Origin of the sequence: Rhodococcus sp. DMF-1 (assembly GCF_021441945.1) — a bacterium.
Taxonomy (GTDB): Bacteria; Actinomycetota; Actinomycetes; order Mycobacteriales; family Mycobacteriaceae; genus Rhodococcus; species Rhodococcus ruber.
The window spans coordinates 2,288,509-2,402,416 of record NZ_CP090442.1 but is presented as its reverse complement, the minus strand read 5'-3'; the positions used below and the strand labels follow the sequence as shown (position 1 = coordinate 2,402,416).

The 113,908-nt window shown below is 71.1% G+C and carries 107 protein-coding genes, 3 tRNA genes and 1 other RNA gene (2 of these 111 running past the window's edge); 71 read left to right on the top strand and 40 right to left on the bottom strand.

The window, feature by feature from the left end; genetic code table 11:
* On the bottom strand, nt 1–173 hold the 5' portion of the coding sequence (locus tag LZP97_RS11070; RefSeq protein ID WP_003939130.1) for a WhiB family transcriptional regulator. 82 nt of this gene lie to the left of the window's left edge; only the first 173 of its 255 coding nucleotides appear in the window; the start codon lies at nt 171–173; the stop codon falls past the left edge of the window.
* 224 nt (nt 174–397) lie between these two features.
* Complete coding sequence (locus tag LZP97_RS11065; protein WP_010594726.1) at nt 398–1,348, bottom strand: diacylglycerol/lipid kinase family protein; 951 nt, start codon at nt 1,346–1,348, stop codon at nt 398–400.
* Nucleotides 1,349–1,395: 47 nt separating this feature from the next.
* Here LZP97_RS11065 and LZP97_RS11060 point away from each other — a divergent pair, with 47 nt between their 5' ends.
* Complete coding sequence (locus LZP97_RS11060) at nt 1,396–1,824, top strand: hypothetical protein (RefSeq protein ID WP_010594725.1); 429 nt, start codon at nt 1,396–1,398, stop codon at nt 1,822–1,824.
* Here the strand turns inward: LZP97_RS11060 and LZP97_RS11055 are convergent.
* Nucleotides 1,794–2,294 carry a GNAT family N-acetyltransferase gene (locus tag LZP97_RS11055; RefSeq protein ID WP_040272464.1) on the bottom strand — a complete coding sequence of 167 codons (501 nt, stop codon included), beginning with the start codon at nt 2,292–2,294 and terminating at the stop codon, nt 1,794–1,796. The genes LZP97_RS11060 and LZP97_RS11055 overlap by 31 nt on opposite strands.
* A 93-nt stretch (nt 2,295–2,387) precedes the next feature.
* Between LZP97_RS11055 and LZP97_RS11050 the strand changes: the two genes are divergently transcribed.
* A complete protein-coding gene (locus tag LZP97_RS11050) occupies nt 2,388–3,176 on the top strand; it encodes a ParA family protein (RefSeq protein ID WP_040272466.1) in 789 nt (262 codons plus the stop codon).
* A gap of 18 nt (nt 3,177–3,194) precedes the next feature.
* On the opposite strand, the gene LZP97_RS11045 is transcribed toward LZP97_RS11050, so the two are convergent.
* Both LZP97_RS11045 and LZP97_RS11040 read right to left on the bottom strand, forming a co-directional pair.
* Nucleotides 3,195–4,412, bottom strand: a complete 1,218-nt coding sequence (locus LZP97_RS11045; RefSeq protein WP_040272468.1) for an Rv3212 family protein — start codon at nt 4,410–4,412, stop codon at nt 3,195–3,197.
* 9 nt (nt 4,413–4,421) lie between these two features.
* Nucleotides 4,422–6,038 carry a DEAD/DEAH box helicase gene (locus tag LZP97_RS11040; RefSeq protein WP_010594721.1) on the bottom strand — a complete coding sequence of 539 codons (1,617 nt, stop codon included), beginning with the start codon at nt 6,036–6,038 and terminating at the stop codon, nt 4,422–4,424.
* Between the two features lie 212 nt (nt 6,039–6,250).
* On the opposite strand from LZP97_RS11040, the gene LZP97_RS11035 reads away from it, so the two are divergent.
* Together LZP97_RS11035 and LZP97_RS11030 are read left to right on the top strand one after the other, a co-directional pair.
* A complete protein-coding gene (locus LZP97_RS11035) occupies nt 6,251–6,949 on the top strand; it encodes a ferritin-like fold-containing protein (protein ID WP_026137492.1) in 699 nt (232 codons plus the stop codon).
* Nucleotides 6,950–6,995: 46 nt separating this feature from the next.
* The gene (locus tag LZP97_RS11030) at nt 6,996–7,226 is read left to right on the top strand and encodes a DUF3107 domain-containing protein (protein ID WP_003939138.1); all 231 of its coding nucleotides are present in this window, start codon (nt 6,996–6,998) and stop codon (nt 7,224–7,226) included.
* Nucleotides 7,227–7,310: 84 nt separating this feature from the next.
* On the opposite strand, the gene LZP97_RS11025 is transcribed toward LZP97_RS11030, so the two are convergent.
* A complete protein-coding gene (locus LZP97_RS11025) occupies nt 7,311–7,988 on the bottom strand; it encodes a TetR/AcrR family transcriptional regulator (protein WP_017679558.1) in 678 nt (225 codons plus the stop codon).
* Nucleotides 7,989–8,262: 274 nt separating this feature from the next.
* Here LZP97_RS11025 and LZP97_RS11020 point away from each other — a divergent pair, with 274 nt between their 5' ends.
* From LZP97_RS11020 to LZP97_RS11010, 3 genes are all read left to right on the top strand, one after another.
* On the top strand, nt 8,263–9,261 hold the full coding sequence (locus LZP97_RS11020) for a DUF3152 domain-containing protein (RefSeq protein ID WP_372446902.1): 999 nt from the start codon (nt 8,263–8,265) through the stop codon (nt 9,259–9,261).
* Between the two features lie 49 nt (nt 9,262–9,310).
* The gene (gene moeZ, locus LZP97_RS11015) at nt 9,311–10,513 is read left to right on the top strand and encodes an adenylyltransferase/sulfurtransferase MoeZ (RefSeq protein ID WP_372446878.1); all 1,203 of its coding nucleotides are present in this window, start codon (nt 9,311–9,313) and stop codon (nt 10,511–10,513) included.
* A 93-nt stretch (nt 10,514–10,606) separates the two neighbouring features.
* Nucleotides 10,607–11,461 carry a TIGR02569 family protein gene (locus tag LZP97_RS11010; RefSeq protein ID WP_010594716.1) on the top strand — a complete coding sequence of 285 codons (855 nt, stop codon included), beginning with the start codon at nt 10,607–10,609 and terminating at the stop codon, nt 11,459–11,461.
* Between the two features lie 12 nt (nt 11,462–11,473).
* On the opposite strand, the gene LZP97_RS11005 is transcribed toward LZP97_RS11010, so the two are convergent.
* Entirely contained in the window at nt 11,474–12,139 is a 666-nt protein-coding gene (locus LZP97_RS11005) for a FadR/GntR family transcriptional regulator (RefSeq protein WP_010594715.1), read from the bottom strand.
* Between the two features lie 55 nt (nt 12,140–12,194).
* Between LZP97_RS11005 and LZP97_RS11000 the strand changes: the two genes are divergently transcribed.
* The 7 genes from LZP97_RS11000 (at nt 12,195) to LZP97_RS10970 (ending at nt 21,673) form a co-directional block, all read left to right on the top strand.
* On the top strand, nt 12,195–13,490 hold the full coding sequence (locus LZP97_RS11000; RefSeq protein ID WP_010594714.1) for an MFS transporter: 1,296 nt from the start codon (nt 12,195–12,197) through the stop codon (nt 13,488–13,490).
* A 96-nt stretch (nt 13,491–13,586) separates the two neighbouring features.
* Nucleotides 13,587–15,050 (top strand): MFS transporter, encoded by a 1,464-nt coding sequence (locus LZP97_RS10995; protein WP_010594713.1) that lies wholly within the window; start codon nt 13,587–13,589, stop codon nt 15,048–15,050.
* Nucleotides 15,051–15,094: 44 nt separating this feature from the next.
* A complete protein-coding gene (gene nirB / locus LZP97_RS10990; RefSeq protein ID WP_017679555.1) occupies nt 15,095–17,608 on the top strand; it encodes a nitrite reductase large subunit NirB in 2,514 nt (837 codons plus the stop codon).
* 56 nt (nt 17,609–17,664) lie between these two features.
* The gene (nirD, locus tag LZP97_RS10985) at nt 17,665–18,087 is read left to right on the top strand and encodes a nitrite reductase small subunit NirD (protein WP_010594711.1); all 423 of its coding nucleotides are present in this window, start codon (nt 17,665–17,667) and stop codon (nt 18,085–18,087) included.
* Nucleotides 18,084–19,268, top strand: coding sequence for a uroporphyrinogen-III synthase (locus LZP97_RS10980; RefSeq protein ID WP_048770754.1), 1,185 nt, complete (start codon nt 18,084–18,086; stop codon nt 19,266–19,268). The genes nirD and LZP97_RS10980 overlap by 4 nt, the downstream gene beginning before the upstream one ends.
* A 45-nt stretch (nt 19,269–19,313) precedes the next feature.
* Entirely contained in the window at nt 19,314–20,018 is a 705-nt protein-coding gene (locus LZP97_RS10975; protein ID WP_010594709.1) for a sirohydrochlorin chelatase, read from the top strand.
* Nucleotides 20,019–20,083: 65 nt separating this feature from the next.
* A complete protein-coding gene (locus tag LZP97_RS10970; RefSeq protein WP_048771107.1) occupies nt 20,084–21,673 on the top strand; it encodes an FUSC family protein in 1,590 nt (529 codons plus the stop codon).
* Between the two features lie 10 nt (nt 21,674–21,683).
* Here LZP97_RS10970 and LZP97_RS10965 read toward each other — a convergent pair whose 3' ends face one another.
* From LZP97_RS10965 to LZP97_RS10950, 4 genes are all read right to left on the bottom strand, one after another.
* Nucleotides 21,684–23,420, bottom strand: a complete 1,737-nt coding sequence (locus LZP97_RS10965) for an NTP transferase domain-containing protein (protein ID WP_048771110.1) — start codon at nt 23,418–23,420, stop codon at nt 21,684–21,686.
* A 432-nt stretch (nt 23,421–23,852) separates the two neighbouring features.
* The gene (locus LZP97_RS10960; protein WP_010594705.1) at nt 23,853–24,149 is read right to left on the bottom strand and encodes an MGMT family protein; all 297 of its coding nucleotides are present in this window, start codon (nt 24,147–24,149) and stop codon (nt 23,853–23,855) included.
* Entirely contained in the window at nt 24,150–24,926 is a 777-nt protein-coding gene (locus LZP97_RS10955; protein WP_010594704.1) for an alpha/beta fold hydrolase, read from the bottom strand.
* Entirely contained in the window at nt 24,923–25,474 is a 552-nt protein-coding gene (locus LZP97_RS10950; protein ID WP_172603606.1) for a winged helix-turn-helix transcriptional regulator, read from the bottom strand. The genes LZP97_RS10955 and LZP97_RS10950 overlap by 4 nt, the downstream gene beginning before the upstream one ends.
* A 52-nt stretch (nt 25,475–25,526) precedes the next feature.
* On the opposite strand from LZP97_RS10950, the gene LZP97_RS10945 reads away from it, so the two are divergent.
* The 3 genes from LZP97_RS10945 to LZP97_RS10935 all read left to right on the top strand — a co-directional run bounded on the left by LZP97_RS10945 (nt 25,527) and on the right by LZP97_RS10935 (nt 32,854).
* A complete protein-coding gene (locus LZP97_RS10945; RefSeq protein WP_048770758.1) occupies nt 25,527–25,937 on the top strand; it encodes a PaaI family thioesterase in 411 nt (136 codons plus the stop codon).
* Nucleotides 25,938–26,102: 165 nt separating this feature from the next.
* Complete coding sequence (locus LZP97_RS10940; protein WP_040272488.1) at nt 26,103–29,429, top strand: ATP-dependent helicase; 3,327 nt, start codon at nt 26,103–26,105, stop codon at nt 29,427–29,429.
* The gene (locus tag LZP97_RS10935; RefSeq protein WP_230831607.1) at nt 29,426–32,854 is read left to right on the top strand and encodes an ATP-dependent helicase; all 3,429 of its coding nucleotides are present in this window, start codon (nt 29,426–29,428) and stop codon (nt 32,852–32,854) included. Before LZP97_RS10940 ends, LZP97_RS10935 begins: the two co-directional genes overlap by 4 nt.
* Here LZP97_RS10935 and LZP97_RS10930 read toward each other — a convergent pair.
* On the bottom strand, nt 32,801–33,193 hold the full coding sequence (locus tag LZP97_RS10930) for a DoxX family protein (RefSeq protein WP_017679546.1): 393 nt from the start codon (nt 33,191–33,193) through the stop codon (nt 32,801–32,803). The two genes, LZP97_RS10935 and LZP97_RS10930, sit on opposite strands and share 54 nt — an antisense overlap.
* A 103-nt stretch (nt 33,194–33,296) precedes the next feature.
* Between LZP97_RS10930 and LZP97_RS10925 the strand changes: the two genes are divergently transcribed.
* Both LZP97_RS10925 and nudC read left to right on the top strand, forming a co-directional pair.
* Entirely contained in the window at nt 33,297–34,364 is a 1,068-nt protein-coding gene (locus LZP97_RS10925) for a potassium channel family protein (RefSeq protein ID WP_010594695.1), read from the top strand.
* Between the two features lie 26 nt (nt 34,365–34,390).
* Nucleotides 34,391–35,293 (top strand): NAD(+) diphosphatase, encoded by a 903-nt coding sequence (gene nudC, locus LZP97_RS10920; RefSeq protein ID WP_017679544.1) that lies wholly within the window; start codon nt 34,391–34,393, stop codon nt 35,291–35,293.
* 5 nt (nt 35,294–35,298) lie between these two features.
* On the opposite strand, the gene LZP97_RS10915 is transcribed toward nudC, so the two are convergent.
* Entirely contained in the window at nt 35,299–35,910 is a 612-nt protein-coding gene (locus tag LZP97_RS10915) for a TetR/AcrR family transcriptional regulator (RefSeq protein ID WP_040272491.1), read from the bottom strand.
* Between the two features lie 105 nt (nt 35,911–36,015).
* Here LZP97_RS10915 and LZP97_RS10910 point away from each other — a divergent pair, with 105 nt between their 5' ends.
* Entirely contained in the window at nt 36,016–36,861 is an 846-nt protein-coding gene (locus tag LZP97_RS10910) for an SDR family NAD(P)-dependent oxidoreductase (protein ID WP_017679542.1), read from the top strand.
* A 36-nt stretch (nt 36,862–36,897) separates the two neighbouring features.
* On the opposite strand, the gene LZP97_RS10905 is transcribed toward LZP97_RS10910, so the two are convergent.
* Complete coding sequence (locus LZP97_RS10905) at nt 36,898–37,152, bottom strand: mycoredoxin (RefSeq protein ID WP_026137488.1); 255 nt, start codon at nt 37,150–37,152, stop codon at nt 36,898–36,900.
* A 114-nt stretch (nt 37,153–37,266) separates the two neighbouring features.
* On the opposite strand from LZP97_RS10905, the gene LZP97_RS10900 reads away from it, so the two are divergent.
* Together LZP97_RS10900 and LZP97_RS10895 are read left to right on the top strand one after the other, a co-directional pair.
* Complete coding sequence (locus tag LZP97_RS10900) at nt 37,267–39,399, top strand: ATP-dependent DNA helicase UvrD2 (protein ID WP_225222608.1); 2,133 nt, start codon at nt 37,267–37,269, stop codon at nt 39,397–39,399.
* Between the two features lie 385 nt (nt 39,400–39,784).
* Nucleotides 39,785–40,063 carry a WhiB family transcriptional regulator gene (locus tag LZP97_RS10895; RefSeq protein WP_010594688.1) on the top strand — a complete coding sequence of 93 codons (279 nt, stop codon included), beginning with the start codon at nt 39,785–39,787 and terminating at the stop codon, nt 40,061–40,063.
* 16 nt (nt 40,064–40,079) lie between these two features.
* On the opposite strand, the gene LZP97_RS10890 is transcribed toward LZP97_RS10895, so the two are convergent.
* From LZP97_RS10890 to LZP97_RS10880, 3 genes are all read right to left on the bottom strand, one after another.
* The gene (locus LZP97_RS10890; protein WP_010594687.1) at nt 40,080–41,411 is read right to left on the bottom strand and encodes an ABC1 kinase family protein; all 1,332 of its coding nucleotides are present in this window, start codon (nt 41,409–41,411) and stop codon (nt 40,080–40,082) included.
* Between the two features lie 47 nt (nt 41,412–41,458).
* Nucleotides 41,459–42,307 (bottom strand): hypothetical protein, encoded by an 849-nt coding sequence (locus tag LZP97_RS10885; RefSeq protein ID WP_010594686.1) that lies wholly within the window; start codon nt 42,305–42,307, stop codon nt 41,459–41,461.
* Nucleotides 42,308–42,400: 93 nt separating this feature from the next.
* Nucleotides 42,401–43,897 carry a zinc-dependent metalloprotease gene (locus tag LZP97_RS10880; protein WP_040272493.1) on the bottom strand — a complete coding sequence of 499 codons (1,497 nt, stop codon included), beginning with the start codon at nt 43,895–43,897 and terminating at the stop codon, nt 42,401–42,403.
* A gap of 88 nt (nt 43,898–43,985) precedes the next feature.
* Here LZP97_RS10880 and LZP97_RS10875 point away from each other — a divergent pair, with 88 nt between their 5' ends.
* Nucleotides 43,986–45,011 carry a YlbL family protein gene (locus LZP97_RS10875; RefSeq protein ID WP_017680863.1) on the top strand — a complete coding sequence of 342 codons (1,026 nt, stop codon included), beginning with the start codon at nt 43,986–43,988 and terminating at the stop codon, nt 45,009–45,011.
* Between the two features lie 14 nt (nt 45,012–45,025).
* Here LZP97_RS10875 and LZP97_RS10870 read toward each other — a convergent pair whose 3' ends face one another.
* Nucleotides 45,026–45,631 (bottom strand): PPA1309 family protein, encoded by a 606-nt coding sequence (locus LZP97_RS10870; RefSeq protein ID WP_010594682.1) that lies wholly within the window; start codon nt 45,629–45,631, stop codon nt 45,026–45,028.
* A 156-nt stretch (nt 45,632–45,787) separates the two neighbouring features.
* Between LZP97_RS10870 and LZP97_RS10865 the strand changes: the two genes are divergently transcribed.
* Nucleotides 45,788–48,784 carry a UPF0182 family protein gene (locus LZP97_RS10865; RefSeq protein WP_029540056.1) on the top strand — a complete coding sequence of 999 codons (2,997 nt, stop codon included), beginning with the start codon at nt 45,788–45,790 and terminating at the stop codon, nt 48,782–48,784.
* A 68-nt stretch (nt 48,785–48,852) separates the two neighbouring features.
* On the opposite strand, the gene LZP97_RS10860 is transcribed toward LZP97_RS10865, so the two are convergent.
* Complete coding sequence (locus LZP97_RS10860) at nt 48,853–49,416, bottom strand: transglycosylase family protein (protein WP_040272500.1); 564 nt, start codon at nt 49,414–49,416, stop codon at nt 48,853–48,855.
* A 433-nt stretch (nt 49,417–49,849) separates the two neighbouring features.
* Here LZP97_RS10860 and LZP97_RS10855 point away from each other — a divergent pair.
* Nucleotides 49,850–49,926 (top strand) — tRNA-Met (locus LZP97_RS10855).
* A 52-nt stretch (nt 49,927–49,978) separates the two neighbouring features.
* Here LZP97_RS10855 and LZP97_RS10850 read toward each other — a convergent pair.
* Nucleotides 49,979–51,622 carry an acyl-CoA synthetase gene (locus tag LZP97_RS10850; RefSeq protein ID WP_048770764.1) on the bottom strand — a complete coding sequence of 548 codons (1,644 nt, stop codon included), beginning with the start codon at nt 51,620–51,622 and terminating at the stop codon, nt 49,979–49,981.
* 50 nt (nt 51,623–51,672) lie between these two features.
* Here LZP97_RS10850 and LZP97_RS10845 point away from each other — a divergent pair, with 50 nt between their 5' ends.
* Complete coding sequence (locus LZP97_RS10845; protein WP_225222610.1) at nt 51,673–51,918, top strand: ion transport protein; 246 nt, start codon at nt 51,673–51,675, stop codon at nt 51,916–51,918.
* Between the two features lie 149 nt (nt 51,919–52,067).
* Here LZP97_RS10845 and LZP97_RS10840 read toward each other — a convergent pair whose 3' ends face one another.
* The 3 genes from LZP97_RS10840 to hisN form a co-directional block, all read right to left on the bottom strand.
* Nucleotides 52,068–53,276, bottom strand: a complete 1,209-nt coding sequence (locus LZP97_RS10840; protein ID WP_017680858.1) for an acyl-CoA dehydrogenase family protein — start codon at nt 53,274–53,276, stop codon at nt 52,068–52,070.
* A gap of 43 nt (nt 53,277–53,319) precedes the next feature.
* Nucleotides 53,320–54,714, bottom strand: a complete 1,395-nt coding sequence (locus LZP97_RS10835) for an acyl-CoA dehydrogenase family protein (RefSeq protein ID WP_026137793.1) — start codon at nt 54,712–54,714, stop codon at nt 53,320–53,322.
* 90 nt (nt 54,715–54,804) lie between these two features.
* The gene (hisN, locus tag LZP97_RS10830; protein ID WP_017680856.1) at nt 54,805–55,599 is read right to left on the bottom strand and encodes a histidinol-phosphatase; all 795 of its coding nucleotides are present in this window, start codon (nt 55,597–55,599) and stop codon (nt 54,805–54,807) included.
* 78 nt (nt 55,600–55,677) lie between these two features.
* Here hisN and prfB point away from each other — a divergent pair, with 78 nt between their 5' ends.
* From prfB to LZP97_RS10745, 17 genes are all read left to right on the top strand, one after another.
* Nucleotides 55,678–56,802 (top strand): peptide chain release factor 2, encoded by a 1,125-nt coding sequence (gene prfB, locus LZP97_RS10825; RefSeq protein WP_010594673.1) that lies wholly within the window; start codon nt 55,678–55,680, stop codon nt 56,800–56,802.
* A gap of 60 nt (nt 56,803–56,862) precedes the next feature.
* Nucleotides 56,863–57,717 (top strand): mechanosensitive ion channel family protein, encoded by an 855-nt coding sequence (locus LZP97_RS10820; protein ID WP_167522837.1) that lies wholly within the window; start codon nt 56,863–56,865, stop codon nt 57,715–57,717.
* Nucleotides 57,714–58,157: a hypothetical protein gene (locus LZP97_RS10815; RefSeq protein ID WP_010594671.1), complete on the top strand. Its 444-nt coding sequence runs from the start codon at nt 57,714–57,716 to the stop codon at nt 58,155–58,157. The genes LZP97_RS10820 and LZP97_RS10815 overlap by 4 nt, the downstream gene beginning before the upstream one ends.
* A 31-nt stretch (nt 58,158–58,188) precedes the next feature.
* On the top strand, nt 58,189–58,878 hold the full coding sequence (ftsE, locus tag LZP97_RS10810) for a cell division ATP-binding protein FtsE (RefSeq protein ID WP_010594670.1): 690 nt from the start codon (nt 58,189–58,191) through the stop codon (nt 58,876–58,878).
* A gap of 60 nt (nt 58,879–58,938) precedes the next feature.
* The gene (ftsX, locus tag LZP97_RS10805; protein WP_010594669.1) at nt 58,939–59,844 is read left to right on the top strand and encodes a permease-like cell division protein FtsX; all 906 of its coding nucleotides are present in this window, start codon (nt 58,939–58,941) and stop codon (nt 59,842–59,844) included.
* Nucleotides 59,845–59,937: 93 nt separating this feature from the next.
* Complete coding sequence (smpB, locus tag LZP97_RS10800) at nt 59,938–60,411, top strand: SsrA-binding protein SmpB (protein WP_010594668.1); 474 nt, start codon at nt 59,938–59,940, stop codon at nt 60,409–60,411.
* 8 nt (nt 60,412–60,419) lie between these two features.
* Nucleotides 60,420–61,262, top strand: a complete 843-nt coding sequence (locus LZP97_RS10795; protein WP_010594667.1) for a DMT family transporter — start codon at nt 60,420–60,422, stop codon at nt 61,260–61,262.
* A gap of 101 nt (nt 61,263–61,363) precedes the next feature.
* Nucleotides 61,364–61,732: a transfer-messenger RNA gene (gene ssrA / locus LZP97_RS10790) on the top strand.
* Between the two features lie 67 nt (nt 61,733–61,799).
* Nucleotides 61,800–62,156, top strand: coding sequence for a fluoride efflux transporter FluC (locus LZP97_RS10785; protein WP_010594666.1), 357 nt, complete (start codon nt 61,800–61,802; stop codon nt 62,154–62,156).
* Nucleotides 62,153–62,497 (top strand): fluoride efflux transporter CrcB, encoded by a 345-nt coding sequence (gene crcB, locus LZP97_RS10780; RefSeq protein ID WP_026137790.1) that lies wholly within the window; start codon nt 62,153–62,155, stop codon nt 62,495–62,497. The genes LZP97_RS10785 and crcB overlap by 4 nt, the downstream gene beginning before the upstream one ends.
* 78 nt (nt 62,498–62,575) lie before the next feature.
* A complete protein-coding gene (gene pgm / locus LZP97_RS10775; protein ID WP_010594664.1) occupies nt 62,576–64,210 on the top strand; it encodes a phosphoglucomutase (alpha-D-glucose-1,6-bisphosphate-dependent) in 1,635 nt (544 codons plus the stop codon).
* Between the two features lie 62 nt (nt 64,211–64,272).
* Nucleotides 64,273–65,481 (top strand): MFS transporter, encoded by a 1,209-nt coding sequence (locus LZP97_RS10770; RefSeq protein ID WP_017680855.1) that lies wholly within the window; start codon nt 64,273–64,275, stop codon nt 65,479–65,481.
* Nucleotides 65,482–65,507: 26 nt separating this feature from the next.
* Nucleotides 65,508–65,996 (top strand): MauE/DoxX family redox-associated membrane protein, encoded by a 489-nt coding sequence (locus LZP97_RS10765; protein WP_010594662.1) that lies wholly within the window; start codon nt 65,508–65,510, stop codon nt 65,994–65,996.
* A 37-nt stretch (nt 65,997–66,033) separates the two neighbouring features.
* Complete coding sequence (locus tag LZP97_RS10760; RefSeq protein ID WP_010594661.1) at nt 66,034–66,780, top strand: DsbA family protein; 747 nt, start codon at nt 66,034–66,036, stop codon at nt 66,778–66,780.
* Nucleotides 66,781–66,913: 133 nt separating this feature from the next.
* Nucleotides 66,914–66,989, top strand: a tRNA-Ala gene (locus LZP97_RS10755).
* Between the two features lie 73 nt (nt 66,990–67,062).
* A tRNA-Ala gene (locus tag LZP97_RS10750) sits at nt 67,063–67,135 on the top strand.
* Between the two features lie 397 nt (nt 67,136–67,532).
* Nucleotides 67,533–67,949 carry a DUF7144 family membrane protein gene (locus LZP97_RS10745; RefSeq protein WP_010594660.1) on the top strand — a complete coding sequence of 139 codons (417 nt, stop codon included), beginning with the start codon at nt 67,533–67,535 and terminating at the stop codon, nt 67,947–67,949.
* On the opposite strand, the gene LZP97_RS10740 is transcribed toward LZP97_RS10745, so the two are convergent.
* Both LZP97_RS10740 and LZP97_RS10735 read right to left on the bottom strand, forming a co-directional pair.
* Nucleotides 67,950–69,452 carry an AMP-dependent synthetase/ligase gene (locus LZP97_RS10740; protein WP_017680853.1) on the bottom strand — a complete coding sequence of 501 codons (1,503 nt, stop codon included), beginning with the start codon at nt 69,450–69,452 and terminating at the stop codon, nt 67,950–67,952.
* Nucleotides 69,445–70,230 carry an IclR family transcriptional regulator gene (locus tag LZP97_RS10735; protein WP_017680852.1) on the bottom strand — a complete coding sequence of 262 codons (786 nt, stop codon included), beginning with the start codon at nt 70,228–70,230 and terminating at the stop codon, nt 69,445–69,447. The genes LZP97_RS10740 and LZP97_RS10735 overlap by 8 nt, the downstream gene beginning before the upstream one ends.
* A 242-nt stretch (nt 70,231–70,472) precedes the next feature.
* Here LZP97_RS10735 and LZP97_RS10730 point away from each other — a divergent pair, with 242 nt between their 5' ends.
* Nucleotides 70,473–71,750: a LuxR C-terminal-related transcriptional regulator gene (locus LZP97_RS10730; protein ID WP_010594657.1), complete on the top strand. Its 1,278-nt coding sequence runs from the start codon at nt 70,473–70,475 to the stop codon at nt 71,748–71,750.
* On the opposite strand, the gene LZP97_RS10725 is transcribed toward LZP97_RS10730, so the two are convergent.
* On the bottom strand, nt 71,734–72,282 hold the full coding sequence (locus LZP97_RS10725) for a gluconokinase (RefSeq protein ID WP_010594656.1): 549 nt from the start codon (nt 72,280–72,282) through the stop codon (nt 71,734–71,736). The two genes, LZP97_RS10730 and LZP97_RS10725, sit on opposite strands and share 17 nt — an antisense overlap.
* Before the next feature lie 33 nt (nt 72,283–72,315).
* The gene (locus LZP97_RS10720; protein ID WP_003938109.1) at nt 72,316–72,630 is read right to left on the bottom strand and encodes a WhiB family transcriptional regulator; all 315 of its coding nucleotides are present in this window, start codon (nt 72,628–72,630) and stop codon (nt 72,316–72,318) included.
* Nucleotides 72,631–72,895: 265 nt separating this feature from the next.
* Between LZP97_RS10720 and LZP97_RS10715 the strand changes: the two genes are divergently transcribed.
* The 3 genes from LZP97_RS10715 to LZP97_RS10700 all read left to right on the top strand — a co-directional run bounded on the left by LZP97_RS10715 (nt 72,896) and on the right by LZP97_RS10700 (nt 75,871).
* Nucleotides 72,896–73,981, top strand: a complete 1,086-nt coding sequence (locus LZP97_RS10715; protein WP_010594655.1) for an S-(hydroxymethyl)mycothiol dehydrogenase — start codon at nt 72,896–72,898, stop codon at nt 73,979–73,981.
* A gap of 146 nt (nt 73,982–74,127) precedes the next feature.
* Complete coding sequence (locus LZP97_RS10705) at nt 74,128–74,787, top strand: MBL fold metallo-hydrolase (RefSeq protein ID WP_017680850.1); 660 nt, start codon at nt 74,128–74,130, stop codon at nt 74,785–74,787.
* 61 nt (nt 74,788–74,848) lie between these two features.
* Complete coding sequence (locus LZP97_RS10700; RefSeq protein ID WP_048771114.1) at nt 74,849–75,871, top strand: CobW family GTP-binding protein; 1,023 nt, start codon at nt 74,849–74,851, stop codon at nt 75,869–75,871.
* 33 nt (nt 75,872–75,904) lie between these two features.
* Here LZP97_RS10700 and LZP97_RS10695 read toward each other — a convergent pair whose 3' ends face one another.
* The 4 genes from LZP97_RS10695 to LZP97_RS10680 form a co-directional block, all read right to left on the bottom strand.
* Nucleotides 75,905–77,383: a DEAD/DEAH box helicase gene (locus tag LZP97_RS10695; protein ID WP_040275039.1), complete on the bottom strand. Its 1,479-nt coding sequence runs from the start codon at nt 77,381–77,383 to the stop codon at nt 75,905–75,907.
* Nucleotides 77,384–77,558: 175 nt separating this feature from the next.
* A complete protein-coding gene (locus tag LZP97_RS10690) occupies nt 77,559–78,005 on the bottom strand; it encodes a molybdenum cofactor biosynthesis protein MoaE (RefSeq protein ID WP_010594651.1) in 447 nt (148 codons plus the stop codon).
* On the bottom strand, nt 77,998–79,044 hold the full coding sequence (gene moaCB, locus LZP97_RS10685) for a bifunctional molybdenum cofactor biosynthesis protein MoaC/MoaB (RefSeq protein WP_010594650.1): 1,047 nt from the start codon (nt 79,042–79,044) through the stop codon (nt 77,998–78,000). Before moaCB ends, LZP97_RS10690 begins: the two co-directional genes overlap by 8 nt.
* Nucleotides 79,041–80,231 carry a molybdopterin molybdotransferase MoeA gene (locus LZP97_RS10680; protein ID WP_043805479.1) on the bottom strand — a complete coding sequence of 397 codons (1,191 nt, stop codon included), beginning with the start codon at nt 80,229–80,231 and terminating at the stop codon, nt 79,041–79,043. Before LZP97_RS10680 ends, moaCB begins: the two co-directional genes overlap by 4 nt.
* Nucleotides 80,232–80,350: 119 nt before the next feature.
* Between LZP97_RS10680 and moaA the strand changes: the two genes are divergently transcribed.
* Together moaA and LZP97_RS10670 are read left to right on the top strand one after the other, a co-directional pair.
* A complete protein-coding gene (gene moaA / locus LZP97_RS10675) occupies nt 80,351–81,412 on the top strand; it encodes a GTP 3',8-cyclase MoaA (RefSeq protein WP_048770775.1) in 1,062 nt (353 codons plus the stop codon).
* The gene (locus LZP97_RS10670) at nt 81,405–81,665 is read left to right on the top strand and encodes a MoaD/ThiS family protein (RefSeq protein ID WP_010594647.1); all 261 of its coding nucleotides are present in this window, start codon (nt 81,405–81,407) and stop codon (nt 81,663–81,665) included. The genes moaA and LZP97_RS10670 overlap by 8 nt, the downstream gene beginning before the upstream one ends.
* Before the next feature lie 30 nt (nt 81,666–81,695).
* Here LZP97_RS10670 and nadE read toward each other — a convergent pair whose 3' ends face one another.
* Nucleotides 81,696–82,535 (bottom strand): ammonia-dependent NAD(+) synthetase, encoded by an 840-nt coding sequence (gene nadE / locus LZP97_RS10665; protein WP_010594646.1) that lies wholly within the window; start codon nt 82,533–82,535, stop codon nt 81,696–81,698.
* 75 nt (nt 82,536–82,610) lie between these two features.
* Here nadE and LZP97_RS10660 point away from each other — a divergent pair, with 75 nt between their 5' ends.
* Both LZP97_RS10660 and LZP97_RS10655 read left to right on the top strand, forming a co-directional pair.
* Nucleotides 82,611–83,384, top strand: a complete 774-nt coding sequence (locus LZP97_RS10660; RefSeq protein ID WP_010594645.1) for a fructosamine kinase family protein — start codon at nt 82,611–82,613, stop codon at nt 83,382–83,384.
* On the top strand, nt 83,381–83,929 hold the full coding sequence (locus tag LZP97_RS10655) for a nucleosidase (RefSeq protein ID WP_010594644.1): 549 nt from the start codon (nt 83,381–83,383) through the stop codon (nt 83,927–83,929). The genes LZP97_RS10660 and LZP97_RS10655 overlap by 4 nt, the downstream gene beginning before the upstream one ends.
* A 9-nt stretch (nt 83,930–83,938) precedes the next feature.
* Here LZP97_RS10655 and LZP97_RS10650 read toward each other — a convergent pair whose 3' ends face one another.
* Both LZP97_RS10650 and LZP97_RS10645 read right to left on the bottom strand, forming a co-directional pair.
* Nucleotides 83,939–84,730 (bottom strand): META domain-containing protein, encoded by a 792-nt coding sequence (locus LZP97_RS10650; RefSeq protein ID WP_026137785.1) that lies wholly within the window; start codon nt 84,728–84,730, stop codon nt 83,939–83,941.
* A 5-nt stretch (nt 84,731–84,735) separates the two neighbouring features.
* Nucleotides 84,736–85,365 (bottom strand): TetR/AcrR family transcriptional regulator, encoded by a 630-nt coding sequence (locus LZP97_RS10645; protein WP_010594642.1) that lies wholly within the window; start codon nt 85,363–85,365, stop codon nt 84,736–84,738.
* Between the two features lie 87 nt (nt 85,366–85,452).
* On the opposite strand from LZP97_RS10645, the gene LZP97_RS10640 reads away from it, so the two are divergent.
* From LZP97_RS10640 to nrdF, 8 genes are all read left to right on the top strand, one after another.
* The gene (locus LZP97_RS10640) at nt 85,453–86,013 is read left to right on the top strand and encodes an NAD(P)H-dependent oxidoreductase (RefSeq protein ID WP_010594641.1); all 561 of its coding nucleotides are present in this window, start codon (nt 85,453–85,455) and stop codon (nt 86,011–86,013) included.
* A gap of 140 nt (nt 86,014–86,153) precedes the next feature.
* Complete coding sequence (locus LZP97_RS10635) at nt 86,154–86,702, top strand: 2Fe-2S iron-sulfur cluster-binding protein (protein WP_010594640.1); 549 nt, start codon at nt 86,154–86,156, stop codon at nt 86,700–86,702.
* A complete protein-coding gene (locus tag LZP97_RS10630) occupies nt 86,699–87,688 on the top strand; it encodes an FAD binding domain-containing protein (protein WP_040275046.1) in 990 nt (329 codons plus the stop codon). Before LZP97_RS10635 ends, LZP97_RS10630 begins: the two co-directional genes overlap by 4 nt.
* A complete protein-coding gene (locus tag LZP97_RS10625) occupies nt 87,685–89,799 on the top strand; it encodes a xanthine dehydrogenase family protein molybdopterin-binding subunit (RefSeq protein WP_040275048.1) in 2,115 nt (704 codons plus the stop codon). Before LZP97_RS10630 ends, LZP97_RS10625 begins: the two co-directional genes overlap by 4 nt.
* Before the next feature lie 193 nt (nt 89,800–89,992).
* Nucleotides 89,993–90,223 carry a redoxin NrdH gene (locus tag LZP97_RS10620; protein WP_003936942.1) on the top strand — a complete coding sequence of 77 codons (231 nt, stop codon included), beginning with the start codon at nt 89,993–89,995 and terminating at the stop codon, nt 90,221–90,223.
* 70 nt (nt 90,224–90,293) lie between these two features.
* Entirely contained in the window at nt 90,294–90,722 is a 429-nt protein-coding gene (gene nrdI / locus LZP97_RS10615; RefSeq protein WP_010594637.1) for a class Ib ribonucleoside-diphosphate reductase assembly flavoprotein NrdI, read from the top strand.
* A gap of 91 nt (nt 90,723–90,813) precedes the next feature.
* The gene (gene nrdE / locus LZP97_RS10610) at nt 90,814–92,979 is read left to right on the top strand and encodes a class 1b ribonucleoside-diphosphate reductase subunit alpha (RefSeq protein ID WP_017680840.1); all 2,166 of its coding nucleotides are present in this window, start codon (nt 90,814–90,816) and stop codon (nt 92,977–92,979) included.
* A 44-nt stretch (nt 92,980–93,023) separates the two neighbouring features.
* Entirely contained in the window at nt 93,024–94,031 is a 1,008-nt protein-coding gene (gene nrdF / locus LZP97_RS10605; RefSeq protein WP_017680839.1) for a class 1b ribonucleoside-diphosphate reductase subunit beta, read from the top strand.
* 73 nt (nt 94,032–94,104) lie between these two features.
* Here nrdF and LZP97_RS10600 read toward each other — a convergent pair whose 3' ends face one another.
* Together LZP97_RS10600 and LZP97_RS10595 are read right to left on the bottom strand one after the other, a co-directional pair.
* On the bottom strand, nt 94,105–95,166 hold the full coding sequence (locus tag LZP97_RS10600; protein WP_017680838.1) for an ABC transporter substrate-binding protein: 1,062 nt from the start codon (nt 95,164–95,166) through the stop codon (nt 94,105–94,107).
* Between the two features lie 31 nt (nt 95,167–95,197).
* Nucleotides 95,198–96,187 carry an ABC transporter substrate-binding protein gene (locus LZP97_RS10595; protein ID WP_010594633.1) on the bottom strand — a complete coding sequence of 330 codons (990 nt, stop codon included), beginning with the start codon at nt 96,185–96,187 and terminating at the stop codon, nt 95,198–95,200.
* A 258-nt stretch (nt 96,188–96,445) separates the two neighbouring features.
* On the opposite strand from LZP97_RS10595, the gene ctaD reads away from it, so the two are divergent.
* The 3 genes from ctaD to LZP97_RS10580 all read left to right on the top strand — a co-directional run bounded on the left by ctaD (nt 96,446) and on the right by LZP97_RS10580 (nt 100,415).
* Complete coding sequence (gene ctaD / locus LZP97_RS10590) at nt 96,446–98,200, top strand: aa3-type cytochrome oxidase subunit I (protein WP_081005275.1); 1,755 nt, start codon at nt 96,446–96,448, stop codon at nt 98,198–98,200.
* Nucleotides 98,201–98,374: 174 nt separating this feature from the next.
* The gene (gene serB / locus LZP97_RS10585; protein ID WP_017680837.1) at nt 98,375–99,589 is read left to right on the top strand and encodes a phosphoserine phosphatase SerB; all 1,215 of its coding nucleotides are present in this window, start codon (nt 98,375–98,377) and stop codon (nt 99,587–99,589) included.
* A complete protein-coding gene (locus LZP97_RS10580) occupies nt 99,582–100,415 on the top strand; it encodes a peptidyl-tRNA hydrolase (RefSeq protein WP_082170335.1) in 834 nt (277 codons plus the stop codon). Before serB ends, LZP97_RS10580 begins: the two co-directional genes overlap by 8 nt.
* Here the strand turns inward: LZP97_RS10580 and glgX are convergent, their stop codons facing one another.
* Complete coding sequence (gene glgX / locus LZP97_RS10575) at nt 100,416–102,584, bottom strand: glycogen debranching protein GlgX (RefSeq protein ID WP_372446876.1); 2,169 nt, start codon at nt 102,582–102,584, stop codon at nt 100,416–100,418. It lies immediately after the preceding gene.
* A 42-nt stretch (nt 102,585–102,626) separates the two neighbouring features.
* On the opposite strand from glgX, the gene LZP97_RS10570 reads away from it, so the two are divergent.
* The 7 genes from LZP97_RS10570 (at nt 102,627) to LZP97_RS10540 (ending at nt 108,166) form a co-directional block, all read left to right on the top strand.
* Nucleotides 102,627–103,460: an ABC transporter ATP-binding protein gene (locus LZP97_RS10570; RefSeq protein ID WP_026137783.1), complete on the top strand. Its 834-nt coding sequence runs from the start codon at nt 102,627–102,629 to the stop codon at nt 103,458–103,460.
* 174 nt (nt 103,461–103,634) lie between these two features.
* Nucleotides 103,635–104,462 carry an NUDIX hydrolase gene (locus LZP97_RS10565; RefSeq protein WP_048770782.1) on the top strand — a complete coding sequence of 276 codons (828 nt, stop codon included), beginning with the start codon at nt 103,635–103,637 and terminating at the stop codon, nt 104,460–104,462.
* Between the two features lie 10 nt (nt 104,463–104,472).
* Nucleotides 104,473–105,252 (top strand): enoyl-CoA hydratase/isomerase family protein, encoded by a 780-nt coding sequence (locus LZP97_RS10560; protein ID WP_010596606.1) that lies wholly within the window; start codon nt 104,473–104,475, stop codon nt 105,250–105,252.
* A gap of 53 nt (nt 105,253–105,305) precedes the next feature.
* The gene (locus LZP97_RS10555) at nt 105,306–106,277 is read left to right on the top strand and encodes a class I SAM-dependent methyltransferase (protein WP_026137782.1); all 972 of its coding nucleotides are present in this window, start codon (nt 105,306–105,308) and stop codon (nt 106,275–106,277) included.
* 1 nt (nt 106,278) lies between these two features.
* Nucleotides 106,279–107,436: a THUMP-like domain-containing protein gene (locus LZP97_RS10550; protein ID WP_010596604.1), complete on the top strand. Its 1,158-nt coding sequence runs from the start codon at nt 106,279–106,281 to the stop codon at nt 107,434–107,436.
* Nucleotides 107,437–107,492: 56 nt separating this feature from the next.
* Nucleotides 107,493–107,789, top strand: coding sequence for an ArsR/SmtB family transcription factor (locus LZP97_RS10545; protein ID WP_017680832.1), 297 nt, complete (start codon nt 107,493–107,495; stop codon nt 107,787–107,789).
* The gene (locus LZP97_RS10540; protein ID WP_010596602.1) at nt 107,786–108,166 is read left to right on the top strand and encodes a VOC family protein; all 381 of its coding nucleotides are present in this window, start codon (nt 107,786–107,788) and stop codon (nt 108,164–108,166) included. The genes LZP97_RS10545 and LZP97_RS10540 overlap by 4 nt, the downstream gene beginning before the upstream one ends.
* A gap of 28 nt (nt 108,167–108,194) precedes the next feature.
* Here the strand turns inward: LZP97_RS10540 and LZP97_RS10535 are convergent, their stop codons facing one another.
* Nucleotides 108,195–109,496: an outer membrane protein assembly factor BamB family protein gene (locus LZP97_RS10535; protein ID WP_010596601.1), complete on the bottom strand. Its 1,302-nt coding sequence runs from the start codon at nt 109,494–109,496 to the stop codon at nt 108,195–108,197.
* A gap of 97 nt (nt 109,497–109,593) precedes the next feature.
* Here LZP97_RS10535 and LZP97_RS10530 point away from each other — a divergent pair, with 97 nt between their 5' ends.
* Together LZP97_RS10530 and LZP97_RS10525 are read left to right on the top strand one after the other, a co-directional pair.
* The gene (locus LZP97_RS10530) at nt 109,594–110,355 is read left to right on the top strand and encodes an acyltransferase (protein ID WP_010596600.1); all 762 of its coding nucleotides are present in this window, start codon (nt 109,594–109,596) and stop codon (nt 110,353–110,355) included.
* Between the two features lie 14 nt (nt 110,356–110,369).
* On the top strand, nt 110,370–111,860 hold the full coding sequence (locus LZP97_RS10525; RefSeq protein ID WP_017680829.1) for an amidase: 1,491 nt from the start codon (nt 110,370–110,372) through the stop codon (nt 111,858–111,860).
* 12 nt (nt 111,861–111,872) lie between these two features.
* Here the strand turns inward: LZP97_RS10525 and LZP97_RS10520 are convergent, their stop codons facing one another.
* Nucleotides 111,873–113,117, bottom strand: a complete 1,245-nt coding sequence (locus tag LZP97_RS10520) for a glycosyltransferase family 4 protein (RefSeq protein ID WP_010596598.1) — start codon at nt 113,115–113,117, stop codon at nt 111,873–111,875.
* Nucleotides 113,114–113,908, bottom strand: partial view of a 1,4-alpha-glucan branching protein domain-containing protein gene (locus LZP97_RS10515; RefSeq protein ID WP_017680828.1) — the 3' portion only. Its footprint extends 756 nt past the window's final position; the window shows 795 of its 1,551 coding nt (coding positions 757–1,551); its start codon lies beyond the right edge, outside the window; the stop codon is at nt 113,114–113,116. Before LZP97_RS10515 ends, LZP97_RS10520 begins: the two co-directional genes overlap by 4 nt.

The following is a 113,908-nucleotide window of genomic DNA, read 5'->3' as shown; positions in this document are numbered from 1 at the left end:
CCCGCGTCCTGACCGGACTCGAGGGCCCACGAGAGGCACTCGGCGGTGACGGGGCAGCGGTTGCACACGAGCTTGGCGTCGGCGATCTGCGCGAGGGCCGGGCCGCTGTTACCGACGGGGAAGAACAGCTCGGGATCCTCGTCGCGGCAGATGGCCTTGTGGCGCCAGTCCATGCTTCTACTCTCCTTCGATAGTGCTCGTCGCACCGGCTGATCGTGGTGGCAAGTTCATGCGTGCGTCGGCAAGTGTTTCCGCGCGGTTACTTGTGAATGCTTTCACGAACCAGCGTGAAGTCAATAGGAATCGACACGACCGTGGGGAAGCTCACGCCGGCTGTGGCCCGTTCCGGGACTCGAACTTCCTTTGTACACCGCGGAACACAAAAATGTAACCCGGGTCACTCCACGGACGGGGTGGGTGCCACGACCTCGAGCACGGCCGGAACCGACACGAACTCCACCTCGGTGCGAAGACCGAGGTAGTCCCCGTCCACCTGCAGGCCGATCGGCCGGCTCGATTCCGCTCGCACCCGTGCGACGTCGTCGACCCGCACCAAGCGGCGGGAGTTCGGATTCCCGTGGCGCGCGAGCAACTGGCGGACCACCCGCAAGCTTGCGAACACCGCCGTCGTCGTCATCGCGAAGACACCGAGCCCGGTGTCGAACGAGGTGCCCGGATTGGTGTGCACCGGGCGCTTGTCCAGATAGGTCCACGGGCTCGAATTGGAGACGAACGCGTAGTACACGCCCGGGATCGGTGGCCGTCCGGGCAGCGTCAGCGTCAGCGCGGGCTCGGCACCCTTGGACTTGAAGAACTGCGTGATCGAATGCACGACGTATCGGGCGGTCGTGACCTTCCGCCCGCCCAGCCGGCTCAGGTCGACGGCCTCGCACACCTGTGCGTCGAGTCCGAGCCCCGCATTGAAGACGAACCACCGGCCGTCGCAGTGGCCGAGACCGATCCGGCGGGTCGTGCGCCGGGCCAGCAGATCGAGCAGTTGCGCGGTCGCCTTCACCGGATCGGCGTCCACACCCAGCGAACGGGCGAAGACGTTGGCCGACCCGCCGGGGACGACCGCGAGCAGCGGGAGCGTGGGGTCGGCAACCCGCTCGGACGGGGTACCGAGCAGGCCGTTGACGATCTCGTTGACGGTGCCGTCGCCGCCGTGCGCGACGACGACGTCCATTCCGTCGGCGTGCGCCGAGCGGGCCAGTTCGGCGGCGTGTCCCCGATGGGTGGTGTGGGCGACGGTGAGGGAGACCCGATCGGCGAGCGCGCGGGCCAACCGGTCGCGACCGGCCGGAGTGGTGGTCGTCGCGTTGGGGTTCACGATCAGCAGTGCGCGCACGGAGCATCAGCCTAAGTGGTCTCGCACGGGTCCACTACGCTGGCCGGGTGTCCACCGAGTCGCCACGCAGCACCGTCCCGTCCACCGTTCGAGCGGCGGGTGGTCTCGTCGTCCTCGAAGGCGTGATCGCGATCGGTTTCGCTGTGGTGTCCGTGGTCCGGGCGCTGACGGGCGGGCACGACCAGACGGTCGGAAACGGCTACGGCCTCGCGCTGTGGCTGGGAATCCTGTTCGGTGGCGTGCTCGCGGCCGGGATCGCGCTGTTACGCGGACAGCGCTGGGGACGGGCCGTGGCGATCGTCGCGCAGCTGCTGTTGCTGCCGGTGGCCTGGTCGCTGCTGACCGATTCCCACCAGGTCGTGCTCGGCATCCTGTTGACCCTGATCGTGGTGCCGGCGCTGGTGCTGCTGTTCAGCCCGCCGACGACGCGCTGGCTGGCCCAGGACTACGCGCCGGATGCCGACGACGCGGCCTGACCCCCGCCGAGCGCGGTGAGCGCCTGCCCGCTGAGACGGAAGGTGGTCCACCCGTCCTGCGGGACCGCGCCGAGCGAACGGTAGAACCCGATCGACGGCGTGTTCCAGTCCAGCACCGACCAGCTCAGGCGGCTGTAGCCGCGGTCGACGCACTCGCGGGCCAGCGCCGCGAGCAGGGCGCGGCCGTGTCCCTGCCCCCGGTGCTCGGGCCGGACGTACAGGTCCTCGAGATAGATGCCGTGCACCCCGTCCCAGGTGGAGAAGTTGCGGAACCACAACGCCATGCCCACCACCGTTCCGTGCGCGTCCTCGGCCACGTGGGCGAACGCGGCGGCATCGGCCCCGAACAACGCCGTGTGCAGCTGCTCGGGCACGACGGTGCACTCGTGGCGAGCCTTCTCGTACTCGGCCAGTTCGTAGACGAGGGCGGTGAGAGCGTCGACGTCGGCGGGACGGGCGCGGCGGATCACGATCGGGCCTTTCGTGAGGTTCGGCGACCCGCCGGAGGGCGGATGTCGCGGTCGATTCTCGCGTTCGGGCGAGTTTTCAGCGAGGATCGACCCGTGACAACGGTACTTGCGGTGGCAAATCAGAAGGGTGGCGTCGCGAAGACGACCACCGTCGCGTCTCTGGCGGCCGCCCTGGCCGGGCTGGGGCAGCGGGTGCTCGTCGTCGACCTGGACCCGCAGGGCTGCCTGACGTTCTCGCTCGGGCACAACCCCGACCGGCTCGAACGGTCGGTGCACGACGTGCTGGTGGGGGCGGCGGAGGCCAAGGAGGTTCTGCTCGATACCGGCGAGGGGTTCACGTTGCTGCCCGCGACGATCGACCTCGCCGGCGCCGAGGCGCTGCTGCTGATGCGGCCGGGGCGCGAGTTCACCCTTCGCCGGGCGCTGGCGCCCCTGCTCGACAGCTTCGACGTCGTCGTGATCGACTGCCCGCCGTCGCTGGGCGTGCTCACGCTCAACGGCCTGACCGCGGCGCAGTCCGTGCTCGTGCCCCTGCAGTGCGAGACCCTCGCGCACCGCGGCGTCGGGCAGCTGCTGCGCACCGTCGCCGAGGTCAAACAGATCACCAACCCGGACCTCGAGCTGCTCGGTGCCCTGCCGACCCTCTACGACGCCCGCACGACGCACAGCCGTGACGTGCTCGCCGACGTCGCCGACCGGTACGACATGCCGGTGCTCGCGCCGCCGATCCCGCGCACCGTCCGCTTCGCGGAGGCGTCGGCGTCCGGAGCCTCGGTGCTGGCCGGCCGGAAGAACAAGGGCGCCGAGGCCTACCGCGAGCTGGCCGAGAACCTGCTCGCCCATTGGCGCGACGGCAAGGAGCTGGTCACCTTCACGTCGTGACCGGTGGCCCGGCCGGGCTCACCGCAGCACCACGACCTGCGGCCCCCGCTGCTCGAGCACCGCATTCCCGGCGACCGCGACGTTCACGACACCGGTCCCGTCGCGCGCGACCGGAATGCGCTGCCGTTCCGTCCCGGTGGCCGGATCGACCACGGCGAGGGCGTCGCGCACCGGAAGCAGCAGCGCTCCGGCCATGGCACTGCCGGTGCCCGTCGTTCCCGGCACCGTCCACTGCGGCACCAGGTCGTCGCCGCCGAGGGCGACGGTCTGCGTGCCCGACCACCACGTGAGGATCGAACCCTGGGCCGTCGCGGGGAACACCGCCTCCGGTGTCGCCGCGGCCGACAGCGGGTGCCGCGCGGTGACCGTGCCCGCGGCGTCGTACACGGCGAGCACGGGCCCGGAGGACGCGGTGGGCGGCAGATACAGCACCGTGCGCTCGCCGGTCACCGCGACGACCCGCGTACCGCCGTCGTCCGGTCCCAGTTCCGGTAGCACCGACGAGGCGATCTCCGCCGGCTGCGAATCGGCCTCGGGGGTCGTCTCGAGCAGCGTCAGGCGGTCGGCTTCCTCACCGGGGCAGCGTTCGACCACCGCAAGCCGGCTGTTGCTCGCCGCGGCCGAGTTCAGCGTGCATCCGCTGCGGGGCTGGGCCCCCGGCACGACGGGCGCGTCCACGCGTCCGTACTCGAGTGTCCGCACGAGATCGGACCGCCACAGTTCGAGACGAGTGTCGCCCCGGGAGATCACGTGGGTGTCGGCAGCGGTGAGGGTCACCGCGTCGTCGGCGTCGCTCGAACGTTGCGCGCCGCGCATTCCCGAGTCGGGAACGAGCTGGGTGACCTGGCTGCATCCCCGCCGGTCGCGGTAGACCGCGACGGCGGTGCGCCAGTCCTCGACCACGCCGCACAGCGGTATGTCGCGGTCGTAGCGCCACAGTTCGGCGCCCGAGTCGAGGGCGCGGCCGGTGACGGTGCCGCCGTCCCCGGTGACCACGACGGCGCCGACCGCGATCGGACGGGACGTCGCGCCGCTGGGGGCGCGCCACGCCTCCGTCAGGGTCGACGGCACGACGGTCGCGGACGGTGGCGGCTCCGGTGCCGCGTCGGTCGTGACGGACACGGTGCCACGCGCATCCGAGCGCAACCAGACGACGCTCGCCGCCGCGACGACCGCGACGGCGAGCACGAGTGCTGCGATCAGATCCGCCCGGGTTCTGCGCTCCGGTGCGATCATCGCGAGCGGCTACTGGGCAGCCGAAGCCGTGACCGTTTCGCTGTTCGCGACGGTGTCGCCGGTCGCGGCGGAACCGCCGCGGCGCCGCCGACGGCGCCGCCGTGCGGGCGCTGTTCCGCTCCCGGACTCCTCGCTCTGCCCCGAGGCGGAACTCGCGCCCGCCGTCTCGGGACCGGTGCCGGAGTGCTCGCCGCCGCCGGTCTCCGGCCGGCCGCCGCGCGTGCGCCGGCGGACCCGGGTGCGCTTGGGTCGTGCCGCATCCTCGGAGCCCTCCTCGCGGGCGGGCCGCTCGGTCGGCGTCTTGCGGACGGTTCCGGTCGTGCCGTCGGGGATGCCCAGCTCCTCGAACAGGTGCGGCGAGCTCGAGTAGGTCTCGACCGGATCGGGCATGCCCAGATCGAGGGCCTTGTCGATGAGCTGCCAGCGCGGAATGTCGTCCCAGTCGACGAGGGTGACGGCGATACCGGTGCGCCCCGCCCGGCCGGTGCGGCCGATGCGGTGGACGTAGGTCTTCTCGTCCTCGGGGCACTGGTAGTTCACGACATGGGTGACGTCGTCGATGTCGATGCCGCGCGCGGCCACGTCCGTGGCGACCAGCACGTCGATCTTGCCCTTGCGGAACTTGTCCAGCGCCTTCTCACGAGCGATCTGCCCCAGGTCACCGTGCACGGCCCCGACGGCGAAGCCGCGCTCGGCGAGCTCGTCGGCGACCTTCTGCGCGGTGCGCTTGGTACGGGTGAAGATCATGGTGGCGCCACGACCCTCGGCCTGCAGCACGCGCGCCACCAGTTCCGCCTTGTCGAGCGCGTGCGCGCGGTAGACGAGCTGGTTGGTGCGCTCGTGCACCGCGGAGGACTCCGGTTCCTCGGCGCGGATGTGTGTCGGGCGGGTGAGGAACGTGCGGGCGAGCGTGATGATCGGCCCGGGCATCGTGGCCGAGAACAGCATCGTCTGGCGACGGTCGGGCACCATGCCGAGGATGCGCTCGATGTCCGGGAGGAAGCCGAGGTCGAGCATCTCGTCCGCCTCGTCCATCACCAGCACGCCGATCTTGCCGAGGATCAGGTGACCCTGGTTGGCGAGGTCGAGCAGCCGGCCCGGGGTCCCCACGACGACGTCGACGCCCTTCTTCAGCACGTCGACCTGCGTTTCGTACGGACGTCCGCCGTAGACGGACAAGATCTTCAGGGCACCGGTGGAGCCGGGGAGGTACTTGGCGGCGTTCTCGAGGTCCTGGGTGACCTGCAGGCACAGCTCGCGCGTCGGCACGATCACCAGCGCGCGGGGCGTGCCGTCGAGGGCGGTGGTGCCGGACTCGGCGGTGGTGAGGCGGTGCAGCAGCGGGACACCGAACCCGAAGGTCTTGCCCATGCCGGTGCGTGCCTGTCCGATCAGGTCGTCGCCGGCGAGGGCGAGGGGGAGCGTCAGCTCCTGGATGGCGAAGGTGCGCTCGATGCCGATCTCGGCGAGAGCGCGGACGATCTCGTCCCGCACGCCCAGTTCGGCGAACGTGGGCGGGGTGTGGGTGGCGTCGAGTTGGGCCGACACCGTGGTTTCGGTGGCGTCGTCTTCGTGGTCGACAGTGATCTTGCTCAGGGGTCTGGCCTTCCTGGTCTCGGCACGCACGCACGAGTGGAGAGGCGACCGGGCCTGCGCCTCAGCGGCCGGTAGGGCTCTGCGAGGCGCGGCAGCGATCTGCGATCGGGTGCGCGCACATCATCGGTGAAGTCCGCGGGGCCGGTGGTCGGCGCCTCGAGGCGCGGCCTTCCGGAACCATTGTACCGGGTGCGAGTGCCGTGAGCCGCGCGGTCGCCGGCCGGGTACTACGCTGTGTCGTCATGGGAGCCGAAACGTCACCGTCACCGTCCCGTCCATCCGCCGCCCCGGTGCGCGTGCCGGCCGACCATCCCGGCGTCGCCGAGCTGTTCGCGGTGCTCGCCTACGGTGAGATCTCGGCCTTCTATCGCCTTGCCGACGATGCGCGGATGTCGCCGAGCCTGCAGGGGCGGGTGGCGTTCGCAAGCATGGCGGCGGCGGAGATGAGCCACTTCGAGACGCTGCACGCCGCCCTGACCGCGCGCGGTGTCGAAATCTACGCGGCGATGGAGCCCTACCGGCGTGCCCTCGACGCCTACCACGCGTCCACGAACCCGTCGAACTGGCACGAGTCGCTGGTCAAGGCATATGTCGGCGACGGCATCGCCGCCGACTTCTACCGCGAGATCGCCGGTACCCTCGCCCCCGAGGTGGCCGAGGTCGTACGAGAGGTGCTCGCCGAGACCGGGCACTCGGAATTCGTGGTGCACGAGGTCCGCGAGGCGGTGCGGCACAGCGCCGCCGACAAGGACCGGCTGATGCTGTGGGGGCGGCGGCTGCTGGGCGAGGCCATCACCCAGGCCCAGTACGTGATGGCCCAGCGGGAGGATCTCACCGATCTGGTGATCGCCGCTACCGGTGATCTCGCCGACATCGCGGCGTTGTTCGACCGGATGCAGCTCGAGCACGCCGACCGGATGGCAGTGCTGGGACTGCACTAATCTGGGCGGGGACAGCTGTAGAGCCCTGAGAGTTCGGAGGTCGACCGTGGAGGTCAAGATCGGTGTTGCGGACAGTCCCCGCGAGCTCACCGTGGTCAGCGAGCAGACGCCCGACGAGGTCGAGTCGCTCGTGACGCAAGCCCTGGCCGGCGACAAGGACGGCGTCCTGACGCTCGTCGACGAGAAGGGCCGCAAGCTCATCGTGCAGGCATCGCGGGTCACCTACGTCGAGATCGGCCCCGCCGACATCCGCAAGGTCGGGTTCGCGGCGAGCTAGAACGACGGCATCACGACGGAAGGGCCGGGGCGACTGCCCCGGCCCTTCCGTCGTTGCGGGCGCGACCTCGGTCGGCGCCGTCGCTCATCGCCGGCGCAGCTCCGGCTGCAGCGGCACGTGCGACAGACCACCCCAGGCGAGCGCGACCGTGGTGTCGACGGCGTCTTCCTTCGGGATCGGCCGGGCGGCCTCGAGCCAGTAGCGGGCCGTGAACTGGCTGGTGCCGACGAGGCCGACCGCCAGGATGCGCGCCCGGTACGGGTCGAGCCCGGAGTCGTGGCTCACCAGGTCGAACACCGCGTCGACGCACGCCTCGGTGGCCTGCTCCACGCGGTTCGCCACCTGCGGCTCGCCCATCAGATCCGACTCGAACACGAGCCGGAAACCCTGCGAGTCGTTGTCGACGAAGTCGAAGAACGCCTGCACCGCAGCGCGGACGCGCTGCCTGTTGTCGGTGGTCGACCGCAGGGCCTGGCGGACACCGGAGATCAGGCTGTCGACATAGCTCTGCAGTACCGCGCAGTACAGTTCGAGCTTGCCGGGGAAGTGCTGGTACAGCACCGGCTTGCTGACCCCGGCGCACTCGGCGATCTCGTCCATGCCGGCCGCGTGGTACCCGCGCGTGACGAAGACTTCGCTGGCTGCAGCGAGGAGCTGGACCCGGCGCTCGTCCCGCGGCATCCGGGCGCCGCGTCGAGTGCCGGTGCCGTTGCCCGAGCTGGTGGCGCGGCCGGACGATGTCCGGGCTGCGAGTTCGGTCATGTCGCTCCCAATCCGAGATATTCGTCGAAGTGATACCTACCACTACGACGTGCAATCGTCTCTGCACGTTACAGGCCGGGGGCCCTCGAGGTGCGGCGCACCCCTACCCACGAGTATCCCAGCCGAGGGGCTACTGTGCGCGGCGCCACAGCGGCGCGGGGGCGGTCGCGAGCCGCGCTTCGCGACCCGGCACGTCCGGCGACGACCGTGTGAGATTCTGGCAGCCGTGACCGAGCGAGCAGGAGCCGACGTGGCGGACACACCGCGCCGCCCGGTGCGCAGTCCGCACCGGACACCCGAGGACCGGCCGTCCGAGTGGCGCCGCACCCGCGCCCCTTCCCACCAGCCCCTGCGAGCCCAGTGGGATCCCGTTTCGGGGGAGAGCACCCGCCCGCGTCCGCCGCGCCCGGATCGCGGGGTGCGCCGGCAGAGCCGGCTCGGGCGCTTCGTCGCGACCTACGGATGGCGGGCCTACGCCGTTCCCGTCCTCGCGATCCTCACGGTGATCGTCGGGGTGGACGCCCTGCGCGCCGGTGGCGATCGACCCGAGCCCGCGGCGGCCGGGGACGCGGTAGCCGAATCCGGCGGCGTGGTGGGTGTGCCCGCGCCGGTCGCCGACGGCACGTTCCCCGCCGATCTGCCGTCCGGTGCGCTCCCGGAGGGTGGGCCGTTCACGGCGGCCGGAACCGGCACCTGGCGGGTCGTGCCGGGGACCGGCGATCAGGTCGGCACCGGCCGCGTCTACACCTACACAGTGGAGATCGAGGACGGCGTCGACACCACCGGCTACGGCGGCGACGCCGCATTCGCGCGGATGGTCGACGAGACCCTGGCCAACCCGAAGAGCTGGATCCAGGACCCGGCGTTCGCATTCCGGCGCGTCGATCAGGGTGAGCCCGACTTCCGGGTGTCGCTGACCTCCCAGATGACGATCCGGCAGGGCTGCGGGTACGACATCGAACTCGAGGTCTCGTGCTTCAACCCCGGCGTGGGCCGGGTCCTGCTCAACGAGCCCCGCTGGGTGCGGGGCGCCGTCGCGTTTCAGGGGGACATCGGCTCCTACCGCCAGTACCTGATCAACCACGAGATCGGGCACGCCATCGGCTTCGCCGCCCACGAAGGGTGCGGGAGCGACGGAGGCTTGGCGCCGATCATGATGCAGCAGTCGTTCGGCACGGCCAACGACGACATCGCCGGGCTCGACCCCGAGGGCGTCGTCCCCCGCGACGGGCTGACGTGCAGGTTCAATCCGTGGCCGTATCCGCGAGCATGAGGATGGGACAATCGGGGAACCGCCCGATCGAACCGGCCGAGGAGCTGTCGTGACGTCACTGCCATCCCTGGTGGAATCCGGTGCACTGCCACCTCTGGTGGAACCCGCCGCGGACCTGACCCGCGAGGAGGTGGCCCGTTACAGCCGGCACCTGATCATCCCCGGGGTGGGGGTGACGGGGCAGCGACGGCTGAAGAACGCGCGGGTGCTGTGCATCGGTGCCGGCGGCCTCGGTTCCCCGGTGCTGCTCTACCTCGCCGCGGCCGGGGTCGGCACCCTCGGCATCGTCGAGTTCGACGACGTCGAATCGTCCAACCTGCAGCGGCAGGTGATCCACGGGGTCGCCGACGTGGGCCGGCCCAAGGGGGAGAGCGCCCGCGACACGATCCGGGGGATCAACGAGAACGTGGCGGTGCGCCTGCACCCGGTCCGGCTCGACCGCAGCAACGCCGTCGAGCTGTTCGAGCAGTACGACGTGATTCTCGACGGCACCGACAACTTCGCGACCCGCTACCTCGTCAACGATGCGGCGATCCTCGCCGGCAAGCCGTACGTATGGGGGTCGATCTTCCGGTTCGAGGGACAGGTGTCGGTGTTCTGGGAGGCCGCGCCGGGCGGGCGGGGACTGAACTACCGGGACCTGTACCCGGAGGCGCCTCCGCCGGGCATGGTCCCGTCCTGTGCGGAGGGCGGTGTCCTCGGGGTGCTCTGTGCGTCCGTCGGGTCGATCATGGCCACCGAGGCGATCAAGCTGATCACCGGCATCGGCGAGTCGCTGCTCGGACGGCTGATGATCTACGACGCTCTCGCGATGAGTTACCGGACGGTGACGTTGCGCCGTGATCCGGGCCGGGTGCCGGTGACGGAGTTGGTCGACTACGAGTCCTTCTGCGGTGTCGTGCCGGACGACGCCGCCGAGGCCGTGGCCGAGTCGACGATCACCCCGACCGAACTGCACCGGCTGCTCGAGTCGGACCGGGAGATCGAACTGATCGACGTGCGCGAGCCGGTCGAGTGGGACATCGTCCACATCGACGGGGCGCGGCTGATCCCGAAGGACCGCATCCTCTCCGGAGAGGCGCTGGCGGAGCTGCCGCAGCACAAGCCGATCGTGCTGCACTGCAAGACCGGGATCCGCTCGGCCGAAGCGCTCGCCGTGCTGAAGAAGGCCGGTTTCTCGGACGCCACGCACCTGCAGGGCGGCGTGCTCGCGTGGGCTCAGCAGGTGGACCCGTCACTGCCCGTGTACTGAGGGAACACGGTGAGATAACGATGCGGGAATGCTGTCCCCGGGTAACGGAGTGCCTTCCCTGAAGGCGGCGGCGCCGACTGTACGGTGTGCCCCGTGAGTCCCCTCGAACCCCCGCAGCACGTGCGCTCGACCTTCGGCCTACGCGACGTCGAACCGGTCCCGCTCGGGGCGGACTGGGACGGTGGCTGGCGCTGCGGCGACGTCGTGCTCTCGCCGGTCGCCGACCACGCCCGGGCAGCGTGGTCGGCGAAGGTGCGCGAGAACCTCGACGTCGACGGGGTCCGACTGGCGCGGCCGGTTCGCTCCACCGACGGCCGCTACGTCGTCTCCGGCTGGCGCGCCGACACGTACATCGTGGGCACCTCCGAACCACGGCACGACGAGGTGGTGGCGCTGTCGCTCCGGCTGCACGCCGCCACCGCCCAACTCGAGCGACCGCGCTTCCTCATGCAGCCGCCCGTGGCGCCGTGGGAGGACGTCGACGTGTTCGTCGCCGCCGACCGCGCGGCCTGGGAGGCGGTACCGCTGCGCACCGCCCGCGCCGCCGGCGCCCCCGACACCGTCACGCCCGACGGACGCAAGAGCATCGATCTGATCAACCAGCTCGCGACGTTGCGCAAGCCGGTCCACCTGCCCGATCAGCTCGTGCACGGCGACCTGTTCGGCACCGTGCTCTTCGCCGGCAGCGCCGCACCCGGCCTGACCGACATCACCCCCTACTGGCGACCCGCGTCGTGGGCGGCCGGCGTCGCCGTCGTCGATGCGCTGTCGTGGGGCGGCGCCGACGACGAGCTCATCGGCCGCTGGGAGGACCTGCCGGAGTGGCCGCAGATGCTGCTGCGCGCGGTGATGTTCCGGCTCGCCGTGCACGCCCTGCATCCGCGCTCGACGGAGGAGGCGTTCCCGGGGCTGGCACACACCTCGGATCTGGTGCGTCTGCTCCTCTAGGTCTCGCCTCCTCTAGGCGTCACTGCCGCGCAGCTCCCCGAACATCGCGAGGGCGGCGGCCGCGGCGCGACCCGGGTCTCCTGCGACGACGGCGAGCACCAGTTCGCGGTGCTCGTCGTGGAAGCCTGCGCCGGTCTCTTCGACGCGACGGCGGATCGTCTCCTCGATGACGGGTATCAGCGAGTCGTAGAACTCGAGGTACACGGCGTTGTGGCTGGCCGCGACGATCGCGCGGTGCAGGGCGACGTCGGCGGCGAGGGCGGCGGCCGAACGCGGGTCCGCCCACGCGCGCATCCGCGCGTCGAACAGTTCGGTCAGGTGTTCTGCGTCCGCCCGGGTGCGGCGCTGCGCGGCGAGCGCCGCGGCGGTGACGTCGAGCGCCTGCCGCAGTTCGAGCACGTCCTGTTCGTGGGCGTCGGCGAAGTAGGTGCCGAGTGCGCTGCCCACCTCCGAGGTGGCGACCACGTAGGTGCCCGATCCCTGCCGTCGCTCGAGCAGCCCCGAATGCACGAGTGCCTGGACGGCCTCGCGCACGGTGTTGCGGCCCGTGCCGGTCAGCTCGGCCAGGGTGGGTTCGGTCGGGATGCGGGTGCCCACTGCCCAGGCGCCGGTGCGGATGTGGCCGCGTAACTGCTCGGTGACCTGGGCGACGAGACCGGTGCGTCGCACGGTGCGCATGGGGCTCCTTCCTGCATCCGGAAAACACCTTCGACGATATACATCGGGTCATCCTATGATTCGCTCCGTGGTTGTCACCGATGCCGGATCCACGTCCCTGCTGCGGGGACGTCTCCTCGTCTTCGTCGCGATCGTGATGTCCGCCCTCACGCTGCGCCTCGCCGTGACCTCGTTCAGTCCCCTCGCCGAACAGATCCGCGCCGAACTCGGCTTCGCGCCTGCCGTGGTGGGTGTCTTCGGGATGGTGCCGACCGCGATGTTCGCGGCGTTCGGTCTCCTCACCCCGGTCATCGCACGGCGAGCGGGGCTCGAGACCACGGCCCTGATCGCGATGCTGGCCGCCGGAGTCGGCATGGCGGCCCGCGCGCTGACTCACGAGACGTGGACACTGCTCGCGTTCTCGGCGCTCGCCCTCGCCGGAATGGGCGTCGGCAACGTGGTGATCCCGCCGCTGGTCAAGCGGTACTTCTCCGACCGGCTCGCCGTCGTGAGCACCGTCTACATCGTCGGCGTCCAGATCGGCACCGTGTTGCCCGCCCTGGCCGCGGTCCCCGTCGCGGAAGCCGCGGGGTGGCGCTGGTCGATCGGTCTGTGGGCGGCGTGGGCGTTCGCCGCGGCGATTCCGTGGATCGGCGTACTCCACCGGGCCCGGGGTGCGAAGCCGGGCACCCGCGACGCGCCCCCTTCCGCCCCTGCACCCGGCCGGGTGTGGCGCTCGCCCGTCGCATGGGGCATGGCCGGCATGTTCGGCATGACCTCCCTGATCACCTACTCGATGTTCACCTGGATTCCCGCCGTACTGCTCGACGCCGGGGGCAGCGAGGCACTCGGGGGCGCGATGACCGCGCTGTTCTCCTTCGTCGGCCTGGCGGCCTCGTTCGTCGCCCCCGCCGCGTGCGCCCGCATGCGGGATCCCTTCCCGCTCGTCCTCGTGTGCGTGGCGAGCTACGCCGTGGGGTTCACCGGCCTGCTGCTCGCACCGCTGACGGCCACCGCCCTGTGGGTGCTGGCGATCGGCGTCGGGCCGACCACCTTCCCCATGGCACTGACCCTGATCAACCTGCGCACCCGCACCCATGCGGCGTCGGCGGCGCTGTCCGGGTTCACCCAGGGCCTCGGGTACACCGTCGCCTGCGCCGGACCGGTCCTGGTCGGGGTGCTGCGCGAGATCACCGGTGGCTGGACGGCACCGTTCGTGTTCCTCGGCGGCGCCGCGTTCGTGGTCCTGATCGCCGGCCGGGTGGCCTGCCGGCCGCGGTACGTCGAGGACACCTGGGGCGGCTCCGGCGCCGATCCGCACCCCGCGCACCCCCGCGGCGACGACCTCACGGAGACCTCCTGCCGCAGGTGAGCATCTCTTGACGCGGCAGTCACCGAGGGCAGCACCGCGGCAACACCCGTTTCCTACCTTGGGTCCATCGATACCGACCCGAGGAAGGGGCATGGGGTGGCCGCAACGACCGGAATATCACCGACCGAAGGCCTGCGTGCGAAGTTCGCCCGCAAGCACCGCATCGAACACTGGGACGCCGAGGACACGGCGGCATGGGACGCTGGCGGCAAGGAGATCGCGAAGCGGAACCTGATCTGGTCCGTCCTGGCCGAGCACGTCGGCTTCTCCGTCTGGTCCATCTGGTCCGTGATGGTGCTGTTCATGCCGACCGACGTCTACGGCATCGATGCCGCCGGCAAGTTCTTCCTCGTCGCCGTGCCTACCCTGGTCGGTTCGCTGCTGCGCATCCCCTACACGGTCGCCACAGCCCGGTTCGGCGGTCGCAACTGGACCGTGTTCAGCGCGCTGGTGCTGCTGATCCCCACCGTCGCGACCCTGTACCTCATGCTCAACCCCGGCTTCTCCTACACCACCTTCCTGGTGGTGGCCGCGATCGCCGGCCTCGGCGGCGGCAACTTCGCGTCGTCGATGACCAACATCAACGCCTTCTACCCGCAACGGCTCAAGGGTTGGGCGCTGGGCCTGAACGCGGGCGGCGGCAACATCGGCGTGCCGGTGGTGCAGCTCGTCGGCCTGCTCGTCATCGCCACCGTCGGCAACACCGAACCGTGGATCGTGTGTGCCGTCTACCTGGTGCTGTGTGCCTTCGCCGCGCTCGGCGCGGCCCTGTTCATGGACAACCTCGGTGATCAGCGCGCCGACCTGCGAGCGATGGGGGAATCCCTGCGCTACCGCGACTCGTGGATCCTGAGCTTCCTCTACATCGGCACCTTCGGCTCCTTCATCGGTTTCAGCTTCGCGTTCGGCCAGGTACTGCAGATCAACTTCCTCGCCGGGGGCGCGACCGCCGCCGAGGCGGCCCTGCACGCCGCACAGATCGCGTTCGTCGGTCCGCTGCTCGGATCGATCGCCCGGCCGCTCGGCGGCAAGCTGGCCGACCGCATCGGGGGCGGCCGGATCACGCTGTACACGTTCGCGGCAATGGCCCTCGCGGCCGGACTGCTCGTCACCGCCGGCACCCTCGACGACGCCACCGCCGGCGCCGCCACCGGCGGAATCATGGTGACCTTCGTCCTCGGGTTCATCGCCCTGTTCCTGCTCTCGGGTATCGGCAACGGCTCCGTCTACAAGATGATCCCGTCCGTCTTCGAAGCCAAGGCGCAGAGCCTCGACTCGCTCGACAGGGCCGGGAAGGCCGCCTGGGCGCGCAGCATGTCCGGCGCCCTGATCGGTTTCGCCGGCGCCATCGGCGGTCTCGGCGGCGTCGGGATCAACCTGGTGCTGCGCGCCTCCTACAGCAGCGAAGCCAAGTCGGCGACCATGGCGTTCTGGGTGTTCCTCGCCTTCTACCTGGTCTGCATCGTCGTCACCTGGGCCGTGTTCCTGCGCCGCCCCAGCGCCCCCACCGGGCAGACGCCCGCCGAGCGCGACGTCACCACCGTGGCCGTCCGCGCCTGAGGGCGCCCCGGCCCCACCCGTACACCAAGGAAGAAGGAAACGGTATGAGCCACAAGTCTGTCGTCGTCGTCGGGCACGGCATGGTGGGCCACCGATTCGTCGAGGCGCTGCGCACCCGTGACGAGAACGACCTCTGGTCGGTGACGATCCTGTGCGAAGAGCCGCTGCCCGCCTACGACCGCGTGGGACTGTCCTCGTACGTCGGTTCCTGGGATTCGAGAGAACTCGCCCTCGCCGGCAACGAGTACGAGGGTGACGACCTGGTCGACCTGAGGATCGGCACCCGGGCCGCGGCGATCGACCGGGCCGGGCGCACCGTCACCACCGACGCCGGCGAGGTGATCGGGTACGACGCGCTCGTCCTGGCCACCGGCTCGTACCCCTTCGTCCCGCCGATTCCCGGCAAGGATCTGGCCGGGTGCTTCGTCTACCGCACCCTCGACGACCTCGACGGCATCCGGGCCGGCGCGCAGCAGGCCGCGCCGGGTGCGGTCGGCGTCGTCGTCGGTGGTGGACTCCTCGGGCTGGAGGCGGCCAACGCGCTGCGGATGCTCGGCCTGACACCGCACGTCGTCGAGTTCGCGCCGCGGCTCATGCCACTACAGGTCGACGAGGGCGGCGGCGCGCTCCTCGCCCGCCTCGTCACCGACCTCGGCCTGACGGTGCACACGGGCGTCGGCACCGCCGGGATCACCGACGGTCCCGACGGGTTGCGGGTGGAACTGTCCGACGGATCGGTGATCGACGCCGCGCTGCTCGTGTTCTCGGCCGGGGTGCGCCCCCGCGACGAGCTGGCCCGCGACGCGGGGCTCGAGCTGGGCCCCCGCGGCGGCGTCCGCACCGACCTCGGCTGCCGCAGCACGACCGACGACGCGATCTACGCCGTCGGCGAATGTGCCGCCGTCGACGGCACCTGCTACGGACTCGTCGCGCCCGGCTACAGCACGGCAGAGGTCGTGGCCGACCGGCTCGTCGGCGGCGGCGCCGAGTTCCCGGGGGCCGACCTGTCGACCAAACTCAAGCTGCTCGGGGTCGACGTCGCGAGCTTCGGCGACGCGCACGCCGCCACCCCGGGCGCCCTCGAGGTCGTGCTGTCGGACGCGGCCAAGGGCACCTACGCCAAGCTGGTCGTCTCGGACGACGCGAAGACACTGCTCGGCGGCATCCTCGTCGGCGACGCCTCCGCGTACGGGTCGCTGCGGCCGCTCGTCGGCCGGGAGCTGCCCGGCGACCCTGCGGCGCTGATCTCGCCGGCGGGGGAGAAGCCGGGCGCCGGGTCGCTGCCCGACGACGCCGAGGTGTGCTCGTGCAACGGGGTCACCAAGGGGGCGATCTGCGGCGCCATCGCCGACGGCGCGTGCGACATCGCCCAGGTCAAGGCGTGCACGGGCGCCGGCACCACGTGCGGCGGGTGCCTGCCCACCGTCAAGCAGCTCCTCGCGGCGTCCGGCGTGGTCATGTCGAAGGCGCTGTGCGAGCACTTCGATCAGTCCCGGGCCGAGCTGTTCCAGATCGTGCAGGCCACCGACACCCGCACGTTCTCGGCACTGATCGCCAAGTACGGCCGGGGGACCGGCTGCGACATCTGCAAACCCGTCGTCGCCTCGATCCTCGCCTCGACCGACTCGGATCACATCCTGGGCCGGCAGCAGGCGGCGCTGCAGGACACCAACGACCACTTCCTGGCCAACATCCAGAAGAACGGCACCTACTCGGTGGTGCCGCGGATGCCCGGCGGGGAGTGCACCCCCGAGCAGCTCATCGTCATCGGCGAGGTCGCCCGCGACTTCGGGCTGTACGTCAAGATGACCGGAGGACAGCGCATCGACCTGTTCGGCGCGCGGGTCGAGCAGCTGCCGCTCATCTGGAAGCGACTCGTCGACGCCGGCATGGAGTCCGGCCAGGCCTACGGCAAGTCGTTGCGCACCGTGAAGAGCTGTGTGGGATCGACCTGGTGCCGGTACGGCGTGCAGGACTCGGTCGGCATGGCCGTCGACCTCGAGCTGCGCTACCGCGGGTTGCGCTCCCCGCACAAGCTCAAGTTCGGTGTCTCCGGCTGCGCACGCGAGTGCGCCGAGGCGCGCGGCAAGGACGTCGGGGTGATCGCGACCGAGAGCGGCTGGAACCTGTACGTGTGCGGTAACGGCGGCCAGTCGCCCAAGCATGCGCAGCTGCTCGCCGGCGGTCTCGACGACGAGACGCTCGTGAAGTACATCGACCGGTTCCTGATGTTCTACGTGCGCACCGCCGACCGGCTGCAGCGCACCGCGCCCTGGCTCGAGGCCCTCGACGGCGGTCTCGAGCACCTGAAGGCGGTCGTGTGCGAGGACAGTCTCGGCATCGCCGGCGAGCTCGAGGCGGCGATGGCCAGGCACGTCGCCGGATACCGGGACGAGTGGGCCGGCGTCCTGGAGGATCCCGAGAAGCTGTCCCGGTTCGTGTCGTTCGTCAACGCCCCCGACGTGGCCGACCCGACCGTGCGGTTCGACGACTCGGGCAAGCGGAAGGTGCCGGTACTGGTCGGAATGCCCTCTTACCGCGAGGGAATCTCGGGTTAACCCCCGAGAAACACCGGCCCCGGAGAATTCCGTCCGTAGTTCCAAGGAGGACATTCATGACCGTCATCGAGACGCACACCACCGAACGCGCGTCGCGCGCCACCGTGTACGACGGGCGTCTGGAATGGACGTCGGCCTGCCCGCTCAGCCACCTCATCCCCGGTCGCGGCGTCGCCGTGCTGCTGCGCGGCGGGGAGCAGGCCGCGCTGTTCCTGCTCGACGACGGCACGTTGCGGGCGGTGGGCAACTTCGACCCGTTCGGCCGGGCCGCGGTGCTGTCGCGCGGGATCGTCGGCGACCGCAGCGGGGAGCCGACCGTCGCGTCCCCGCTGCTCAAGCAGGTCTTCTCGCTGGACGACGGACGCTGCCTCGACGACCCGTCGGTCCGCCTGCCCGTGTACGACGTGCGGGTGTGGGCCGGAGTCGTCCAGATCCACAGTCTCGTGCCCGTGCACCGCGGTTACGGCGAGCGTTCGTGAGCGAGGACACCGCGCCGCTGCACGGCTTCACGATCGGCATCACCGCCGCGCGCCGCGCCGACGAGTTCGCCACCCTGCTGACCCGGCGCGGCGCGGAGATCGTCCATGCACCCGCCATCCGCATCATCCCGCTCGCGGACGACGCCGAGCTCGAGCGAGTGACGCGCGACATCCTCGACATCCCGCCGGACATCACCGTGGCCACCACGGCGATCGGCTTCCGCGGCTGGATGGGGGCCGCGGACGGCTGGGGCCTCGCCGAGCAACTCGGCGAGGCCCTGGGCGGCAGCCGCATCCTCGCCCGCGGGCCGAAGGTCACCGGCGCGATCCGCGCGGCCGACCTGCGGGAGGAGTGGTCCCCGGCGTCCGAGTCCTCCGCCGAGGTGCTCGAGCACCTCCTGGCGGAGGGCGTGGAGGGGGTGCGGATCGCGGTGCAGCTGCACGGCGCCCGGACCGAGTGGGAGCCCGGTGCGGATCTGTGCGAGGTGCTGCGCGACGCCGGTGCCGACGTGGTGGCGGTCCCGGTGTACCGGTGGACCCCGCCCGACGATCCCACCGCGATGGACCGGCTCATCGAGCAGATCGCCGATCACAGCATCGACGCGGTGAGCTTCACCAGCGCCCCGGCCGTCGCGTCGCTGCTGCTGCGTTCCAAGGCCACCGGCATGCTCGAGGCGATGCTGCGCGCCCTGCGCACCGGCGTCACCGCGGTGTGCGTGGGTCCCGTGACGGCCGCGCCCCTGGTCGAGCTGGAGGTGCCGGTCTCGGCGCCGGGCCGGGCACGGCTCGGATCCCTCGCCCGGCACCTCGCCGAGGAGCTGCCGCGGCGCGCCCACCGCATCGAGGCGGGCGGGCACGTGCTCAGCGTCCGCGGCCGGTGCGTCGTGGTCGACGGGGAGATCCGCTGCCTGGCGCCCGCCGCGATGGCGTTGATGCGGACCCTGGCCGCCCGCCCCGGCCGGGTCGTCTCCCGTGAGGAACTGCTCGCTGCGCTGCCCGGGGGCGGAGGCGACACCCATGCCGTGGAAACGGCGGTGGCGCGGCTGCGGTCCGCGCTCGGCGCCCCCGCGATCGTGCAGACCGTCGTCAAGCGCGGCTACCGGCTCGCGGTGGACCCCACCGGCGGCGCCGACAAGGACTACCCCGTCGGCGGCGCCGACAAGGACTACCCGATCGGCTAGAGGCATCGTCCCCGGCCGACCCGTTCCCGACCAGGAGTTGTGACCATGACCGACCCGGCTCTGCTGCTCGTCGCCCACGGCACGCGCAATCCGCGCGGCGTCGAGACGATTGCGGCCCTCGCCGACGCCGTCTCCCACGAGGTGGGCACGACCCGCGTCGCCTTCGTCGACGTCCTCGGACCTTCGCCGTCGGAGGTGCTGCGCCGCTCCGGGCGACCCACCGTGCTGGTGCCCGCCTTCCTCGCCTCCGGCTACCACGTGCACGCCGACGTACCCCGGGAGGTCACCGACAGTGGGCATCGCGCCGTGGCGGTCACCCGCGCGCTGGGACCCGATCCCGTGCTCGCCCGGGTGCAGCTGCAGCGCCTCGCCGCGGCCGGCTGGCGACCAGGGGACGCGGTGGTGCTCGCCGCGGCGGGCTCCTCCGACCCGCGCGCCGTCGGCGACGTGCGCCGGGCCGCGGGCATGTTGTCGGCCCTCGCGCGCGTCGCCGTGCGCGTCGGGTACGTCGCCACGGGATCTCCACGCGTGCCGGACGTCGTCGCCGAACTGCGCGCCGCGGGTGCGGGCCGGGTGTTCGTCGCGTCGTACCTGCTCGCCGACGGCCTGTTCCACGCGCGTCTCGCCGACGCGGGCGCCGACGGCGTGGCGGCACCGCTCGGAGTGCACGACTCGATCGTGCGCCTGGTGGCCGACCGGTACCGGTCCGCGGCCACGGCGCTGCTCACCGCGGAGCCGCTGCGCAGGTGAGCTTGCCGACACGGCGCGGGCGATGAGAGCTGCGCCCCGTATCGTCGATCCCCGTGTCCGAAGCGATGGTAGAGCCGGGAGCCGGGTCCCGGAGTGACGCGGCGTGCCCGCCGCTCCCGGCACCGGGGCCGGCCCGGACGCTCCTGCTCGGCGTGCCCAGGCGAGGCCGGCGCTGGCCCGGCGCGCTGCGCGCCGCCGTCGCGGTGGCGCTGCCCGGCCTCGCCGGTCTTGCGTTCGGTCACGGACCCGTCGCCGCGACCGTCGCCCTCGGGGCGTTCGCCGTCGTGTACGGCGAGGGTCGCGCCTACCGGGCGCGGTGGAAGGTGGTGCTGTTCGTCGCGGCGGCACTCGTCGTGCTGGCCGGTGTGGGTGCCGGGGTCGGTGTGCTCGTGCAGTCGGGGGCGTCGTGGACGTGGCTCCTGCTCGTGGCGGTCATGACGGCCGTCGTCGCCGTGGGTGCCTTCCTGGTCGACGCGTTGCGGTTCGGTGCCCCCGGTGCGTTCCTGCCGCTGCTGACCCTGGAGATCGCCGCGGCGCTGCCGAGTGCCGGTGTGCCGGTCGGCGCGGTCGTGTCGTGGACGGCGGTGGGTGCGGGCACGGCGGTTGTCGTGTCGATGTCCGGCGTGGTGGTCCGGCCCCGCACGCCCGAGCGTGTCGCGGTGGCGGCGGCCGTGTCGGCCGTCGACACCTGCCTGCGCGCCCCGGCGGCGCTCGGCCCGCGGCACGAGGCGGTCCGGGCACTGCACGCCGCATGGATGTGCCTGCACGACGGGCGGATCGGCGACGGTGACCATCCGCTGACCCGGGCGCTCCGAGCGGCGCATCTGCGGCTCGCGACCCTCGTCGCGGGCACCGACGAGGGCGCCGCCTCCGAGACCGACGACCTGCGACCGCAACCGCCACTGCCGCGCCCGTCGGCGCGATACCGGCTCGCCCGGGCAGCTCGGCCCGGCAGCCGATCCTGGACCATCGTCGTGCGCCTTGCCGTGGCCGGTCCCGTCGCGGGCGCACTGGCACTCGCGGGCGGTGTCGGACGACCGGACTGGGCGGTGATCACGGCGGCGATGGTGCTGCATCAGGGACCCGACCGGGTGCTGGGCAGCTACCGGGGTCTGCACCGGTTCGCCGGTACCGTCGTGGGCCTCGGCGTGCTGGCCGCGGTCGTGTGGGCGGCGCCGACGGCCGTGGGGGTCGTCGTGGTGGTGGCGGTGCTGCTGGCCGGAACCGAGGAATACCTCGTCCGCAACTACGGGGTGGCGATGGTGTTCATCACGCCGCTCGCGCTGCTGCTCGGGGGCGGTGGGGTGCCGCACGACTTCACCGTGGTGGCTCGCGACCGGTTGCTCGAAACGGTGATCGGCGTGCTCGCCGCCGTCGCGGTGCTGTGGTTCGTGTTGCCGTCCGCGCATCGCCGCGTGCTGCGCTTCGCCGACGCGCGGGTCGCCGAGACGGTCGCCACCATCGTGCAGGCGCGCGCGGCGGGGGAGCGGACCGCGCTGCCGGAACTGTGCCGCGACCTGGAGTTCGATCTGCACGCCGCGACGACCGCAGCGATCGTCGCGGCCCACTCCGAACCCGCCTGGACGCGCGAGCGGTGGCCGGAGCACCGGCGACTCCACGAGACCGGATACCGGGTCCTCACGCATCCGGGCTGACCGGTGCCGGTCACTGCGGCAGCGGCACCAGCTCCACCGGATCGCCGTTCTCCGCGCCGGGTGGCACGAGCGCGATCGCGCGCCGTCCGATCAGTCCCGCCAGGTGCGCGGTGCGGACCGCGTTGTCGCACACCCACGATCCGTTGCCGGTCTGTCGGGCCGGCAGCAGCCGGGTGACGTCACCGCTCACCTGCGAGGCGTTCGCCAGCGGTGCGGTCCACGGTGCCTGCGGCCGGCGGCCCGTCAGACCGTCGACGACGGCGGGCAGCATCACCAGCAGCGTCGCGACGGCCGCGACCGGATTGCCCGGCAGGCCGAGCACCACTCGGCCGTCCGGCAGCACGGCTGTCACCTGGGACCCGCCCGGCTTGCACCGGACCCGTTCGACGACGATCGACGCGCCGGCCCGCGCCAGCGCAGAGCGCAACTGGTCCGCGGCCCCGCCGCCGGTCGCCCCGGCGACGACGATCGCGTCGACGCCGGTGGTCTCGCCGAACAGCCGGTCGAACCCGTCGCCGGTGTCGCGCAGGTGCGCCTCCCCGGCGACGGCGGCCCCGCACCACTGCACGAACCGCGGCAGGACGGGACCGAGCGAATCTCGGGTCTGGCCCTCGCGCAGCGGCCCGTCGCGGCGGATCTCGTCGCCGGTGACGACCACGTGGACCCGCACGGGTCCGCGGACCTGTACGGCGGTCACCTCGCCGCTCAGCGCCGCGGAGATCACCGCCGGGCCCAGGGCGACGCCCGCCGCGGCGAGTTCGACGCCGGGCGCCCAGTCCTCCCCGCGACGGCGCGCGTCGTCGCGCACCGGGGCATCGGGTATCCGGGTGACGGTGCCGTCGGTCACCTCGACGTGTTCGTCTCGCACGACCGTCGTGGCGCCGGGCGGCAGGTAGGCGCCGGTGGCGATGCGCGCCGCCTGGCCGTTCTGCAGGGTGAACGGCTCGGTCGCGCCGGCCCGGTGGACCTCGGCGCGCAGCAGCCACGGTCCGTCGCCGGCGACGGCGTATCCGTCCATCGCCGACACCGCGGCTCTCGGCAGCGCCTCGGCGGCGACGAGCGGTGCGGCGAGGGTGGCGCCCTCCGCCTCGTGCGGCGCGCGGGTGCGGACCGGCAACCGCGGCAGCGACTTCCGGAGCGCCGCGCGCGCGGCCTCGGGGTCGGCCGCGATCAGCCCGGAACGGGCGGCCCGGGCCTGCGCGAGCTCCTGCGGTGTGTCGCAGTCCGCGGTCCCCGCCACCGGGACCGTGACGTATCGCTCCGGCAGCAGGGCCTTCATCGGTTGATTGGCCGGATCCGCCCCCAGCGCGGCGAGGTGGCCGGAGAGCGCGGGACCACGCCACGCGGCGAGCAGGAACTGGATCCGCCCCGAGTCGTCGACCGCGAACGCCGCGTCGGATCCCGGGGCTCCGCGCAGGGCCTCGACGAGTGCGGCGACCGTGTCCGCGGTGAGGAACGGCAGGTCCGCGGCGAGGGTCAGCACCACCGGCTCGTGGACGCCCGCGGCGGCGAGCGCGGCAACCGGCCCGGCCCCGGCGGGCTCTTCCTGTACCTGAATCACCGCGGGGTCGAGATCGTCGCGTCGTGGTCCGACGACGGCGATCCGCCGGCACCCGCCCACCGCGGTCAAGGCGATGTCGAGCAGTCGCCGTCCCCCGACGACGAGCGCGGGCTTGTCGACACCGCCCATGCGGGTCGCGCGCCCACCCGCGACGATGACGGCCTCCACGTCGGTCAGCGAACTCATGAGGTCATGCTGCCCGACGCCGGCCGGCGCGGCGTGCCGGGCCGGGTCAGTCCGGCGTGTGACGACTGCGCGGCGGCCCGCCGATCCCACACCGGCCCCCGCGTCGGCGGGGTGCGCGGCGGCCGGTGCACGCGTGCGGGAGGTCCTGCTGCGGCGCCTGCCCGGGCGGCGCGGTTCGCACCGCCCGCGGGGGTGTCGCTGTGCTGCCGGCTGCGGGACGGCCTCGGCTCCACCCGTCTCGTCGCCGCGGCGGAACGGCAGGACTCGTCCTGCCGCCGGGCACCCGATTCGGCGCCGGTCGTGCGTTCGACGACCATCAGCGCCGGCCGTTCACCCAAGCGGTCGCGGACCTACTCGCCGCGGTCGACGTGCCGGCCGGGCTCGGCGCGGCCGTCCTGGAGCCGCGTGCAGCGGCACCAGGTGTGAGCCGGTTCAGAACCGGTGTCGCGCCGCCGCGAGATCGACCCGGCCGTCGCGGATCGGCACTCCCTCCCGGCCCAGCCTGGCGAGCTGCCGGTGGGCCAGGTGCGCGGCGGGCCTCCCGGAGGCCGGGACCACCCGGTGCCACGGCAGGTCCGCGCTGTCGGTCCGCATGATCCAGCCCACGGTGCGCGGGCTGGACAGTCCGGCCGCCGCCGCGACGTCGCCGTAGGTGGTCACGCGGCCTTCGGGGACCGCCGCGACCAGTTCCCGGACGCGTTCGACGTCGGCCTCGCTCGTCGCCGGCACCTACAGCAGCTTCCGGACGAGGGCCGCCGTCTCCTGCGGTCGTGCCTGTTCGATCATGTGGTCGCAGTCGAGGTCGAGTGTCGTGAGGTTCGTGCCGAGCCGGTCGGCGAGGGCGGCCCGGAACTCGTCGGTGACGTACGGCGGCTGCACCTTCGCGGCCCGCGCGACGATCGTGGGCAGGTGGGCCGGGGGCAGGACGAACTCGCGTGCCAGCTCGCTCCACGACGCCACGAGCGCGGGAACGCACAGCCGCCAGTTGACCCGGCCGGAATCGAGGGTGACCAGGTGCTCGGCGAGTTCGGCGTCGAGCAGCGCGGGATCGACCTCACCCCAGGAACCGTTCGTCTTGTCGGCACGGGCCTCGGCCGCGTCCGTGTAGTCGGGGTGCTGCACCGTCAGCTCCGCGATCTCGAGCATGCGTTCCGGCGGCAGCCCGATCGCCGGATCCAGCAGCACCAGACCGCGCACCCGCTCGGGCGCAGCCGCGGCCAGATGCACGGCCAGGGCACCGCCGAACGAATGGCCGACCACCAGCACCGGACCCGAGGCGTGGGCGTCGAGGACGGTGAGCAGGTCCCGTACGTGTGTCTCGAAGTTCCACGGCGGTGTCCACGGGGAGCGGCCGTGTCCGCGCAGGTCCGGCGCGAGCACCCGTGCATGGGGGAGGTGCTGCGACGCGAGGTGCTCCCAGCGCCGGCCGTGACCGGTGAGGCCGTGCAGGGCGAGCAGCTGCGGACCGTCGACGGGACCGAACAGGTGGGTGTGCAGTTCGTTCACCCGTCGATTGTGTCAGGGCCGCGGCCGGCTCCAGGGGCAGCCGATGCGCTCGCACGGGACCGGTGCGGCCGTGTCGGCCGATCGGCAGGGACGGGCCGGGCTCCCGGACCGGGGGTGGATTCGGTCTCGCGGGCGGTCAGACCGGCCGTGCCGGCGGGAACGACCACCGCGGCGACGGGGCGGCCGCTCACCCGGTCACGAACCACCACGGGGGGTCCGTCCTCGTCGGCGCAGTAGCGGTCGCCCCACTGGAGAAGTGCGACCAGGACGGGGAAGAGGTCCATGCCCTTGTCGGTGAGCCGGTACTCGTTGCGGGTGCGGTGTCCGGCCTCCCGGTACGGCGCCGGGCGCAGGATTCCCGCCGCCACCAGTTTGCGCAGGCGGTCGGCCAGGATCGGCTCGGACATCCCGATGTGCCGCCGCATGTCGTCGAACCGGCGCACGCCGTTGAACGCCTCCCGCAGGACGAGCAGGGTCCACTTCTCGCCGATCACGTCCAATGTCCGCTGCACGGAACAGTTCGTCGTGTCCGTCTCCAACCAGCGCATGCCCCGAGGCTAGCCCCTTGCTCACTGCAATTTCAGAAGTTAGCGTGGCGCCATGGACACCACCGGTACCGATCTCCCCAGCGACAGCGCCTTCCTGCAGGCCGCGGGCCTCGTGCTCGACGAGGTCTCCGGCACCCGGGTCACCGGGCACATCGATCTGGGGCGGGACCATCACACCCCGTGGGGCGTCGTGCACGGCGGTGTCTACACCACCGCCGTCGAATCCGCGGCCAGCGTCGGAGCCAGCGCCGCTGTCCAGGACCGCGGCCAGTTCGCGGTCGGGGTCCACAACAGCACCGACTTCCTGCGCTCGAGCACGGGTGAGCGCGTCGACGTCGTCGCCGAACCACTTCAGCAGGGCCGCGTCCAGCAGCTGTGGCTCGTCACCGTCACCGGCAGCGAGAGCGGCAGGACCCTGGCGCGCGGTCAGGTCCGGCTGCAGAACGTTCCTCTGCCCGGCTGACTCGCCGCTCGCGGTCGGTTTCATGGTCGCCGCTCGCGGTTGTGCTGGATTCACCGCTCGCGGCGGTGCCGTCTTCGCCGCTCGCGGCGGTGCCGTCTTCGCCGCTCGCGGCGGTGCCGTCTTCGCCGCTCGCGGCGTGTCGGACCCGTCTGCTGGAATGGCCGCATGACCGACGCCGACCTTCGCCCCGACGCCCGGCCGCAGCAGGTCGAGGTGCGTCTGGTGCCGAGGCCGGACGAGGCACCCCCGCAGCGCCGATGGCCCGAGGACGTGCAGCGGCTGTTCGCGGACTCGCCGCCCCTGCCGCAGTGGCGGCCGTGGCAGGTGCTGGGCGGTCCCGGGACGGGAAAGACGGCGCTGCTCGTGGACCTGGCCGTCGCCCGGATCGTCGCCGGCGCCGACCCGGAATCGGTGCTGGTGCTCACCCATTCGCGACGCGCTGCCACCGAGGTCCGCGAGGCGATCACCGCCGGGTTGCTCCGCGCGGGGGTGGCTGGCGGCGGTCCCCGCGCCACGCGGGAGCCACTGGTGCGCACCGTCCACTCGTACGCGTTCGCGGTGCTGCGGCTGCAGGCGTCCACACACGGCAACCCGCCGCCGCGCCTGATCACCGGAGCCGAGCAGGACGCCGTCCTGCGCGAGTTGTTGCGCGGAGATCTCGACGACGGCGCAGGAATGTGGCCCGAGCGGCTGCGGCCCGCGCTCGGCATGACCGGTTTCGCAGTGGAGCTGCGGGACCTGATGCTGCGCGCCAACGAACGCGGTCTCGGCCCGGAGGACCTGATCGAGCTCGGGCAGCAGCGATCGCGACCGGAATGGGTCGCCGTCGGCGAGTTCGCCGCCCGGTACGAGCAGATCATGCTGCTGCGCGGTGCCGTGGGCATGGAGGCCCCCGAGGCCACCGCGCCCGCCCTCGACGCCGCCGAACTCGTCGGTGCCGCCCTCGCCGCATTCGTCACCGATCCGGACCTGCTCGCGCGGGAACGCTCCCGGATCCGGCACCTGCTCGTCGACGACGCGCAACATCTCGATCCGCAGGCCGCGCAGTTGGTGCGCGTCGTCGGCCTCGGCACCCGCACCACCACCATCGCCGGTGACCCGGACCAGGCGGTCTTCACCTTCCGCGGTGCCGACCCGGCCTTTCTCGCCTCGCTCGCCGACGACGACCCGAGCCGCCGCGTGGTGCTCGGAACCAACCATCGCGCCGCCCCGGAGGTGGCAGAACTCGTCGGCCGGATCACCCGGCGGCTCTCCGGTCTCCCGCCGCACCGCGGCGCACCCGCCGTCCCCTCGGACGATCCGGGAACCGTGCGGGTCCGGGTGCTGCCGACGCCGGCGAAGGAGGCCGCGCTCGTCGCAGACACGCTGCGCCGCGCCCACCTCGTCGACGGGGTGCCGTGGTCCCGCATGGCCGTCGTGGTGCGGTCGGTGCCGCGTTCGCTCGCTCCGCTGCGGCGGGCCCTGCTGGCCGCCGGGGTGCCGGTGACCACAGCTGCATCCGAGCTTCCGCTGGCCCGCCAGCACGGGGTCGCCGGACTGCTGCTCGTGCTGCGGGCGCTGTCCGGGCTGCCGTTCGGTGGTGAGGAGGCGCTCGCCCTGCTGTCCGGTCCCGTCGGCGGAGCCGAACCGGTCGCGCTGCGCCGCCTGCGCCGGGGCCTGCGCCGGGTCGAACTCGCCGCCGGGGGCGACCGTGACTCGGCCGAACTGCTGCGGCTGCTGCTCGTCGACGACGAGAGCGAGGACGCCGAACGGCTCGTGCACGCCCTCACCGACGTCGAGGCGGCGCCGCTGAAGAAGGCGCAGTCCGTGCTGCGCAAGGCACGGGACGCCGCGCGCCGCGGCGGCGGGATCGAGGACGTGCTGTGGGAGGCGTGGCAGGCCACCGGCCTCGAACGCAAGTGGTCCGCGGCATCCGAACGCGGTGGACCCGTCGGCGCGCAGGCGGATCGCGACCTCGACGGCATCGTGGCGCTGTTCGACGCCGCCGCCGACTACGTCGACCGGCTGCCGCGCGCCCAGCTCGCCGGATTCGTCGACTACCTCACCGAGCAGGAGATCCCGGGTTCCGTCCGCGCCCGCCTCGTCGCGCAGGCAGAGGCGGTGACCGTCGTCAGTGCGCACTCGGCGGCCGGCCGCGAGTGGGACGTCGTGGCGGTCGCAGGCGTGCAGGAGGGCCTTTGGCCGAGCCTGCGGGCCCGCGGCACCCTGCTCGGGATCGAGACGCTGATCGACGCGGTCTCCGGGGCCGACGACGGTGGCGACGGCACGACGCGGCTCTCCCGCACCGCCCCGCTGCTGGCCGACGAGCGCCGCCTGTTCCTCGTCGCGTGCAGTCGCGCGCGGCGCACCCTCCTCGTCACCGCCGTGGAATCGGTCGGCGGCGACACCGACATGGTGCGGTCCCGGTTCGTCGACGAGTTGGTGGGCGCGGCCTCGGACGACGAGGTCGACGAGCCGGGGGAGGACGTCTCGGTACTGCCGGAGGAGATCCGCACCCGCGTGCTCGCGCTGCCCACCCTCGTCGCCGAGCTGCGCAGCGTCGTGTGCGATCCCGTGGTGGCCCGCGACGACCCTCAGCGGCAACGCCGGGCAGCGGCACAGCTCGCGCGGCTCGCCCGGGCCCGGGTGCGCGGCGCACATCCGGACCAGTGGTACGGCACCGCCGAACCCAGCACGCAGCAGGAACTGTGGGACCCCGGGGCCGACGCGGTGCCGCTGTCGCCGTCGACGGTCGAACAGCTCACCACGTGCCCGCTGCGGTGGATGTTCGAGCGGCACGGTGGCTCCGACGGCGACAACACCCACGCTGTCGCGGGGAGCCTGGTGCACACGCTGGTCCAGGCGCTCGCCGGACGGATCCCGCCGGACCAGGTGGAGCGGGCGCTCGAACGGGCTTGGGACTCGGTCGATCTCGGCTCGCAGTGGTACGCCCGTCGCGAGCTCGAGCGCACCCGCGCCATGCTGGACACGTTCTCGGCGTGGCTGCGCGGTACCCGTGGCGAGCTCACCGAGGTCGGTGTCGAGATCGCCGTCGACGGCATCCTCGAACCCCGGACCGACGACGAGCCGCGGGTGCGGTTGCGTGGCCGGATCGACCGGCTCGAGCGGGACCCCGAGGGGCGGCCGGTGATCATCGACGTCAAGACCGCGCGCCATCCCGTCACCAAGGAAGCGGCGCAGGAGCACGCGCAGCTGGCGGCCTACCAGGTCGCCGCCGCGGCCGGCGCGATCGACGGGCAGCCCGCCGCCGAACCCGGCGGGGCACGGTTGGTGTTCGTCGCCAAACCTCACAACAAGGAGGGCGCCACCCAGCGGGTGCAGCCTCCGCTGGACGCCGAGACGCTCGACCGTTGGCGTGACGTGATCCACGAAGCAGCCGCGGCCACCCGGGGACCGCAGTTCCTGGCCCGGGTCAACGACGGGTGCCGGCACTGCCCGGTCCTGTCGAGCTGCCCGGCGCACGACGAGGGCAGGCAGGTGACGGGACAGTGACACCACCGACGGTGACCGCGGCCGAGTTGGCAGCCGCGCTCGGGCAGTTCCCGCCGACCGACGAGCAGGCCGCGGTGATCGAGGCGCCGCTGCGGCCCACGCTCGTCGTCGCCGGCGCCGGGGCCGGCAAGACCGAGACGATGGCGGCGCGGGTCGTCTGGCTCGTCGCGAACGGTTTCGTCGACCCGGAACAGGTGCTGGGCCTGACATTCACGCGCAAGGCCGCCCAGCAGCTCACCACCCGGATCCGCCGGCGGCTCGCGAAGCTCGCCGGTTCGCCGCTGGTGCGCGACCTCGACCCCACCGGCGGGCTACGGGCCCGCATTCTCGCCGGGGAGCCGGAGGTGGGCACCTATCACTCGTACGCCGGGCGACTGCTCGGTGAGCACGGGCTGCTGTTGCCCATCGAACCGTCGGCGACGCTGCTGTCCGAGACCGAACTGTGGCAACTCGCGTATCGCGTGGTCAGCGCCTGGGACGGCGACCTCGACACCGACCGCAATCCCGCGTCGGTCACCGAGTGCGTGCTGGCGCTGGCGGGACAGCTCGCCGAGCACCTCGTCGAGCCGGACGACCTGCGCGTCGCGCACACCGAGCTGGACAAACTCGTGCACACGCTGCCCGCGGGCCCCAAGCAACGTGGGGGCCCGGCGAAGACCCTGCTGAACATTCTCGACGTGCAGCAGTCGCGGATCGAACTGCTGCCCCTGGTCGAGCGGTTGGCGCAGACGCTGCGCCGCGAGGGCGCGCTGGACTTCGGCAGCCAGATGTCGCTCGCGGCCCGGATGGCGCGCGACCACCCGGAGGTGGGCCGTGCCGAGCGGGCCCGGTTCCGCGTGGTGCTGCTCGACGAGTACCAGGACACCGGCCACGCCCAGCGCGTCCTGCTGTCGTCGCTGTTCGGCGGTTCGCCGTCCGGCAGGACCGAGGACCCCATGCCCGCCGTGACCGCGGTGGGCGACCCGATGCAGTCGATCTACGGATGGCGTGGCGCGTCCGCGGCGAATCTGCCCCGGTTCTCGACGGACTTTCCGCTGGCGGACGGCAGCCCCGCACCGCGGCTCGAGCTGCTCACCAGCTGGCGCAACCCCCCCGAGGCCCTGGAGCTGGCGAACTCGGCGTCGGAGCCGTTGCGGCACAAGGGTGTCCAGGTGAGCATGCTGCGCGCCAAGCCCGAGCCGGTCACCGGTGACGTCCGGCTCGCCCTGCACACCGACGTCGAGGCCGAACGGGAATGGGTGGCGGAGCGGATCGCCGCCGAGTACGCGGCCGCCCGGGAGTCCGAGGCGCCGCCGCCCACCGCGGCGGTGCTGGTGCGCCGCAACGCCGACGCCGCACCGATCGCCGAGGCACTGCGCGCCCGCGGGCTGCCCGTCGAAGTCGTCGGTCTCGGCGGCCTGTTGCACACCCCCGAGGTCGCGGACGTGATCGCCATGCTGCGGCTGGCCGCGGACCCGACGGCTGGCAGCGCGGCCGTGCGGGTGTTGACCGGGGCCCGCTGGCAGCTCGGCGCCGCCGACCTGCAGGCGCTCTGGCGACGGGCCGGTGAACTCGCCATCGGGGGCCGGTTCGGCGTCGGCGGCTCGGTCACCGACTCGGCCGCCCTGGCCGAGGCGCTCGACAGCGCCCTGCCGGGCGAGCAGTCCGAGCAGGCGGGGATCGCCGACGCACTCTCCGATCCCGGTCCACCGCACCGCTATTCGGAGTTCGGGTACGCGCGCATCGTCGCGCTCGGCAAGGAACTGGCGTCCCTGCGGGAGCGGCTGGGCCAGCCGCTGACGGAACTCGTCGCGGAGGTGGAACGGGTCCTGGGCATCGGCATCGAGGCGCAGGCCAGGGCCGGCAGCGACGGCGGAGTCGGCCGGGAGAACCTCGACGCCTTCGCCGACGTGGTCGCCGGGTACGCGAGCCGCGGTTCGGCGACGTTGACCGGCCTGCTCGCCTATCTCTCCGCGGCGGAGGAGATCGAGGGCGGACTCGCCCCGGGCGAGGTGCAGGTCGCCACCGAGCGGGTGCAGGTGCTCACCGTGCACTCGGCCAAGGGCCTCGAATGGGAGGTGGTGGCGGTTCCGCACCTGACGGCGGGGGTGTTCCCCTCGTCGACGGCGGGCAGCACCTGGCTCGGCGCCCTCGGGGAACTGCCGCCGTCGCTACGTGGCGACCGGGCACTGCCGGACGAGAACAGCGAAGGTGTCCCCGTCCTCGATCTCGAGGACGTCTACGACCGCAAGTCGCTCGAGGACCGCATCGACACGCACAAGGACGCCCTCAAGCACCGGAAGATGGACGAGGACCGGCGTCTGTTCTACGTCGCGCTCACCCGCACGGAACGAGCCCTGTTCGTCTCCGGCCATCACTGGGCCGAGTCCGGAACGGAGCCGAAGGGACCGTCCCCGTTCCTGTCCGAACTGCACGAGCTGGTGGCGGAGCGACCCGGACTCGGTCGCGTCGAGATCTGGGCCCCGGCGCCGGAGGCCGGCACCGAGAACCCGATGACCGCGGATCCGCACACGGCCGTGTGGCCCCGCGATCCCCTCGGGCTCCGGCGCCCCTTCGTCGAGCAGGGCGCGGCCCTGGTCCTCGCGGCACTCGAGGAGCCCGAACCCGCGCGTCCGGCGAACCCGGACGACGACCCCGACGACTGGGCCGCGGACGTCGACGCGCTCCTCGCCGAACGGGCCCGTCGTGCCGAGCAGCGTGCCGAGGTGACGTTGCCCGCGCAGATGTCGGTCAGCCAGTTGGTGGATCTGGCTGCGGACCCGGCCGCGCTGGCCGCGCGACTGCGCCGCCCCTTGCCGTTCCGGCCGAACCCGCTCGCGCGGCGCGGCACGGCTTTCCATGCCTGGCTCGAACGCCGGTACGGCGCCACACGGCTGCTCGATCTCGACGAGCTGCCCGGCGCGGACGACGCCGGCGGCGACGAAACCGAACTCGACCGGCTCCAGGAGGCATTCCTGCGGTCGCAGTGGGCCCAGCGCAACCCGGTGGAGGTGGAGGTCCCGTTCGAGACCTCGCTGGCCGGGGTGGTGATCCGCGGCCGGATCGACGCGGTGTTCGAGGATCCGGACGGCGGCTGGACGGTCATCGACTGGAAGACCGGTGCCGAGCCCGACGAGGACCGGCTCGAGGCGGTGGCGATGCAGCTGGCCGCGTACCGCCTGGCCTGGGCGCAGCTGATGGCAGCCCGCACGTTCCGCGCGACCGGCCGGCCGGCCGAGCCGCCGCTCGGCAAGGTCCGGGCCGCCTTCCACTACGTGCGCACGGGACGGACCATCGCACCCGAGGACCTGCCCGGAGCCGAACGGCTGGACCGGCTGGTGCGCAGTGCCGGCGCGGACCGTCCGTCGGCCGGCGAACGAGAGCGACCGGCGTCAGCGGCGCGGGGCGTTGCGCCGGGCCGTGAGCGCCTGGGAGATCAGGGGTAGTTGCAGGGGCAGCCGGGCCACCGCGACCGCCTTCGCGGCCGGGGAGAGCCGCTCACTCCGCAGCCACGTCACGGCCATCTGCACGTTGGCCGGGAACACCGCGATCAGCAGCGCCGCGGCCAACGTCCCGCCGAGCCGGCGGGTCCGCGGAATCGCAAGTGCCGTCCCCACGGTCAGCTCGGCGATCCCGGATGCGTACGTGTACGTGCGTGGCGAGCCCGGCAGCGCCGTCGGCACGATCCGGTCGAAGGGGTGAGGGGAGGCGAAATGCGCCGCGCCCGCGCCGAGGAGGAGCGCGGACAGCCGCAGCGCCGCGCGCTGGGACGGGTGGGTGGACATGCGCGCCACACTAGCGGCCGACGCGTAGGCTGCGAGCCGATGTCAGCAACGAGAACGTCGGTGACCGTGTCGCCGGAGCAGAGAACACCGCGGGAGTGCCGCCATGCCGGGTAGGTTACGCGGCCGCTTCAGCCGTTCCGACGTGCTCACCGAGCGCCCGGACTTCGCGCTGGTGGGCATCCTGCGGGTGCCGCAGTTGCAGACGAGTCCGAGCCGGGCCATCACCCGTCGCGTCGGATATGCGGTGGCGGCATTGATGTTCGCCGTGCTGGTGGTCTACCTGGACCGGGACGGCTATCGCGACGCCCAGGGTGACCCGCTGTCGCTGCTGGACTGCATCTACTATGCAACCGTCTCGCTGTCGACCACCGGGTACGGCGACATCACCCCGTTCACCCCCGAGGCGAGACTGATCAATGTCCTGGTCGTCACGCCGCTCCGGATTTTCTTCCTCATCGTCCTGGTCGGTACGACGCTCTCGGCGCTGACCGAGAGTTCGCGCCAGGCGTTCAAGATTCAGCGTTGGAGGCGCCGCGTGCGTAATCACACCGTCGTCGTCGGATACGGCACCAAGGGCCGCACCGCGGTGGATGCGATGCTGGGCGACGGGGTTCCGCCCTCGGAGATCGTCGTCGTCGACACGGATCCCGTGGTGCTCGAAACCGCCGCGGGACAGGGCCTGGTGACCGTGCAGGGTTCGGCGACGAAATCGGATGTGCTGCGCCTGGCCGGGGTTCAGCACGCAGCAGCGATCATCGTCGCCGCCAACCGGGACGACACCGCGGTGCTCGTCACGCTCAGCGCGCGCGAGATCGCTCCGAGGGCAAAGATCGTCGCGGCCATCCGCGAATCGGAGAACACGCATCTGCTGCGCCAATCCGGCGCGGACTCGGTGGTCATCTCGTCGGAGACCGCGGGCCGGTTGCTCGGCATCGCCACCACGACCCCGAGCGTCGTGGAGATGATCGAGGATCTGCTCACCCCGGAGGCGGGATTCGCGATCGCCGAACGGGACGTCGAGCCGAACGAAGTGGGCGGCTCGCCCCGGCACCTGTCCGACATCGTGCTCGGCGTCGTGCGCGACGGTCGCCTGCTGCGCGTGGGGTCCCCCGAGGTCGACGCCGTGGAGGCGGACGACAAGCTGCTCTACATCCGGCGGGTGTCGGGCTGAGCCCGCGCCGCCGCTAGGGTGCAGGCGTGAGCCGTTTCCAGCTGTCCGACACCCCCCTGCTCTCCCGCGCGGTCGTCGACCGCGCCGAGGAGCTGCGGGGCGACGCCGCGGCCCTGCACGACGGTTGGTCGCAGGCCCTTCTGCTACGGGTCGATCGTCACGGGCAGGTGCCGGTGGACGGCGACGCACTGGTGTTCGCCGCGGCGGTGGAGCTGGGACCCGAGCCGGTTCCGGGCGCGGTGTTCCTCGGTGTGCGCGGCGACCGGCACGTGTGGGCGATCCGGGTGCTCGCGCAGACCGGAACGGTCGCCGATCTGCGCCGGGTGGGGGAGCGGCTCGACGACGCCGACGCGGGTCTGATGGTGACCGCGGTGGCCCTGCTCAACTGGCACGACAGCGCGGGTTTCAGTTCGCTGGACGGAGCGCCGACCGAGCCGACCCTGTCCGGCTGGTCGAGGATCAGTACCAGCACCGGTCACGAGGAGTTCCCGCGGACCGACCCGGCGATCATCTGTCTCGTGCACGACGGCGCGGACCGGGTCCTGCTGGCGCGACAGCCGGTGTGGCCGGAGCGACGGTTCTCCGTGCTCGCCGGGTTCGTCGAGGCGGGGGAGTCGCTCGAGTCCTGCGTCGTGCGGGAGATCCGCGAGGAGGTCGGCGTCGACGTGCGCGAAGTGCGATATCTCGGTAGCCAGCCGTGGCCGTTCCCGCGCTCGGTGATGATCGGGTTCTCGGCCGTCGCCGATCCGGACCGTCCGCTGGCCTTCCTCGACGGCGAGATCGCCGAGGCCCGCTGGTTCACCCGCGACGAGGTGCGGGCCGCGCTGGCGCTCGGAGACTGGGCCTCCCCGGCCGACGCCCCGTTGTTGCTGCCCGGATCGATCTCGATCGCTCGGGGCATGCTGGAGGGCTGGGTCCGGGGGAGCTGAACCGGTCAGGACCGGGGCCACAGCAGACCGGTGAGCACGGTCTCGACGAGGTGATCGGTGTACTCGTAGGTCAGCGGACCGGAGCGCAGCAGCCAGCGCTGGGCGACGGGGGCGAAGAGGGTGTCGACGACGGCGTCGAGATCCACTTCGGGGGACAGCTGACCCTGTCGCTGCGCCGCGCGCAGCCGCTCCTTCTTCAACCGCCGCGTCGGCTCGTCGAGGCGACGGGAGTATTCGGCGGCCAGGGACTCGTCCTCGAGGACGGCGACGGTCAGCGCGCGCAACGGCCGTTCGAACCGGGGATCGTTCAGTTCGTCGACGGTGGCGCGCAGCACCGCCTTGATGTCGGCGACGAGATCGCCCGTGTTCGGTAGGCCCTGCGGGTCCTCCGGTTCGCCGCCCACGTTTGCGTCGAGGTAGGCGTCGAGCAGCACCGATCCCTTCGACGGCCACCACCGGTAGATGGTTTGTTTCCCGACGCCGGCTCGGGCAGCGATCGCCTCGATGCTCGACTTGCCGTAGCCCACCTCACCGACCAACTCCACCGCGGCGGTCAGGATCGCTGTCCGGGCGGCGTCGCTGCGGCGGGTGATTCTCGGAGGCATGGAACACAGCATAGGCCAAACCGAGACGAGACGGACCGTCTTGACTGAGAGGGGCGGTGGTCCCATACTGGCACGGCGAGACGATCCGTCTCGTCTAGTATTCGAGGAGGTGCCGACATGGTCGAGCAGCGGATATGGCTGGTCACGGGGGCGAGCCGCGGGCTGGGCCGAGCGTTCACCCGGGAGGCGCTCGCCGCGGGAGACCGGGTGGCCGCCCTCGCCCGCACCGCGACCGCAGCGCCCGAGTACCGGGACGACGAGCGGGTACTCACCGTCGACGTCGACGTGACCGACCGGTCGGCGGTGTTCGCGGCGGTCGAGCGGGTCGTCGACCACTTCGGTCGCCTCGATGTCGTCGTCAACAACGCCGGGACGATGTGGACCGGCTTCGTCGAGGAGTTCACAGAGGAGCAGGCACGCGCCCAGATGGAGACCAACTTCTTCGGAGCGCTGTGGGTCACGCAGGCGGTGTTGCCGGCGCTGCGCCGACGTCCACCGGGCCGGCTGCTGCAGATCTCCAGTGTTGCGGGGATCGCGGCATTTCCCACCACCGGGTTGTACAGCGCGAGCAAGTTCGCACTGGAGGGACTGAGCGAGGCGGTCGCTGCGGAGGCCGCACACTTCGGGGTCGCCGTGACGATCGTCGAACCCGGCGGATACTGGACGGACCTGTACAAGGACATGCCCGCCACTGCGCCGCTCGACGACTATGCGGCGCTGCGCGCCGAGCTGGCGGCGACGTCGGACGCCGACGGCGTCGACAGCGAGCCGGCGCTCGCCGCGGCTGCGGTCCGGGCAGTCGTGGACAGCGACGATCCACCGAGACGGTTGATCCTCGGCAGCGTCGTCTACGACGCCGCGGTCGGACTCGCGCAGGACCGCATCCGGGACTGGGCGGCATGGGAGAAGGTCAGCCGGGCGGCCGAACATGCCGTGCCGGCCCCGCCGGGATACACCACCTGAGGTCCTCGGTGCCCCCGGCGGATGCGGTGCCGTCCGCTAGAGGCCGAGCGCCTGCTTGACCGCGGACAGCGGGGGATTGGTCGCGGTGCTGCCGTCGGCGAACTGCACGGTGGGAACGACGTGGTTTCCGTTGTTGACGCTGCCGACGAACTCGGCGGCCGACGGGTCGGCTTCGATGTCGATCTCGGCGTAGCCGATGCCGTGCTCGTCGAGCTGGCGCTTGAGGCGACGGCAGTAGCCGCACCAGTCGGTGGTGTAGAGCGTCAGGGCGGGAGCGTCGGTCGTAGTCACGGTGCGCACAACAACCACCGTCTGTCCGCTGTTCCGTCCTGCGGTCAAATGTGTTCTCCGCCACAGTCGGTGTGGGCCGGATGCCTGTCACCCCGTCCTGCCATGATGGAGCCCATGCGCGCAGAGACATCGGTGGAGGGACTCGATCCCCAGCAGGCCGCGGCGGTCCTCGCGCCGCGGGGCCCGGTGTGTGTCCTCGCCGGCGCAGGTACCGGAAAGACCCGGACCATCACCCGCCGCATCGCGCACCTGGTGTCCCACGGACACGTCGCGGCGGGCCAGGTCCTCGCTGTCACGTTCACCGCGCGCGCCGCCGGAGAGATGCGCGGCCGCCTGCGCGAACTCGGCGTGGGCGGTACGGGTCCGCAGGTGCAGGCGCGCACCTTCCATGCCGCCGCGCTGCGGCAGCTGCGTTACTTCTGGCCGCAGGTGGTCGGCGACACGCCGTGGCAGCTGCTCGACCGCAAGTTCGCGGTCGTCTCCCAGGCCGCGCACCGGGCCGGGTTCGCCACCGACACGGACACCGTGCGCGACCTGCTCTCGGAGATCGAGTGGGCGAAAGGATCGCTCGTCGCGCCGGAGGACTATCCGGCCGTGGTGGCCCGCGCCCGGCGTGAGCCCCCCGCCGACGCCGCGCGGGTCGCTGCCGTCTACGCCGGCTACGAGTCGCTCAAGGTGCGCGACGACGGCATCTACCTCGACTTCGACGACCTGCTGCTGCACACGGCCGCCGCGCTCGAGGAGCACAGCGCCGTCGCCGAGGAGTTCCGCGACCGCTACCGCTGTTTCGTCGTCGACGAGTACCAGGACGTCACGCCCCTGCAGCAGCGGGTGCTCGACGCGTGGCTCGGCGACCGCGACGACCTCACCGTCGTCGGCGACGCGAACCAGACGATCTACTCGTTCACCGGTGCCACCCCGCAGTACCTGCTCGACTTCTCCCGCCGGTTCCCGGACGCGACGGTGGTCCGGCTCGAACGTGACTACCGGTCCACCCCGCAGGTCGTGGCCCTCGCCAACCAGGTCATCGGCGCGGCGCGCGGCCGCATCGCCGGGACCCGGCTCCAGCTCGTCGGCCAGCGCCCGCCCGGACCGGAGCCGGCGTTCGCCGAATACGACGACGAGCCCGCCGAGGCGCAGGCCGTCGCCAAGGCGATCGCCAAGCTGCTGGGTTCGGGGGTACCGGCCGCCGAGATCGCCGTGCTCTACCGCATCAACGCGCAGTCGGAGGCCTACGAACACGCGTTCACCGAAGCCGGTATCCCGTACCAGGTCCGCGGCGGCGAGGGCTTCTTCACCCGGGCGGAGGTGCGGCAAGCGGTCGGGGCGCTGCGGCAGGCGCAGGCCCGAGACGACCTGCCCGAGGGCGCCGATCGCGGCGCCGCCCTGGTCACGCTGGTGCGAGCGGTGCTCGCCCCGCTCGGGCTGAGCGAGACCGAACCTGCCGGTGCGCAGGCCCGCGAACGCTGGGAATCGCTGCGGGCGCTCGTGCAGCTCACCGAGGAACTCCTCGGGCACGAGCCCGACCTCGATCTCGACGGACTGTTGCGCGACCTCGCGGCGCGGGCGGAGGCACGGCACCCTCCGACGGTGCAGGGCGTGACACTCGCGTCGCTGCACGCGGCCAAGGGCCTGGAATGGGACGCGGTCTTCCTCGTCGGTCTCACCGACGGGACCCTGCCCATCGTGCACGTCGTCGGTGACAGTTCGACACCGCCCGACGAGGCAGGCATCGAGGAGGAGCGCCGGCTGCTGTATGTCGGCGTCACCCGCGCGCGCGTGCACCTGCACCTGTCGTGGGCGCTTTCGCGCACCGAGGGCGGTCGCCGGTCGCGGCGGCGATCACGGTTCCTGCACGGTCTGATCCCCGACGATTCGCCGGCGTCACGGATTGCGGCTCCCCCGTCGCCGAAGCGTAAGCGGCCGCAGTGCCGCGTGTGCGGCAAGCCCCTCATGGGATCGTCCGCGACCATGCTCGGACGCTGCGAGGGTTGCCCGTCGAACCTGGACGAATCGCTGCTGGTGGCATTGAAGGACTGGCGCCGGGAACGGTCCAAGGAGATGAAGGTCCCCGCCTACGTGGTGTTCAGCGACAACACGCTCATCGCCATCGCCGAGCAGCAGCCGGGCGACGACCGCGCCCTCGTCGCCATCCCCGGTATCGGGGCGAAGAAGCTCGAGCAGTTCGGAGCGGACGTGCTCGCTGTCGTGCGTGGTGAACGCGCCTCCGACACCCTCGATCTCTAGCGGCTCCGCGGATGCGGCAAAATCGCAGGTAGAAAATGGGTTGTGCGATCGACGGCCGAGTTTCTAGGCTGGAGGTCGATGTCACGGGAAAGGCCCGTGCGCGGACGACGTCAGGAGGTGGCCCCGATGCTCGGCTTCGATGCAGCTGCAGTGGTGGTCGCCGTCCCCGTCGCCGGCGCCCCCGTCGCCGCCGGTGCGTGCACTCCGCGCGTCGCCCGCGTGCGAGCAGCCGCCCTTTCGTCCGTGTCCCGAAGCCACCGAGGTCAGCCCCGGTAATCTTCGATTCGCCTTCCGGCCACGGACACCGCCCAGCGGACCGTGGCCTTCTTCGTCTTCTGCCCGGTTCGCTCATCGCATCCGAAACCAGACAGAGGAGACATCCATCGTGCAAACCGCAACGCTCGACGTCGACCGAACGACGCGCGTGCGCGAGTTGCCCTGCCGCGGCGACGATCCGGACCTGTGGTTCGCCGAATCACCGACCGAGTTGGAGCGGGCCAAGGCGCTGTGCGGCCGGTGCCCGATTCGAGCCCACTGCCTCGCCGCGGCACTCGACCGGGCCGAGCCGTGGGGTGTGTGGGGCGGCGAGATCTTCGAACGGGGCGCCGTCGTCGCCCGCAAGCGCCCGCGGGGGCGTCCCCGCAAGGAACTGGTGTGCGCCTGACCGGGCTGCCGGGACGTCAGTCCACCGGGTCGGTGAAGCCCGGCAGCCACTCCGACAGGATCCGCATGTACGGCGCGTGCGCGTCCAGCTGAGCGCAGATGCCGACCGAGCCGAGGAGTACGCGGACGATGTTCGCGTACTCCGGCGGCAGGTTCAGAGCCCGCGCGGTCCGGAAGTTGGATCCGGAGAAGTCGGTGGCGGTGCCCGCCGCCTTCTGCAGCCACGCCCGGGTGAAGTGGAAGGACTCCGTGTGGATCGGGTCGGTGAACGGGCGCAGGTAGTCCGCGATCTCCTGCTCGGTGACCTCCCTGCCCGGCAGGACGAACCGGTTCTCGTAGAGCAGTGTGGTCAGCTCGTCGAAACGTTCCTCGAGGGCCAGCCGCACCATCCGGCCCAGCACCGGGGGCAACCCGTTCGGCATCGCGGCCGTGGCCCCGAAGTCGATGACGCCGAGCCGGCCGTCGTCGAGCAACATGAAATTGCCCGGATGGGGGTCGCAGTGCAGCAGGCCCACCTGTGCCGGGGAGGCGAAGTGGAACTCGGCGAGCAGCGCCCCCGCCCGGTTGCGCTGCTCGCGGGTACCCTCCGCGATGATCGTGGACAGCGGTGTCGCCGTGAGCCATTCGGTGACGAAGACCTTCGGGGAACTGGCGACCACCCGCGGCACGACGAACCGGGGATCGTCGCCGAACACTTTGGCGAAGGCCCGCTGATTGTCGGCCTCGATCCGGTAGTCGAGCTCCTCCTCGGTGCGCGCGGTCAGCTCGTCGAGCACCGCGCGCACGTCGGTGCCCGGCATCACCGTCGCGAACAGACCCGCGAACCGGGACAGGGTCCGCAGATCGGCGCGCAGCGCCTCGTCGGCGCCCGGGTACTGGACCTTCACCGCGACCTCGCGGCCGTCCGCCCACGTCGCCCGGTGGACCTGGCCGATGCTCGCCGACGCGGTGGGAACGTCGTCGAACGAGGCGAACCGTTCCCGCCAGCCGGCACCGAGCTGCTGATCGAGGACACGGTGGACCGTCTTGGCCGGCAGCGGCGGAGCAGCCGACTGCAGCTTCGTCAGCGCCTCCCGGTACGGTTCGGCGAACTCCTCCGGCACCGCGGCTTCCATCACGCTCAGCGCCTGGCCGACCTTCATGGCTCCGCCCTTGAGCTCACCGAGCACCGTGAACAGCTGTTCGGCAGCCTTCGCCGCGAGCTCGGCGTCGATCTCCTCGCGGTCCCCGCCGGCCAGACGCCGGCCGAACCCCACCGCGGCACGACCTGCGATCCCGAGGGGGATGCTGGCGAGCTTGGCGGTGCGGGAACTGCTTCTCCGGGGGATTTCGGCCACGCCCACCATCATGCCTGACGCCGTCCCCCCGGCGCGGGGCGCCGTGGGTCGACCCCGCGTCACGCCGGCGGGCCGGCGCACCCGCAATCCGGGTGCCGGTACCAGCGCCGCGACGCGAGCCGGTGACTGCGCAGGTCCACCTCGAGGGTCCGGTCCAGTGTCGCGGGCGCCACGGTCGTGAGAATCGCGTCGAGCTCGGCGAGGGCGAGAGCCGCGGTCGCCAGCACCACGGGGGGCTCCGCACAGCCGACGCGGTCGCACAGTTGAGCCGCGAGCTGCGGCCAGTGCGGGTCGAGGTCGGTGCGGGTGAGATCCGCGCAGCGCAGACAGCTCGTGCGCCCCGGGACGACGAACGGCCCGACGATGCCACGGCCGTCGCGCAGCAGCACGGTCAGGTGCGGCACGCGGTGCCGCATCAGCTCCCGGACGAGCCGGGGATCGGGGACCAGTGCGTCGGCGAGCAGCACGCACTGCACGTCCCATCGAGCGACGTCACTGTCGCCGGTGTAGGCGGCGGACCGGCTCAGCCGGGTGCCCGAGACCGTCAGTTGGGTGACCAGCGTATCCGCGAGGGGCCCGCGCCCGTGCACCCGCACCCGGGGAGCCACCGGTACGGTCCCGCCCGGGTCCCGGACCGCGCCGACGGTGGTCAACTCGTCGAGCAGGACGGTGACGGCATCGTCCGCCAGCCCGGCCTGCGCCGTGCGGGCCAGAATCTCCGCGCGCGACGAACGCCCGTCGAGCAGGCTCAGCACCGTCGACAGGGCGAATGCGTCGAGCCCTGCGCCGGGGGAGAGGACGGCGGCGGTATCGGGACCCCACCCGAGTTGGACCGAGCCGTCCGGGCGACGGAGCACTTCGAGGGCAGGATCGAGCGCAGGTCCGGGCTGGTGCATGGCCGTGGTCATGCCCGCCAGTCTGCGGCACCCCGGGCCGCGCCCGGGTGCCCGAGGCCGGTTGTCCACAGGGGGAAACCGCGATCTACCAGCGTCGAAGCGCGCTCAGGCGGATTCGTCGGGATCGGTGGACTCGCCGGAGTCGCCCTTCTCCCGCTCGGCACGCTCGCGTGCCTCGGTCTCGCGCAGCTGTGCGATCGGATCGTCGAACGTGGTCGTTTCGCCGCCGAGGATCCGATCGAGGAAAGCGGCCGGGTTGTCCAGGTCCGACGAGTCCGGCAGCAGGTCCGGATGGGCCCACACCTTGTCCCGTGCCTCCGTCCCGGCATCGGCGGTGAGGCGGCGCCACAGGACGGCGGCCTCGCGCAGTTTCCGCGGCCGCAGCTCGAGACCGACGAGTGTGGCGAAGGTCTGCTCCGCGGGCCCACCGCTCGCACGGCGACGGCGCAGCGTCTCGCTCAACGCGGCCACCCCCGGCAACCGGTCGCCGAGGGCATCGGCGACCACGGTCTCCACCCAGCCCTCGACCAGGGCGAGCAACGTCTCGAGGCGCTCGAGGGCCTGCTTCTGCTCGGGAGTGGTCTGCGGCTCGAACGCCGCGCCCTTGAGCAGTTCCTCGATCTTCGACGGGTCCGTCAGCGCCGCGGGGTCGATGCCCTGCGCGAGGTCCTCGATCGCGGAGAAGTCCATCCGGATGCCGCGCGCGTAGTCCTCGACGGTGGACAGCAGGCGTGATCGCAGCCACGGCACGTGGCTGTAGAGCCGCTGGTGTGCCGTCTCACGCGCGGCCAGGAAGACGAGAACCTCCTGCGCCGGCTGCTCGAGCCCCTCACCGAAGGCATCGATCGCGGCGGGCATCAGCGCGGCGGTGCCCTCGGGCCCGAGGGGAAGACCGATGTCGGTCGAGGCCAGGACCTCCTTGGCCAGCTGTCCGAGGGCCTGGCCGAGCTGGGAGCCGAACGCCAGGCCACCCATCTGGGAGAACATCCCGAGCATCGGCCCGGCCATCGCCCGGGCCTCCTCCGGCAGGCCCTGGACCCACATGCCGTTGACCTGCTCGGCCACGGGATCGCACAGGCGCTTCCACGTTCCGAGCGTGTTGTCGAGCCAGTCCACGGGCGTCCACGCGACGGTGCGGGTCGCGCCGGCGGGCAACGTCGTCGCGCCGTCGAGCCACAGCTCTGCCAAGTGCGCGGCGTCGCGGACGGCGTCCGCAGACCCGGACGAGACGGGGGTCACGGAGCCGATCTGCTGGCGGGCGAGCTTGGCGGCCACCTCGTAGTTGACGGGTCCCGAACCACCGGACCCCATCGCGCTGCCCATGCCGCTGAGCATCTGCCCGAACTGCGTCAGCATCTGCCCGAGCGCCGCCGGGTCGAAGCCCTGCGCTCCGAACGGGTTGTCGCCACCGGCCCCGAACGGGGCACCGCCTGCGCCGGGCGCACCGAAACCGAAGGGAAAACCGCCGGGAGTGCCGCCCTGGGACCCGCCCCCTGCCGAGCCGGCACCCTCGGCACCGGATCCCTCGGCGCCGGAACCGGAATCCTTCCTGCGGTCCGGGTCGTCGTCGGGATTCGAGAATCCGAAAGGCGTGTCGCTCATGTCGTCAACGGTACAAGGCCCACCGCGCAGCGGTGGCCCCCGCGATCACGCTGACCGCGAACACCGCCGCTCCGGATACCCTGGCCGGGTGAATCGACGGCTCGTGACGATCCTGGCGGTGCTGTTCCCCGCGCTGCTGCTGGTGACGGTGGCGCTGAATGTGAAGGTGCCCTACGTGGCGCTCGGCCCCGGCCCGACGTTCGACACCCTCGGCGAGGTCGACGGCAAGGCGGTCGTCGCCATCGAGGGCACCGACACCGACCCGACCACCGGCGAGCTCGTGATGACCACGGTCGGTGTCAGTGACCGCCTGACCGTGGCGCAGGCCCTCGCGGCGTGGCTCGGCAGCCGGTACGGGATCGCCCCGCGCGAACAGATCTACCCACCCACCGCGACCCGGGAGCAGGTCAAGGAGGCGGACGCCGCCCAGTTCGAGCAGTCCGAACGCAGCGCAGAACTCGCCGCCCTGCATCATCTCGATCTGCCCGTCGTCCTGCGCGTCGCCCGAGTCGGCGAGTCCGGGCCGTCCGCCGGGGTGCTGCGCGAGGGCGACCGGCTCGTCAGCGTCGCGGGGGAGCCGGTGACCACCGCCGGCAGCGTGCAGCGCGCCGTCGCCGCCGTCGCCCCCGATACGCCGGTCGACATCGGGATCGTGCGGGACGGTGTCGAGCAGACCGTCGCGGTGACCGTGGGCGCCCGCCCCGACGATCCGGAGAAGGGTTTCCTCGGCATCAGCCCCGAGGAGGTGCCGGACGTGCCGTTCGACGTGACGTTCAACCTCGCCGACGTCGGCGGGCCGTCGGCAGGGCTGATCTTCAGCCTTGCGGTGGTCGACAAGCTCAGCCCCGGCGAGCTCAGCGGCGGCGCGGTCGTCGCGGGGACCGGGACCATCGATTCCGACGGGGCCGTCGGCCCGATCGGCGGCATCACCCACAAGCTCGTCGCGGCGTCGGAGGACGGCGCGACGGTGTTCCTCGTGCCCGCCGACAACTGCGCCGAGGCGCGCAGCGCTGCTCCCGACGGCATGCGGCTGGTCGAGGTCGAGACCCTCGAGGGCGCGATCGGTGCGCTCGGCTCGCTCGCCGGCGGGGGCGACGCGCCGAGCTGCGGGTAGACGCGGGACCGGCGCTAGTCGTCGCCCGGTTCGAGGGTCGCGTACAGCGCCGCCACCACGTTGGGGGCGAGGTTGTCGTAGGTTCGCAGCTCGATCCCGGCGAACGGGTCGTCCTCGTCGGTGGGCCGCAACTGCAGCAGCGACAGCGACGGGCCGTCCCGCAGCACCGCCGCGATCAGTCGCGCATCCCGCCGCTCCGGATGGCCGTGCGCCGCGACGCGGGCGGCCTCGTCGGCGGCGTGGGGATCCGCCAGCAGCGGGACCAGCGCGTCGTCCAGATCCGACTCCGCGCTCGGCGGCAGCACCACGATCTCCTGCACCAGGGCGCAGCCGGCGACCGATTCGGGCCAGCTGGTGGTGGCGAGGAACTCGTCGAGGGCGGGGCTGCCGCCCTCGACGTCGTCCGGGAAGGCGTCCTGCTCCACCGGGGTGTACTCGTGGCCCGCGTCGAGCTGGTCGAGCAGCGTCGGTTCCGACGCCGCCAGCAGGGCCGTCGGCACCAGCGCGAACATCTGGGGTGGCTGCCCCCAGCCACCGGCGTCGACGAAGTCGACGATCTCACCGACGCACCGGCGCAGGGCGTCTTCGGACGGGACGGGATAACTGTCGCTCACGGACATATCCTTGCACCGTCGCCAGGTCTCGTCGCCGCCGCGGCGTGGTGGCCGCCTCATTCCGTAGAGTGGGGCGAAACGGTCACCGCGAGTGCCGTGGGTGACAGTCGAGGTGAACAGCTGCGGCGCATCCGCGTCGCCGGAGAATTGGGAGTGTGGCACGTGGGCATGAGGCCCCCCACCGGAGTACCTTCGCTGTCGAAACGCAGCAAGATTCTGCTGAGCCTGGCCGTGGTGGCCGCGGTGCTGCTGCTGGTCGGTCCCCGACTGGTGGACGCCTACACCAACTGGCTGTGGTTCGGTGAGGTCGACTTCCGTGACGTGTACGTGAAGGTGCTGCTGACCCGGATCGTCCTGTTCGTCGTCGTGGGCCTGTTCGTGGGCGCCGTGGTGTGGCTCGCCATGCTCCTGGCGTACCGATCGCGCCCCGTGTTCGTGCCCGCATCCGGGCCCAACGACCCCATCTCGCGGTACCGCACCACGGTGATGTCCCGGCTGCGCACGTTCGGCCTCGGCATCCCGATCGTGCTCGGGCTGCTGTCCGGCCTGATCGCGCAGGCGAGCTGGGTGACCGTGCAGATGTTCTTCAACGGCGGCTCGTTCGGCACCACGGACCCGCAGTTCGGGCTGGACGTCGGCTTCTACGCCTTCGACCTGCCCTTCTACCGCTTCCTGCTGAACTGGATGTTCGTGGCCGTCATCCTGGCGCTCTTCGCCAGTCTGGTCACCCACTACATCTTCGGCGGCATCCGGCTCGCCGGCCGCGGTGGCAGCCTCACCCGCGCCGCCCGCATCCAGCTGGCCGTACTGGCCGGCATCTTCGTCGCGTTCAAGGCGGTCGCGTACTGGCTCGACCGGTACGCACTGCTGTGGAGCGGGCGCAAGGAGCCCACGTTCACCGGCGCGGGATTCACCGACATCAACGCCGTGCTGCCCGCCAAGCTGATCCTGATGGCGATCGCCGTCATCTGCGCGGTGGCGTTCTTCGCGGCGATCGTGCTGCGCGACCTGCGTATCCCGGCGATGGCGACCGCGCTGCTGGTGCTCTCGTCGATCCTCGTCGGGGCCGTGTGGCCGCTGGTGGTCGAGCAGTTCTCCGTCCGGCCGAACGCCGCCGTCAAGGAGGCCGAGTACATCGAGCGCAACATCGCGGCGACCCGTCAGGCCTACGGCATCACGGACGAGACCGTGGAGTACCAGGACTACCCCGGCGTGGGCAGCACGTCGCCGCGCAACGTGCCGGCGGACGTGACGACGATTGCCAACACCCGTCTGCTCGACCCCAACGTGCTGCCGCGCACCTTCACCCAGCAGCAGCAGCTGAAGAACTTCTACGGGTTCCCGCCGTCGCTGGACATCGACCGGTACGAGATCGACGGGCAGCGCGAGGACTACATCGTCGCCGCCCGCGAACTGTCGCCGTCGAGCCTGACGGGCAACCAGACCGACTGGATCAACAGGCACACGGTGTACACCCACGGCAACGGCCTGGTCGCCGCCCCCGCCAACCGGGTGAACGCCGCCGCGAGCGAGTCCGCGGAGGAGGCCGCCAACAGCAACAGCGGCTACCCGGTGTACATGGTCAGCGACATCGCGTCGCTCGAGTCCGGCAACCAGGTGATCCCGGTCGAGCAGCCGCGGATCTACTTCGGTGAGGTCATCGCGCAGGAGGAGCCCGACTACGCGATCGTCGGTGCCGCCGAGGGCGAGGCCCCGCGGGAGTACGACACCGACACCGCGCAGTACACCTACACCGGCTCGGGTGGCGTGTCGATCGGCAACTGGTTCAACCGCCTCGCGTTCGCCTCGAAGTACGCCGAACGCAACATCCTCTTCTCGAGTGCGATCGGCAGCGAGTCGAAGCTGCTGTTCAACCGCGATCCGCGGGACCGGGTGACGAAGGTCGCGCCCTGGCTCACCGCCGACGGCGACGCATATCCCGCGGCGGTCGACGGCCGCATCGTGTGGGTCGTCGACGCCTACACCACGCTCGACAACTACCCGTACGCGCAGCGCAGTTCCCTCGAAGGTCTCGTCGAGGACAGCGTCGACCAGAACACCGGCCGGCTGCTGCCCCGCAAGGAGGTCTCCTACATCCGGAACTCGGTGAAGGCGACAGTCGACGCGTACGACGGCACCGTGACCCTCTACCAGGTCGACGACCAGGACCCGGTCCTGAAGGCGTGGATGGGTGTCTTCCCCGATGCGGTGACCCCGCAGGACCAGATCTCCGACGAGCTCCGCTCGCACTTCCGGTACCCGGAGGACCTGTTCAAGGTGCAGCGCGAGATGCTCGCGAAGTACCACGTCGACGACCCGCGCGAGTTCTTCACCAACAACGCGTTCTGGTCGGTGCCGAGCGACCCGACGGTCGAGACGACGGCCAATCAGCCGCCCTACTACGTGCTGATCGGTGACGAGGAGACGGCCCGCCCGTCGTTCCGGCTCACCTCCGCGATGGTGGGCTTCAACCGGCAGTTCCTGTCCGCGTACATCTCGGTGAACTCGGACCCCGACAACTACGGCAAGTTCACGATCCTCCGATTGCCGACCGACACCCAGACCTTCGGTCCCGCACAGACGCAGAACGCGATGATCTCCGACACGCGCGTCGCGTCGGAGCGCACTCTGCTCGAGCGGTCCAACCGGATCCAGTACGGCAATCTGCTGACGCTGCCGATCGCCGAGGGCGGCATCCTGTACGTCCAGCCGATGTACACGGAACGCAACTCGGCGAGCGGAAACACCTCCACCTTCCCGCAGCTGTCCCGGGTGATCGTCAGCTATCGCGAGCCCGGGCCCGCCGGTGGGGTGCGGATCGGCTATGCCCCCACCCTCGCCGCGGCACTGGACCAGGTCTTCGGCGGCGGCGTCGGCAGTGCGGCCACCGCACCGGGTGGCGAGTCGACACCCCCGGCACCGGTTGAGGGGGCAGAGGGGACACCGCAGGACGGCCAGGCGGCGGCACCGGCGCCCGCTCCGGCGCCGAACCCCGCGCCCGCTCCGGCGCCGGCGGATCGGACGGCGGCAGTCGCCGAACTCGACGCGGCGCTCGCCGAGCTCAGCGCGGCGCAGAGCACCGGCGACTTCGCAGCGTACGGTCGGGCGCTCGAACGAGTGCAGGCGGCCGTGGAGGCGTACCAGTCCACCGGCGGCTGATCTCCTGCCGCGACCGAAGCGGGGCCCCGCGCACATCGTGCGCGGGGCCCCGTCGTTCGGGGGACGAATCAGCGTCCGGGCAGTGCGACGCCGACCACCTGGTCGAACTGCGCAGCGAAGCCGTGCTGCGCGGCGAACTCGCCGGCGACACCGAGCGCCTGCTCCACGGCCTGGTCGACCGGCGCGGCCTCGGGTGCCGGTGCTGCGGGTGCCGGTGCTGCGGGTGCCGGGGTCGCGGGTGCCGGAGTTGCGGGTGCCGGGGTTGCGGGTGCTTCGGGCGCGGGCGCGGCCTCGCTCCCGGTGGTCAGGTACTGACCGCAGACCGGCCACGCGCCCGGGCCCTGGGTCTGCAGCGTGTTCTCCGCGACGCGGATCTGCTCGGCCTTCGAAGCGGTGTGCGGGCTGCCGGTGCCGCCGTTGGCCGCCCAGGTGCTCTGCGAGAACTGCAGACCGCCGTAGTAGCCGTTGCCGGTGTCGATCGACCAGTTGCCGCCGCTCTCGCACGCCGCCACCGCGTCCCAGTTGTGCGGGGCAGCGGAGGCGGTGCCGGTGGCGAGGCCGAACGGCACCGCCACGAGGGCGCCGGTGACAACGGCCGTGCCGAGGCCACGCTTGCTGAAGAAAGTGGTCATGCGGGATGAATCCTCTCCGCGCTCGCCGACGCCGGACCCCGGGCACCGCTCGGTCGTGGCGGTGCGGACAGTCGGCCGGGTCGCGTCGCTGCCCCCCGAAGGTTTCGTCGTACCGGATCCCGCGGGCAGCTCGGCGGCGGCGGGACGGCGTCGGCTCGGTGGTTTCGAGCCGCGACCGACCGTACCGATGCGTCGCGACCCGGGCTACCGGCCGCAACCGTGCCCCGGGTGTCCATCAGATGGGACGAGCGACCCGCTTCTGCGCAGGTCACCGCGGCATGTCGACCTTCCCGTCACGCGATCGTTATACCTCCGTTATGTGAGGAGGAACATGTGCCGAGTGTGGTCCAGGACACGCGACGACGCCCGAAAAAGGCCTTCGCCCAGGCGATTTGCATTCCGTTCACCGAGCCGTGTAACTTCGTTTCTGCAACGCGGGGTGGAGCAGCTCGGTAGCTCGCTGGGCTCATAACCCAGAGGTCGCAGGTTCAAATCCTGTCCCCGCTACCACGCCGAAGGGCCCGGCACCGGTTCATCCGGTGCCGGGCCCTTCCGCATGAGATCAGGGCTTCATGTCGACGAGTACGCGTCGCAGCAGCTTCCCCGTCGCATTGCGCGGCAGTTCGTCGAGGAAGACGACGTCACGCGGGACCTTGTAACGCGCCAGGTTCGCCTTGACGTACTCCTTGATCTCCTCGGCGTCGCGCGCGGAGCCCTCGGCCGGCACCACGAAGGCGCGCAGCCGGTGACCGAAGTCCGGATCCTCCACCCCGACCACCGCGGCGTCGAACACGTCGTCCCTTTCGACGAGAAGGTTCTCCACCTCCAGCGGGTACACGTTCTCGCCACCGGAGACGATCATGTCGTCGTCCCGGCCGTCGACGAACAGCAGTCCCTCCTCGTCGAAGTGCCCGACGTCGCCCGTCGAGAGCAGTCCGTTGATGCGCTCCTTGTCCCGGCCGTCCGTGTAACCGTCGAAGCTCAGCCCGCTCGCGACGAAGATCCGGCCCACCTTGCCGGGCTCGGTGATGCGGTTGCCTTCCTCGTCGTACAGTTCCACCCGGCACGTCACCGGGGGCCGGCCGGCCGTGCCCGGTGCCCGGCGGATGTCCTCGGGCGTGGCGACGGTGGCCACCGCGCATTCGGTCGACCCGTACAGGTTGTGCAGGACGTCGCCGAAGTACTCGCGGGTGCGCCGGCACACGTCCGGCGACAGCGCCGAGCCGGCGGAGAAGATGATCTGCAGGCTCGACGTGTCGAACCGGCCGATCGCCTCGCCCCCGAGGTCCAGGATCCGCTGCAGCATCGTCGGCACGACGACGAGCACGTTCGCCCGGTGCCGTTCGATCAGGCGAACCGTCTCGAGCGGGTCGAACCGCCGCTCCATCACCACGGTCTGACCCAGCGCCAGCGCGAGTCCGAACTGTGAGATGCCGGTCCCGTGGAACGCCGGCGCCGCCATCAGCATCGTCTGTCCCGGCCGTAGCGGTACCCGGTCCAGGAACTGCGCCGAGGCGAGCGGCGACGTGCGCTCGCGCGGGGCACCCTTGGGCGTGCCGGTCGTGCCGCTGGTGAGCAGCACGAAACCACCGAGTGTGCTCGGCGCGGGAACGGCGGACCGATCGAACTGTGCGAGCACGGACTCGATGCCGGGTGGTCCCGGCTCCTCACCCTCGGGCCACGAGCTGTACGTCCGCACATCCGGCGGCAGGGCTGCGGCCACCGCCGCGAACTCGGCGTCGTAGACGAACGTGCCGACACCTTCACGTTCCGCGACGTCCGCGAGCTGGCGCGGAGCGAACCCGGTATTCATCATGACCAGCTTCGCGCCGAGTTTGGCGGCCGCGAGCATGGTGAGAACGAGTCCACGGTGATTGCGGGCCATCAGACCCATCACGTCCCCCGCCGCGACCCCGTCGGCCTGCAGCGCCCGTACGAGCGCATTCGACTGTCCCTCGAGCTCCTCGTAGCTCAACCGGCCACGCTCGTCGACGAGGGCGACGGCGTCGTAGCCGCGCGCGGCGTGGGCATGCACCGGTCCGGCGAACGGGCCGTAGCGGCTCACGGCGACGAGGGTGCCGATTCCGTGGTCGACCCGGGGGAAGTGCAGCAGGCCGGAGCGCGCGAGTACCCGCACGGCACCCAGTGTGTCGGTCACCTCCCCGACGGCCCCGGTGATCCTGTCCTTGATGTCCTGCCCGGGCATGCTGTCCCCTTCGAGCTCGTGCCGGATTCGTCACCGCAACCCTAGTGGTGATGCACTTCACAGAAGTGGACATTCGTCCGATCTACCGGGGGTATCAGGGCCGGGGGATTCCCGCCCGAGCAGTGCCGGTCGCAGCCGTCGGACGACTGATCGCGGCCACCCCGGTGATCGCGGTCATCGCCCTGCTCGGTGTCGTGGCGGCCACGCCGGCGTCCTGGCTGGTCGAGCGGGTGGGGGAGCAGGACGAGGCGAGCCAGGCGGCGACTCGGGCACAGGTGGCCGCGCCGACGGCCTAGGTGGTCGCGCTCCGCGACGAGCTCCGTCGCGCGCGAGGGTGATCCCGCCCGGCCGCGCGGGTAGCGGTCCGGTCCGGAGCGTGAGAGGGCCCCCGCCGTCGGTGAGTACGGCGGGGGCCCGACCCCTCGGAGAAGTGGTCTGTGACCGGCTACTTCAGTTCGGCGCTCGACAGGCCCAGCAGCCGTCGCGCGATGATGAGCTGCTGGATCTGCTGCGTGCCCTCGAAGATGTCGAGGATCTTCGAGTCGCGCGCCCACTTCTCGAGCAGTGGACGTTCGGAGTAGCCGTAGGTACCCGCCAGCTCGACTGCCTTGAGGGTGACCGCGGTGCCGGTGCGGCCGGCCTTGGCCTTGGAGATCGACGCCTCCAGCGAGTTGGGTTGCTTGTTGTCGGCCATCCACGCGGCCCGCAGCGCCTGCAGGTAGGCCGCCTCCCAGTCGGCCTCGAGCGCGAGGAATTCGGCGGCCGCAGCGTGCTGGTTGCAGGCCGGGACGTCGTAGGACACCTCGACACCGGCCTCGGCGAGGATGCCGCGCAATTCCTCGAGCGCCGCGCGGGCGACGCCGATGGCCATACCGGCGACGATCGGACGGGTGTTGTCGAAGGTCTGCATGACCCCCGCGAACCCCTTCTCGACGTTCACCTCGGGGCTGCCGAGCAGGTTGTCCTTCGGAATCCGGCAGTTGTCGAGCACGAGGACGGCCGTGTCGGAGGCCTTGATGCCGAGCTTGTGCTCGAGGCGGGCCACGCTGAGGCCGGGGGCGTCCCGCGGGACGACGAACGACTTGATCGCCGCGCGCCCCTTCGACCGGTCGACGCTCGCCCACACGACCACGTGGGTGGAGCGTTCGCCGGCGGTGACGAAGATCTTCTCGCCGTTGAGGACCCACTCGTCGCCGTCGAGGACGGCGGTGGTGGTCACGGCGGCGGAGTCGGAGCCGAAGCTGGGCTCGGTGATGGCCATCGACGCCCACACCTTGCCGAAGCGCTCGAGCTGTTCGTCGGTGGCGACGGCGGCGATCGCCGAGTTGCCGAGGCCCTGATAGGGGATCGAGAGAGTCAGACCGACGTCGCCCCAGCAGGTTTCGATCACGTTGAGCAGCGACGCCATGTTGCCGCCGTTGACGTTGCCGGCCTGCTTCTTGGGCTCGTCGCCGCGGCCGAGCGCCGCGCCCGAGGCGCCCTGGCCGGAGTCGTTGAGGCCCTCGACCATCGCCGCCATCGTGTCCAGTTCGACGGGGTACACGTGCTCGGCGAGGTCGTACTTGCGTGAGACGGGACGGAAGATCTGCGCGGCGACCTGGTGGGCCTGGTTCGCTGACGCCTTGAGCCTCTTGGGAAGTTCGAGATTGATCATCGCGGGTTCCTAGGTGTGAGGGGACGCTGCCGGATCGGGCGGCTCAGACGAGGACGACGCCCTCGGCGACGCCCACGGCGCGCAGGTCGCGGTACCAGCGCTCGACGGGGTGTTCCTTGGTGAAGCCGTGGCCGCCGAGCAGTTGGACACCGTCGAGGCCGATCTGCATACCCTTGTCGGTGGCGAGCTTGCGGGCCAGCGCCGCCTCGCGGGCGAAGGACAGGCCCTGATCGGCCCGGGCGGCGCCGCGCAGCGTGACCAGCCGGATCCCGTCGAGCTCGATCTTGATGTTGGCGACCATGAAGGCGACGGCCTGCCGATGGCTGATCGGTTCGCCGAAGGCTTCCCGTTCGTTGACGTAGGGGACGACGTAGTCGAGCACGGCCTGTCCGGTCCCCGCGGCGAGGGCGGACCAGCCGAGCCGGGCGAGGCGGACGGCGTCCGCGTACTGCTCGGCGCGCACGTCGGCGTCGGCGTCGCCGAGGAGGGCGGACTGCGGCACGGCGACGTCGGTCAGGTGCAGCCGACCGAGCCCGGCGGCGCGCAGACCCATCGACGGGTCGGCCTCGATCACCAGGCCCTTGCTGTCGGATTCGACCAGGAACAGCGACGGCTTTCCGTCGAGTTCGGCGGCGACGACGAACAGTTCGGCGCTGCCGGCGGCCGGCACCAGGGACTTGACGCCGGTGAGCCGGTAGCCGCTGGGGGAGCGCACCGCCTTGGTCTGCAGCGCGAAGGGGTCGAACAGGGCGCGCGGCTCGGTGATCACGACGCAGGCCTGGGGGACGTCGTCGCCGGCGAACGCCGGCAGGTACGTCCGCTGCTGCTCCTCGGTGCCCCACTGGGTGAGGGCGACCGCGACGCCGCTCGGCGCGAGGATCGGCAGCGCCAGCCCCATGTCGCCGTGGGCGAGTGCCTCGGCGACGAGGGTGTTGGTGACGGCGCCCCGCTCGGTGGCGGCTCCCTCGAATGCCTCGGGCACGTTGACGAGGGTGATGCCGAGTTCGGCGGCCCGGGCGAGGAGGTCGGCGGGGGCGGCGGCTGCCTCGTCGGCATCGTGTGCAGCGGGCCGCAGGATCTCGGCGGCGAACTCGCGGACGGTCTCGGCGATCATCTGCTGATCGTCGGTGGGGGTCAGGTCGAACAGGTCGGTGCGGACGGCGGTGTCGAGGCGCTGCGGTGTGCCGGATCCGCCGGTGACCTTCTTGAAGGTGCGGGTGGCGGCGCCGAGCGTCTTGAAGCCGGTCTTGGTGGACTGGTAGGTCACCCGGTCGATGGCCTGCCGGAGGTTGTACCGGTCCGCGAGTTCCGAACCGGTGATCCGGGTGAGCACACGCATCGCCGCGCCCATGGCGTCCCGCCGGAGGGGGTTCAGGCCCACGGCGGACGTATCGCGGGGGGTGTTCCGGGCCACACTGTCTTGCTTGCTCATGATCACCAGAGGTTTCTCGATGTGGGGACGGACGCCCACAATCTTACTGCGGAGTAAGATTGCTGTCTACTATCGAGTAAGTTGGTGGTGCGTGCCCTATCCGGCGTGCTGCAGACGGGTGAGCACACCGTCGTGCAGCGCTCCGTTGGTGGCGACCGCGCTGCCACCGTGCGGGCCGGCCGCACCGTCGAGATTCGTGAACCGGCCCCCGGCCTCCCGGACCAGCACGTCCAGCGCAGCCAGGTCCCACAGGGACACCTCGGGCTCCAGTGCGACGTCCACCGCGCCCTCGGCGAGCAGGCAGTACGAGTAGAAGTCGCCGTAGGCCCGCACCCGCCACACCTCGTCGGTGAGCGCGACGAACTCGTCGCGCCGGCCGCGGTCGCGCCAGCCGGACAGGCTCGAGAAGCTCAGCGACGCGGCGGACAGCTCGGCGACCTGCGAGACCGAGATGCGGCGCGGCTGCCCGCCGTCGTACGCCAGCCACGATCCCGCGCCGGCCGCGGCCCACCAACGGCGGTTCAACGCCGGGGCGCTCACCACCCCCACCACCGGCACGCCGTCGTCGAGCAGGGCGATCAGGCTGGCCCACACCGGCACACCGCGCACGAAGTTCTTGGTCCCGTCGATCGGATCGACCACCCACTGGCGGCCGGTGAACACCGCGTCGCCCCCGAACTCCTCGCCGAGGATCGCGTCCCCCGGGCGCTCGGCGCCGAGCGTGCCGCGCACGGCGCGTTCGACGCCGAGATCGGCATCCGACACCGGGGTCAGGTCCGGCTTGTCGGTGACGGTCAGGTCCAGGGCGCCGAACCGGGTGCGGGTGATGGCGTCCGCCTCGTCGGCGAGGCGCAGGGCGAGATCCAGATCGGCCGAGAAGTCCGTGCTCATGCCCCAGACGCTAGTCGAGGCCCACCCGGCCCCCAGCGGTGGCGAGGTCACGCCGCACACCCGGTAGCCTTGAGAATCGTGCATCCCGATGTTTCCGCAGACCTGGCCGAACTGGCGACCACCCTCGAGACCGTCGAGGCGGTCCTCGACGTGGACGAGCTGCGCCGGCGCATCGACGAACTCGAGCACCAGGCCGCCGACCCGGAGTTGTGGAACGACCAGGAGCATGCGCAGCAGGTCACCAGCCAGCTCTCGCACGCCCAGGGTGAACTGCGGCGCGTCGAGGAGCTGCGCTCACGGCTCGACGACCTGCCGGTGCTCTACGAACTCGCCGAGGGCGAGGAGGGGGAGGACCGCACCGTCGCGCTGGCCGACGCCGACGCCGAGCGTGCCGCCCTGCGCACCGACATCGAGGCGATGGAGGTGCGGACCCTGCTCTCCGGCGAGTACGACCAGCGCGACGCGCTGGTCAACATCCGCGCCGGCGCCGGCGGCGTCGACGCCGCCGACTGGGCCGAGATGCTCATGCGGATGTACATCCGGTGGGCCGACAAGCACGGCTATCCGGTGGAGGTCTATGACACCTCGTATGCGGAGGAGGCGGGCATCAAGTCCGCGACCTTCGCGATCAAGGCGCCCTACACGTACGGCACCCTCTCGGTCGAGATGGGCACCCACCGGCTCGTGCGTATCAGCCCCTTCGACAACCAGGGCCGGCGCCAGACGTCGTTCGCCGAGGTCGAGGTGCTGCCCGTCGTCGAGACGACCGACCACATCGACGTCGACGAGAACGACATCCGCGTCGACGTGTACCGCTCGTCCGGCCCGGGCGGGCAGTCCGTCAACACCACCGACTCCGCGGTGCGACTGACCCACATCCCCACGGGCATCGTCGTCACCTGCCAGAACGAGAAGTCGCAGCTGCAGAACAAGGTCTCGGCCATGCGCGTGCTGCAGGCCAAGCTGCTCGAACGCAAGCGGCAGGAGGAGCGCGCCGAGATGGACGCCCTCAAGGGCGACGGCGGGAGCTCCTGGGGCAACCAGATGCGCTCCTACGTCCTGCACCCCTACCAGATGGTCAAGGACCTGCGCACCGAGCACGAGGTGAACAATCCGTCGGCCGTCCTCGACGGCGACATCGACGGGTTCCTCGAGGAGGGCATCCGGTGGCGCATGCGCGAGAACCAGAAGCAGAACCAGTAGTCCGGAACCAGCGACACGGAGGATCGAACCCTGTTTCCCGGTAGCAGGATTCTCGACTGGCTGTCGAGCAGCGGTCTGCAGATCGCGCTCACGGTGCTCGGCGCCGCGCTCGTCGCGCGATTCGTGAGCTGGGTCGGTGGCCGGATCACGCGGCGCATCGACGAGACCTACCAGCAGTCCGACGCCCTGGTGCGCTCGGAGGTCACCAAGCACCGCCACTCGGTGGCGCAGGTGATCACCTGGGTGGTCATCACGTTCGTCTACATCGTCGCGACCCTGAAGGTCTTCGACTACCTGGCGCTCCCCATCGGCAGCCTCGTGGCGCCGGCCACGGTGCTCGGTGCCGCGCTCGGTTTCGGTGCCCAGCGCATCGTCCAGGACATCCTCGCCGGATTCTTCATCATCACCGAGCGGCAGTACGGGTTCGGTGACACCGTCCAGATCTCGGTCACCGGTGCCTCCGCCGATGCCGTCGGCACGGTCGAGGACGTCACCCTGCGGGTGACGAAACTGCGCAACGCCGCCGGCGAGGTCATCACCGTGCCCAACGGGCAGATCAACAAGGCTGTCAACCTGTCGAAGGACTGGGCCCGTGCCGTCGTCGACGTGCCGATCCCGGTCACCGCGGACATCGCAGAGGTCAACGACATCCTGCACGAGGTCGGTGTCGCGGCGTTCGAGGACGAGAAGCTCAGGGAACTGCTGCTCGACGAGCCGACCGTGATGGGAGTCGAGAGTCTCGAGGTCGATCAGGTCAGCGTCCGTATGGTGGCCCGGACCCTGCCCGGCAAGCAGTTCCAGGTGGGCCGCGAACTCCGGGTGCGCGTCGCGCTGGCGCTGCGCCGCAGGGGGATGAGCGTCAACCCCCAGCTGGACACCTCCACCCCGATCCACGGTATCGAGGCGGTGCAGTGAGCGAGCGACGCCGATTCCACATCCCGGACCACGTCCTCGGCGGCCGGGTGCGCACCACCACGTTGAGCCTGTGCGTGCTCTGGGTCGGCCTGTGGTTGCTGTACGTGTACCTGAATCCGGAGGACGAGCAGAACGCGGCGGCGCCGCCGGGCGCGGTCGTCGTCAGCGACGTGCCGTACGTGCCGTACGTGCCGGAGGCCCCGGTCGAGCCCACTCCGACCACCACCGTCCCCACCACCACCGAACCGGCTCCGACGACGGCCGACCCCACGCCGACGGGCACCGGATCGACTCCCGGCGGACGCGGCTCGGAGGCGGTGCCCGGTGCCCCGGCCCCGACGACCACGACGACCCAGCCCGGCCTGCGGTTGCCCGAGATCCCGATTCCCGGCCTCGGTGATTCGTCCCCCACCGAACCTACCGGCGAGTCGGTTCCTTAGGTCACCGTCCGATAACGGCTAGCATGGCGGCGTGATCCGCCTGGAGAATGTGTCCAAGTCGTACAAGACGTCGACCCGGCCGGCTCTCGACAAGGTGAGCGTCGAGATCGACAAGGGCGAGTTCGTCTTCCTCATCGGCCCGTCCGGTTCCGGGAAGTCGACCTTCCTGCGGCTGCTCCTGCGTGACGACACGCCCACCTCGGGTGACATCCACGTGGCGGACTTCCACGTCAACCGCCTGTCGGCGCGCCGGGTGCCCAGGTTGCGGCAGAACCTGGGCTGCGTGTTCCAGGACTTCCGGTTGCTGCAGCGCAAGACGGTGGCCGAGAACGTCGCGTTCGCGCTCGAGGTGATCGGCAAGCCCCGCTCGGTCATCGCGCGCACCGTGCCCGAGGTGCTCGACCTCGTCGGCCTGTCCGGCAAGGCCGACCGCCTGCCCACCGAGCTGTCCGGTGGCGAACAGCAGCGCGTCGCGATCGCGCGGGCGTTCGTGAACCGGCCGCTCGTGCTCATGGCCGACGAGCCGACCGGCAACCTCGACCCGGACACCAGCCAGGACATCATGATGCTGCTCGAACGCATCAACCGAACGGGAACCACCGTGCTGATGGCCACTCACGACCATCACATCGTCGACTCGATGCGGCGCCGGGTGGTCGAGCTCGACCTCGGGCGGGTCGTGCGCGACGAGGCGCGCGGCGTCTACGGCGTCGGCCGCTGACCGCGTTCTCCCGCTCCACCGCACTCGCCCCCTCCGGCAACCGAAGGACTTCGACACTCCATGCGTGCCAGCTTCATCCTGAGCGAGGTCGCCACCGGCCTGCGCCGCAACCTGACCATGACCGTCGCGATGATCCTGACCACCGCGATCTCCCTCGGCCTGTTCGGCGCGGGCCTGCTCGTCGTGCAGATGGCGGACAAGACGCAGCAGATCTTCCTCGACCGGGTCGAGGTGCAGGTGTTCCTCACCGAGGACATCTCGACCCTCGACCCGGACTGCGAGCAGGACATCTGCCGGACCCTGCGCTCGGACCTCGAGAACACCCCGGCAGTGGTGTCGGTGCAGTACCTCAACCGCGAGGACGCCGTCGCCGACGCGACCGAGCGGGTCTTCAAGGACCAGCCGGAACTCGCCGAACTCGTCAGCCCCGAGAGCTTCCCGGCCTCGTTCAAGATCAAGCTTTCCGACCCCGACCGGTTCGGGGTGATCGAGGACCAGTTCGCCGTCCGCCCCGGGGTCGACAGTGTCCTCAACCAGAAGGACCTCGTCGAGAGGCTGTTCAGCGTGCTGGGCGGCGTCCGCAACGCCGCGTTCGCGATCGCCACGGTCCAGGCGGTCGCTGCGATCCTGCTCATCGCGAACATGGTGCAGATCGCCGCGTTCACCCGCCGCACCGAGGTGGGCATCATGCGGCTGGTGGGCGCGACCCGCTGGTACACCCAGCTGCCGTTCCTGCTCGAGGCCGTCGTGGCGGCCGTGATCGGCGCGGCGCTGGCCATCGCCGGGTTGTTCGCCGCGAAGGGTGCCTTCGTCGACGAGGTGCTCTCGGAGGTCTACGAGGCCAACATCGTCGCCCGCATCTCCAACAGCGACGTACTGCTCGTCTCGCCGATCCTGGTGCTGGTGGGCGTCGGCATGGCGGCGTTGACCGCCTACGTCACCCTGCGCCTGTACGTGCGCGAATAGCTCCGCGCCGGTGCGCGGGAATATCCGGTTGTCTCCGCTACCTATGCTGTACACAGATCTGTCGGACGCATCGAGGACCGGAGGGGCCCGAAAGTGAAGGAAAAGGGCCGCAAGGTCATTGCGACCAACCGCAAGGCGCGGCACAACTACACCATTCTGGACACGTACGAGGCCGGAGTCGCACTCCTGGGCACAGAGGTCAAGAGCCTGCGCGAGGGCAAGGCCTCGCTCGTCGACGCGTTCGCCACCGTCGACGACGGTGAGGTGTGGCTGCGCGGGTTGCACATCCCCGAGTACGGACACGGTACGTGGACCAACCACGCCCCGCGGCGCACTCGCAAGTTGCTGCTGCACCGCCGGGAGATCGACAACCTCGTGGGCAAGACCCGCGAGGGCAACCAGACCCTGGTGCCGCTGTCGATGTACTTCTCCGACGGCAAGGTGAAGGTCGAGCTGGCGCTGGCCCGGGGTAAGCAGGACTACGACAAGCGCCAGGATCTGGCCCGTCGCACCGCCGAGCGTGAGGTGACCCGCGAACTCGGCCGGCGGGTGAAGGGCATGCGCTGACGGCGATCGTGCTCGCCCTGGTGGCCGCGGTCGGCTACGGGGTGAGCGACTTCCTCGGCGGAGTCGCGTCCCGGCAGGTGGCGGCGCTGCGGTTCGTGCTCGTGTCGTACCCGCTGTCGCTGTTGCTGGTGCTCGCCGTCGCGCCGCTCGTCGGCGGTGACGTCACGGCCGGGTCGCTCGGCTGGGGTGCGGCGGCCGGTGTGGCCGGCGGCGTCGCGATCTGGTGGTTCTATCTCGCGCTCGCCGCCGGTCCGATGTCGGTGGTGTCCCCACTCACCGCCGTGCTCGTGGCCGGGATCCCGGTGCTCGTCGGCATCACGGCGGGGGAGCGGCCCGGACCGGTCGCCTACGCCGGAATCGCGATCGCCCTCGTCGCCGTCGTGCTGGTCAGCAGGGAATCGAGGGAGAGCGTCGCCGGGGACGAGCAGCCACGCTTCACCGCGAACGTGGCGTGGCTGACCGTCGGCTCCGGGGTCGCGTTCGCGCTGATGTTCGTCGCGCTGCACCGAGTCCCCGAGGGCACCGGCCTGTGGCCTCTCGGCATGTCGCGGCTCACCGCGACGCTCGTGGTGTGGGCCGTGGCTCTGGGGGTGCGGCAGCTGATCCGGCCGCCGGGGCGGGTGTACCCGCACATCGTCGCGGTCGCGGTCCTGGACGTGATCGCCAACGGTGCGCTGATGTTCGCCTTCCAGGGCGGCATGCTGTCGCTGGTCAGCGTCATCGGCGCGCTGTACCCGGCGGCGACCGTGCTGCTGGCGATGATCGTGCTGGGCGAGCGTATCGGGCGTGGTCAGACGGCCGGCATGCTGCTCGCCCTCACCGCCGTAGGCATGATCACCGCGGCCGCGTGACGGCTGTGATCCACGTCATCCGCGGCGCGGCGGAAATGGGAATGACGAAGGGGGGTCCGCGCGTTAGAGTGGGTAGTCCTGCGAAGGTCGCAGGTACGTACGGGGCTGAACGGTTTCGACTGCGTACGTTGAGCTAGGGGAAGCGTGTCGGTGCAGGCAAGAGACCACCGTAAGCGTCGCTGCAAACCAATAAGCGCCGAGTCTACTCAGCGCGAGTACGCCCTCGCTGCCTAAGCGAGTGCGTCTCTGTCAGACCGGGTGTGCTCCCGCCCCGGATCCTGGCATCGACTAGGGAGCTTCACCGTACGGCTCGGTCGCGGAGCCGGACGGGACAGCAAACAGCGACTGGGATCGTCATCTCGGCTTGTTCGCGGGACCGGGAGATCCAAGTAGAGACATAGCGAACTGCACACGGAGAAGCCCTGGCGAGGTGGCGGAGGACCCGGGTTCGATTCCCGGCAGCTCCACCGGAACGCGAAGGACCCCGGCCACCCGGCCGGGGTCCTTCGCATCTGCCGGACCTCTACGGTTACCGGCATGGAGTACAAGCCGACGGCCGTGGTCGCCGCGGGCGGAGCGGTGGGCGCCGTGGCCCGGTACGCCCTGGCCGTGCAGTTCCCCGGCATCTGGACGATCGCGGCGATCAACGTCGCCGGCTCGCTGCTGCTCGGCCTCGTCGCCGCGCTGCTCGGTCCCGATCGCCTGTGGCGCCTGTTCCTGGGTGTCGGCGTACTCGGCGGCTACACCACCTTTTCCACGTTCGCCGTCGACACCGTCCGCCACCCCGCGACGGCCGTCCTGTACGTGACTGTGACCCTCGTCGGGGCACTCACGGCGGCACGCGTCGGGATGGCCACCGGTGAGGCGTGGCGGCACCGGTCGGCGACCCGATGACCGTCCTGCTCGTCGCCGTCGGCGGCGGTGCCGGTGCGGTCCTGCGCTACCTCGCGGGCCGGCACGTCCGCTCCTATCGCAGCGTCCCGGTGGCGACGATGACGGTCAACGTTCTGGGCTGCCTGCTGCTGGGCCTGCTGTCCGGCGCCGCGCTGGCACCGGCGACGTTCGCGCTGCTCGGCACCGGATTCTGCGGAGGCCTGACCACCTATTCGACGTTCGCCGTCGAAGCGGTCGGTCTCGTACGCGTGCGCCGCCCGGCCACCGCGACGGCATATGCGGTGGTGAGCGTGCTGGCCGGGACGGCCGCGGCCTGGGCCGGGTTCGCCCTCACGTCCTGACCGCCGGCGATCGACGCGCGCGGTGCACGCAGGCCGGGCAAGATGAGCAGGGCAAGGTCGGGTGGACGAGGAGGTCACATGGCGCACGAACGAGCGGGACAACCGGCGGCAGCCGCGGATCTGGAGGATCTCGCGCACCTGGTCACCGCGTACTATACGGTGACGCCGGACCCGCAGGATCCGTTGCAGCAGGTTGCCTTCGGCACCTCGGGTCACCGCGGATCGAGCCTCGACGGCGCCTTCAACGAGCAGCACATCCTCGCCACGACCCAAGCGATCGTCGAATACCGGGCGGCGCAGCAGGTCACCGGGCCGCTGTTCCTCGGCCGCGATACCCACGCGCTGTCGGAACCGGCATGGACGAGCGCACTCGAGGTGCTCGCCGCCAACGGCGTCGATGTGGTCGTCGACGCCCGCGACCGCTACACACCCACCCCGGCCGTGAGCCACGCGATCCTGCGGCACAACGCCGCCGCCGGATCCGGGGCCCGCGCCGACGGGATCGTCGTCACCCCGTCGCACAACCCGCCCCGCGACGGCGGATTCAAGTACAACCCCCCGCACGGTGGGCCGGCCGACACGGACGCGACGTCGGCGATCGCGGCGCGCGCCAACGAGCTGCTCGCCGCGGGACTCGACGGGGTGCGCCGGGTCCCTGCCGCCCGGGCGCTCGCCGCAGCCGGCCGGCACGACTTCCTCGCCGCCTACATCGACGACCTGCCGAACGTCGTGGACCTCGACGCCGTCCGCGAGGCCGGGCTGCGCGTCGGCGCCGACCCCCTCGGCGGTGCGAGCGTCGACTACTGGGGCGAGATCGCCGAGCGGCACCGGCTGGACCTGACCGTCGTCAACCCGCTCGTCGACGCCACGTGGCGGTTCATGACCCTCGACACCGACGGCAAGATCCGGATGGACTGCTCGTCGCCCAACGCGATGGCGTCGCTGATCGGCACCCGCGACCGCTACGACCTGGCCACCGGCAACGACGCCGACGCCGACCGGCACGGCATCGTCACCCCCGACGGGGGGCTGATGAACCCGAACCACTACCTCGCGGTCGCCATCGACTACCTGTACCGGCACCGTTCCGGGTGGTCCGCCGAGGCGAAGGTCGGCAAGACCCTCGTGAGCTCGTCGATGATCGACCGGGTGGCCGCGGGCCTGGGCCGCGGGCTGCTCGAAGTTCCGGTGGGCTTCAAGTGGTTCGTTCCCGGCCTGCTCGACGGCACCCTCGGATTCGGCGGGGAGGAGAGCGCCGGCGCGTCGTTCCTGCGGCGCGACGGCTCGGTGTGGACCACCGACAAGGACGGCATCCTGCTGGCCCTGCTCGCGTCCGAGATCACCGCCGTGACCGGCACGACCCCGTCCCGGCGCTACGCCGAGCTCGCCGAGCGCTACGGCGACCCGTCGTACGCCCGGGTGGACGCACCCGCCACGCGGGAGCAGAAGGCGGTGCTGGGGAAGCTCTCGCCCGAACAGGTCGACGCCACCGAACTGGCCGGCGAGCCGATCACCGCGACCCTCACCGCCGCGCCGGGCAACGGTGCCGCGATCGGCGGACTGAAGGTCACCACGGAGAACGCGTGGTTCGCGGCCCGGCCGTCGGGCACCGAGGACGTGTACAAAATCTACGCCGAATCGTTCCTCGGCCCCGACCATCTCGCGCAGGTCCAGGACGCGGCCCGCGACCTGGTGTCCCACGTTCTCGGCTGAGTCCGTACCGGCGGGACGCGCCTGCCGGACCGGTCGTGCGCGTCGCTAACATCAGGCCCATCATGCGAACACGCGACGCCGCCTTGCCGCGGGAGATCTGGGTCCTGGTCAGCGCGGCCTTCGTCATCGCTCTCGGCTTCGGTCTCGTCGCGCCCGCGCTGCCGCAGTTCGCGCGCAGTTTCGGCGTCGGGGTCACCGCGGCGTCCGTCGTGATCTCCGCGTTCGCGGCCATGCGGCTGCTGTTCGCTCCCGCCAGCGGAAAACTCGTGCAGCGGCTGGGGGAGCGGCCGGTGTACACCGCCGGTGTGCTCATCGTGGCGCTGTCGACCGGCGCCTGCGCCTTCGCGACGGACTACTGGCAGCTGCTGCTGTTCCGGGCGCTCGGCGGGATCGGCTCGACCATGTTCACCGTCTCGGCGTTCGGGTTGCTGATCCGCATCTCCCCACCGAACGCGCGGGGCCGGGTGTCGGGGCTCTACGCGACGAGCTTCCTGCTCGGCAACATCGGCGGTCCGCTCGTCGGCGGCGCGCTGGTAGGACTGGGGTTGCGGGCACCGTTCCTGATCTATGCGGTGGCCCTCCTCGTCGCAGCGGCCGTCGTGTTCGTGAGCCTGCGCCACTCCGCGCTCGCCGCGCCGGACTCGGGCGCCGGCATGCCCGCGATGCGGCTGCGGGAGGCCCTGCGGTCGCCGGTGTACCGGGCCGCACTCGGATCGAACTTCGCCAACGGCTGGGTCGTCTTCGGCGTGCGGGTGGCGATGGTGCCGCTGTTCGTCGTAGAGGTGCTCGGACGCGACGCCGGGCTCGCCGGGGTGGCGCTGACGGTGTTCGCCGTGGGCAACGCCCTGGTCCTGATGGTCTCCGGGCGGTTGTCCGACCGGTTCGGCCGCCGCCCGTTCGTCCTGCTGGGGCTCGTGGTGTGCGGGACCAGCACCATCGCGATGGGCCTGACCACGAACCTCGCGCTGTTCTTCGCGACCTCACTGCTGGCCGGCGTCGGGTCGGGCCTGATGAACCCGGCCCAGCAGGCGTCCGTCGCCGACGTCGTCGGCAGCAAGGCGCGCGGCGGCCCGGTGCTGGCGACGTTCCAGATGACCGCCGACGTGGGCGCGGTGATCGGACCGGTCGCCGCCGGAGTCCTGGCGCAGCACCTGTCGTACGGGGCCGCCTTCGCCGTGACCGGTGCCGTCATGCTGCTGGTGGCCGTGCCCTGGGCGCTGGCGCCGCGGCTCACCCGGGAACCCGCGGTGACCGAAGCCACGGAGCGCTGAGCGTCGACCTCGGTACTGTCGATGACGTGTGGATTCCCCTGCTCAGTCTGATCGCCCGGCTCGGTCTCGCCGCCGTGTGGCTGATCTCCGGCTGGATCAAGTTCGTCGATCCGTCGCAGACCGTGGTGGCCGTCCGCGCGTACCAGCTGCTGCCCGAGGTCCTCGTGCGGCCCGTCGCGGCCGGGCTGCCGATCCTTGAGCTCGTGCTCGGACTGCTGCTGCTGATCGGGCTCGCGGTGCGCGCGGCAGCGGTCGTGGGGGCGGCCGCGCTGCTGACGTTGATCGGCGTGATCGCGTCGGTGTGGGCGCGCGGGCTGTCGATCGACTGCGGGTGTTTCGGTGGCGGTGGGGCCGCCGACGTGGACGGCTGGGACTACGCCGGAGAAATCGCACGAGACCTCGGCTTCCTCGCCCTGGCCGCATGGCTGACCGTGTTCCCCCGCAGTCCGCTCGCGCTCGGTCCCGGCTCCCGGGCGAGGCTCTCAGCACGCACTCAGCCCGCGATGGCAGAGTGATCCCGCATCGATACCCGGACAGCGAAGGGCAGATTTCGTGAGCGCCAAGAAGGTCAAACCGGTCAAGTACACGCCGGAGCCGACGTCGAGCAAGTCCACCTTCATCCTCGGCGGGATCGCGGTCGTGGTGATCGCGGTGCTGGTCATCGGGGGGGTGCTGTGGCAGGCGAACCGGAGCAAGGCGCGCAACGAGGGCTACGGGACGGTGCAGAACGCGGCGGTGCAGGTGGAGTTGCAGGACGACGGGGTCGTCCTCCTCGGCCTCCCCGACGCCGCGACGACGATCGACCTGTTCGAGGACCCGCTGTGCCCGTACTGCGCCGAGCTCGAGCACAAGCACGGTCAGGAACTCGCGCAGGCGATCGACGCCGGCGACGTCGCTGTGCGATACCACATGCTCGCGTTCCTCGATCAGCTCTCGGCGAGCGGCGACTACTCGACCCGCGCGGTCGCGGCCGGTCAGTGCGTCGCGCAGGCCGGGGACGCGACGGCGTTCTCCGCGTTCCACGGTGCGCTGCTCTCGCCGGAGAACCAGCCCGCCGAGCGGGGCGACAGCGACCTCACCAATGCCGAGCTGGCACAGATGGCACGGGACGCCGGGGCGTCCGACGAGGCGGCGCAGTGTGTCGCCGACGGCGCGCGCGTCGAGCAGGCTGCGGTCGACGCGGAGGCGGGACGGCAGGCGCTCGCGGCGGCGGGCGCGTCCGGCACCCCCGCGGTGGTGCACAACGGCACCGTGATCGACGCACTCGGTAACGACAACTGGGTGGCCGAGCTCGGCTGAGGTGGCGGCGACGGTGGTCGGACGGACGACCGCCGTCGCCTCCCGGTCCGCACTGACCAGGCGATTTGTTGTCGTCGACGGCGATGGTGTAATTTTCTCTTCGCACCGGGGAGTAAATCCCGGGTGACGGTACGGGGCTATGGCGCAGCTGGTAGCGCACCACACTGGCAGTGTGGGGGTCAGGGGTTCGAGTCCCCTTAGCTCCACCATCGCGACACGAGGCGAGAGTGAATGCTCTCGCCTCTTGTCGTGAGAGGCCACCTCGGGTGGTCCGGTTGTTCAGGGGCTATGGCGCAGCTGGTAGCGCACCACACTGGCAGTGTGGGGGTCAGGGGTTCGAGTCCCCTTAGCTCCACTCCCGCACCCTCTCCACCCCCTCCGGGACGCCCCGATCGTTGTGCGGCCGGACCGGTATCCCGGGCAATGCCGACATTTTCCCCCTCGGAACCTGCTTCATGCTCTCTCGTAGCGGCGCACACTGTGATGGATCGCTTCGAAAACGGGAGAGGTGAGCTGTCGTGTCCGAAGGTTCGAACATTACCCCGGGTTCTTCTGCCGGTGCCGGTGCCGGTGCCGCACCGGGTGCGGGTGCTACTGCCGGTTCGGGTGCTACTGCCGGTTCGGGTGCTACTGCCGGTATGGGTGCCACTGCGGCAGCGGGTGCGTCTGCGCGCCATGCGGGTGGTGCCCACGAGGGTGGCGGCCCCGCCGCCGCTGTCCGCCACGGATCGGGGCCGGCGACCGGCTCGGGATTGAAGCAGGGTTTCGCCGCCGGCACGTCGATCGCGGCCGGCATCCTGCTGGCCACGGTCGGTGTCCTGCAGTTCCTGCAGGGCATCGCCGCGATCGCCAAGGACGACATCATCGTCGTGGGGCAGGAATACACCTTCTCCTGGGACGTCACGGCGTGGGGCTGGGTGCATCTGATCCTGGGCATCCTGGTGGCCGTGGTCGGTCTCGCGCTCGTCACGGGGGCGACGTGGGCGCGCGTCGCCGCGATCGTCATCGCGGCGCTGTCGATCATCGTGAACTTCCTGTGGCTGCCCTACTACCCGGGCTGGTCGCTCGCGATCATCGCGATCGACGTGGTGGTGATCTGGGCGGTGTCGACCTGGGACGCCGATCGCACCTGGGACGCCGGTCGTACCGAGCCGGGCTACCGTCCCTGATCAATCCTCGTACAAACGCTGCACGACGTCGGCGCAGCGCACGAGCACCCGCTCCGGCAGCGGGTGCCCGTGCGCGTCGACGTCCGTCGGCGGAAGCGGTGCGGGCAGCACGATGAACCGGCGAATGCGTTCCCAGCGGCCGAGGTCCGCGTTGAGCCGGTCGACGGCGGCCGCGGCCTCCGCCGGTGGGATCGGCCGGTCCGACATGGGGACGACCAGTCCCACGCAGTAGGGCCGGAGTTCACCTGCCACGACGAGGTCCGCGTCGGGCAGCAGTGCCCGGAACCGGCGTGCGACGGCAGCAGGCGCGACGTACTTGCCGGTGGAGGTCTTGAACACCTCCTTCTTACGGCCACGCAAGGTGACGAATCCGTCGTCGTCGACGGCGCCGCGGTCGCCGGTATGGAACCAGCCGTCGCGGTCGATGGCGGCCGCGGTGCGTTCGACATCGTCGTGGTACCCGGCCATGACCGCAGGGCTGCGGACGAGCAGTTCCCCGTCGGGGGCGATACGAACCTGCGTGCCGGGCAGGGGCCGGCCTACGGAGCCGAGACGCCGGCTGTCCGGGCGGTTGACGCAGGACGGTCCCGCCGTCTCGGTGATGCCGTAGCCCTCGAGGGCCGGCACACCGGCCCCGTCGAACCACTCGGCCAGCGGGCGGGCGAGCCGGGCCGACCCGGACAGCACGAATCGCAATCGACCCAGATCCGCGGCGCCGGACTCGACGCCGGTGCGGATCTTGCCCAGTACATGGGGAACGGATCCGAGGAAGGTGGGCCGGACGTCGCCGAGGTGCCGCACCACCCGGTCGGCGCGGCCGTCGACGAACGTCGGCAACCCCAGGTGCACGCCCACGAACAGCAAGGCGCGCCCGAAGACGTGGGAGAGCGGCAACCAGAGCAGTTGCAGGTCCGAGGAGGTGAGCATCCCCAGGCGGGCCATCGCCCGGGCTTCGTAGGCGACGGCAGCGTGCGACAGACAGGCACCCTTGGCGGTGCCGTCGGAACTGGAGGTGTAGATCAAGGTGGCCAGGTGGTCGGGGGTTACGCCCGCGATGCGGGCCGCCACCGCTTCAGGATCGGCGGCCAGGAGGCGCCGGCCCTCGTCCTCGAGCTCCCCGAGCCGATTCAGGTACAGCAGTGGCGTGGTGGGCAGCGGCCGGTCCGTGAACGTCAGCACGCTGCCCGAGTGCCGGAGCAGTGCCGCCACGTCCGCCGGCGGGGTAGCGGGGTAGATCGGCACGGTGACCGCCCCCGCACACACGATCGCCAGGTCGGCGAGGATCCACTCGTAGCTGGTGACGGCGCAGACGGCGACGTGCGCGCCCGGGGCGATGCCCCGTCCGATCAGCCCGGCGGCCAGCGCAGTGACCCGGCTGCCGACCTCGCCCCACGACACGCTCGACCAGTCGTCACCCGCGGGATGCCGGAACGCCTCCGCATGGGGCGTGCGGGCGACCCGGTCGAACAGCAACCGCGGCACAGTGCGGGCGGGTTCAGCCATCGCTGCTCGTCAATCCGCCGGGTCGCAGGGCGCGGCCGATCGCACGCGCCGCGGTGCGCACGAGCTGGGTCAATGCGGTGACCTGCGCGGTGTCGGCGGCCGCGACGATCGACAGTGCCGCGACGGCGATCCCGGGCCGCTCGAAGATCGGTGCGGCCACCGAGACTGCCTCCATCGTCACCTGGCGGTCGCTCACCGCGATCTCGGAACGGCGCACCTCGGCCAGGACCCGGCGCAGCTCGGCCGGTGAGGTGAGGGTGCGTTCGGTGAACCGTTCCAACGGCCGCGACAGCACCTCCTCCTGAACGGAGCGCGGGGCGAACGCGAGCAGCACGAGTCCCAGGCCGGACGCGTGGAGGGGAAAGGGACTGCCGACCCGGGCGAGGGTCTTCACCGCCCGCTGACCCCCCAGCCGTTCGACGAACACCACTTCTGTGCCCTCGCGCACGCCGAGCTGCACGTTCTCCTGGGTGATCTGCGACAGGTCTTCCAACACGGGCAGTGCCAGCTCGCGCAGCAGCGCACCGCGGGGCGCGAGGGCCCCGACCTGCCACAACCGGAGCCCGACGCTGAAGCGGCCGGACGAGTCGCGCTCCAGCGCGCCCCATTCGGTGAGATCCCCGGCCAGCCGGTGCACTGTGGTGAGCGGCAGACCCGTGCGCCGGGAGATCTCGCTCAGGGTCAGGCTGGGCTGCTCACGCGTGAACGCCTCGAGAAGGGTGAGCGCCCGTACCGTGACGGAACCGGTGGCCGGGCGGGCGGCGCCGGTAGGGGTCACGGTGTGTTCACCCCTTCCTCGGGAACTGCTCCGGCCGGGCCGGTACGACTCTGAGCGGAATGCTAGTCCAGCACTCGAGCGCGTTGTTCGGTTGCAGCATCGGATCCCGGTCGCGTCGATCCGGCGCGGTGAGCAGCACCGCCGCCCCGGGACGTGCACCCGGCCCGCCGACCTGCGCGCCCGGGGGAGCGCCCACCGAGCGGGGAGCCGGTTCCCCGGGCGTCCGCGCTATCGTGGCCGGAGTGAGCACCGCGATCCCGGCCCCCGACACGCTGATCACGCACCTACGGGACGTGCTGGTCGGGCCGCTCACCGAGATCGGCCAGCGCTTCTCGGCGCTGCTCACCGACCTGGTCCCGCACACCGCCCTGGTGATCTTCACGCGGGAATGCACCGGGCGGCCGCGCAAGGTGGCCGGCGACCCCGGTGTCGTCGACCGGGTGACCATCGCCGAACTCGACCGCATCCGGAGCGAACTCGCCACCGGGCAGATCCGTCGCGGCCCGGCCCGGATCGCGGGCCGGGACCGCGACGTGTGGGTGATCCTCGACGCCACCGATACGCTGCTCGTGCTCGTCCCGGACGGTGCCCGCACCGCCGCGATTCCCCTCGAGCTGGTCCGGGCACTGTTCGCCGTCGTGGCCACCGGCATCCAGCTCCAGGTCCGCAACGCCAGCCCGGCGTATCTCGCCGAATCGCGTGCCGCCTCGTCCGAACGCGCACGGACCGTCGCCGAGCTCACCGAGGCCCATGCGATGACACTCGAGTCGATCCTCGCGACGTTGCGGTCGAAGGACCTCGACGACACCCGGGCGCGCATCACCGCGCGTGAGACCGCCACCAATGCCCTCATCGGGCTCCGCTCGGCCGTCGACCGTCACCGCGAGCTCGCCGAGGAGGCAGTGACCACGGCCTTCGCTCGGCTGCACGGCGAGCTGCGTGGTCTGCTCCGGCACCGCGAGGTGGTTCTCGAGATGGTCGCCCCACCCGTGGACGGGCGGGCGCTGCCCGGAGAGGTCGCGCATGCCGCCCGGGCTCTCGCTCGCGGCGCGGTGCTCGCGATGTCCGCGCAGGCGGACCTCGGCCGCGTCCGGGTCGCCTGGCACTGTCACGGCGGCGACCTGCTGATCGACATCCGGGACGACGGGGACGGCGAGGCCGACGCCGCCGACCTCGCGCGGCAGTTGCGGGACCGGGCCGAGACCCTCGGCGGCACCGTGGAGGCCGAGTCCACACCGGGATGGGGTTGCCGCGTCGCGGCGCGGCTACCGCTCGACATGCCCGCTCCGGTGGCCGGTAGCTCCGCACTCGAGGCGCTGGCGGTGCTCGCGCCCCGTGAGGTGGAGGTGCTCGAGCACCTCGTCGCCGGCCGGCGGAACCGGGTGATCGCCGAGCGGCTCGGCGTCAGCGAATCGACGGTCAAGTTCCACGTGGCGTCGGTGCTCCGCAAGCTCGGCGTGAGCACCCGCGGAGAGGCGGCCGCGCTCGGCGCGGAGGCGGGGATCAAGGCCGCGGGCTGACGTCCGTCCCGGGCGTCCACTCGGCCGCGCGCCTGACGATTTCGGCGGCGATCTCGGCGGGCTCGGCGTCGATGCCGACGACGATCGCCGCCTCGTCGGGTTCGAGCGGCTCGAACGCGGCGAACTGCGAGTCCAGCAGGCCGGCCGGCATGTAGTGCCCGCGCCGTGCGCGCAGTCGTTCCCGGATCTGTTCGCGCGTGCCCGCCAGGTACACGAAGACCACGTTCTCACCGGCCAGGTCGTCGCGGTAGCTGCGGCGCAGTGCGGAACACGTCACCACCCCCGGTCGGTTTCGCGCGGTGTGGTGCCGGATCCACTCGCCGATCGCCGCGAGCCACGGCGCTCGGTCCGCGTCGCCGAGTGGCCGGCCGGCGGCCATCTTCTCGACGTTGGCACGCGGATGCAGGTCGTCGCCCTCGAGCAGGTCCCATCCGAGGGTGTCGGCGACGAGTGCCGCGACGGTCGACTTACCGGAGCCGGACACTCCCATGATCACGAGAACCGGTGCGCCGGAGCGGCCGGGTGAGTCCATCTGTGCCTCCGTCGGTCGACGCCGGGGCGCTCGTCAGCGCCCCAGCATGCCCCACCGGGTGGACCGATTCACGGCGGCCCGGCGCGAGCGACGCTCGGACTCCGACATTCCACCCCAGACACCGTACGGCTCCCCGACTTCCAGGGCGTGGGTGCGGCAGCGCTCGAGAACCGGGCATCGGGCGCAGACGAGCTTGGCGCGGTACTCGCGCAGCTCGCGCGCGTGCCCACGTTCGCCGTCGGGATGGAAGAAGGCCGACGACTCGTGGCCGCGGCACGCAGCGTGCAGCTGCCAATCCCAGCTCTCGCTGCGGGGGTGGGGGAGGGTCACCGTGTTGGCGATCGACATTGCACTCCTCGGGCCTGCGAGGGGTCGCCTCGCCTGGACGCTGCGCCCTGTGAGGGCGGTCATACCGAAGCCTAACCCGACTTTCGTACTCGATCAACGACACTTCTGCATTCTTCAGGCAAAAGTGGCGGGGCTGGTCTTTCGGGCAGGTGAAGCCCGTCCTTCGATCAGGTACCGAGGCGTCTCGCCGCCGATAGCGTGTGCGCATATCGCGATACGTCGCCGACGTTGCGCGAGCACCGCACGAGAAGAAGGAGACACCGTCATGCCACAGCAGGTCCGGGGCGTCGTCGCCCGCGCGAAGGGCGCTCCCGTCGAGGTCGTGCCGATCGTCATCCCCGACCCGGGGCCGGGCGAGGTCGTCGTCGCGATCGCCGCGTGCGGAGTGTGCCACACCGACCTGCACTACCGGGAGGGCGGCATCAACGACGAGTTCCCGTTCCTGCTCGGCCACGAGGCCGCCGGGGTCGTCGAGTCCGTCGGTGAGGGCGTCGACTCGGTCGCGGTCGGCGACTTCGTCGTCCTCAACTGGCGGGCCGTGTGCGGGCAGTGCCGCGCCTGCAAGCGGGGCCGTCCGCAGTACTGCTTCGACACCCACAACGCGACGCAGAAGATGACCCTCGAGGACGGCACCGAGCTGACCCCGGCCCTGGGCATCGGCGCGTTCGCCGACAAGACCCTCGTGCACGCCGGGCAGTGCACCAAGGTCGACCCCAGCGCCGACCCGGCCGTCGTCGGCCTGCTCGGGTGCGGGGTGATGGCCGGACTCGGTGCCGCGGTCAACACCGGCGGGGTCACCCGCGGCGACTCGGTGGCGGTCATCGGCTGCGGCGGTGTCGGCGATGCCGCGATCATGGGTGCCCGCCTCGCCGGCGCCGACAAGATCATCGCGGTGGACCGGGACGCGAAGAAGCTCGAGTGGGCCACCGACCTCGGCGCGACCCACACCGTCAACGGCGCCGAGACCGACCCGGTCGAGGCGATAGCGGAGCTGACCGGCGGCTTCGGCGCCGACGTCGTCATCGACGCCGTCGGCCGCCCGGAGACGTGGAAGCAGGCCTTCTACGCGCGTGACCTGGCCGGCACCGTCGTCCTCGTCGGCGTGCCCACCCCGGACATGACCCTCGAGATGCCGCTGATCGACTTCTTCTCCCGCGGCGGGTCGCTCAAGTCGTCCTGGTACGGCGACTGCCTGCCCGAGCGGGACTTCCCGATGCTGGTCGATCTCTACCAGCAGGGCCGGCTGCCGCTCGAGAAGTTCGTGACCGAGCGCATCGCCCTCGATCAGGTGGAGAAGGCGTTCGAGACCATGCACCGCGGCGAGGTGCTGCGCTCGGTGGTGGTCCTGTGACCGGGGCGAGCGGAGCGACGGGGGATGTGACCGGGGCGAGCGGAGCGACGGGGGATGTGACCGGGGCGAGCGGAGCGACGGGGGATGTGACCGGGGCGAGCGGAGCGACGGGGGATGTGACCGGGGCGAGCGGAGCGACGGGGGATGTGACCGGGGCGAGCGGAGCGACGGGGGATCGGCACCGTCTGCGTATCGACCGGGTCGTCACCCACGGCACCTTCGCCCTCGACGGCGGCGAGTGGGAGGTCGACAACAACATCTGGCTCGTCGGTGACGACGACGAGGTGGTCGTGATCGACGCCGCGCACACCGCACAGCCGATCGTCGACGCCGTCGGGGGCCGGAAGGTGGTGGCGATCGTGTGCACGCACGGGCACAACGACCACGTCACCGTCGCCCCGGAACTGGCCGCGACGCTCGACGCGCCGATCCTGCTCAACCCGGCCGACGACGTGCTCTGGGAGATGACCCACCCCGGGGTGCGGCACCGGCCGCTCGAGGATGGTGATCGGATCACGGTGGCGGGCACCGACATCCAGGCCATCCACACTCCCGGGCATTCGCCCGGCTCGACGTGCCTGTATCTGCCGGAGGCGGGTGAGCTGTTCACCGGCGACACCCTGTTCTCCGGCGGGCCGGGGGCGACGGGGCGCTCCTACTCGGACTTCCCGACCATCATCGGCTCGATCCGGGACAAGCTGTTCGCGCTGCCCGCCGAGACGAAGGTGCACACCGGTCACGGCGACGGCACGACGATCGGCACCGAGTCCCCGCACCTCGAGGAGTGGATCCGCCGGGGCAGCTGACCCGGCCGCGGTGCGTCCCGTCGCCGGACCGCCGGACGGGACGCACCGCTACGCTCGCCTCATGGCGAACGAGCGGATCCCCGTGGTGATCGTCGCAGGCTTCCTGGGCTCCGGGAAGACGACCCTGCTCAACCACCTGCTGCGCAACAACCGTGGTGCGCGAATCGGAGTGATCGTCAACGACTTCGGCGCGGTCAACATCGACTCGATGATGGTCGCGGGACAGGTCGACTCGATGGTCTCGCTGAGCAACGGCTGTCTGTGCTGCGCCGTCGACGTCGCCGACATGGACGCGATGCTCGACCGGCTCGCACACCGCTCCTCGGACATCGACGTCATCGTCGTCGAGGCCAGCGGACTCGCCGAGCCGCGCAACATGATCCGGCTCGTCGTGGGCTCGGGCAACGAGTACGTAGGCTACGGCGGACTCGTCCTCGTCGTGGACGCGGCCGAATTCGGCGGCACCCGTGAGCGGCACCCCGAACTCGACCAGCACGTCGCACTGGCAGATCTCGTGCTGCTCAACAAGACCGACCGCATCGACGGTGACGCCCACGACGAACTACTCGAATTGCTGTGCCGCCTCAACGACCGCGCCGCGATCGTGTCCACCGTGCACGGGCGCATCGATCCGGCGCTGTTGTTCGACATCCCCGAACGTCCCGAGCCGCAACCCGGCGAACAGCTCAGCCTCGACCGGTTGCTGTACGAGGAGCACGACGGCGAGCACACCCATCTGCACGACGGTTACGACGCCGTGGACTTCGATTCGCCGGTACCGCTGCACCCCCGCGCCCTCGTCGGCTTCCTCGAGGACCAGCCGGCCGGGGTGTTCCGAATCAAGGGGTACGTCCACGTCATCGCCGGTGGTCGAACGCGCACCTATCTGCTGCACACCGTGGGCGACCACATCCGCTTCGACCCGGTGCGGCGTACGGGCGACATCCCTGCCACCACCCGGCTCGTCGTGATCGGTGCCGACCTGGACCCCGATGCGGTACGCGCCCGGCTCGCCGCGTGCGTACCCACCGAACCGGTGCCGGCCGATGCAATGCTGGCCGTGCACCGGTTCACGCCGCGCTGAGCGAAGGTGCGTGGACCCCCTACCGGGGTTTGTCTACCCCCGCGCGACGGTCGCCGACGTGCGGTTCGGGCGACGACGGCGGCTGCCCGGCTGTGCGCCGCGTTCCTGCCGTGCCGCCGGCTGCTCCTGCCGCGACGAGCTCTGCTGTCGGGCGGCACCGCCGCCGTGCTGTCGGGCGGCACCGCCGCCGTGCTGTCGGGCGGCACCGCCGCCGTGCTGTCGGGCGGCACCGCCGCCGTGCTGCCGGGCACCGCGCTGAGCGGTCGCCCCGCTGCCGCCGCGTCGGGCCGGCCGTCGCGATGCGCCACCCGAGGGAGCCGCGGCCTGCTTGGCCGACGGTGCCACGTGCGGGGCGATCTCGCCGACCAGGTCCAGCACGTGCTCCGACTTCGCCGTCACCCGTACCGGGGTGACCTTGATCGCAGCCTTGCGCATGATGACGGCGAGATCCTTGCGCTGTTCCGGCAGGACCACGGTCACGACGTCGCCGGTGCTCCCGGCGCGGGCCGTACGACCCGAGCGGTGCAGGTACGCCTTGTGTTCGGCCGGCGGGTCCACGTGCACCACCAGTTCCACGTCGTCGACGTGCACGCCGCGGGCCGCGACGTCGGTGGCCACGAGCACCCGCGCCTCCCCGGAGGAGAACGCCGCGAGGTTGCGGTCGCGTGCGTTCTGCGACAGGTTGCCGTGCAGATCGACGGCGGGAATGCCGGACTCGGTGAGCTGACGGGCAAGCTTGCGGGCCTGATGCTTCGTGCGCATGAACAGGATTCGCCGGCCCGTGCCGGAGGCCAGGGTCCGCACGAGGTCCTTCTTCGTGTCGGCGTTGTCGACGTCGAACACGTGGTGCGTCATCGCCGCGACCGGGGAGTGCGCCTCGTCGACCGAGTGCAGCACCTCGTTGCGCAGGAACCGCGTGACGAGCTTGTCGACCCCGTTGTCCAGCGTGGCCGAGAACAGCAGGCGCTGACCGTCCTTCGGTGTCGCGTTCATGATCCGCGTCACGCCGGGAAGGAAGCCGAGATCGGCCATGTGGTCGGCCTCGTCGAGCACGGTGATCTCCACCGCGTCGAGTGTGACGAACTTCTGCCGCATCAGGTCCTCGAGCCGGCCCGGGCAGGCGATCACGATGTCCACGCCGCGGCGCAGCGCGTCGACCTGACGGTTCTGCGAGACCCCGCCGAAGATGGTGGTCACCCGCAGCCCGGCGACCCGCGCAAGGGGTTCGACGACCGCGGCGATCTGCGTGGCCAGCTCGCGGGTAGGGGCCAGCACCAGTCCACGCGGGCGGCCCGCGGCGCGGGTGGCGCCGCCGGCCAGGCGCGCGGTGAGCGGGATGGAGAACGCCAGCGTCTTGCCGCTGCCCGTGCGGCCGCGGCCGAGCACGTCACGGCCGGCCAGCGTGTCGGGCAGCGTGTCGACCTGGATCGGGAACGGGCTGGTGATGCCGTTGTCGTTCAGGGACGCCACCAGGGTCCGGGGAACGCCGAGGTCGGAGAAGGAAACGGTCATAGGTACAGAACTGCCTTTCGATGCAGCGTGCACGCACTCCGAGACGATCTCGGAGGGCGCAGTGGATCGCCGCAAGGAAAGCCGATGCCGGTGTTGCATGCGGAGCCGGGCACGATCCCGGCCCGCCGGTATCCCACGACGGTGGGCATCGTCGTGATGCCCGAACTACCGCAGCCTACCCCACGCCGGGATGCTCGTCGGCGCACGCGTCGAGACCCACCCACTCGGACAGACCGTCGTCGAATCGCTGCCGCTTCCAGATGGGGACCTCGCGTTTGATGCGTTCGACCAGTTCGGCGCACACGGCGAAGGCTTCGGCCCGGTGCGGTGCCGCCGCTGCCGCTACCAGCGCGAGATCGCCGATGGTGAGATCGCCCACTCTGTGGACCGCGGCGACCGGCAGTCCCGAATCGGCAGCCACCTGTTCGCAGCAGCGGCGCAGGAAGTGCTCCGCCTCGGGATGGGCCTGGTACTCCAGCGCCTCGACCGAGCGCCCCCCGTCGTGGTTGCGCACCACGCCGCTGAACACCACGACCGCGCCGTGCTCCGGGCCGGCCACGGCGGCGTCCACGGTTCCCGGATCGAGCGGTTCGCTCGAGATCCGCGCCAGCAGTTCACTCATGCGCTCCTCCTCCGGCGACCTGAGCCAGCAGGTGGCCGAGAATCGGCTCGAGCACCGCCAGCCCGTCCTTCACGCCGCCCGGCGAGCCGGGCAGATTGACCACGACCGTGCGGCCCACGAGTCCGGCCACACCGCGCGACAGCGACGCGTGCGGGGTGACCTGCAGGCCGCGCAGGCGGATGGCCTCGGCGACCCCCGGCAGCTCGCGGTCCAGCAGTGCCAGCGTCGCTTCCGGCGTCGCATCCGTCGGGGAAGCACCGGTCCCACCGGTGGAGATCACGAGTGCGGGATCGCCGGCGAGCGCATCCTCGAGTCCCCACGCGATGTCCGCGTCGGCGTACACCAGCGGACCGCGCACCGTGAAGCCGCGCGTCTCGAGGAATTCCGCGATCAGCGGGCCCGTCCTGTCCTCCCGCGTACCGGCGGCCACACCCGTGGACGCGACGAGCACCGTCGCCGGTGCGCCCGTCTGCTCGACGAACTCGGCGTCCTCCGGCGCGACGGTCCCGGCCTCCCCGGCAGTGGTGGTCTCCTCCTCGCGACGACGCCAGTGCCCGCGTTTGCCGCCGTCCTTCGAGAGCAGCCGCACCCCGTTCAGCACCGCGGCGGGGTCGACAGCCTTGACCATGTCGTGCAGCGTCAGCCCGGCCACCGCGACGGCGGTGAGGGCTTCCATCTCGACGCCCGTGGGGCCCTTCGTCTTTGCCGTGGCTTCGATCGTGATCGCGTTGCCGGTGAACCCGAAGGTGACCTGCACCGACGACAACGCGAGCTGGTGACACAGCGGAATCAGCTCCCACGTGCGCTTCGCCGCAGCGATCCCGGCGATCCGCGCGGTGGCGAGCACGTCCGCCTTGGGCATGTCGTCGGCCCGCACCAGCGACACCACCTCCGCGGTGGTGACGAGCTCGCCGGCGGCGACCGCGACGCGGGCGGTGTCGGACTTGCCGGACACGTCGACCATCCGGGCGCGGCCACGGTCGTCGAGGTGGCTCAGCGGCCCGCTGTCGGGCGTGGTGACGTCGTGCGGTTCGGTCATAGAGGCAGCACCCTTACGAGTTCTCCGGGTTCGAGGCCCGTGGTGTCGGCGGGGATGTCGAGCAGCACATCCGCGGTGGCCATCGCGGCGATCAGGTGGGACCCGGCACCGGGGATCGCCACCACGGCGTCGCCGTCGCGCCGTCCGCGCAGGAACTGACGCTTGCCGGGAACGGAGGCGAGACTCGTTGCCAGAGGGCGCTTCTCGGGGTCGATCGCGGGCAGGCCCGCGGCGGAGCGCAGCACCGGCCTCGCGAACACCTCGAACGAGACCAGTGCGCTGACCGGATTGCCGGGAAAGGTCAGCACCGGTACCGCATCCACGAGCGCCGTGCCCTGCGGTCCGCCCGGTTGCATCGCCACGGAGACGAACTCGGCACCGCGCGGGCCGAGCACGTCCTTGACGACTTCGAAGTCGCCTTTCGACACCCCACCCGAGGTGAACACCACCTCGGCCACGGAGGCAGCGTGCGCGAGTTTCGCTGCGAACACCTCCGCGTCGTCGCCGCTGCGATCCACCGAGACCACCAGCGCGCCGTTGGCGGCCGCGCCGGCGGCCAGGGCCGGCCCGTTCGAGTCGTGGATCCTGCCCGTCGCGAGAACGCTGCCGCCGGGCACCAGTTCGCTGCCGGTCGAGATCACCGCCACGCGCGGCCGGGTGCGGACGGGCACGTGGGTGAGACCGACGGCGGCGAGGGCCGCGACGTGCCGGGCGGCGACGACGGTCCCCGCCGGCAGCAGGGGGCGGCCGCGACCGATGTCGCTGCCGCGTTCGCGCACGAACGCGCCCGGGGCGGGCGCTGTGCGCACGGTGACGTGACCTCCGCCGTCGGTCACGGTGTCTTCGACCGGGACGACGGCATCGGCGCCGACGGGCAGCGGCGCCCCGGTCATGATCTTCGTCGCAGTTCCCGGCACGTGCGTCGACTCGCCGTCACCGGCTGCCAGGACGGCACGAACGGGCAGGGTCACCGGTGCGGTGGTGACCGACGCCGTGTCGACCGCGTAGCCGTCCATCTGGGAGTTCCGGAAGGTGGGCAGGTCGATCGGAGCGACGAGGTCCTCGGCCAGTACCCGGCCGAGCGCCTCGAGCAGCGGGACCGGCTCGGTGCCGCGGATCAGCAACGGGGAGAGCAACGTCGCCACGTGTCGCGCATGCTCCTCCACCGACCGCCTGCCGCCCGCCATGGACCAATCCTAGGCACATCGGTCACGGCGCCGTGCGGCCTCGTCCGGGTCGTGTCCGTGCTCCTCCCACGCGACGGGGCGCGCGACGGCATACTGAGGGTCATGAGGACGGAGGCCCGATGACGGCGGTGCACGTGGGGATCCCGGCGGTGCGCCCTGCCGCGGCCGACGACGTCTCCGACCGGCCCGACACCCCCGTACTGCTGGACCGGTTCGGGCGCGTCGCCCGCGACCTGCGGGTGTCGATCACCGAGAAGTGCTCGCTGCGGTGCACGTACTGCATGCCCGAGGAGGGTTTGCCGGCGATCCCGCGGGAGCGGCTGCTCAGCGCCGAGGAGATCGTCCGTCTCGTGGCCGTCGCGGTGCACCGGCTCGGTATCCGGGAGGTCCGCTTCACCGGCGGCGAACCGCTCATGCGGCGGGACCTCGAGCAGATCGTCGCCGGGTGTGCCCGTGCCGTCCCCGGCATCCCGCTGGCGGTGACGACCAACGCGGTCGGTCTCGCCCATCGTGCCCAGGCGCTGGCGGAGGCGGGCCTGACCCGGGTCAACATCTCCCTCGATTCGGTCGACCGCGCGCGGTTCGCGCAGCTGACCCGGCGTGACCGGCTCGATTCGGTGCTGGACGGGATCCGCGCCGCCAAGGCGGCGGGGTTCGCGCCGGTGAAGGTCAATGCCGTGCTGATGCCGCAGACCCTGGACGGGGCTACGGACCTGCTGGCCTGGTGCCTCGACGAGGGCGTGCAGCTGCGGTTCATCGAGCAGATGCCGCTCGACGCCGACCACGAGTGGGCCCGCGCGAACATGGTCCCCGCGCAGCGGCTGCTCGACGTGCTGGCCGCCCGTTTCTCCCTCACCGAGGTGGGGCGCGAGGATCCGTCCGCGCCGGCCGAACGCTGGGCGGTCGACGGCGGGCCCGCGACGGTCGGCATCATCGCGTCGGTGACCCGGTCGTTCTGCTCCGACTGCGACCGCACCCGCCTGACCTCGGAGGGCACCGTGCGCTCGTGCCTGTTCAGCGACCGGGAGACCGATCTGCGGGCGGCGCTGCGCGGCGGGGCGGGCGACGACGAACTCGCCGCGCTGTGGCGCGGCGCGATGTGGAACAAGTGGGCCGGGCACGGCATCGACGCGGCGGACTTCACGCCGCCGCAGCGCAGCATGGGAGCAATCGGTGGCTGAGACGACGACGGGTATCGAGGTGCGGTATTTCGCCGCGGCGGCGGATGCGGCCGGGGTGGAGAAGGAGACGGTGGCGTTGCCGCCGACGGCGGACCTGGGCGCGCTGAAGGCGGCGCTGGTCGACCGGCACGGCGCCGAGATGGCGCGCGTGCTGTCGGTGGCGGCGTTCCTGGTCGACTCCGAACTCACCCGTGACCTCGGACGCGCCGCCGGCCCGGCGGTCGACGTGCTGCCCCCGTTCGCCGGCGGCTGACGGGATCGCCCGCCCGGTGCCGGGTGCCCGTCAGCGCCACCAGGTGTCGAGCGGCGACACCGGCACGGTCCGCTTGTGGCGGGTGTTCAGGTACGTCCGTTCGAGCTTCTCGGCGAGCGCCGGGGTGACGTCCTTGCCCTCGAGATAGTCGTCGATCTCCGCATAGGTCATACCCAGGGCCACCTCGTCCGGAAGGGCGGGCCGATCCTCCTCGAGATCCGCGGTCGGGACCTTCTGCCACGTGCTGTCGGGAGCCCCGAGTTCGCGGAGCAGGGCCGCGCCCTGCCGCTTCGTCAGGCCGGTGAGCGGGGTCAGGTCCACCCCGCCGTCGCCGTGCTTGGTGAAGAACCCGGTCACCGCCTCGGCTGCATGATCGGTCCCGACGACCAGAAGCCCGAGCTGACCGGCGATCGCGTACTGCAGGATCATCCGCTCACGGGCCTTGATGTTGCCCCGCACGAAGTCGCTCAGCTGCGACCCGTTGCCGTAGATCTCGTGCATGGCCTGCCCGGCCTCGGCGGCGGAGGCATCGGCACCGGGCTTGACGTTGATCCGCAACGAGCGGTCGGGGCCGATGAATTCCATCGCGACCTGCGCGTCGTGCTCGTCGGACTGTTCGCCGTAGGGCAGTCGCACGGCGACGAACTCGGCCTCGTGGCCCTCCGCGCGCAGTTCCTCCGCGGCGAGCTGGGCGAGGCGGCCGGCGAGTGTGCTGTCCTGGCCGCCGCTGATGCCGAGAACGAATCCCTTGGCGGAACTCGACACGACGTAGTCCTTCAGGAACTGCACGCGGGACCGGATCTCCGCCTGGGGGTCGATCGTCGGCCGGACGCCGAGTTCCTCGATGATCTGCGCGCGAAGGTTCGTCATCGTTCGAACCCTAGCGGGACGTCCGGCGGTGTGCTCGGGTGACATGCGCGGCGCGCGGCGGGCACACTCGTGACGATGAGCAGCGACCTCTTCCGCAAGCACCGGGCCGGGGCCCACCCCGACTTCTTCCGGGCAGAGGCCGCAGGGCTGGCCTGGCTCGCGGCCGCGGGCATGTCCGTCGTCGCCGTCCGCGAGGTCGCGGCGGACCACATCGATCTCGAGCGGTTGACCGAGGTGGCCCCCAGCGTCGCCGCGGCCCGGGGGTTCGGTGCGCGCCTCGCCCGCATGCACGCTGCGGGCGCCGGCGGGTTCGGTTGCCCACCGGACGGATTCGACGGCCGGCTGTTCATCGGCAAGCGCCCGATGAGCAGCACCGTCCACGCGAGCTGGGGCGAGTTCTACGTGGCGGAACGGGTCGCGCCGTTCCTGCGGATCGCGGTCGACGCCGGCAGCGTCACCGCGGCGCAGCTGCCGGACATCGAGCAGGCCTGCGCGCGCGTCGCCGCCGGCGAGTTCGACGACGACGAGTCGCCCGCCCGCCTGCACGGTGACCTGTGGAACGGCAATGTGCTGTGGACCGCCGCGGGTGTGGTGCTGATCGACCCGGCGGCGCACGGCGGTCACCGGGAGACGGATCTGGCGATGCTGGAGTTGTTCGGCTGCCCCCACTTCGACGAGATCGTCGCGGCCTACGACGCCACGTGCCCGCTGCGCGAGGGGTGGCGCGAGCGCGTGCCGATGCATCAGCTGCATCCGCTGGCGGTGCACGCGGCGGGCTACGGTGCAGGGTACGGGCGGGCGCTGCACCGGGCGGCGCTCGCGACCCTCGCGCTGGGAGAGAAGAGTTGACCGAGATCCTCGTCGTCGCCGCCACGAAGTCCGAGGCAGCGCACGTCCCGGCGCGCTACGAGACGGTGATCACCGGCATCGGCAAGGTGCACGCAGCCGTCGCGGTGACCGAGGCGCTGGCCCGGCACCGGCTCGGGACCCCGCCGACGGTGGTCAACATCGGGACCGCCGGCGCGCTGCACGTGCACCACGGCGGGCTCTACCTGCCGTCGGCGGTGATCAACCACGACATCAGCAGCGAGGTGCTGCGCAGCCTCGGCTATCCGGTCGAGGACGTACTCGAACTCGACGACGGCGACGGGACGGTGCTCGCCACGGGCGATTCCTTCGTCTCGGACGCGCAGGTGCGTGACGCGCTCGCCGCCCGCGCCGACCTCGTCGACATGGAGGGTTTCGCGATTGCTCTCGCCGCGTCCCGCATGGGCGCGCCGTGCCGGCTGGTCAAGCACGTCAGCGACCACGCGGACGAGACCGCGCTGGACTGGCCGGCCAGGGTCGACGCCAGCGCCCGCGAACTCGCGCAGTGGCTGGTGGAGCGGTACTGAACCGGCTCGTCAGCGCGCGGTGTACCCGAGACCGGTGACGCCGTCCGCGGCGGTCAGTCGCATCTGCGCGCCCTCGACCGTGTAGCGCACCTCGCCCGACAGCACGGCCAGGACGGCCGACTCGATGTCTGCGAGCTCCGGGTCGGGGCACGCCGCGCGGGTGGTGGCCAGCGGCCCGAACGTCAACGCGGTGTCTCCGACGGCGGCGTTGCCCGTGAACCGGTTGCAGCCGGTGCTGCCCGAGACCGTGCCGTCGGCGGCGACGGTCAGCGTGGGCGCGGCCTTCTCGAGGACCCGGGAGGTCGAGACCGCGGTGGCCGTGACGAGCTCGGTGAGCACCCACTGCGTGCCCACGACGGGACGGTCCGGGTCGGCGACCGTGCGGTCGAGCAGTGAGACGGACACGTCGCCGCCGTCGAGGGTCAGCACGTCGCCGTCGAGGTGCCAGCGCGGCTGCGCGGCGAACAGGTCGGACAGCCAGGTGTCGGCGCCGTCGATCGGCGGCGGGCACGACATGAGGGTGCTGGCGAGCCGATCGGCGCGCAGCACCCCGTCGGCGAGATCGACCGCGCCCACCGACCGGTTGCAGCCGGCGGTCGCGGCGATCCGGCCCGACTCGGGGAACTCCACGACGAGGGGTCCGCCGCCGGGAATCGGTGGGCCCGACACCGCGGTGGAGACGAAGGCGCGTCCCGTGAGCACGGCGGGGTCCTGGGGCGCGGTGGCGGCGCCGTCGCCCGCGCAGGCGGCCGTCGTCGCCGCCAGGGTGAGGAGCACCGAGAGCCCGAGCGTCCGCAGCATGCCGGTCACCGTACCGTCCGCCCGGCGGCGGCCGGTGCCGTGACGACACGGCGCGCGAGGTCCGCCCACCCGTCGGCGAGCCGGTCGAGCGAATACCCGAGATCGCGCCACTGATGCAGGACCAGGGTGGCCTCGAGGGGGGCGAACAGGGACTGGGCCAGCAGCGGCAGGTCGCCGTCGACCCCCGCGGTGCGCAGCAGGAACTCGATGTGGGTCAGGCTCACCGCGCGCGCCGGGGCGTTGAACCGGGCTTCGGCGGAGCTCTCGGCGGCCCGCAGCACCTCGCCCTGCACCTCCACGAGGCGGATGCGGGCCCGGCCGAACGCGACGAGCCGGTCGACGGGATCGGCGCCGGGGCCCAGGGGCGGGGGACCGGTGAGGAACTGCCGCTGCAGTGCCTGTTCGGAGTGGTCGAGCAGGGCACGCATGAGTCCCGCGCGGGAGCCGAAGCGCCGGAAGACGGTGCCCTTGCCGACCCCGGCGCGGGCGGCGACGGCATCCATCGTGACCGCGTCGACGCCGCGTTCGGCGACGAGGAGCGAGGCCGCCTCGAGGAGCCGGCGCCGGTTGCGGGCGGCGTCGCATCGTTCGACGCTCTCGTCCCCGGCGAGCGGCAGTAGCGGAATGTCCACCACGTCACAGTACCGCCCGGGAACATAAGTGGACCGCAGTCCGTTTATAGTGGCGTCAGACCCGGACACCCGAATCGAAGGAACACTCCCATGTCCCAGACCCGCGTTCTCGCTCTCGTCGGCAGCCTGCGCTCCGCCTCCGTCAATCGCCGCCTCGCCGAGACCGCGGCCGCCGTCGCGCCGCAGGGTGTCGAGGTCGCCGTGTACGAAGGCCTCGCCGAGGTGCCTTTCTACAACGAGGACCTCGACGGCGAGCCGGGCGCGCCCACCGCCGCCGAAGCGCTGCGCGTCGCGGCGAACGAGGCCGACGCCCTCCTGCTCGTCACCCCCGAGTACAACGGCACCATCCCCGCCGTCCTCAAGAACGCCATCGACTGGCTCTCCCGCCCGTACGGCGCCGGTGCCCTGGCCGGCAAGCCCGTCGCCGTGATCAGCGCCTCGCCCAGCGGCAACGGCGCCAAGTGGGCGCTCGAGGAGACCGTCAAGGCGCTCGGCATCGCCGGCGGCCGGACCGGCCTGCAGCTGTCCATCGCCGGCACCCTCGACAAGTTCGGCGACGCCCACCCGAAGGAGAACGCCGAGGTCGCCGGGCAGATCTCCGCGCTGCTCTCCGAGCTTGCCGCCGCGCGTCGCGAGCTCGTCGACGCCTGACCCGATCACGCCTCGGACGGCCCCGGACCGCGCGCGGTCCGGGGCCGTCGGTGTCTGTGCCCGATTCCCGTCCGCGGCCGTGATTGCCGGGGCATGCTGCGGGGAATACCTCGCCAGTCCCCATCGCGACGGAGGAGCCCATGGCGCACGAGAGCGACAGTCCCGGCGAACACGAGCACACGATCACCCTGCGCGTCGACGGCCGTGAGCGCCGCTGCACCGTCGACGTGCGCACCACGATCCTCGACGCCCTGCGCGACCGGCTCGGGATCTACTCTCCGAAGAAGGGCTGCGACCACGGTCAGTGCGGCGCGTGCACGGTCCTGCTCGACTCCCGGCGCATCGTGAGCTGCCTGTCGCTCGCAGTCGCCCACGACGGCGCCGACGTCGTCACCGCCGCCGGGATCTCGGACGACGGGCCGTCGCACCTGCCCCAGGCGTTCGTCGAATGCGACGCGTTCCAGTGCGGCTACTGCACGCCGGGCCAGATCTGCTCCGCTGTCGGCATGTTCGACGAGATGGCCAAGGGTGCCCCGAGCCACGTCACCGCGGACCTCACCCAGGATCCCGAGCCGACCGACGACGAGATCCGCGAACGCATGAGCGGAAACCTGTGCCGCTGCGCGGCCTACCCGAACATCGTCGAAGCGCTCCGGCACGTCGCGCGCGGGGAAGGACACTGCTCGTGAAGACGTTCCGCTACGAGACGCCCGCCGATCCCGCCGCCGCGGTTGCCGCGGTCGCCGGCCACCCGGGCGCCGCCTACCTCGCCGGCGGCACGAACCTGGTGGACCACCTCAAACTCGGGGTCACCGCGCCCGACGTGCTCGTCGACGTCTCCCGTCTGCCGCTCGACGTCGTCGCGGAGACCGCAGAGGGCGGACTGCGGGTGGGCGCCAACGTGCGCAACAGCGACCTGGCCGCCCACCCGATCGTCCGCCGTCGGTACCCGGTCCTGTCCCGGGCACTGCTGGCCGGGGCGTCCCCGCAGCTGCGCAACATGGCCACCACCGCCGGCAATCTGCTCCAGCGCACCCGCTGCGTGTACTTCCGGGACCCGTCGACCCCGTGCAACAAGCGCGCCCCGGGCAGCGGCTGCACCGCACTCGGCGGCTACACCCGCTACCACGCCGTCCTCGGCGCCTCCGAACATTGCGTCGCCACCCACCCGTCGGACATGGCGGTCGCGCTGCTCGCGCTCGACGCCGAGGTGACGGTGCTCGGCGCGCAGGGGGAGCGGTGCATTCCCGTCGAGCAGCTCTACCGCCTTCCCGGCGACAGCCCCGAGCGCGACACGGTGCTCGAGCGCGAGGAGCTGATCCTGCACGTCGAGATCCCCGCCCCCGAGGGCGCCGTCTCGACGTACCGCAAGGTGCGCGACCGGGCGTCGTACGCGTTCGCGCTCGTCTCGGTGGCGGCGGATCTGACGATCGTCGACGGGCTGATCACGGGATGCCGCGTCGCTCTCGGCGGCGTCGCGCACCGGCCGTGGCGCGCCCATCGGGCCGAGCACGTCCTGCTGGGCAGCGCCCCCGGCGACGCTGTCTTCGCCGCGGCGGCCGACGCGGAACTCGCCGATGCCCGGCCCCTCGACGGCAACGAGTTCAAGGTGCCGCTGCTGCGCCGCACCCTCGTCTCGGTGCTGCTCGAACTCACCTCGGAGGCAGTCGCATGACCCCCTCGGCCCAGCGCCCGATCGGCACGTCGACGGCGCGGGTGGACGGCCCGCTCAAGGTGGCCGGCGCCGCGCCCTACGCGTACGAGCATCCGTTCGACGACCCCGCCTACCTCGTCCCGGTCACGGCGACCGTCGCGCGGGGAACGGTGACCCGCGTCGAGACCGCCCAGGCGCAGGCCCTGCCCGGCGTACTCGCCGTTCTCACCCCGTGGGATGCGCCCCGGCTGGCGGACACATCGGAGGCCGAGTACGCGGTCCTGCAGGACCCGGCCGTCGCCTTCCGGGGGGAGATCGTCGCCGCCGTGGTGGCCGAGACACCCGAGATCGCCCGACACGCCAGCGAACTGGTGCAGGTCGAGTACGAGTCCGCACCACACGACGTCGCGTTCCGGCCCGATCATCCGCGCAGTTATGCCCCCGAACAGGCCAACGGCGGCTATCCCACCGACTCGGAGCAGGGCGACGCCGCTGCGGCCGAGGTCGCGGAGCGCGACGGCGTCGTGGTCGACGGCTGGTACTCCACACCCGAGGAGCACAACAACCCGCTCGAACCGCACACCGTCGTCGCGGTGTGGTCCGGGGAGTCGTTGACGCTGTACGACTCCACGCAGAGCACCCACGGCGTCGTCTCCACCCTGGCGCCCGTGCTGGGTCTGCGCCCCGAGCAGATGCGGGTGATCAGTCCCTACGTGGGGGGCGGTTTCGGCTCGAAGGGGGCGCCGCACGCCCACGACGTCGTGGCGGCGATGGCGGCGCGCCTGCTGCCCGGCCGGGCGGTCAAGTTCGCGGTGTCCCGGCAGGACATGTTCGGCTACGTCGGGTACCGCCCGCCCACCGTCTCGCACGTCCGGTTGGTCGCGAGCCGGGAGGGGCGGCTCGAGGCGGTGGTACACGAGGCCTTCTCGCAGTCCTCGCACGTGCGTGAGTACGCGGAGCAGACGGCGGTGTCGTCGCGGGGGATGTACGCCGCGCCGTATCGGCGTACCTCGCACCGCATCGTCGCCCTCGACGTGCCTGCTCCCTACTGGATGCGGGCACCGGGGGAGGCGCCGGGGATGTTCGCGGGGGAGGTCGCGATGGACGAGCTCGCGGTGGCGTGCGGGCTGGACCCGATCGAACTGCGAGTGCGCAACGACCCGCCCGTCGACCCCGAGTCCGGACGTCCGTGGTCGTCGCGACGGCTGGTGGAGTGCCTGCGTGAAGGTGCGCGGGTGTTCGGCTGGGATCCGGCCGACCGCACCCCCGGCACCCGCCGCGACGGCCGGTGGCTCGTCGGCACCGGAGTCGCGGCAGCGAGCTATCCGCACCTGCTCAACCCCGGCACCGAGGTCGCGGTCCGCCACGACGGTGACGGTCGCTACACCGTGCGCACGGGCGCCGCGGACATCGGGACCGGTGCGTGGACCGCGCTCACGCTCATCGCGGCCGATGCGCTCGGATGCGGACCCGAGGACATCCACCTCGAGATCGGTGACTCGGCCCTGCCGAACGCCACGGTCGCCGGCGGGTCCTCCGGCACCTCGTCGTGGGGCACCGCGATCGTCGCCGCGGCCCACGCCTTTCGCAAGCGGCACGGTGACCGGCCGGATCCGGGCGCCGAGGCCTCGGCGACGGCCGAGGAGAACCCCGCCCTCGAGCACTACCGAATCCAGTCGTTCGGCGCGCATTTCGCCGAGGTGCGGGTGGACGTCGACACCGGCGAGATCCGGGTGCCGAGGATGCACGGTGTGTTCTCGGTGGGGCGGGTGGTCAACCCCCGCACCGCACGTTCGCAGCTGATCGGCGGGATGTGCTTCGGCATCTCCATGGCGCTGCACGAGGAGAGCATCCGCGATGCCCGCACCGGGCACGTGGTCAACCACGATCTGGCGGAGTACCACATCCCCACCCATGCCGACATCGGTGACGTGGACGCGACCTGGCTCGACGAGGACGACCTGCACGCGACACCGATGGGGTCGCGCGGGGTCGGGGAGATCGGGATCGTCGGTAGCGCGGCGGCGGTCGTCAACGCCCTGTGGCACGCCACCGGGGCGCGGGTACGACGGCTGCCGGCGCGCCTCGAGGACGTGCTCCCGCACCTGCCCGACAGCGCTGCGGGCGAGTGACGACCTGGGAATATCAAGGCTGTAACTCACAACATCTCGCGTTCTATGATTCTGTCGGCCACTAGGTGTAGTGTCTAGAGCGCTGGAAGGCTTGATCGTTTCCGGTCCCTCGGGGAAGCGGGATCGCAGTGGTACGACGGGCCTCGAGGCACTGCTGTGCAGTCAGTCGTCAGGTTGCCGAAAAGGGGAAGCCATGAACATCACCGTCTACACCAAGCCTGCCTGCGTTCAGTGCAATGCCACCTACCGGGCCCTCGACAAGGCCGGTATCGAGTACTCCGTCGTCGACATCTCGGAGAACCCCGAAGCGCGGGACTACGTGATGGCCCTCGGTTACCTGCAGGCCCCCGTGGTGGTCGCCGGCGACGAGCACTGGTCGGGCTTCCGCCCGGACCGGATCAAGGCCCTCGCCGTCGCTGCCTGACCCCGTCGCGAGCCGACCCACCGCCCCTGCGGCCGGTCGCCGGACCCGAGCGAAGTGATGTGAGACATCCATGACCTCGTTGGTGTACTTCTCGAGCGCATCGGAGAATACGCACCGATTCGTCCGGCGACTGGGGTTGCCGGCCACCCGGATCCCGTTGCACGACCGGGACGGCGCCTTCGAGGTGCACGAACCGTACGTGCTGATCCTGCCGACCTACGGCGGTGGCACCACCGCAACCGGCCGGGACACGAATTTCGTGCCCAAGCAGGTGATCCGGTTCCTCAACAATCCGCACAACCGTGCGCTGATTCGCGGGGTCATCGCCGCCGGCAACACCAACTTCGGCGAATCCTATTGTTACGCCGGGGATGTGGTTTCCCAGAAGTGCAAGGTTCCGTACCTCTACCGGTTCGAACTCATGGGTACCGCCGAGGACGTCGAGCGCGTCCGGGAGGGCCTGACGCAGTTCTGGGCGCAGTCGTTGCAGTCGGCCTGACCGCGACCCCACCCGTCCACTCCATCAACGCTGCGCCGCCGTCGGGCTACGGGCGCGGCGAACCCGTCTACTCACAGTGGGAGCAAGCACCGTGACCGTCACCGATGCCGCGCCGGCAGCGAGCGCCAAGATCGACGAGTCCCTCAAGGGCCTCGACTACCACGCGCTCAACGCGATGTTGAACCTGTACGGACCCGACGGCGAGATCCAGTTCGACAAGGATGTCGCCGCCGCCCGCCAGTACTTCCTGCAGCACGTCAACCAGAACACGGTGTTCTTCCACAACCTCGACGAGAAGCTCGACTATCTCGTGGAGGAGAACTACTACGAACCCGAGGTGCTCGAGCAGTACTCCCGGCCGTTCGTCAAGCAGCTCTTCGAACACGCCTACTCGAAGAAGTTCCGTTTCCCGACGTTCCTGGGCGCGTTCAAGTACTACACCTCGTACACGCTCAAGACGTTCGACGGCAAGCGCTACCTCGAGCGGTTCGAGGACCGCGTCTGCATGGTCGCGCTGACCCTGGCCGCCGGCGACGAGCAGCTCGCGACCCACCTGGTCGACGAGATCATCTCGGGCCGGTTCCAGCCCGCGACCCCGACGTTCCTCAACTCCGGCAAGAAGCAGCGCGGCGAGCCCGTCTCCTGCTTCCTGCTGCGGATCGAGGACAACATGGAGTCGATCGGCCGCTCGATCAACTCGGCGCTGCAGCTGTCCAAGCGCGGCGGCGGAGTCGCATTGCTGCTCAGCAACATCCGCGAGCACGGCGCGCCGATCAAGCAGATCGAGAACCAGTCCTCCGGCGTCATCCCCATCATGAAACTGCTCGAGGACTCCTTCTCCTACGCCAACCAGCTCGGGGCCCGCCAGGGCGCCGGCGCGGTGTACCTGCACGCGCACCACCCCGACATCTACCGATTCCTCGACACCAAGCGCGAGAACGCGGACGAGAAGATCCGCATCAAGACCCTCTCGCTGGGCATCGTCGTCCCCGACATCACGTTCGAGCTCGCGAAGCGCAACGAGGACATGTACCTGTTCTCGCCGTACGACGTCGAGCGCATCTACGGAGTGCCGTTCGCCGACATCGACGTCACCGAGAAGTACTACGAGATGGTCGACGACAAGCGCATCCGCAAGTCGAAGATCAAGGCGCGCGAGTTCTTCCAGACCGTCGCGGAACTGCAGTTCGAGTCCGGCTACCCGTACATCATGTTCGAGGACACCGTCAATCGGGCCAATCCCGTCAAGGGCAAGATCACCCACTCGAACCTGTGCTCGGAGATCCTGCAGGTCTCCACACCCTCCACCTTCAACGAGGACCTGTCCTACAGCCATGTGGGCAAGGACATCTCGTGCAACCTGGGATCGCTCAACATCGCCAAGGCGATGGACTCGCCGGACTTCGCGCACACCATCGAGGTGGCGATCCGGGCGCTGACCGCCGTGTCGGACCAGACCCACATCTACTCGGTGCCGTCGATCGAGCAGGGCAACAACGACTCCCACGCGATCGGGCTCGGGCAGATGAACCTGCACGGCTATCTCGCCCGCGAGCGCATCTTCTACGGCTCCGAAGAGGGCGTCGACTTCACGAACATCTACTTCTACACCGTGCTCTACCACGCGCTGCGCGCGTCGAACCGGCTCGCCATCGAGCGGGGTACGTACTTCAAGGGCTTCCCCGAGTCGAAGTACGCCTCGGGCGAGTTCTTCGACAAGTACACCGACCAGGTATGGGAGCCGGCCACCGCCCGCGTGCGGCAGCTCTTCGCCGACGCCGGCGTGGCGATTCCCACGCAGGACGACTGGCGCGCGCTGAAGGCGTCGGTCCAGGAGCACGGCATCTACAACCAGAACCTGCAGGCCGTGCCGCCCACCGGGTCGATCTCGTACATCAACAACTCCACCAGCAGCATCCACCCGGTGGCGTCGAAGATCGAAATCCGCAAGGAAGGCAAGATCGGTCGCGTCTACTACCCGGCTCCCTACCTGACCAACGACAACCTGGAGTACTTCCAGGACGCGTACGAGATCGGGTACGAGAAGATCATCGACACCTACGCGGCGGCCACCCAGCACGTCGACCAGGGCCTGTCGCTGACGTTGTTCTTCAAGGACACCGTCACCACCCGCGACGTGAACAAGGCGCAGATCTACGCCTGGCGCAAGGGAATCAAGACGCTGTACTACATCCGGCTGCGGCAGATGGCGCTCGAGGGCACCGAGGTGGAGAACTGCGTGTCCTGCATGCTGTGACGAATCTTGCCGGTACACATCGAAACTCAGGTAGGGAAAGACAGATGACCTCCGCACCCCGCGCGCATTCGCCGTCCCACGGCGCCCACGTCAAACTCGTCGACCGTGTCTCGGCGATCAACTGGAACCGCGTTCCGGACGAGAAGGACTCGGAGGTGTGGGACCGTCTCACCGGCAACTTCTGGTTGCCCGAGAAGGTTCCGGTGTCCAACGACATCCCGTCGTGGGGCACGCTCACCGAGTACGAGCAGGAACTGACCATGCGGGTGTTCACCGGTCTGACCCTGCTCGACACGATCCAGGGCACCGTCGGCGCCGTGTCGCTGATCCCGGACGCGGTGACCCCGCACGAGGAGGCGGTGCTCACCAACATCGCGTTCATGGAGTCGGTGCACGCCAAGTCGTACTCGAGCATCTTCTCGACGCTGTGCTCCACCCGCCAGATCGACGACGCGTTCCGCTGGTCGGAGGAGAACGAGAACCTGCAGCGCAAGGCTCAGATCGTCCTCGACTACTACCAGGGCGACAGTCCGCTCAAGCGCAAGGCCGCTTCGACCCTGCTCGAGTCGTTCCTGTTCTACTCGGGCTTCTACCTGCCGATGTACTGGTCGTCGCGGGCGAAACTGACCAACACGGCGGACATGATCCGGCTGATCATCCGCGACGAGGCGGTGCACGGCTACTACATCGGCTACAAGTACCAACGCGGACTCGAGCAGATCACCCAGGCCGAGCGCGACGAGCTCAAGGACTGGGTCTTCGAGCTGCTCTTCGAGTTGTACGACAACGAAACCCAGTACACCGCAGACCTCTACGACGAGGCCGGCCTCACCGAGGACGTCAAGAAGTTCCTGCGGTACAACGCCAACAAGGCCCTGATGAACCTCGGCTACGAGGCTCTGTTCCCCAAGGACGAGACCGACGTCAACCCGGCGATCCTGTCCGCGCTGTCGCCGAACGCCGACGAGAACCACGACTTCTTCTCCGGGTCGGGCAGCTCGTACGTGATCGGTAAGGCAGTCGTCACCGAGGACGAGGACTGGGACTTCTGATCCCCCACCCGCTGTGACCGAATGTCACATGGGTTCGATGTGATCGAACCCATGTGACATTCGGTCGTCGGGCTCAGTTCGAGTAGCCGTTGAGGGTGTTGCGTACGTCCGTCAGAACGGCTTTCGCGGCCACCGGGCCGGGCGTGGACCACACGAGGTCGTCCACTGCGAACAGCCGGCTGTCGGTGACCGCCCCGAGGTCGAGCCAGGCCTCGGAGTCCATCACCTCACTGCCGTGTGCGACGCCGTCCTCGCCGGCGAATCGGACGTAGATCAGGTCGCCCTCCGCGGCGGCCGGGTCGTCCTCGTCGAGCGGGGCGGCGGCACTCCCGTCCTGCACACCGAACCGCTGTGCGGGCGGGCGCGCGACGCCGGTGTCGGCGAGGACCTGGCCGGCGAACGACGCGGTGCCCTCGACGACCGCGCCGTCACCGGTGAACCGCACGATCGACGCCTGGGTCTGTGACGCGGTCGTCGCCGTGCCCACGTCCGTTGCGGTGGCGCGGTAGTCGTCGAGCACTCGGCCGGCCGCCTGTGAGCGCCCGAGTGTCTCTGCGGCGCGGAGGAACTGCTGCCGCCAGAACACCGGATCGGAGCCGACGAGCACCGTCGGAGCGACGTCGCCGAGGCGGCGGTAGAGCTCCGGGTCGGCCGAGGAGCCGAGGATCAGATCGGGCTCCGCACCGTCGATGAGCGCGACGTCGGGCGCCGACGTCGCGCCCACCGAGGGCAGTTCGGCGATGCCGGTGCCGAGGTACTCGGCACGGGCGACGTCGGTGGTCGTGCCGACCACGCGCTCCCACAGGCCCAGTGCGCACACCGCGTCCATCGCGGCAGCGTCGAGGACGACGATCCGCTGCGGGTCGACGGGCACCTCGGAGATGCCGCCGGTGTGGATCACCGATCGGGTGCCGCCGGCGGGCTGGCCCGGATCGAGGGGACTGGGTAGCGCGCACGCGGTCGTGGTGTCGCGTTCGATGCCGACGACGGCAGCCCCGGCGATGCGGGTGGTCGTGCGCACGATGCTGCTCGCCGGATCGTCGGTCGTCTCCGCGCATCCCGCCAGGCCGAGTGCCGCCACGGCAGTGAGGGCGACGGTGCACGTGACGGCGCGGGACCGGGACGCTGCGGGCATACGACCACTCCTGTCTAGGGGACGGTCCAGGTTAACTGGTGTGCGGATCGACCCCGAAAGCCTCGGCGAGGTCGTCGAGGATCTTGTGCGCGCCCTGGACGGACACCGGCGTCATCCAGAGGCTGTCGTCCACGTCGACCTTCCGGCCGCGCAGGTTCTGCCACAGCGGATTGGACAGGAACGGCTGCGCCGCCGCCTCGGACTTGCCCTCCCCGTCGCGGTACATGCTGACGAAGATCACATCCGCATCCGCCTCGCCGATGAGTTCGGGGCTGATCGCATTCATGATGCTGCTCGGATCGGCCGGATCGGGTCCCTGGCTCGCGGGCCGGGCCAGGCCGGCATCCTCGAGGACGATGCCGCTGAACGACGTGGTGCGGTAGAGGCGGGCGGTGGGCTCGCCGGCGAAGCGGACCACCGAGACGGTGGGGTTGCCGGCCGTGGCGTTGATCTCGTCGCCGATGGCTTTCGCCCGGGCCTCGTAGTCGGCGATCTTCTGCTCGGCGAGGTCCTCCTTGCCGAGGGCTCGCGCGGCGAGCCGGATGTTGTCCTTCCAGGTCGGTCCGGTGCTCTGGGAGAACACCGTCGGTGCGATGGCGGACAGCTTGTCGTAGTTCTCGCCGTCGCGCACGTCCGCGGACAGGATCAGATCGGGCTGCAGAGCGGCGACCTTCTCGAGACTCGCATCGGACACCGCGCCGACCGACGTCGCGTCCGCGGCGAACTGCTCGCGCGTGTCACCGAGGTAGTCGGGCAGGCCCTCGGTGCGGTAGTCGACGTAACCGACGAGTTCGGATTCGAGGAGCAGCGTCGCATCCGCATAGCTGGTGTCGAGCGCGACGACCCGCAGCGGCGGGGAGTCGAGAGTGGTCGTTCCGCGGAAGTGCTCGACGGTACGGGGGAAGCCCGCGGTGGCCGGGGCCTGCTCGGCCGTCTCGCCGGAGGAGCAGCCGGCGAGCAGCACGGCCGTGAGGGTCGTCGCGAGCGCGGCGATGCCGCGGCGCAGGGGGAGGGGGTGCACGGTGAACCTCGTCTCTCGGGACCTTCATACTTAGGAGACGCTTACCTTATGTCCTGGAGGAAACGGGAGGTGCGGGGGGTGGTGGACGGCCCCCGGGTTGCGTGGGTCACAGACCCCCGTGGGTATGCTCGAGGGCCGAGTACGACACTGAGTAGGACCCGGTGAGCGTGCGGTGGTCGCACCGTCTACGATTCGATCAGCGCAAGCCAGAGAACGTTCGCCTCGCACTGCGAGTCGAGCGCGCAATCAGGAGGATTAGTGACTGCCGTAGCGCCCCAGCCAGTCCCGGAGATAGCTGCAGCGAGGCCGTACCCGCCGCGGCAGGGACCCAAGGGCTCGTTCTTCTACAAGATGATCACGACCACGGATCCCAAGATGCTCGGGATCATGTACATGGTCACCTCGTTCGCGTTCTTCCTCATCGGCGGCGTGATGGCTCTGCTCATCCGCACCGAACTCGCGGTTCCGGGTCTGCAGTTCCTGTCGAACGAGCAGTACAACCAGCTGTTCACCATGCACGGCACGATCATGCTGCTGATGTACGCGACCCCGGTCGTGTTCGCCTTCGCGAACTACATCCTGCCGCTGCAGATCGGCGCCCCCGACGTCGCGTTCCCGCGCCTGAACTCCTTCAGCTACTGGCTGTACCTGTTCGGCGCCACGATCGTGACCGCCGGCTTCATCACCCCCGGTGGTGCGGCCGACTTCGGCTGGACCGCGTACAGCCCGCTCACCAGCGAGCTGCACTCGCCCGGCGTCGGCGGTGACTTCTGGGTCCTCGGCCTCGGTGTGATGGGTCTGGGCACCATCCTCGGTGCGGTCAACTTCATCACCACCGTGGTGTGCCTGCGCGCCCCCGGCATGACCATGTTCCGGATGCCGATCTTCACCTGGAACATCCTCATCACCAGCGTGCTGATCCTCCTGGCGTTCCCGCTGCTGACCGCTGCGTTCTTCGGCCTCTTCGTCGACCGCCACCTCGGTGGGCACATCTTCGACCCCGCCAACGGCGGTGTCATGCTGTGGCAGCACCTGTTCTGGTTCTTCGGTCACCCCGAGGTGTACATCATCGCGCTGCCGTTCTTCGGCATCGTCTCGGAGATCTTCCCGGTCTTCTCCCGCAAGCCGATCTTCGGCTACACCGGCCTGGTCTACGCGACCCTGGCGATCGCGGCGCTCTCCATCGCGGTGTGGGCGCACCACATGTACGCCACCGGCGCCGTGCTGCTGCCGTACTTCTCGTTCATGACGTTCCTGATCGCGGTGCCCACCGGCGTGAAGTTCTTCAACTGGATCGGCACCATGTGGAAGGGCCACCTGACGTTCGAGTCGCCGATGCTGTTCTCGGTCGGCTTCATCGTCACCTTCCTGTTCGGCGGCCTGTCCGGCGTCATCCTCGCCAGCCCGCCGCTCGACTTCCACGTGACGGACTCCTACTTCGTCATCGCGCACTTCCACTACGTGCTCTTCGGCACCATCGTGTTCGCCACCTACGCCGGCATCTACTTCTGGTTCCCGAAGATGACCGGGCGCATGCTCGACGAGCGCCTCGCCAAGTGGCACTTCTGGCTGACCTTCCTCGGCTTCCACACCACGTTCCTGGTGCAGCACTGGCTGGGCAACGAGGGCATGCCGCGCCGCTACGCCGACTACCTGCCCTCGGACGGGTTCACCACCTTGAACATCGTCTCGACCATCGGTGCCTTCGTCCTCGGCGCCTCGACCCTGCCGTTCCTGTGGAACGTGTTCAAGAGCTACCGGTACGGGCAGGTCGTCACGGTCGACGACCCGTGGGGCTACGGCAACTCCCTCGAGTGGGCTACCACCTGCCCGCCGCCGCGGCACAACTTCTACGAGCTGCCGCGCATCCGCTCCGAGCGCCCCGCGTTCGAGCTGCACTACCCGCACATGGTGGACCGCATGCGTGCCGAGGCCCATGTCGGCCCGGGCAGCAACAAGCACAACCATGTGGCGCTGAGCGAGGGTGCCGAAAGGACCCCCGCCGACCGCTGATCCGTACCCCGGATCGACGCCTCCCGAGGCCCCGCCCGTCCCCGACGGGCGGGGCCTCGCGCGTTCTGCCGAGGGGACCCCTGCTCACTCGGCACCCCGTTCACCTGCCACAATGAGTGGGCAAGTGCCGCGACTGACGAAGGATCGGAGACGTAGGTGGCGTCTGACACCGCGATGCTGGTGACTGTGACGGGGCCGGACCATCCCGGCGTGACCTCGGTGCTCTTCGCGGCGCTCACCCGGCACGACGTCGATCTGCTCGACGTCGAGCAGGTCGTGATCCGCGGCCGGCTCACCCTCGGGGTGCTCGTCTCCTGCCCCGCAGATCCCGACGCGCTGCAGGACGAGATCGAGGCCGCCATGGCGACCATCGGCATGCACGCCCAGGTCCAGACCGGTGTCGAGCCGGGTATCGGCTCGTCCGTGTCCACACACGCCCTCGTGGTCCTCGGCAGCCCCGTCAGCGCCCGGGCCCTGCGCTCGGTGGGCCGCGAACTTGCACGGCAGGGCGCCAACATCGACTCCATCCGGGGAATCGCCGACTACCCGGTGACCGGACTCGAACTCATGGTCACCGCCGCCGACCCCGGTTCCGAGGCCGACGCCCGACTGCGGGCCGGGCTGGCCGAGCTGGCCGCCGGCCTCGAGGTCGACATCGCCGTGGAACGCGCCGGTCTCGCCCGTCGCTCGAAGCGGCTGATCGTGTTCGATGTCGACTCCACCCTCGTCCAGGGCGAGGTGATCGAGATGCTTGCCGCACACGCCGGCGTGGAGGACAAGGTCCGCGCTGTCACCGAGGCAGCCATGCGCGGCGAGATCGACTTCACCGAGTCGCTGAACCAGCGGGTCGCCACCCTTGCCGGCTTGCCCGCATCGGTCATCGACGAGGTCGCCGAGAACCTCGAACTCACCCCCGGTGCCCGGACCACCATCCGCACACTGCGGCGTCTCGGGTTCCGCTGCGGCGTCGTCTCCGGGGGCTTCCGCCAGGTCATCGACGGTCTCGCCCACGAACTCGAACTGGATTTCGTCCGGGCCAACACCCTCGAGATCGTCGACGGCAAGCTCACCGGCCGCGTCGTCGGTGAGGTGGTGGACCGGGCCGCCAAGGCGCGCGCCCTGCGGGAGTTCGCCGCCGAGGCCGGCGTGCCGATCGAGCAGACCGTCGCCGTCGGCGACGGCGCCAACGACATCGACATGCTCGGAGCGGCCGGACTCGGCATCGCGTTCAACGCCAAGCCGGCGCTGCGTGAGGTCGCAGACACGGCTCTGTCCCACCCGTACCTGGACGCGGTGCTGTTCGTCCTCGGCGTCACCCGCGACGAGGTCGAGGCCGCAGACCGGGTCGACGGCACCCTGCGCCGCGTGCCCCTCGACACCGGTGCCTGAAACCACCGCACCGCACGGTGCCGATGTCGTGGCTCGCCACGGTGCCGATGTCGTGGCTCGCCCCGGTGCCGATGTCGTGGCTCGCCACGGTGCCGATTTCGTGGCTCTCCACGGTGTCCTCGCCCGGGGCTACGGGCATCGACCCGACCCGGACGACCCGGGGGCGGCGCTCGCGATGCCGATCGTGCTGCACATCTCCAAGCAGGACCCGCCTGCCCGCAGCGCACTCCTCGAGGCCGCTGCGATGGCGACGGTCGCGTTGTGCCTGGATCCGCGCGTCGGGACCGGACCGGAAGGCGAACCGGGACCGTGGCGCGAGCCCTATCTCGCGTGGACCGCCGCACGAATCCGCAAGGTCAGCCGCCGCGCCCGCGGCGCTCAGTGGCGCGCCGCGCAGGAGGTCGACGGAATCACCGTCGAACACCGCGGTGCGCAGGCCCGAGCGCTGGTCCCCGGACCCGTGGGACACCTGGATCCGCGCATCTCGCGGTTGCAGATCGGGGGCACGGACCTGCCACACGACACTCCGGACGATCCGCCCGCCGGCGTTCCGGTGCTGTGGATCGATGCCGCGCTCGACATGACGGTCGGGAAGGCCGCGGCGCAGGTCGGCCACGCCGCGATGCTGTTCGCCGGCGCCCTCGACGCCGAGCATGCCGGCGCCTGGGCCGAATCCGGTTTCGTGTGTGCCGTGCGTGATGCCGACCCCGCCCGGTGGCGGCACCTGACGAAGCGGGTCGCGGACGGCACGGCCGTGGCGGTGCGCGACGCCGGATTCACCGAAGTGGCTCCGGGGTCGGTGACGGTGATCGCCGTCCCGGGCTGATCACTTCGTGATCCGGAACACGAGCAGGGTCGGCCCCGTCAGGGGCAGTGTCGTGCCGGCGGGCAGCGGTGTGAGGTCCGCCGGTTCGCCGTCGACGGAGCTCGAGTCGAAGACACACACCATGTCGCCGCGATACCACTCGGCCCGGCCGAGTGTGACGGCGGCGGGTCCGCCCGCGTGGAGCACGAGCAGACCGCTGCTGTCCGCCAGCGGAACGCCCGCGCGGGTGACCGTGCCCAGCTGCGAGCCGTCCACCCACGCCTGCAGCGTCCGCCGGTCTTCGTCGAGCCAGTCCGCGTCCTGCAGTTCTCGCCCGTCCGCGCCGAACCACACCAGGTCGGGGTACCCGACCTGACGGGCCCGGCCGTCGAAGAAGCGGCCCTGCCGCAGCACCGGGACCACCTTGCGCAGACGCAGCGCCTGCCGCACGAACTCCACCAGGTCCCGGTCCGCGTGCTCCCAGTCGAGGGGCCAGGCGTCGCGGACCGGGACGTCGGCAGGCACACAGTAGGCATTGTTGTTGCCACCCTGGGAGTGCCCGAACTCGTCCCCGGCGAGCAGCATCGGGGTGCCGGTCGACAGCAGCAGGGTCGCGACGAGCGCACGCACGTGCCGGGCGCGGGCAGCCACGACGAGGGGGTCGTCCGTGGGTCCTTCGACGCCGTGGTCGACGGATTCGTTGTTGTCACTGCCGTCACGGCCCTGCTCGCCGTTGGCCTCGTTGTGCTTGCGCCGATAGCTGACGAGGTCGGCCATCGTGAAGCCGTCGTGCGCCGTGACGAAGTTGATCGACATCCACGGTCGGCGGGTGTGCCGGCCGTAGAGGTCCTCCGAGCCCGCGAGCCGGGAGGCGACCTCCCGAATTCCCGCCCCGCGTGCCCAGAAGCGCCGTACCGAGTCGCGGTAGCGGTCGTTCCACTCCGACCACTGGGGACCGATGTTGCCGAGCTGGTAGCCGGGCAGGGTCGCGTCCCAGGGTTCGGCAATCAGTTTGAGCCGGGTGAGGACAGGATCGGTGGTGATCGCGGTGAACACTGCCGCGCGCGCGTCGAAGTCGCCGCCCCGAGGGCGGGCCAGTGCACTGGCGAGGTCGAACCGGAAGCCGTCCACGCCCATTTCCGTCGCCCAGTACCGCAGGCTGTCGCAGATCATCCGCACCGCCACCGGGGAACTGCCGTCGACGGTGTTGCCGCAGCCCGTCAGATCGATGTCGTGGCCGGTGGCATCGAGGAGGTAGTAGCCGGGTGCGTCGAAGCCCCGCCAGGACACGTGCGGGCCGTCCACCGACCATTCGCAGGTGTGGTTGTAGACCACGTCGAGGATCACTTCCAGTCCCGCCTCGTGCAGCGTGTCGACCATCGTCCGGAACTCCGCGATCTCGTTGCCGGGAGTGGTCGCGTAGCCGGGGTGCGGTGCGAAGTACGACGCGGTGGAGTAACCCCAGTGGTTACGCATGCCGCGGACCCGTACTGGTGGCTCGGTGAGGAAGGCGTGCACGGGCAGCAGTTCGACGGCGGTGACACCGAGGCCGACCAGGTGGTCGAGGACGGCGGGCGCCGTCAGCCCCAGATAGGTGCCACGCCACTGTTCGGGGACGTCGGGATGGCGGGCGGTGTAGGAGCCGACGTGCAGTTCGTAGATCACCGTCTGCTCCCACGGCGTGCCCGGCCGGTGGTGCCGGGACCCGGCGGGGGTGTCGGTCACCACCGACAGCGGTGTGTGGCCCAGCGAGTCCACGGTCGACGCCTCACCGAACGGGGTGCGTTCGTAGCCGAGGAGGCGGCTCATGTCGCCGATGTCGCCGGTCAGCTGCCGACCCCACGGGTCGAGCAGCAGCTTGTGCGGGTTGGCGCGGAGCCCGGTCCGGGGCTGCCACGCGCCGTGCACGCGGTATCCGTAGCGCTGGCCCGGGCGGACTCCCGGCACCTCACCGTGCCAGACGCCGTACGTCTTGTCCGGCAGGTCGATGCGGTCCTCGCGACCCGTGTCGTCGATCAGGCAGAGCTGGACGCGGCTGCCGTGGGGTGCGTGCACCGCGAACCGGGTCCCGTCGTCGCCGGGGAAGGCGCCCAGAGGAAAAGGACCGGCGCCGGACCGGGCGACGGCAGGACCCGCCGGCGGCTCGCCGGGTACCGGTGAAGGGTGCGGAGGGGGCGAGGGGTACGACACGGAAGTGATCCTGCCGTGAACCGGGCTCGCGCGTACGCAAAGATGGTCGGCGTGGCCAAACCTGATCCCGATCTGCTCATCGAATTCGACGACGTGCTCGTACGGCGGGGCGGCAACGTCCTCGTCGGTCCCGTGTCCTGGAAGGTGGAACTCGACGAACGTTGGGTGATCCTCGGGCCGAACGGAGCGGGCAAGACGTCGCTGCTGAGGATCGCTGCGGCTGAGACGTTCCCCACATCGGGGACGGCGCACGTGCTGGCGGAGACGTTCGGGAAGACCGACCTGTCCGAGCTGCGACCGCGGATCGGGATGTCGTCGTCGGCGCTGGCGAACCGTGTCCCGTCCGACGAGAAGGTCGTGGACCTGGTGATCTCCGCGGGGTACGGCGTGCTCGGGCGCTGGCGCGAGCGGTACGACGAGGTGGACAGTGCGCGTGCCGTGGAGATGCTCGAGAGCCTCGGCGCCGAGCATCTGGCCGACCGCACCTACGGCACCCTCTCCGAGGGGGAGCGCAAGCGTGTCCTCATTGCCCGCGCGTTGATGACAGACCCGGAACTGCTGTTGCTCGACGAGCCTGCGGCCGGCCTGGATCTCGGGGGGCGTGAGGAACTCGTGGCTCGGCTCGGAGTACTGGCGGCCGATCCGGACGCTCCGGCCATTGTGCTGATCACCCATCACGTGGAGGAGATCCCGCCGGGCTTCACCCACGCGATGCTCCTCAAGGAGGGGCAGGTGGTCGCGCAGGGCCTTCTCGACGACGTGATCACGGGCGAGAACCTCAGCGAGGCGTTCAGTCAGGCGATCGCCCTGGACAAGGTGGACGGCCGGTTCTTCGCCCGCCGCAGGTACCAGCCCGGGCGGCACCGCCGCGCGTAGCGGAGCGGAGCCGTGGCCAGGCGGCACAGCCGCGCGTAGCGGAGCGGAGCCGTGGCCAGGCGGCACAGCCGCGCGTAGCGGGGCGGAGCCGCGGCCGAAAGCACGGCCGCGCGTCGTGGGGTGGCGCCGGCAGGTGGATGAGTCGTGGGTCACGTCATGCCGTAACTTGTGCGTATGGCTATCGAACGTTCGGGAGAACTCGCGGCGGCGGTGCCGCTCAAGGATGCCTCGACGGTGATCCTCGTCCGGGACGGCGACCGTGGCGTCGAGGTGTTCCTGCTGCAGCGCGTGCGCGGCATGGCGTTCGCGGGCGGGATGACGGTGTTCCCCGGAGGCGGCGTCGATCCGTCGGACAGCGCTGCAGCGGTGGCGTGGGCCGGCCCGCCCGTGCAGTGGTGGTCGGAGCGGTTCGGCACATCCGAGAACCTGGCGCAGGCGCTCGTTCTCGCGGCGGTGCGCGAGACGTTCGAGGAGTGCGGTGTCCTTCTCGCCGGGCCGACGTCGGACACCGTGGTGGCGGACACGACCGCGTTCGCTCCGGCACGCAGGCAGCTCGAGGCCCGGGAGTTCACCTTCGGTGAGTTCCTCGAGCGCGAGGGTCTGGTGCTGCGGGCGGACCTGCTGCGGCCGTGGTCGAACTGGATCACGCCGGTCGGGGAGGGCCGTCGTTACGACACCAGGTTCTTCGTGGCGGCGGCCCCGGAGGGGCAGATTGCCGACGGTGACACGAGCGAGGCCGACGCGGTGCGGTGGCAGACTCCACAGGAGGCGATCGCGCACTGGCAGGAGGGTGGAAGTGTGCTGCTGCCCCCGACCTGGAGCCAGTTGACGGCATTGTCGCGGTTCGGTTCGGTCGCGGAGATCCTCGCTGCGGAGCCGCAGATCACGCCGATTCTGCCGACCCTGATCACGGGAGACGAGGAGCTTCGGGTGGAGTTCCCCGAGCAGGACGGCTACTACGAGGCGGGGCCGCATCCGTGGGCCGCCCGGGGTGCCAACTAGCCTGTGCCTCATGGCTGAATTCGTGACGCTCGAGGTCTCCGACGGTATCGGCACCATCCGGCTCGACCGGCCGCCGATGAACGCACTCAACCGGCAGGTTCAGGAGGAGATCCGGGCCGCTGCTCGCGAGGCGACCGTGAACTCCGACGTCAAGGCCGTGATCGTCTACGGCGGGGAGAAGGTGTTCGCTGCCGGCGCGGACATCAAGGAGATGGCGGAGCTGAGCTACGTGCAGATGAGCGAGATCATCGCGGACCTGCAGTCGGCGCTCGGGTCGGTGGCGGACATACCGAAGCCCACGGTCGCTGCGATCACCGGCTATGCGCTGGGCGGCGGTCTCGAGCTCGCGCTGGGTGCGGATCGGCGGATCGCCGGCGACAACGCGAAGGTCGGAGTGCCGGAGATCCTGCTCGGCATCATCCCGGGCGGCGGCGGAACCCAGCGCCTGGCTCGCCTGATCGGCCCGTCGAAGGCCAAGGATCTCGTGTTCACGGGCCGTTTCGTCGCGGCAGACGAGGCTCTGCAGATGGGGCTGGTCGACGAGGTCGTCGCCCCGGACGAGGTATATGCCGCGGCGCGCACGTGGGCATCGCAGTTCACCCGGGGCGCCACCCGCGCGCTGGCGGCGGCGAAGGCAGCGATCGATCAGGGGCTCGATACCGACCTGGACACGGGCCTGAAGATCGAGCAGCACGTCTTCGCGGGCCTGTTCGCCACGAAGGACCGCACGATCGGCATGGAGTCGTTCGTGGCCAACGGTCCGGGAAAGGCGGAGTTCGTGGGGGAGTAGGCACCCCGGAACTGGAACTTGTTCACAGCTTACCGATGGGTAGGATGCCCTTCATGACTGCAAGCAGGACCGACGGGGTCGACCCCGCGCCGAACCCGCACGCCACTGCCGAGGAGGTTGCGGCCGCCCTTCAGGACACCAAGCTCGCGCAGGTGCTCTACCACGACTGGGAGGCCGAGACCTACGACGAGAAGTGGTCGATCTCCTACGACGAGCGCTGCATCGACTACGCGAAGGGCCGTTTCGATGCGGCCGCGGGCGAGCAGCCCCTCCCGTACGGGCGGGCCCTCGAACTCGGTTGCGGCACCGGTTTCTTCCTGCTGAACCTCATGCAGGCCGGAGTCGCGCGGACCGGCTCGGTCACCGACCTGTCGCCCGGCATGGTCAAGGTGGCGCTGCGCAACGCCGAACATCTCGGTCTCGAGGTGGACGGCCGGGTGGCCGACGCCGAGACGATCCCGTACGACGACGACACCTTCGACCTCGTCGTCGGGCACGCGGTGCTGCACCACATCCCGGACGTCGAGCAGTCGTTGCGCGAAGTGCTGCGGGTGCTGAAGCCGGGTGGCCGGTTCGTGTTCGCCGGTGAGCCCAGCACGGTCGGAAACTTCTACGCGCGCTGGCTCGGCCGGCTCACGTGGGAGGCCACCACCACCGTCACCAAGCTGCCGTTCCTGCGGGACTGGCGGCGGCCGCAGGCCGAACTCGACGAATCCTCGCGCGCCGCGGCGCTCGAGGCAGTCGTCGATCTGCACACCTTCGACCCGTCGGACCTGGAACGGATGGCGGCCTCGGCCGGCGCGGTGCAGGTGAAGGCCAGCAGCGAGGAGTTCGCGGCCGCGCTGCTGGGCTGGCCGGTCCGCACCTTCGAGGCCGCGGTGCCCGCGGAGAAGCTGGGCTGGGGCTGGGCGCGCTTCGCGTTCGGTGGGTGGCGGACGCTCAGCTGGGTGGACGAGAAGGTCCTCCGGCACGTCGTCCCGCGCAGCTTCTTCTACAACGTCATGATCACCGGCGTGAAGCCGTAGGGTGGGTTACGCGTTCACCCTCGCCGACGTCGCGTACCTGCGTTCGGCGCAGGGGGCGGCCGATCTCGCGGAGGTGGCCGCCCGGGAGCTGTCCACGCGCACGCGCCTGGCCGACATCGGCTGGGCGCGTACGCGTTTCGGCGACCGGGCCGCTCCGCTGATCGAGACGGTGCTGGTGCGCCGCAAGGCGGTCGCGAAGCTGCCCGCCGCGGGCGGTTGGCTGTCGACCGACGACGCTCTGCAACAGGCGACGCCGGCGCCCGTCGCCGCGCACCGGGCACGCCGGCTCTCCGGTCGGCGGGTCCACGACGTGACGTGCTCGATCGGGGCGGAACTCGCGGCCCTGACCGGGGTCGCCGAGATGGTGGTCGGCAGCGACCTCGACCCGGTTCGTCTCGCGATGGCCGAGCACAACGTTCCCGGAGTGGCGCTGGTCCGTGCCGACGCGCTGCGGCCGGTCACCCGTGGTACCACCGTGATCGCCGATCCGGCCCGTCGTTCCGAGGGCCGGCGCACCCACGATCCGGCAGCACTGATGCCGCCACTGCCCGACCTGCTCGACGCCTATGCCGGGCGCGACCTGGCCGTCAAGTGTGCCCCGGGGCTGGATTTCGATGCGCTGGACTGGCCGGGGGAGGTCGAGGTGGTCTCGCTCGACGGGGGTGTCCGTGAGGCGTGCCTGTACTCCCCGGGTCTCGCGGCGCCGGGTGTGCGGCGACGGGCGAGCGTGTTGCGTTCGGACGGTGCCGGGTTCGAGATCACCGACGCGCAGCCGGACGAGCTGCCCGAGAGGGAACCGGGAGAGTGGATCGTCGATCCGGACGGGGCGATCGTGCGTGCGGGACTGGTGCGGCACTACGCGGCGGCACACGGTCTGTGGCAACTCGATCCGCGCATCGCGTATCTCACCGGCGACGCACTCCCCGCGGGACTGCGTGGATTTCGCATCCTCGACCGGTTGAAGTACTCGGAAAAGTCTCTGCGGCAAACCCTTTCGTCGATGGGCTGCGGGGTGGCGGAGATCCTCGTTCGGGGGGTCGACGTCGATCCGGCGGTGCTCCGGCCGCGGCTCAAGCTCCGCGGTTCGCGGTCGCTGAGCGTCGTGCTGACGCGGATCGGCCGCACCCCGACGGCATTCGTCTGCGAGCCCAGTCGCTGAGCGTGCCGGGCCCGATCCCGTGCGACCATTGATATGCAAGCAAACACTTGCGTATCATGGGTGGTGTGGTCGACGTCTTCAAAGCGCTGGCGGATCCGACCCGCCGGGCCATCCTCGACGAGCTCGTCGAGCGGGACGGCCAGACGCTGTTCGAGCTGTGCACCCGGCTGATCTCGCGGCACGGCCTGGGTTCGTCCCGGCAGGCGATCTCGCAGCACCTGGCAATCCTCGAGGAGGCCGGTCTGGTCCGGACCCGCCGCGAGGGGCGGTCGAAGTTCCACCACGTGGACGTTGCACCACTGCACGGCCTCGCCGACCGATGGACGGTCGCGCAGCGAAAGGAGTCGCAGTGAAGGTCACCCTCACCAGTGTGTTGGTCGACGACCAGGACAAGGCGCTCGCCTTCTACACCGAAGTCCTGGGCTTCGTGAAGAAGACCGAGGTCCCCCTGGGCGAGGCGCGGTGGCTCACCGTCGTCTCGCCGCAGCAACCGGACGGGCCGGAGGTGGTGCTCGAACCCGACGGGCATCCCGCCGTCCGCCCCTTCAAGGAGGCCCTCGTCGCCGACGGCATCCCGTTCACCTCGTTCGCGGTCGACGACGTGCACGCCGAGTACGAGCGGCTGCGCGGCCTCGGGGTGCGGTTCACCCAGGAGCCCCTCGAGATGGGCGGTGTCACCACCGCCGTATTCGACGACACCTGCGGCAATCTCATCCAGATCGCCGGCTGACCCGAATCGCCGCGCGCGGCGATTCGGGTCAGCGGAGCACGTACACCTCGCCCGGCAGGGTCGTCGTGACGAACTCACCGGACGGCCCGACCGCGGTGCCGACCGAGAAGCCGGCCGCGCCGGGCAGGGTTTCCGCGTCGAGCGTCTCCCCGCTCGCGGCGTCGAACACGAGCGCGGCCAACCCGTCGTCGGCGCGGGCCACCGTGTACCCGAGGCCGTCGGCGGTCAGGGCCGGCACCCCCAACTGGCGCACGTCGTCGCGGCGCCACACGATTTCGGCGGCCTCGCCGGTGTCGCGCAGCGCGACCAGGTCCCCGGTCCGGCCCCCCGGCGCGAGGACCAGCAGTCCCTCGGCGGACACCGCGGGGCCGGCGGAGGCCACGTACCCGAGGCCGTGACTCCACCGGGGTGCCCCGGTCCCGGCGTCGAGTGCCCACAGGGCCCCCTCGCCGTCGTGCACGTACACCGTTGCGCCGTCCGCGGACAGCACGGGACTGGTGGCCGCGCCGCCCGGCAGTTCCGTCTGCGACCATTCCTCGACCACGCGCGCATCGTCGCCGCCGGTGTAGCGCATCGACACGACGGCGGCCCGATCGGCGCCGGGCCGCCACAGGGTCACCAGAATCCGGCCGGTACCGAGATCGACCGCCGGGGTGGTGGCCACCGGGCAGTCCTCCGATCCGCCGAAGCAGGCGACCAGACCGTGGTCGTTCGGCAATCGAGGCACGTTCGTCCCGTCCGTCGCCGCGGGCGTGGGCACGAGGTCGAAGATCGGCGCCGCGTGCTTGCCGGTCTGTGGGTCGAGAACGTTGACCTGCCCGAAATGTGTGACGAACAACAGGTTTCCGTCACCGGTGAACTGTGCGGTTCCCGGCGTGCCGCTCACCGGAATGCGCCAGCGCCGCTGGCCGTGCTCGTTGAACGACACCATCGCGCCCTCTTCGCCGACGTAGATGTTGGCCATACCGTCGACGGCGGGAGTCACCCCGGCGACCCCCGGCGCAAGGCGGGTGCACCACCGCTTGCGGCCGGTGTCGATCTGGAACGAGACGAGGTTGCAGCCCACGGTGGTCGCGCCCGTGACGAAGATCTGCCCGTTGGCGGCGACGCTCGCAGGGGAGGTGACGGCGCCGCCGAGCGGGCGCGACCACGCGGGCGCGACGTCGCGCAGCCCGTCGGCCTGCGCGGTGCTGCTGTTGCGGGCGTCGGCGTACCGCCCCGGCCACGCCCCGGCGGCGAAGACGTCGACCGGGCCGCTGCTGCTGCCGCATCCGGTCAGCACCAATGCCGCCGAGGTCGTCAGCATCACCGTCCGCAGGGCAGCCCGCATCACTCATCTCCTCGCCGTGGCTCGAATGACCCGATGTGCCACACTATCGGGCCGGGTGGCGCACTCCGCGCACGAGGCGGACCGTACGCTGGCAACCATGACGAGCATGTGGGGCGCACCGTTGCGCACGAGGTGGCGCGGTTCCCGGCGGCGGGACCCGGACCAGGCCCGATTCCTCACCGTCGCCTCGCTGCGATGGGTGCTGGCGCACAAGGCGTACACGCCGTGGTACCTGGTGCGATACTACCGTCTGGCCAAGTTCAGGCTCGCGAACCCGCACGTCGTCCTGCGGGGCATGGTGTTCCTCGGCAAGAACGTCGAGATCCACTCCACCCCGGAGCTGTCCAGGCTCGAGATCGGGCGGTGGGTGCACATCGGCGACGGCAACGCCATCCGCTGCCACGAGGGGTCGCTCCGCATCGGAGACAAGGTGGTCTTCGGCAAGGACAACGTCGTCAACACCTACCTCGACATCGAGATCGGCGCCTCGACGCTCGTCGCCGACTGGTGTTACATCTGCGACTTCGACCATCGCACCGAGGACATCACCTATCCGATCAAGGACCAGGGGATCGTCAAGGGCCCGGTGCGGATCGGACCCGACACCTGGATCGCGACGAAGGTCACGGTACTGCGCGGCACCCGCACCGGACGCGGCTGCGTCCTCGGTGCGCACGCGGTGGTCAAGGGCGACATCCCGGACTACAGCATCGCGGTCGGAGCGCCGGCCAAGGTGGTCAGGAACCGTCGCACGGACTGGGAGTCCGGGGCCGCCGACCGCGCCGCCTACGTCGCCGCGCTCGAGGACATCGCGCGCAAGAAGGCCGGCCGCGAACCGGCAGCGGAACCCGGATCCTGATCAGGGGTCCTGCGATGGACTACGCCGACTACCGCCACTACGACGCCGTGGGGCTCGCCGAGCTCGTCGCCGGTCGTGAGGTCACGCCACGCGAACTGCTCGACGCGGCCCTCGCCCGCCTCGAGGCAGTGGAACCGACGCTGAACACCGTCGTACGCCGGCTCGACGAGCAGGCGCGCCGCCGGGCCGACGAGCCGCTCGAGGGCCCGTTCGCGGGTGTTCCGTTCCTGGTCAAGGATCTGCTCCAGGACATCGCCGGGTTACCGACCGGCAGTGGGAGCCGGTCCCTGGCGACCCTGCCCGCCGCGCGCAACGCGGTGGTGGTCGATCGTTGGCTGAGTGCGGGACTCGTCGTGTTCGGTAAGACGAACACCCCGGAGTTCGGGACGAAGGGGGTCACCGAGCCCGTGGCGAACGGCCCGACCCGTAATCCGTGGAATCCCGCGCACACCCCGGGTGGGTCCTCCGGCGGATCGGCGGCGGCAGTCGCCGCCGGCGTGGTCCCGGCGGCCGGCGCGAACGACGGTGGCGGCTCGATCCGCATCCCTGCTGCCTGTTGCGGTCTGGTCGGCCTGAAGCCGGGCCGGGGCCTGGTGCCGAGCGGTCCCGCGGTGGACGAGGACCGGCACGGGGCGGTCAGCAACGGAGTCGTCACCCGGACGGTGCGCGACGCGGCGGTCATGCTCGACGTGCTGGCCGGCGCCGACCCGAACGGACCCTATCTCCCGGCGGTATCGCCGGAGTCGTATGCCTCCGCGGCGAGCGTCCCCCCGCGGGCGCTGCGCATCGGATTCGCGACGGAGTCCCCGATCGGCACGGGGGTCGATCCGGAGGCCGTCGCGGCGGTCGAAGACGCCGCGACGCTGCTCGACGAGCTGGGCCACGTCGTCGAGCCCGCCGCGACGGGAATCGACGAGCGACGGCTGTCCACCGACTGGCTGACGATGTGGTTCGCCTGGCTCGCCGCCGACGTCCGGCAGGCGCGCCGGAGCACCGGGTGTGCGCCCGAGGCGTTCGAGCCGGACACGCGGTTCCTCGCCGCGCTCGGCGACTCCGTCCGGCCGTCGGACTATCTTGCGTCGCTGCGCCGGTGGAACGGGTACACGCAGCAGCTCGGCGCGTTCCACGAGCGGTACGACCTGCTGCTCACTCCGACCCTGGCGTATCCGCCGGCGCGCGTGGGGGAACTGGCCACACCGCCCGCGCTGCAGCGCGCCGCGCGCCTGATCGTGACGGCACGGCTCGGCCGTGCGGCGCGGTGGGCGGGGTTGATGGACCGCATCGTCGACGAGAACCTGGCCCGGACGCCGTACACCCAGCTCGCGAACATCACCGGGCGCCCGGCGATTTCGGTGCCACTGCACTGGACCGCGGCGGGATTGCCGCTGGGCGTGCAGTTTCTCGGGCCCTTGGGCTCGGAGGGACTGCTGCTCTCGCTCGCGGGTCAGCTCGAACAGGCCCGCCCCTGGGCGCACCGCGAACCCCCGCTGCTGCCGGCCCGGTGAGACGGGCCGGCGCTACCGGTCGGGGAGGGGGCGCTGGGGAATCGTCGGCCGTGAAAGCGGTTGGCGCACACGTCGTTTCGCTTCCGCGTACACCTGGGCGGTCTCGGCGGCCACCAACCGCCAGTCGAAGTCCTCCGTGAGACGCTCGCGCGCCGCCCGCGCCCGCATCTGGGCGGCCGCGGGATCGTCGAGGGTCCGCCGGACCGCCGATGCCAGCCCGGCGACGTCACCGGGGGCGAACGCGAGTCCGGTCTCGCCGTCGACCACCGCCTCCCCGAGGCCGCCCGCGGTCGATGCGACGAGCGGTGTCCCGGCGGCCGCGGCCTCGAGCGCGATGATCCCGAACGGCTCGTAGCGACTCGGCAGCACGATCGCGTCGGCGCGGTGCAGCCGGCCGAGCAACTCGGTGCGGTCGAGGTTGCCGACGAACGTCACCGACCGCGCGACGCGGTGCACACGCGCCTGCTCGCGCAGCCACTCGAACTGGGTGCCCTCCCCGGCGACGACGAGCGTGGTTCCGGGGTGCGTGCGCCGGATCCGGGGCAGGGCGGCGATCGCATCCTGCACCCCCTTCTCGTACTCGAGCCGGCCGACGAACAGCAGTTGCGGCGGCCCGGAGCGCGGCGCCCGCTCCCGGTAGGACCAGGCGGTGACGTCGATTCCGTTGCGGATCACCGTCGCCGGCGGCAGCTCCGGTCCGTAGAGCGCGACGACCTCCTCGTTCATCGAGGCCGAACACGTGATGAGCCGATCGGACTCGTTGGCGAGCCACCATTCGATCGAGTGCACCTGCCGGTTCATGCGGCTCGACAGCCAGCCGCTGTGCCGGCCCGCTTCGCTCGCATGCAGGGTGGACACGAGCGGCACGTCGAAGTACTCGGCGAGCGCCACGGCCGGGTGTGCGACGAGCCAGTCGTGCGCGTGCACCACATCCGGGTACCAGCCGTCGCCGATTCCGCCCTTGGTCAGATTCAGGCCCGCCCGCACCATGGCATGGCCCATCGCGAGCGTCCAGGGCAGCATGTCCTCGCCGAACTCGAAGTGCGGCGGATCCTCGGCGACGGCCACGACGAGCACCCCCTCGGCGATGTGGCCGATCGTGGGATGGGTACCGGCATCCGTGCCGGACGGCCGGCGCGAGAGCACGACCACCTCGTGCCCGGCGGCGGCGAGTTCGGTGGCGAGGTGGTGCACGTGCCGGCCCAGGCCGCCCACGACGACCGGCGGGTACTCCCAGGAGACGATCAGTACCTTCACGACGGGGCTCCCATCCGATCGGGCAGGCGGCGGGCATCGAGCCCGGGAAACAGATTGTCCGCTCGGTTCCAGCCGGCGGCCAGCCGCGCCGCCGTCTCGTCGCGGCCGGCGGCGACCGCCGCGGCGATCTCCCGCAACGCGTGGGCATGCTTGTGGGCCCGGTCCCGCGCGTAGCCGGCGGCGGTGTCCTTGCTGACCATGAACGCCCAGTCGCTCGACACCGTCAGCAGCGCCTCGCGCAGCATCTGGTCGTGGACCCGGTTGCGCAGCGCGAGGCCCCGGGACCCGGCGCGGACCTTGTCGAGGGTGTCGAGGGTGGTGCGCACGACCTCCTCGTCGAGCTGGACGAGATCGCGTACCTGCTCGCCGGCCCACACCCGCCAGTCCTTCCCGGATCCCCACGAGCTGTCGGGCAGTTCGACGGGGGCGCCCACGTACCCGCGGTCGCGTGCGTCGGCCAGGGTGCCCACCTCGATGCCCGCCGCCGGCAGTGCCCGCAGCAGTCGTTCCAGGAACAGGGGGCCCTCGTGCCACCAGTGGCCGAACAGTTCGGTGTCGAACGCGGCAACCACCAGGGCGTCGCGCCCGATGCGCTCGGACTCGCGGCGCAGTCGCCGGCGGATCGTGTCGACGAAGTCGGCCACGTGCCGGTCGACGGCCGCGGACGCCAGGTCGGGGTCGTAGGGTGCCTTGTCCTGGGGGGCGACGGTCCGCCCGGTGACCCGGGCGGGCTTGAGCCCGGTGTCGTGGCAGTAGGTGTGGAAGTCGCGGTAGGCGGCATGGCCCGGATA

Bases quoted from the DNA above. Each gene is read 5' to 3' on its own strand.
- LZP97_RS10975 (WP_010594709.1), top strand. From the start codon at position 19,314: ATGACCGACCCGGCTCTGCTGCTCGTCGCCCACGGCACGCGCAATCCG.
- LZP97_RS10660 (WP_010594645.1), top strand. From the start codon at position 82,611: ATGAGCAGCGACCTCTTCCGCAAGCACCGGGCCGGGGCCCACCCCGAC.
- LZP97_RS10680 (WP_043805479.1), bottom strand. From the start codon at position 80,231: ATGGCGGGCGGCAGGCGGTCGGTGGAGGAGCATGCGCGACACGTGGCG.
- LZP97_RS10620 (WP_003936942.1), top strand. From the start codon at position 89,993: ATGAACATCACCGTCTACACCAAGCCTGCCTGCGTTCAGTGCAATGCC.
- LZP97_RS10770 (WP_017680855.1), top strand. From the start codon at position 64,273: ATGCGAACACGCGACGCCGCCTTGCCGCGGGAGATCTGGGTCCTGGTC.
- LZP97_RS10910 (WP_017679542.1), top strand. From the start codon at position 36,016: ATGGTCGAGCAGCGGATATGGCTGGTCACGGGGGCGAGCCGCGGGCTG.
- LZP97_RS10945 (WP_048770758.1), top strand. From the start codon at position 25,527: ATGGACACCACCGGTACCGATCTCCCCAGCGACAGCGCCTTCCTGCAG.
- LZP97_RS10870 (WP_010594682.1), bottom strand. From the start codon at position 45,631: ATGTCCGTGAGCGACAGTTATCCCGTCCCGTCCGAAGACGCCCTGCGC.
- LZP97_RS10650 (WP_026137785.1), bottom strand. From the start codon at position 84,730: ATGCTGCGGACGCTCGGGCTCTCGGTGCTCCTCACCCTGGCGGCGACG.
- LZP97_RS10785 (WP_010594666.1), top strand. From the start codon at position 61,800: ATGGAGTACAAGCCGACGGCCGTGGTCGCCGCGGGCGGAGCGGTGGGC.
- LZP97_RS10860 (WP_040272500.1), bottom strand. From the start codon at position 49,416: ATGACCACTTTCTTCAGCAAGCGTGGCCTCGGCACGGCCGTTGTCACC.
- LZP97_RS11025 (WP_017679558.1), bottom strand. From the start codon at position 7,988: ATGACCGAACTCGCAGCCCGGACATCGTCCGGCCGCGCCACCAGCTCG.
- LZP97_RS10640 (WP_010594641.1), top strand. From the start codon at position 85,453: ATGTCCCAGACCCGCGTTCTCGCTCTCGTCGGCAGCCTGCGCTCCGCC.
- LZP97_RS10560 (WP_010596606.1), top strand. From the start codon at position 104,473: ATGGCTGAATTCGTGACGCTCGAGGTCTCCGACGGTATCGGCACCATC.
- LZP97_RS10880 (WP_040272493.1), bottom strand. From the start codon at position 43,897: ATGAGCGACACGCCTTTCGGATTCTCGAATCCCGACGACGACCCGGAC.
- LZP97_RS10725 (WP_010594656.1), bottom strand. From the start codon at position 72,282: ATGGACTCACCCGGCCGCTCCGGCGCACCGGTTCTCGTGATCATGGGA.
- LZP97_RS10740 (WP_017680853.1), bottom strand. From the start codon at position 69,452: ATGGCTGAACCCGCCCGCACTGTGCCGCGGTTGCTGTTCGACCGGGTC.
- hisN (WP_017680856.1), bottom strand. From the start codon at position 55,599: ATGAGCACGGACTTCTCGGCCGATCTGGATCTCGCCCTGCGCCTCGCC.
- LZP97_RS10970 (WP_048771107.1), top strand. From the start codon at position 20,084: ATGGTAGAGCCGGGAGCCGGGTCCCGGAGTGACGCGGCGTGCCCGCCG.
- LZP97_RS10925 (WP_010594695.1), top strand. From the start codon at position 33,297: ATGCCGGGTAGGTTACGCGGCCGCTTCAGCCGTTCCGACGTGCTCACC.
- LZP97_RS10900 (WP_225222608.1), top strand. From the start codon at position 37,267: ATGCGCGCAGAGACATCGGTGGAGGGACTCGATCCCCAGCAGGCCGCG.
- LZP97_RS10690 (WP_010594651.1), bottom strand. From the start codon at position 78,005: ATGAGTGAACTGCTGGCGCGGATCTCGAGCGAACCGCTCGATCCGGGA.
- LZP97_RS10885 (WP_010594686.1), bottom strand. From the start codon at position 42,307: ATGACCACGGCCATGCACCAGCCCGGACCTGCGCTCGATCCTGCCCTC.
- LZP97_RS10890 (WP_010594687.1), bottom strand. From the start codon at position 41,411: ATGATGGTGGGCGTGGCCGAAATCCCCCGGAGAAGCAGTTCCCGCACC.
- nrdI (WP_010594637.1), top strand. From the start codon at position 90,294: ATGACCTCGTTGGTGTACTTCTCGAGCGCATCGGAGAATACGCACCGA.
- LZP97_RS10715 (WP_010594655.1), top strand. From the start codon at position 72,896: ATGCCACAGCAGGTCCGGGGCGTCGTCGCCCGCGCGAAGGGCGCTCCC.
- LZP97_RS10720 (WP_003938109.1), bottom strand. From the start codon at position 72,630: ATGTCGATCGCCAACACGGTGACCCTCCCCCACCCCCGCAGCGAGAGC.
- serB (WP_017680837.1), top strand. From the start codon at position 98,375: ATGCTGGTGACTGTGACGGGGCCGGACCATCCCGGCGTGACCTCGGTG.
- ftsX (WP_010594669.1), top strand. From the start codon at position 58,939: ATGCGTGCCAGCTTCATCCTGAGCGAGGTCGCCACCGGCCTGCGCCGC.
- LZP97_RS10525 (WP_017680829.1), top strand. From the start codon at position 110,370: ATGGACTACGCCGACTACCGCCACTACGACGCCGTGGGGCTCGCCGAG.
- LZP97_RS11045 (WP_040272468.1), bottom strand. From the start codon at position 4,412: ATGATCGCACCGGAGCGCAGAACCCGGGCGGATCTGATCGCAGCACTC.
- LZP97_RS10570 (WP_026137783.1), top strand. From the start codon at position 102,627: ATGGTCGGCGTGGCCAAACCTGATCCCGATCTGCTCATCGAATTCGAC.
- nirD (WP_010594711.1), top strand. From the start codon at position 17,665: ATGACCGTCATCGAGACGCACACCACCGAACGCGCGTCGCGCGCCACC.
- LZP97_RS10930 (WP_017679546.1), bottom strand. From the start codon at position 33,193: ATGTCCACCCACCCGTCCCAGCGCGCGGCGCTGCGGCTGTCCGCGCTC.
- LZP97_RS11000 (WP_010594714.1), top strand. From the start codon at position 12,195: ATGATTCGCTCCGTGGTTGTCACCGATGCCGGATCCACGTCCCTGCTG.
- LZP97_RS10700 (WP_048771114.1), top strand. From the start codon at position 74,849: ATGGCGAACGAGCGGATCCCCGTGGTGATCGTCGCAGGCTTCCTGGGC.
- LZP97_RS10695 (WP_040275039.1), bottom strand. From the start codon at position 77,383: ATGACCGTTTCCTTCTCCGACCTCGGCGTTCCCCGGACCCTGGTGGCG.
- moaA (WP_048770775.1), top strand. From the start codon at position 80,351: ATGACGGCGGTGCACGTGGGGATCCCGGCGGTGCGCCCTGCCGCGGCC.
- LZP97_RS11005 (WP_010594715.1), bottom strand. From the start codon at position 12,139: ATGCGCACCGTGCGACGCACCGGTCTCGTCGCCCAGGTCACCGAGCAG.
- LZP97_RS10950 (WP_172603606.1), bottom strand. From the start codon at position 25,474: ATGCGCTGGTTGGAGACGGACACGACGAACTGTTCCGTGCAGCGGACA.
- LZP97_RS10915 (WP_040272491.1), bottom strand. From the start codon at position 35,910: ATGCTGTGTTCCATGCCTCCGAGAATCACCCGCCGCAGCGACGCCGCC.
- LZP97_RS10555 (WP_026137782.1), top strand. From the start codon at position 105,306: ATGACTGCAAGCAGGACCGACGGGGTCGACCCCGCGCCGAACCCGCAC.
- pgm (WP_010594664.1), top strand. From the start codon at position 62,576: ATGGCGCACGAACGAGCGGGACAACCGGCGGCAGCCGCGGATCTGGAG.
- LZP97_RS10545 (WP_017680832.1), top strand. From the start codon at position 107,493: ATGGGTGGTGTGGTCGACGTCTTCAAAGCGCTGGCGGATCCGACCCGC.
- nadE (WP_010594646.1), bottom strand. From the start codon at position 82,535: ATGACGAACCTTCGCGCGCAGATCATCGAGGAACTCGGCGTCCGGCCG.
- LZP97_RS10635 (WP_010594640.1), top strand. From the start codon at position 86,154: ATGGCGCACGAGAGCGACAGTCCCGGCGAACACGAGCACACGATCACC.
- LZP97_RS10850 (WP_048770764.1), bottom strand. From the start codon at position 51,622: ATGCCCGGGCAGGACATCAAGGACAGGATCACCGGGGCCGTCGGGGAG.
- LZP97_RS10530 (WP_010596600.1), top strand. From the start codon at position 109,594: ATGACGAGCATGTGGGGCGCACCGTTGCGCACGAGGTGGCGCGGTTCC.
- LZP97_RS10840 (WP_017680858.1), bottom strand. From the start codon at position 53,276: ATGATCAATCTCGAACTTCCCAAGAGGCTCAAGGCGTCAGCGAACCAG.
- nirB (WP_017679555.1), top strand. From the start codon at position 15,095: ATGAGCCACAAGTCTGTCGTCGTCGTCGGGCACGGCATGGTGGGCCAC.
- LZP97_RS10565 (WP_048770782.1), top strand. From the start codon at position 103,635: ATGGCTATCGAACGTTCGGGAGAACTCGCGGCGGCGGTGCCGCTCAAG.
- LZP97_RS10600 (WP_017680838.1), bottom strand. From the start codon at position 95,166: ATGCCCGCAGCGTCCCGGTCCCGCGCCGTCACGTGCACCGTCGCCCTC.
- moaCB (WP_010594650.1), bottom strand. From the start codon at position 79,044: ATGACCGAACCGCACGACGTCACCACGCCCGACAGCGGGCCGCTGAGC.
- nrdF (WP_017680839.1), top strand. From the start codon at position 93,024: ATGACCTCCGCACCCCGCGCGCATTCGCCGTCCCACGGCGCCCACGTC.
- LZP97_RS10535 (WP_010596601.1), bottom strand. From the start codon at position 109,496: ATGCGGGCTGCCCTGCGGACGGTGATGCTGACGACCTCGGCGGCATTG.
- LZP97_RS10625 (WP_040275048.1), top strand. From the start codon at position 87,685: ATGACCCCCTCGGCCCAGCGCCCGATCGGCACGTCGACGGCGCGGGTG.
- LZP97_RS10845 (WP_225222610.1), top strand. From the start codon at position 51,673: ATGCACTTCACAGAAGTGGACATTCGTCCGATCTACCGGGGGTATCAG.
- crcB (WP_026137790.1), top strand. From the start codon at position 62,153: ATGACCGTCCTGCTCGTCGCCGTCGGCGGCGGTGCCGGTGCGGTCCTG.
- LZP97_RS10940 (WP_040272488.1), top strand. From the start codon at position 26,103: ATGACCGACGCCGACCTTCGCCCCGACGCCCGGCCGCAGCAGGTCGAG.
- LZP97_RS11035 (WP_026137492.1), top strand. From the start codon at position 6,251: ATGGGAGCCGAAACGTCACCGTCACCGTCCCGTCCATCCGCCGCCCCG.
- LZP97_RS10965 (WP_048771110.1), bottom strand. From the start codon at position 23,420: ATGAGTTCGCTGACCGACGTGGAGGCCGTCATCGTCGCGGGTGGGCGC.